The organism is Kribbella alba, assembly GCF_039529635.1.
Lineage (GTDB): Bacteria > Actinomycetota > Actinomycetes > Propionibacteriales > Kribbellaceae > Kribbella > Kribbella alba.
The window spans coordinates 892,289-1,004,148 of sequence record NZ_BAAANE010000004.1 but is presented as its reverse complement, the minus strand read 5'-3'; the positions used below and the strand labels follow the sequence as shown (position 1 = coordinate 1,004,148).

Below are 111,860 nucleotides of genomic sequence, written 5' to 3'. Positions count from 1 at the left end.
GCGTCTGGGCCGGAACCGTCGGGACCGCCGAGGCCGGGGTGGGGGACCGGATGGCGGTGACCCGTGGACTGGCCGAACTGGCCGACGTCGCGGCCGGTTCGGGGATCGAGATCGCGATGGAGTTCCACCGGAACACCCTGACCGACGAGGTGGATTCCACCATCACCTTGCTGCTGGATGTCGGCGCGCCCAACCTCACGACGTACTGGCAGCCGCCGGTGGACTTGGACGACGTCGAGTGTCTCCAGCAGTTGGAGGCGCTGATGCCGTGGCTCAGCACCGTGCACGTCTTCTCCTGGTGGCCGTCGAACAACCGACTGCCGCTTGCCGCCCGCGAGTCCCTGTGGCGTCCGGTGCTGGACCGCCTGGCCGCCGAGCCCCGCGAGATCAACGCCCTGCTCGAATTCGTCGCCGACGACTCGGTCGACCAGCTCGCCACGGACGCCGCCCACCTGCACAGCTGGGTCTGACCACCCAGGTCGTCCGGTTGGTTGTCCGTTCGTCGAAAAGTTTCTGCTGAGGTCTGGCGCAGAGACAGATAATGACGCGATTCTGACCGGTGACACGCGTTCCGCCCCATCGCGTCCCCCGGAGGTCATCCGATGCTTTCTCACTTCCAGAAGCCCCTGCCGAGGATCCTCGCCATCCTGGCCCTGTTCGCGGCGATGCTGGCCACCACGGTTGCGACCTCGGTGGTCACCGCGACCAAGGCGCATGCCGACGGCTGTTACACCTGGAGCCGCACGCTCACCGAAGGAACCAGTGGTGAGGATGTCCGGCAGTTGCAGATCCGCGTCGCCGGCTACCCGGCGTACGGGGGTCACATCGCCGCTGACGGCGCCTTCGGCCCGGCCACCAAAGCGGCGGTGCAACGGTTCCAGTCCGCTTATGGGCTGGGTGCGGACGGCGTGGCCGGTCCGGCGACCTTCAGCAAGATCTATTCGCTACAGGACGACGACTGCACGCCGATCCACTTCACCTACGCCGAGCTCGACGACGGTTGCGGCGGTAGTGGTTGGGATGGCGGGCCGCTCTCCGCCGCCGCGACCAAGGCGAACGCGCTGCAGACCATGTGGCAACTCGAGGCGATGCGGCACGCACTCGGTGACCAACCGTTGACCATCACCAGCGGCTTCCGCAGCATCCCCTGCAACAACTCGGTGGGTGGCGCCAGCAACAGCCAGCACCTGTACGGCCGATCGGCCGACCTGGTCGGGGTGCACTCCCTCTGCACGCTGGCCAAGCAGGCTCGCTACCACGGCTTCGGCGGCATCTTCGGTCCCGGCTACCCGGGTCACGACGACCACACTCACGTCGACATCCGCACCAGCAACTCCTGGTCGGCGCCCACCTGCGGCATCTGAGAGTTCAGCCCGTACTGCGTACCAGCTGGGCCAGGGTGACCCCGGCCGCCCGGTCCAGGTGGTGCGCGGTCAGACCTGCGGCGCGGGCAGCCACGACATCGAGCTCGAAGTTGTCGCCGATCATCAGGGTGTCGGCCGGTTCCACGCCGAGTGCCTCGCAGGTCAGGTGATACGCCTCGACTGCGGGCTTGCTGAAGCCGAGACTCTCCGAGGTCGAGACGACATCGATGAAGCCGGCCAGGCCGATAGCGGCCAGCTTCGCGTTCTGCTGCGGGGTGCTTCCGTTGGTCAGTACGCCGATCCGCCAACCGTTGCTCCGGGCAACCTCCAGAGCAGGCTCGGCGTCGGGGAAGGCGGCCCAGCTCTGCCGGTAGAACTCCAGGTAGCCGGCGAAGACCTCGTCCAGCTCATCGTCCGTGCCCGGCACCGGCCGGCCGATCAGCGGCAGGAACTCCAGCAGCCGGCCGCGCCGCTGACCCTGGTGGGTGAGCCTGCCCGCGAGCCAGCCGTCGAAGTTCCGCCGCTCGATCTCGAACCACTGTGGGATCAGGTCGGCCGAATAGGTGGCGCCCAGGGCCGGAACCCAAGCCTGGATGGCGTTGGTGGCCGAGGTGGTGTGGTCGAACAGGGTGTCGTCGAGGTCGAAGACGACCGCCTTCACGCGGGCACCACCGAATCCCGGTTGAGCTCGCGGTGGTTGGCGTACCCCGACAACGCGAGCGTGAGATCGAGCTCAGCGAGCAGACAGCGCAGTACGTGCTCGACGCCGGCCTGGCCCGCAAGCGCCAGGCCGTACAGGAACGGACGGCCGAGCAGGACTGCCTTCGCGCCGAGGGCGAGTGCCTTCGCGACGTCGGAGCCGGTGCGGACGCCGGAGTCGAAGAGCACGGTGAGCTGCTCGCCGACGGAGTCAGCGATGGCCGGCAACGCGTCCAGCGCGGCGATCGCGCCGTCCACCTGGCGGCCGCCGTGGTTGGACACGACGATGCCGTCCACCCCGTGTTCGGCGGCGAGCTTGGCGTCGTCGATCGAGGTGATGCCCTTGAGCACGATCGGGCCGTCCCAGTTGTCCCGAAGGAAGGACAGCTCGTCCCAACTGAGGCCGAGGTTGGGGAACATCTGCGCCCAGTGCATCACGGCTGCGGTCGGGTCCTCCTCGATCGGTTTGGCCAGCTTGGCGCGGAACGCGGGGTCGGTGAAGTAGTTCGCCAGTCCTTCGCCGGTGAGGAACGGCAGGAAGCCCCGGTCGAGGTCGGCCGGACGCCAGCCGATCGTGCCGGTGTCCAGCGTCACCAGCAGCGCCGAGTAGCCGTTGTCCCTGGCGCGTTGGAGGAAGCTGAGGCAGACGTCCTTGTCGGTCGGCCAGTACAGCTGGTACCACTTGCTGCCCGCGTCGATCTGCTCGAACGAGTGACTGGCCTGCGTCGAGTGCGTGTAGGTCAACCCGAGCGCTGTGGCCGCCCGCGCGGTGGCCAGCTCGCCTTCAGGATGAGCAAGCGTCTGTACGCCGACTGGGGCGATCACGACGGGCGCCGGCATCTTGGTGCCCAGCACAGTGCAGGACAAGTCCCGCTCGACGCTGCCGCGGAGCATCCGGGGGACGAGTCGCCACCGCTCGAACGCGGCCAGGTTGGCTCGCGCGGTGGAGCCGCTGCCCGCGCTCGGCACGATGTAGCCCATCGCCTCGGCGGACAGGTTCGCGGCGGCCTGGGACTCCAGCCGGGACAGATCGGTGGTGATCTCGGGCCGGGTGTCGGAGAACATCCCCTGCACGTAGATGCTCAGTTGGTGATCGCCGTAGTTGGCCATGCCGGATGCTTTCACGACCCGCCGCGCCCCTCAATGCTGGATGAGGTCAAGCCGACAGCTTGAGCGACGCAGCGCGGTGGCGGTGGTCACATCAGCGGCTGAGACGCCGCCGGTGGGAGGGAAAGTTGATGGGACAATCAGGCGTGAAAAGTTCGGTGACTCCTGACGGCTCGGGGCGACATGTCGGCCTGGCCCTGCTCGCGTTGGCGATCGGCGGTTTCGCGATCGGAACCACCGAGTTCGTCACGATGGGCCTGCTGCCGCAGATCGCGGACGGCGTCGGCATCTCCATCCCGACCGCCGGGCACATCGTCTCGGCGTACGCGATCGGTGTCGTCGTCGGCGCCCCGGTGATCGCCGCCCTGGGTGCCCGGACCGGACGGAAGCGGCTGTTGCTCGGGCTGGTGGCGGTCTTCGTCCTCGGCAATGTTCTCTCGGCCGTTGCCAACAGCTATTGGTTGCTGATGGCCGCCAGGTTCCTGTCGGGTCTGCCGCACGGCGCCTTCTTCGGTATCGGTGCCGTGGTCGGCGCCTCGCTGGTTCCGGTGAACCGGCGCGCGTGGGCGGTCTCGATGATGATGGTCGGCCTGCCGGTGGCGAACATCGTCGGTGTGCCGGTGACCACGTTGCTCGGTCAGAAGTTCGGCTGGCAGCTCCCGTTCCTGGCGGTCGGCGTACTGGGCCTGGTGACGCTTCTCGCGGTCTGGTTCTGGGTCGCGCCGCAGCCGGTCGGCAACGACGTCAACGTCCGCAGTGAGCTGAGCGCGTTGGCCAAGCCGCAGGTGTGGATGGCCCTGCTGGTCGGCATGGTCGGCTTCGGCGGCATGTTCGCCACCTACTCCTACATCACCCCGACGATGACCGGCCTGGCCGGCTTCAGCAAGGCCGCGGTGACGATCGTGCTGGCCGTGTACGGCGTCGGCATGACCGGCGGCACCCTGGTCGGCGGCCGCCTCGCCGACCGCGCGCTGATGCCCAGCCTGTACGGCGGGATGGTCGCGGTGATCGTGGTCCTCGGGACGTTCGGGTGGCTCGCACACAGCAAGGCGGGCGCGCTCGTCGGCGTGTTCGCGCTCGGGTTCAGCGCGAGCATCCTGATCCCGGCGCTGCAGACCCGGCTGATGGATGTCGCACACGAGGGCCAGTCGCTCGCGGCCTCGCTGAACCACTCGACCCTCAACGTGGCGAACGCCCTCGGCGCGTGGCTCGGCAGCGTCGTACTCGCAGCTGGTTATGGCTACGAGTGGCCCAGTCGCCTTGGTGCGGCCCTTGCGGTCGCTGGTCTCGTGCTGGCGATCATCTCGGGCTCGATGGACCGGCGTACCGGGCGGCGTGAGCGCGAGCTGGTAGAGGCCGCCGTGCGCTGAGCCCGACGCTCCGGACGTGATGACCGGGGAGTTGGTTGAATCGGAGTATGACAACGGTGGTGTTGGGTGCGGCTGATGTGGTGCGGCGGCGGGGATTGCGGCAGATGCGGGCCGTGGCCTTGTCGCTGCTGGTGCTCGCGGCGTTGGTTTACGTCCTGACGCTTCATCACGGCGGCGCCTGGGCGTACGTGAACAATGCCGCCGAGGCCGCGATGGTCGGCGCGCTGGCGGACTGGTTCGCCGTGACCGCGCTGTTCCGGCGACCACTGGGCCTGCCGATCCCGCACACCGCGATCGTGCCGACCCGCAAGGACAGCCTGGCCGAAAGCCTGGAGCAGTTCGTCACCGAGAACTTCCTGTCCGAGGCCGTGGTCGCGGAGAAGATGCGGACCGCCGAAGTAGGCCGTCGGGCCGGCGAATGGCTTGCCGCGGGCAACCATGCCGAGCGGATCGTCGAGGAAGGCGCCCGGACGATCGGCGCGGCGCTACCGAAGCTAGGTGATGACGACGTCACCGCGTTCCTGCGGGGATCGCTGCTGCCGCGGTTCGCCAAGGAGCCGTTGAGCCCGATCGCCGGGCATTTCCTGCAGTCGGTGGTCGACGACGGCGCCCACCACGCGCTGTTCGACCTGCTCATCGTCGAGGCGTACGACTGGCTCAGCGAGAACCGCGACACCGTGGCCGAGGTGGTCGGTCGTAGAGCACCGCGCTGGTCGCCGCGCTGGGTCGACTCGATCGTGATCGACCGGATCCACCGGGAGGCGCTGACCTGGCTGGCCGGAGTACGCGACGATCCGCAGCATGCCGCCCGCAAGGCGGTCGACCGGCTGCTCAGCCAATTGGCCGAGGATCTGCAGCACGACCCGGAGATGATGGAGCGGTTCGAGACGTTCAAGCGCCGGATGCTGAGCCACCCGGACATGGGGACCAGCCTGACCGCGGTCTGGGACGCGGTGCGGACCGCGTTGATCGACGCGATCGCCGATCCGAACGGCCCGCTGCGAGCACGGGCAGCCCAGACCATCAAGGACCTGGGCAAACGCCTGCAGACCGACGACGAGCTGCGCGCCCGCGTCGACGCCCGCGCTTCCGAGGCGGTGGGCTACGTGATCCGCACCTATGGCAGCGAGATCGTCTCCGTCATCTCCGACACCATCGAACGCTGGGACGGCCGCGAAGCCGCCGAACGCATCGAACTGCACGTCGGCCGCGACCTCCAGTTCATCCGTATCAACGGCACCGTGGTCGGTGCGCTGGTCGGCCTGACCATTCACGCCGTCAGCCAGCTGCTCTGAGCGCCGTTGGGCTGTCCTCCCAATTTGGGGGGGTTCGGGACTCTGCGTCGTCGCTCGGTGACGTCCCGCCCGGCTGCGGGCGGAGGGCCGAGCACTGGCGGATCGGAGTCGGCCGTGCGACCGTAGATAGAGCCCCCCACCTCAAAAATCGCAACATTCGTTACGGGCAATGCATCAAGGGAGTAGATGCGTTTCCGGCGATGAGTAAGTGGGGGATGGGTCATGCGGTTCAATTGGCGGCGCGGTGGCGCGCCTGCAACCAGGCGGGGACGACTGCGGTCGAGGACGGTGATCGCGGCCCTGTTTGCACCGGTGCTGCTGGTGACCGTCGTGCAGGCAAGCAGCCCTGATTCAGCCGACGCCGCTGTGGTGATTCCAGCGGGCTTCACGCCGGTACCGATCGCGACCGGGCAGGACCCGGGCAGCCTGTCGAACTTCGAGTTCCTCCCTGATGAGCGGGTGCTGACGCTGGGGCGGGACGGCCGTGTCACCGTCGTGTCCAACGATGCGGCGCCGCGGATCCTCACGACGATTCCCAGCGCGGCCCATACGGGGGACCTCGGTGCGCTGGGCCTCACGCTGGCACCGGACTACGCCACGACAGGGAAGCTCTACCTGCAGTACGCCAGCGATACCGCGGCCGGCCGGGTCATCCGGGTCTCGCGCTGGACGGCGACCCCTGCCGCCAACCCGACCTCGCTGGCCGGCGAGCAGGTCCTGCTCGAGACGCCGCTACTCACCAGCATCTATCACGGTGGAGGGACCGTCCTGGTCGCACCGGACGGGAAGCTCCTGGTCAGTATCGGCGACAACGCCGCGCCGCTCGCCTCCGCGAACCCTGACGGCATGCGTGCCCAGAACCTTGACGTCCCGTTCGGCAAGATCCTGCGGATCGATCCGGCCACCGGCGCCGGCGTGCCCGGCAACCCCAACTACAACGCGGCCTCCCCGACCTCATGGCGGAGCAAGGTCTACGCCTACGGTCTGCGCAACCCCTTCCGGATGTCGGTCGACCCGACGAACGGTCGCGTGCTCGTGGGGGACGTCGGCTGGGCCTCGTACGAGGAGATCAACTCGCTGACCGCCGGCGCCAACTACGGCTGGCCGTGCTACGAGGGCGTGGCCAAGCAGGCGAAGTACGCCGCCACGGCAGCATGCCAGCCGGTCTATACGAAGCCGGTGCAGGCGCCGTTGTATTACTACTCCAGGGTCGGCGTCCAGGGGTCGATCATCGGTGGCACCTGGTACACCGGGACGTCATACCCCAGTGCCTACCGGGGTGCGTACTTCTTCGGCGATTACTCGCAGCAGAAGATCTGGACGATGCAGATCGACGACCAGGGCAACGTGACCCGCCCGCCGGAAAGCGCCGGCTTCGCCACCGGCATCGGCGGCCCGGTCGCGATGAAGACGGGCCCGAACGGTGACATCTATTTCGCGGATATCATCTCGTCCAACCTGACCCGGCTGCGCTATTCGGCCGGGAACCGCGCACCCGTTGCCCAGGTCGCCACGACCGTGAACCCGGCCACCTTGACCGTCACCTTCGACGGCACGGCCTCCTACGACCTGGACGGCGACAAGTTCACGTACGCGTGGGACTTCGGGGACGGGCAGCAGGGGGTGGGTGCCGTTGTCACTCATACCTACGCGGCGGCGGGAAAGGTCACCGCGAAACTCACGGTCAAGGATTCGCTGGGACTGACGGGGACGACCGACATCGTCGTAGTGCCGAACAACCATCCACCTGAGCTGACACTGACCGGTCCTGCCAAGAAGTACGCCGTCGGGAACACGGTCTCGCTGAGCGCCTCGGCCAACGACGCCGAAGACGGTGTGCTCCCGGTGTCCTGGCGGACGGACCTGATCCATTGCGACAGCGTCGGAGGATGCCACCTGCATCCCGGGCAGACGAGCACGGGGCCGACGTTCTCCGACCTCTTCGACGACCACGGCGGCGAGACCAGCATGCAGGTGACGGCCTCGGCGGTGGACTCGGACGGGGCCCTCACCCAGAAGGTGTACAAGGCGGACCCGGACCTGCGCACTCTCACTGTGGTGTCCCGAGCCCCTGTGCTCATCAACGGCACCGCGCGGGTCAGCGTCAAGGTGACGGTGGGCTCCAGCAACGACCTCGCCGCGCCCGCCATCTCCGGGAACATCGTGTTCAACGGCTGGTCCGACGGTGCGAACCGGACGCGCGTGCTGACGATGCCCGCGAGTGACCTGACATTGACCGCGCAGTACGCCGCGTTCGTACCCGGCCAGTACGCCGACTACACCGGTGACGGCCGGACGGACCTGGCGGTCTTCCGCCCTAGTACGAACACTTGGCTGGACCGCGGGTTCCACACAGTCCAGTACGGCGCGGCCACCGACGTGCAGGTGCCGGCGGATGCCAACTCGGACGGGCGAACCGACATCGTGAGCTGGCGACCTTCGGACGGTATCTGGCGGGCCCGCGGGTACTTCGAGACCCAGTGGGGCACGAGTGGAGACGTCCCGGTGCCGGGTGACTACAGCGTCGACGGTCGCACGGATCTCGCTGTCTGGCGGCCCAGCACAGGCGTGTGGTGGGTACGGAACGTCCTGACGGCGAGCTGGGGCGTGAAGGGTGACATCCCGGTGCCCGGTGACTACAACGGCGACGGGAAGACGGAACTCGCCGTGTTCCGCCCGTCGACGGGAATGTGGTGGATCCGCGGCAGGACCGCCGGCATCCACTGGGGCGAGCCCGGCGACATCCCCGTAGCCGGCGACTACATCGGTGACAAGAAGACGGAGCTCGCGATCTGGCGCCCGTCGACGTCGACCTGGTGGATCAACGGCCGTGCCTCACAGCGGTGGGGCGAGCCCGGCGACATCCCGCTGACCGGCGACTTCACCGGCGACGGCAAGACGGACCTCGCCATCTTCCGCCCCTCAACCGCCACGTGGTGGGTCGTCGGCATGACCGCGGTCACCTACGGAGAACCAGGCGACCGGCCGATCCCCCGCCCACTCGGCTCGCTCTCGTAACGACACACAGCTGGACCGGGGCCTCCTAAGGGCCACGGTCCAGCTGCGTCGCAACGAGCTGTGGAGGTAGCCGGTAGTGCGTTGTGTTATGGCGAGTTAGCAATTACCTTTGAACTATGAGTGAGCTGCAAGAAGTCACCTTCTCGGACCTGCTCCAGCGCCCCAACGAGACCGTTGAGAAGTTGAAGTCGGCCCGGAGCCGCTCTTTGCGGGTTCATCGGCGCGGTTCGGAAGACGATCTGATCTTGACAACTGCTGCACGGGCGACACAGGACGACGAACTGATCGACGTGGCGACCCGGCTGCTCCGGGCAGTGATGAGCAATCCTGTTGTCCGATCTACGCACCTACTCGAGATCCTGCCGAAGGTGTTCCCATGGATCCGATTCTTGACCGACGGCGACCGCATGACCTTCGCCCAGGAGTTGGTCGACGTGATGGACGCCAGCGAGAGTCTCGGATCCCCCACACCAGTGCTGCAGTTGATCACTGAATGGCGCCACACTGCGGAGATCTACGCAGATCCTGAGTTGCTGGCCGCCCTAGGCTCCAACGTTGTCGAAGACTCCGGCACGGTTCCCCCGCCGGTCGTATGAGCCCTGGCAAGCGAAACGACCGGGTCGCACCTCCCGCTGCACCCGGTCAGTGGGAGCTGAGGTTTGCCAGCTCGGAGGCCGGCAAAGGGTGGGATGAGCTGTGCCAGCAGGCGCCAGGCAACACTTTGAAAGCGTGGGAAGCGATCCGTGCCGACCCGCGGCCCATTCCGCCCACTGAGCGTCAGCACCGACTCAAGGGCAGGGATCTAGGCACAGTGAATGGCCTCGAGCAATGGCAGTACGAAGTCACGGGGGGAGGCCGAATCTGGTACCTGATCGACCCAGACAAGAAGACCATCTGGATTCGCCACGCAGGCACCGGCCATCCGAGGGCCACGGACTAGCGCGTAGCAGCTGCGACCGGCGTTGATCGTCCGCGCCCCGGCCGCCCCGGCCGCCCCGACGATCCAGGTCGACGGGGCGGCGTGGGCCGGAGTACTAGCCGATGGTCCAGGTGTCTGCGCCGGTGACGAGGGCCTGGAGGTCGCCGGTTCCCTGGGTTTGCTGGGCGGTTTCGACCTGTTGGCGGACCATGTCGTCGTACGCGGGCCGCTCCACCGAACGGAACACACCCACCGGGGCGCGGTGCAGTACGCCGGCGTCGGTCAGCCGGGAGAGGGCGAACGCGTACGCCGGGTCGTCCGTGTGCGCGTCGTGCACGACCAGGTCGGCCTCGCCGTTCGGCAGGTCCGCGACTTCGCGAACCGCGAGCGACGCGAAACCGTCCCGGACCACGCCGAGTCGCCCGTCGGTACCGAAGCGGATCGGTTCGCCGTGGACCAGCGGGATGATCGCGTCGTCCCGGGTCTCCGGGTTCTTGAACGCGTCGAAGGCGTTGTCGTTGAAGATCGGGCAGTTCTGGTAGATCTCCACGAACGCCGTGCCGCGGTGGGCCGCCGCTTGCCGCAGTACATCGGTCAGGTGTTTGCGGTCCGAGTCCACCGTCCGGGCCACGAACGTCGCCTCCGCGCCGAGCGCGAGCGAGACCGGGTTGAACGGGTTGTCCACCGAGCCCATCGGCGTCGACTTGGTCACCTTGCCCGGCTCCGAGGTGGGGGAGTACTGCCCCTTCGTCAGGCCGTAGATCCTGTTGTTGAACAGCAGGATCTTCAGGTTCACGTTGCGCCGGAGTGTGTGGATCAGGTGGTTGCCGCCGATCGACAGCGCGTCGCCGTCACCGGTGACCACCCAGACGCTCAGGTCCGGCCGGGCCACCGCCAGGCCGGTCGCGATCGCGGGCGCCCGGCCGTGGATGGAGTGCATGCCGTAGGTCGAGAGGTAGTAGGGGAAACGCGAGGAGCATCCGATCCCGGACACCATCGCCACGTTCTCCCGCTTGATCCCCAGCTCCGGCAGGAACCCCTGGAACGCGGCCAGTACTGCGTAGTCGCCGCAACCCGGGCACCACCGGACCTCCTGGTCCGACACGTACTCCTTGCGGTTCTGCGGATCGTCGGCAGTGGGGACTCCCCGCAGGCCGGGCAGACCCAGCTCGATCGCGGTCATCGTGCTCCCTCCGGCTTCAGGTGGCCGCTCGAGGCCGGGTGCCCGTTCGAGCGCCCGTTGGGTTCGTCGTGCAGGGCTTCCCCGTGGGTCAGGCTGGCGGCGGCAGCGCCCAGGTGCCGGGCGTCGTCGTCGATCCCCTCGGTCTCTTCGACCAGGTTGCCGATCACCTCGGCGAGTTCGGCGGCGCCCAGCGGCATCCCCCGGACCTGCGCGTAAGAGACGACGTCAACGAGGTACTTCGCCCGGAGCAGCATCGCCAGCTGGCCCAGGTTCATCTCCGGGACGAGCACCTTGTCGTAGCTCTTCAGGATGTCGCCCAGGTTCGACGGGAACGGGTTCAGGTGCCGCAGGTGTGCCTGCGCGACCTTGCCGCCGACCTTGCGGACCCGGCGGCATCCCGCGCCGATCGGGCCGTAGGTGCTACCCCAGCCGAGGACGAGCACTTTCGCAGTACCGCCCGGGTCGTCGACCTCGAGCGGCGGGACGGTGATGCCGTCCACCTTCGCCTGGCGGGTGCGGACCATCAGGTCGTGGTTCGCCGGGTCGTAGGAGATGTTGCCGGTCTTGTCCTCCTTCTCGAGCCCGCCGATGCGGTGGTCGAGACCGGCGGTGCCGGGGATGGCCCAGGCGCGGGCCAGGGTCTCCGGGTCGCGCAGGTACGGAAGGTAGGTGGGCTCGCCCTTGTCGTTCGTGGCGTTGGGCTCGGTGGTGAAGTTCGGGTCGATCGTCGGCAGGTTCTCGACCACCGGGATCTGCCAGGGCTCGGACCCGTTCGCCAGGTAGCCGTCGGACAGCACGATCACCGGGGTGCGGTAGGCGACCGCGATCCGGGCCGCCTCCACGGCGATCGCGAAGCAGTCCGCCGGGGACTGGGCCGCGAGGACCGGCAGCGGCGCCTCGCCGTTCCGCCCGAACATCACCTGCAGGAGGTCGGCCTGCTCGGTCTTGGTCGGCATACCGGTCGAGGGACCGGCGCGCTGGATGTCACAGACCACCAGCGGAAGCTCGAGCATCACGCCGAGGCCGATCGACTCGGACTTCAGGCTGATGCCCGGGCCCGACGAGGTCGTCACGCCGAGCGCGCCGCCGAACGCCGCACCCAGGGCCGCGCCGACGCCGGCGATCTCGTCCTCGGCCTGGATCGTCGTGACATTGAACCGCTTGAGCTTGGACAGCTCGTGCAGTACGTCGGAAGCCGGGGTGATCGGGTAGGCGCCGAGAACCAAGGGCAGCCCCGCGCGCTGTGCGCCCGCCACCAGGCCGTACGCCAACGCGAGGTTGCCGGAGATGTTGCGGTAGGTGCCGGTCGCCATGCTGGCCGGTTTCACCTCGTATCGGACCGAGAACTCCTCGGCCGTCTCGCCGAAGTTGTAGCCGGCCCGGAACGCCGCGATGTTCGCGTCGCGGATGTCCGGCTTGCCGGCGAACTTGGACTCGAGGAACTCGATCGTCGACTCGACCGGGCGCTGGAACAGCCAGGACACCAGGCCGAGCGCGTACATGTTCTTCGCCCGGGACGCGTCCTTGCGGGACAGGCCGAACTCCTTGACCGACTCGACCGTCATCCCGGTCAGGTTGAGCGGGACCACGTGATAGGCCTCGAGCTCACCCGTCTCGAGCGGGTTCTCCTCGTACCCGATCCGCTTCAGGTTCCGCGCGGTGAAGTCCGCGGTGTCCACGATCAGCGTGGCACCCCGCGGGACCTCCGGCAGGTTCGCCTTCAGTGCGGCCGGGTTCATCGCGATCAGTACGTCGGGCGCATCACCCGGCGTCAGGATGTCGTGGTCGGCGAAGTGGAGCTGGAACGACGACACGCCCGGCAGAGTCCCGGCTGGTGCCCGGATCTCGGCGGGGAAGTTGGGCAGCGTCGACAGGTCGTTGCCGAACGATGCCGTTTCCGCTGTGAACCTGTCCCCCGTGAGCTGCATCCCGTCGCCGGAGTCCCCGGCGAAGCGGATCACCACGCGGTCGAGCTGCTTGACCTCGATGGTCACTGTTCTGTTCATCTCCAAGTCGAACTTGGGCCGGCCAGCCGTCTTGTGAACGGTGCCGATCCCCCCAGTCAGGGCGATAACCCCATGTTAGTTCGCCCTTAGTACAGAACCATGCAGAAGGCGGCGAGGTCCACAGCCTGGGATCGGCCTCTACCGGCCCGGTGCCCCGGGGTATGCGGCAAACCGGCCAGTGTGACGCACCGCAGTCGCTCGCTTGCCATCCGCCGCCAAGACCGGCAGGGTGTCTTCATCAAGCTGTGATCTACCCCGGGATCCACCCGGGCTCGAGGGAGTTTCACCATGGGCGTGCGCCCTTTCATCGGCCTTGTCGTGGGCTTGTCCTTGTCCGTGTCCCTGGCCGGTTGTGCAGCAGCGGCCGTGCCCGCGCAGAGTGCGCTCTCGCTGCAGAGCAGTCAGACGGACGCCCAGGCCGCGGCACCGACGCGAACCGTGAAGGTCACCAGCATCCGGACCACCGACTACACCAAGGGCACGCTCACCGTCGCCGGCACGCTGACCCCGGCGCCCGCGGCCGGATCGCGCGTCGCGCTGCAGCGATGGTCCTCGACCGCCGGCTGGCAGGAGATCGGCCACGCCACCCCCTCCGGCGGCAAGGTGACGATCTCGGCGAACCAGCCCGGTTCGATCCGCACGTACCGGTTGGCGATCGGCCCGCAGTCCCCGTACGCCGCTGCGGCCTCCGCTCCGACCGGGTTCTCCCACTATGTCTGGCGGGGGATCTACAAGAAGCCTCTCCTTGCCAGCGGCGGGACGGGCCACCCGCAGTACAACGTCGCGCCGCCGAGCGAGGCTCCTCGTCGCGCCGAGGCGGAGGTGCTCGCGGACAAGGGCGGAGTCGTCTGGGGTGACGTCAACACTGCCGGCTGCAACTGGGTGAAGAACTGGCTCGGCAACATCACCGACGGCACTGTCCGCGTCTCGCTCCTCAACGGCAGCACCGTGCGGGGATCCGTGGACATGGCCCAGGAGACCGAGACCTGGCTGAACCGCCAGATCCTCGGGGTCAACCGGCTCCGCCTCCAGGTCGCCGACGTGAAGTCCGGCTACGGCCCCCAGGTCGCCACCGACTCCATGCTCCTGTGCACCAACTAAGCCGCCCTGCAAGCACTAATGTGGTGCAGGTGTCAGAGGCCTACGGAGTAGTCGCGGCGATCCTCGTGCTCGGCCTCGGCGGCCTGGTCGGTGCCTTCGCGCTCAACCGCGCCCTGACGGTCACCTACCCGACGGCGGACAAGCTCAAGACGTACGAATCCGGCGTGGACCCGGTCGGCGAAGGATGGGCCCAGATCCACATCCGCTACTACCTCTACGCCTACCTGTACGTCATCTTCGCCGTCGACGCGGTCTACCTCTTCCCCTGGGCCACCATCTACGCGGCCCTCCGCATCTCGTCGCTCATAGAGATGTTCATCTTCCTCGCCTTCGTAGCGGTGGGCCTCCTCTACGCCTACCGCAAAGGCATCCTCAGCTGGACCTGAGCCGCCTGACCGCCGCCCGAATCCGGTGCACATGTCGGGGGTTCGGACACCTCATGGGGACCTCGGACAAGAAATACCCTGACCCAGGTCCCCACGACGTGTCCGAGGTCCCCAGACCTGGCCGACCCCACGTCGCGTGGTGTGTTACTTGGGTCCGGCGGCTAGGACCGCGGTTATTGCCCAGTCCTGGGGACCTATGCCTACGGATTTGAAGACGGTGCGGGCGGTGGGGGTGGGTTTGGTGGTGAGGGCGGTGCCCAGCTCTACGAGGTCGGGTGGAGTGAGGGTGCCTGAGTTCACGGCGTCGATGATCTCGCCGGATTCCTCGAGTGCTGCCTCGAGCCGGTCGACGACTACGAGGGAGGCGTCGGCCAGGAGGGAGCGGGGGAGTTCTCGCATGGTGGGGCGGAAGGCGCCGATGGCGTTCACGTGGACGCGGGCGGGGAGGGCGTCCAGCTCGAAGAGCGGGGTCGGCGACGAGGTGGCGCAGCAGATGACATCGGCGTCGCCGATCGCTTCGTCGATCGAGGTACCGGGGGCGAACTTCACCGCCGGGAACTCCTCAGCCAGGGCGGACACCAGAGTCCTTGCCCGCTGAAGGTTCCGGCCGGTGATAGCAACGTCGGAGATAGCCCGTACTGCGAGGACGGCGCGCACCTGGTCCGCGGCCTGAGCACCGGTTCCGAGCATGGCCAGCCGGGTCGATTCCGCCGGCGCGAGGAGATCCGTGGCGACTCCCACGACTGCGCCGGTTCGCAGCGTCGTAATGCTGGTGCCGTCGGCAACTATCTGCTCGCCGGCACCCGTCCAGATCACCGTCGCGCGGATCGCCGGCAGCTGGTCGAGCGCGATACCGATCTTCTTCACCACCGCGGTGCCGGTGGGGGAGTGGTAGGCCGACATCACCAGCACAGCGCCGTCTCCGAAGATCTGCCGCGCGGGGAGGACGAAATGCCCGGCGGCGAGATCGAGGAACGCCTGCCGCACCGCGTCGATCGCGGCCGGCATGGGGACCAGGCGGCGTACATCCTCCGCGCTGTAGATCTTCACGAGGCCGCCTGATCGCGCGGACTCGCGGACGGCAGGATCGGCATGGCGGCATCTTATGTCTGGCCGACCCCGGCTGTGAGGGCGTTTGCGCCTCGACGGTGCAGGGTTGATTTTCGGGTACGCCGGTGGTCGGCTGGGCGTCGGTGGATGGGCGAAGGCGCCGAGGGGGACGAAGGACGGCGCTACACCGGGACGCGGTGGTGGACGTACACAACGAGCTGCTGGTCGACTGAAGGAGCATCACGTGCAGCAATGGCTCAGCGACAACCTCGGACGACTGATCGAGAAGCACGGGGTGCCGGCCGCGGCGATCGCCGTGCTGGCCGACGGGGAGGTGAGCGAGGCGGCGGCCGGGATCCTGAATCTGGCCACGGGCGTCGAGGCGACCACCGACTCGGTCTTCCAGGTCGGCTCCATCACCAAGTTGTGGACGACGACGCTTGTGATGCAGCTGGTCGAGGAGGGCAAGCTCGACCTGGACAAGCCGGTCAGTGACTACCTGCCCGAGTTCGCGCTGCCCGACCAGCAGGCCGCCGCGGTGATAACACCCCGGCACCTGCTCACCCACACCAGCGGCTTCTCCGGCGACGCGTTCACGGCGACCTCGCGCGGCGACGATGCCGTCGCGCGCTTCGTGACCGAAGTGGTCCCGACGTTGGAACAGGAAGTCGAGCCGGGCTCCGGTTTCTCCTACAACAACAGCGGTTTCGTCGTCCTGGGCCGGATCGTGGAGGTACTCCGCGACGGTAAACCGTTCCACGAGCAGGTGACGGAACACATCGGTACGCCGCTCGGCCTGCAGCACCTCGCCACCATTCCCGAGGAGGCACTCCTCCACCGGGCGGCGCTCGGCCACATCTCGCTGAAACCCGGTGAACCGATCCAGCCTGCGCCGATGTGGAGTCTGGTGCACTCGATGGGCCCGGCCGGATCCATGCTGGCGATGAGCGCGCGCGATCTGATCAGCTTCGGCCAGGCGTACCTCGACAACACCCTGCTGGACGAGACCACCAGAGACCAGCTATGGCAACCGCAGGTCGCCGTCCCGGCGATCGGCGGCTTCGCCCAGCACTGGGGACTCGGCTGGATGATCTTCGACGTGGACGGCGACACCACAGGCGACACCGCAGGGGGCCGCCTCTACGGTCACGACGGCGGCACCATCGGCCAGTCGGCGTACTTCCGTCTGGTCCCGGACAAGCGCGTCGCCGTCGCGCTGCTCACCAACGGAGGCGACGCCCCAGCCCTGTACGACGAGCTGGTGGGCCACGTACTCCGTGAGTCGGCCGGCGTGGAACTCCCAGCCCGACCGGTCCCGCCGACGGAGGCGCTGCCGGTTCCGACGGAGCTGATGCTCGGACGGTTCGAGGGTGTGCAGGAGTCTGTCGAGATCACCCTGAACGAGAACGGCGACGTCTGGTTCGAGAGCAAACCCCGCACGGAGGAGGCCAAGGCCTTGATGCCTGAGCCTGAGCGGAAGAGGCTGGTTGCACTGGACGAGACCAGGTTGATCACGGTCGAGCCCGAACGCGGGGTCCACGAGGTGCTCGCGTTCCTGTGGCCCGGCGCTGACGGTCGCGCTCAGTACCTCTTCGGTGGAGGTCGGATGATCCCGCGCCGTGACTGAAAGTCAGCTGCGGCGGCAGCTAGAGGTTGTTGCTCGATCACCGCGAGTGATTGCCTCGGACAACGATCTCGATCGGAAGCCTCCTTCTGTAACGGATTGCGATGGATCCATCGCCAATTCGGCAGAACAGGGCTATGGTGACTACTGGGGGGATTGAGGCGAGTACGGGGCGGTGGGGCATGGCTTGGCAACTCTGGGTATTGGTAGCGGCGGTTTTCGCTAGTGGTCTGCTAGTGGTCTTCGTCGTGAGAATGCGGCACGCGCAGCGGGTGTTCAACCGGATCGTCGGGCAGGTTGACGAGTCCCGGAACGACGAGATCGCCAGGCACCGCCGCGCCCGCGGCAGGCTGCTGCGTGACCTCGGACAACCGGCCGGCGTCGCCGCCCACGCTCGCAGACACCACTGACCGATCCGTCACGACAGGCGCCCATCACCTGTGGCAGGTCCTCGACCAGTGGCGGGTCCGTGGACAGAAATGCTGACCGAACGGCCTGGGCTCGCTGCCACCCCCACCCCCCTTGGCGCGGGCACTAGGCAACCCACCTGCTCTCCGCTGATGCGGAGAGCAGGTGTGCGTCGGGCGAGGTTCAGCCCAGCAACGGGGCCGCCCGGGCGGCCGGGACGAGCTGCGGGTCAGTCGAGGAGGCCGTCTCTTCTGGCGACGGCGGCGGCTTCGGTGCGGGAGCGGACGCCTAGTTTGGCGAGGATGTTCGAGACGTGCACGCTGACTGTCTTCTCGCTGATGTAGAGCTCCCGCGCCAATTGCCGGTTCGTCCGGCCCTCCGCCAGCAACGCGAGCACCTCGGTCTCCCGGGCGGTCAGCGCGGCTGGGCCGCCGATCCCGCCCTCCGCACCTCCGAGCTCGTCAAGCAGCGGCTTGGCCCCCAACGCGCGAGCCACCTCTGCTGCCAGCTGAGCCTGCTCGTGAGCCTCGGCCACCCGGCCCGCGGCACGCAGCGCGGCGGACAGGTGGATCCGCGACCACGCTTGCTCGAAGACATACCCGTAGCCGAAGGCGTCGACGGTGCGCCGCCAGGTCGTGACGTGTTCCGCAGGCGTCGGCGGCTCGATGTCCGCGAGCCATCGCAGGCGCTCCCACTCCGCCTCCAGCCGAGCGAGCCAGGCGATTCCCTCGACGCCCAGCACGCGGCCGGGCGGCATCCCCTTCTCGGCGGTCAGCTGCCCGTCGCTGACCAGCTCGGCACCACGAGCGACCAGCTCGGCGGCCGCGCCCGGCTCGCTGACGACCCGATGGCTCAACAGCTGCAGCCCCATCGCCGAGAACCGGATCCGGGCCAGGAACCACTCGTTCTGGAACACATCCGCGCACAAGGCGGCCACGTCCGCGATCAGCTTCTCGGCCTCCGCGATCTGGTCCAGCCCGCGGTAGGCGTCCACCGCGGGCTGCAGGCCGATGATCGGCAGCATGATGTCGATCGTCCACCAGTTGCGGAGCCGCTCGAGCTCCTCGGCCACGGAGGTGTCGCCCCGGCCCGAGCGGACTGCCATGCCGACTGCCCGCAAGGCCGCGTCAGCCGCCGCCGGTGTCTTCGAGTCCGTCTGCGCGGTAACCGCCGCCTCATCCCAGTCGCCCATCACGAACTGGGTCAGCGCGAGCATCCGCCGGGCGTCGAACCCATAGGCGGCCCACTGCCGGCCCAACTCGCCTGCCCGTTGAGCGGCGTGCAGCAGGGCTGTCTTCGCGTTGGCGAGATCGCCCTGCTCGTAGTGGTTGGAGCCCAGCAGATACCGGCTGCGCACCTCGGCGGCGGGATCGCCGGCCAGCTGAGCCCGCACTGCCGCTTCCTCGAGTTGCTTCGCGGCGGCAACAGGGTCACCAGCCCGCCTGCGCAGCTGGGCCAAGGTGATCCCAGCGTCACCCGCGGCTGATTCCTGACCGACCTCGCGAGCGATCTGCAGCGCCTCGTGGGCCCAACGCTCAGCTTCCATCGGTCGGCCCAGGGCATCCGAAACCCGCGCATAGAGCGAGGCGACCTGCGCCTTGAACACGCTCGCGGGCTCGTCCGCGGTCAGCCGCAGCGCCTGCGAGATCGCCTCATGCGCTTCCTTGTCCTGGTCGACGACCAGCGCGATGTCAGCCAGCGGCATCAGCAGCTGAGCCCGCTGCAGGCGTGGCGCATCCGCAGGCAGGTCTGCGAGGGCCTTCCGCAGCAGCTTCAACGCGCGCAACTGCTGGGCGGAAAGCGCGGCAGCCGTGGCGGTCTCGACGATAAGCCAGGTCTTGTCGATGCTGGCCTCGGTCGAGGCGTTCGGATAAAGCTCCAAGGCCAGCTCGTAGTGCTTCAGCGCCTCCAGCGGTGCGGCCACCGAGATCGCCTCCTGCCCGGCCCGCACCCGCGCCTCGAACGCGGTCGCCAGGTCATGCGATCTCGTGGCGTGACCGGCAAGCTCGGCCGCTGTACCCGCGACCGTCTGGTCCTTGAGAGCCTTCGCGTACGCCGCGTGCTGCCGCACTCGTTCCCCAGGGAGCAGGTCGTCATAGACCGCCTCGGCCAGCAGCGCGTGCCGGAAGTAGTAGCTCGCGTTTCCCGGGTGCTCGATGATGTGCGCGTCGATCAGCTCCCGCAGAGCGGCGTCGAGCTCCCGGTCGGGGAGCCCGGCGACAGTCGTCAGCAGCGTGTGTGGAACCCGCCGACCGGCGACAGCGATCACGCGAGCCACCTGGCGGGCGTCGTCCGAGAGCGGATCGAGCCGGACGAGCAGGAGATCGGCCAGATCGGGTGGCACGGCATCCGCGTCGCCCATTGAGGCTGCGGCGACCAGCTCCTCGGTGAAGAAGGCGTTGCCGCCCGCACGCTCCAGGATCCGGCGTACCTCCGATTCGGGCAGCGGCTGGGTGAGCAGGGCAGTCAGCAGGGCGCGGGACTCGTCCGCGTCCAGCGGCAGCAGATTGACCCGGCGGACCCGCGGATTGCGCGACCACTCGGCGATCGGCCGGCGCAGCGGGTGCCGCCGGTGCAGGTCGTCACTGCGGTACGAAACCACGAGGGCGAGCCGCTGGGAGGTCAGCCGGGTGAGCAGGAAACCGATCAGGTCACGGGTGGAGTCGTCGGCCCAGTGCGCGTCCTCGACAACCACCAGCAGCGGCTCGCTGGTCGACAGCGCGGTGAACGCACCGAGCACGGCGTCGAACAGTGCCGCGCGATCGAGCTGGCCCTCCCGCGGGACCGCCGGCGCTCCGATCACGCGATGAGTCGGCAGCAGCCGGCCGATCGCCGGGAAGTTGGTGAGCACGCTGTCGACCAGGTCGGGGCGCTCGCCGGCGAGGCGGCCGAAGATCTCGGTGAACGGCAGATACGGCAGGCCCGCGTCGCCGAAGTCGGTGCAGTGCCCGACCAGGACCCCGAAACCGCGTTCGTGTGCGCCGCTGGCGACCTCGTCGAGCAGCCGGGTCTTGCCGACGCCCGCGTCACCGGACAGCAGGATCGCACCGGCGCGGCGCGTTTTCGCGTCGTCGACGGCGCTGAGCAGGGCGGCCATCTCGGTCGAGCGGCCGACGAGAGGTGTCGAGGTCCAGGGCACGTCGTCCATCTTCGCCCCTGGCGCCGACACAATTCGACGGCATCCCGTCCGCGGGGTGTCCGCAGACACAGAAACGCCGTCCCTGACCGAAATTCTCTGGTCAGGGACGGCGATCGCCGCGGTCATGCGGCGTGAGTGGGTCGCAGGGACCGGCGCACGTGCCGGGGCTCAGGCTTGGCGGCCTGCTCCCGGCGCTCCCGGCGGGCGGTGGCCCGGCCGAACTCGCGCTTGGTCCGCTCCTGCCGGTAGGCGGTCTCCGCCTGAACTGACTGGGGTGTGATGAACATGGTTTGCCTCCCCTCAGACGTTCTTGGTGAAGAGGTGGACCAGGTGCCGGCGGGCTGCGCCGGTCCTGCGGGTGGAGCGGGCGTAGTCACGGGCGAGGCGCTCCCTGCGGTAGGTGACCTCTGCCTTGACGGACTCGTTGGTGAACATCTCGTCTGCCTCCTGGGGCGGTTGCTCTCGACTCCTTGTCGATGCCTCTAATCTGCTCGTCTGAGGAGGGCCGGCACATCGGAACTACTCCCTATCCAGCGCCCTGGGCACTCACTAGGGAGTCCCTGTACGCCGTACCCAGGGCCTAGGTAGTCCCAGTACGCCGTATGCGGCGCCTAAGGAGTCCCCTGAAACAGCAGCGCGGCCGAGTTCCGAAGAACTCGGCCGCGCGGGGATTGACAGGGACTGGTGGTGGTCGGGCACTCACATCGCGTGCCTGGCCTGGACTGCCTGCCGGCTAGGCGCACGGTGCGCCACAGCCTTGGGCTTGCGGTGGAACCACCAGGGGCGCTGGTAGTCCCGCCTGAGGCGTTCCTGGCGGTAGGCGATCTCTGCCTGGAGCGACTGGGGAGAGTGGAACAACATGATGTCCTCCGGGAGCTTGTCGATGGCACGACTCTGCTCGCCTGAGGAGGAGGGCCACATCGGCACAACTCCCTATCCGGGCGCTAGAGACCCCTTAGGAACGCCTCCAGTTCGTCTTCGGTGGGTCCGGTCGCAGGTCCCCGGCGGCTGACGGCAAGTGCCGCCGCGGCGTTGGCCCGGCGGGCGGCTTCGGCCGGTTCCTTGCCCTCGGCAATTCCCACCAGGAAGGCGCCGGCGTGCGCGTCCCCGGCACCATTCAGATCGACCGCCTCGACGTCGAACCCAGCGATCAACTCCGGTTCCCGATCCCGTACTGCGAGGACGCAACCGCCCGGCCCGATCCGCACCAGCACGCCCCCACGAGTGGCTCCGACGCCGCCCTCTGGGGTGATTGTGTTGAGCAGGGCGGAGGCGGCTTTCAGGGGGTCGGCGAGAGCGGTCAGCGAGGTGGCTTCGCGGGCGTTGCAGCTGAGCCAATCGGTTCGGCCGAGAACGGCTTCGAGGGCATTTGAGGGGATCTCGGCAACGAGTGGGCCGGGATCGAAGAAGACCGGCACGTCGTCGGAGATCGTGCTGAGCCAGGGGACCAGGGCCGATCGGTTGGAGTCGTGCAACAGGCTGTACCCGGACAGGTACAGCAAGTCGTCGCTCCCAGGTGCCGGCAGATCCTCGCTGGTCAACGTGGCCTCAGCGCCGCGGCTCGTCACAAAGGTGCGTTCGCCGGACGCATCCACCAGCGTCACCACGAACCCGGTGTCCGATTCCTCCTTTGCCGGACATAACCACTCGACGTCTGCTTCTGTCAGCGCCGCCCGGGCCTGGTCCCCGAACGGCCCGGTGCCGTGCGCCCCGGCGTACAAGGTGGGCAGGCCGAGGCGGGAGGCGGCGGCCATGACGTTGAAGCCGCCGCCGGCCCCGGTCGCAGTACTGGAGGCGATGACGTCACCGCCGCGGGCCGGTAGGTCGCTGACGGTGAGGACCAGGTCGATGACGACGTTGCCGAGGTGGATCAGCCGCATGCCTCACGCACCTTCAGCAGCTGATCGGCGAGGTCGTCCAGGTCGAGGTCGTTGACCTCGGCAACGGTGATCCGCGCCTGCGCGGGGAACGCCTCGTCGCCGTGGCAGGCCCCGGCGACGGCACCCGTGATCGCCGCGATGGTGTCGGTGTCGCCGCCGACCGATGCGGCGAGCCGGCAGGCCAGCCAGGGATCGTCTGGGAAGGCGGCAAGCACCGCGAAGGCGGCTGGTACGGATTCCTGGCTCGCCAGGCTGGTGCCGACGAGGTCGTAAACAAGTGCAGACACGGCACCCGGCCTGGGAGGGGTGTTGCCAGGCGCCGTGTCGATCAGGGAGGTGGCCCACTCGATGCGGGTGGCAACATCCGCACCTGCCACCCAGTGGCCTCGGCCGGCTGCTTCCGCGGCTGCTCGGATCGCGACCGGGATCGCTTCGGCCACCGTCGCGCCGTCGATCCCGGCGCTGACGGCGGCTGCGACCGCAGCCGCTGCTGACAGGGCGAGGCCGGTGTTGTGGGTGGCCGCGCTGGCGGCAACTACGCGATCGAGGAGCAGTTCGGGTTGGTCCGAGGGGGTCGCGATGCCGACCGGCGTGATCCGCATCGCCGCGCCGTTGGTAGTGCCGAAGCGGCCGGCCTCGTTGAGGTCAGTGCCGGCGAGGAGTTCGTCGATGGCTCGCCTGGTCGACGGGCCCAGAAGGTCGAGCGAACCTCGCGCGCGCATCGAGTCCTCCCAGGCCAGGAGCCTCCGCGACAGCTCGCGGCCGTCGACGAGGCCGTTCGACGACACCACCAGTTCGGCCAGCAGGACAGCCTGTTCGGTGTCGTCCGTGATCGCGCCCGCGGGCATCCCGGCCGCCAGCGGCTGGTCGTCCGGGGCGGGGTGGAAGCCGTCGAGCAATTCGCCGTACCGCTCCGCGATGAGTGCCCGCGGCAACGACTGGGTCGGCATCCCGAGGGCATCGCCGATCGCCAGACCGTAGAGGGCGCCGGCGGCCCGGGAGACGCTGGAGGCGCTGGAGGTGCGGCTCATCGGGTGGTCTCGCTGTAGCTGAGGCTGAGCTCGAAGTGCCGCGGGTCGAGCAGGCTGTCGACCTGCTCGGCGAACCTGTCATCAGCTGTCCAGCTGGTCCGTCGGGTGTGCAGGAACCAGGCGCCTTCGGGCCGTCCGAGCAGGGCGGCCTCTTCCGGTTCGAGCGGGCGGCCGCGGAGTCGTTGTTCGCCATGGTCGAGGTGCAGCCCGGCCCTGCTCAGCGTGGCGGTGATAGAGCCGTCGTCCAGACCGCGCTCCGGAAGGTCCCGGAGCCCGTCGACGGCAGGCACGCAACTGCGCTCGATCGAGATGGCATCGCCGCCGACGACGACCCGGAGTCGCTGGATCACGATCACGTCGGGTGAGTCCAGGTCCAGCCGTTCGGCCAGCTCGTGGTCCTGCTCGAGTGCCATCCGGAGCACCCTGACCTGGGTCTCGACGCCTTGTTCGGCCAGTGCGTGGGTCCAGCCGAGCCGGTCGTCGAGCGGCCGGCCGTCGAACAGCACGAACGACCCCTTGCCCGTGCGGGTGGTGATCAGGCCGCTCTCAGTCAGTACTGCGAGCGCCGAGCGGACGGTGTTCCGGCTGACCGAGAACCGCTTGGCCAGTTCCACCTCGCCCGGCAGCTGGGTGCCGCGGCCGACCCGTCCGGAGCGGATCTCACGGGCCAGGATCGACGCGATCCGCTCGTGTTTCAGGCCCACCCCACGGATCACTGTGACTCCGAGGGGTCGAGCTCGCTCCCCGCGCCGTCGGTTTTGGCCGCCGCGTCGACCTGGCGAAGCTCGTCGACCGTGACGATCTCGAGCATCGGCGCGTAGAGCCGCATCAGGGCGATCGCGTGCCGGTGGCTCTCCTCGTCGACCGCGGCGCACGCATCCTCGACCACCTGCACCTGGATCCCGGCATCAACCGCGGCGAGGGCGGTCGAGATCACGCAGCAGTCCGTGGTCACCCCGGCGATCACGAGGTGACCGCCCGGGCCGACGGCCTCGGCCAGCTCAGGACCCCATTTGCCGAAGGTGGTTTTGTCCAGCGTCGGGGCGTCCCGGAACTCGTCCACCAGCTGGTAGGCGTACGAGTCCGGTGGCTGCAGGGCGAACGGCCACTGCTCGTAGTACGGGATCCAGGAGCCGGTCGGTTCCTCAGGCGCGACGAAGCGGGTGAACACGACCTGGGGTGAGAAGAGCTCGACGAGCTCCTGGGTCGGCTTCACCACCCGCTGGAAGTCCGGCGTCGCCCAGCCGCTCTCGGGTTCGGCGAAGATCCGCTGCAGGTCGATCAGGGCGAGGACGGGCGGCATCAGGCCACCTCCTGCCGGCTGCGCTCCTCCTGCGCGTGAACCGCGGCGCGGCCGGCGAAGTACTGGACCAGGAACCCGACGACCAGGGCGAACAGCACGCCCAGGTTGGCAAAGGCCCAGTTCCCCTGCTTGCCGCTGGCCAGTCCGAGGGGATCGAGCAGGTAGCCCTGCCAGGTCAGCCACTTCGCGCTCGTGTTGGTGACCAGGCCCCAACCGATCACGGTGGCGATCACCATGGTTGCCACCGGCAACCACTGCACGTCGCCGTACCGGCCGCGCCGGTCGAACAGTTCGGCCTCGGCGTAGTCGCGGCGACGGTTCGCGATGTCGGCCAGCATGATGCCGCACCAGGCTGCCACCGGGACGCCGAGGGTGATCAGGAAGCCGGTGAACTGAGCGAGGAACTGGTCACCGAAGAACACCACGTAGACGGTCCCGGCGATCATGATGACACCGTCGACGAAGGCAGCCACGTACCGCGGTACGGGCAGGCCGAGCGACAGCAGCGCCAGCCCTGACGAGTAGATGTCCAGTACTGCGCCACCCACCAGCCCGAGCACTGCCACGATCACGAACGGCACCAGGAACCAGGTCGGCAACGCCTCGGTCAGGGCCCCGATCGGGTCGGCCGCGATCGCCGTGCTCAGCTCGGTCGAGGAACCGGCCAGCAGCAGGCCGAAGATGAACAGCACGATCGGTGCGATCGCGGCGCCGAAGGTGGTCCAGCCGACCACGCCGCGGCTGGAAGCCGAGCGGGGCAGGTACCGCGAGTAGTCAGCCGCCGCGTTCACCCACCCCAGGCCGAACCCGGTCATCAGGAACACCAGCGCGCCGATCACCTCCTGGATCGACCCGCTCGGCAGGGCGCTGACCTTGCTCCAGCTGATCTGGTCGGCGACGAGCGCGATGTAGACCACGGTGAGAACGCCGGTGACGATCGTGATGATGGTCTGCATCCGCATGATCAGGTCGAAGCCGAGCACACCGCAGGCCACGATCAGGGCGCCGACCACGACCAGTGCGATCAATTTCGTGAGCCCGCCGCCGCCCCAGCCGAGCCGTTCGAAGACGGTCGCCGTGGCCAGTGTCGCGAGGATCGTCAGCACGGTCTCCCAGCCGACCGTGAGCAGCCACGAGACGAGTGAGGGGAGCTTGTTGCCCCGGACACCGAACGCGGCCCGGCTCAGCACCATCGTCGGCGCCGAGCCGCGCTTGCCCGCCAGCGCGATCAGGCCGCAGAGCAGGAACGAGAAGACGATGCCCAGCACGCCCGCGATCACGGCCTGCCAGAACGAGATGCCGAACCCGAGCGCGAACGCGCCATAGCTCAGCCCGAGCACCGAGACGTTGGCGCCGAACCAGGGCCAGAACAGTTGTTTCGGCGACCCTTTCCGGTCCGCGTCGTCGATGACGTTCAGGCCGTTGCTCTCCACCTGGAGCACGCGCGGCTCGAGCGCACTGTCCTGCAACTGATCGGCCATGGGGTCTCCTACCCGGAATGAACCTGTCCAGTCCTGTCCAATCACCCTAGGTCGACCAGGTAACCCGGTCAAGGATCGTCGTGCCTGTCGGTCGGTGGATGATGGTCATCGCTCATCCAAGGAGCAGTCGGGCTCTGCGAAGGGGTGGTGTGGGTGCCGGTCAGCGCGGAGGTTGATGGGTTTCGGTTGGCCTATGACCGTGACGGGGATGGGCCGGCTGTCGTGCTGTTGCACGGGTGGCCGGGGGATCGGACCGACTACCGGTTGCTCGCGCCGAAGCTGGTTGCCGCGGGCTGTGAGGTCGTGGTGCCGGATCTGAGGGGATTCGGGGAGTCGGACAAACACGTGGCGGACCCGGCCGCGCAGTACGACGTGGCGGCGCAGGGGCGGAGCGTGCTCGGATTGATCGAGGAGCTCGGGCTGGACCGGCCGGTGCTCGCCGGATACGACATCGGCAGCCGGATCGCGCAGGGGATCGCGCGCACCAGGCCTGAGCTGGTCCGCGCGCTGGTGATCGCGCCGCCGCTGCCGGGCATCGGCCGGCGGGTCTTCGGTGAGCAGGCGCAGGTGGAGTTCTGGTACCAGGCTTTCCACAGGTTGCCCGTGAGCGAGGAACTGATCGACGGGAAACCCGAGGCCGTCCGGGCGTATCTGCGGCACTTCTGGACCCACTGGTCCGGCCCGGGCTTCGAGCCGGAGCTGGATCACCTGGTCGAGGTCTACTCGGCGCCAGGCGCGTTCACCGCATCGATCAACTGGTACCGCGCCGGTGCGGGGTCAGTCGCCACCTCCGCGGCCGAGAACGCACCCGCGCCCGGGGAGCGGATCGGCGTACCGACGTCTGTCCTGTGGCCTGAGCACGATCCGCTCTTCCCGCGGGAGTGGTCGGACCGGCTGGACGAGTTCTTCAGCGACGTCCGGCTACGGTTCGTCGACGGCGTCGGGCACTACGCGCCACTGGAGTACCCGGAAGTCCTCGCCGAGGAGATCGTCGGACTAGGCTGACCACCATGGCTGACAGCGCGGTTCATCTGCCGATCCCGACGGTCCGGCCTGCCGTCGGTGCGCTGGCGAAGCTGGCTCCCGAGCCCGTGCGGTACCTGCTGAACTGGGGCCGCAAGTACTCGCTCTGGGTCTTCAACTTCGGGCTGGCCTGTTGCGCGATCGAGTTCATCGCGGCCTCGATGGGTCGGCACGACTTCATCAGGCTCGGCGTGATCCCGTTCGCGCCCGGGCCGCGGCAGGCCGATCTGATGGTCGTGTCCGGCACCGTGACGGACAAGATGGCGCCCGCGATCAAGCGGCTGTACGACCAGATGCCGGAGCCGAAGTACGTGATCTCGTTCGGCTCCTGCTCGAACTCCGGCGGGCCTTACTGGGACTCGTACTGCGTGACGAAGGGTGTCGACCAGATCATCCCCGTGGACGTCTACGTGCCGGGTTGTCCGCCCAGGCCGGAGGCGTTGCTGCAGGGCATCCTCAAGCTGCAGGAGAAGATCGCCGGCGAGAACGTCACCAGCAGGTATGAACCGTCGGCGAAGGCCCTGACCCGCGGCCTGGTGAATCCCCGGTGATCAACGACGCGCTGCGGGCGCTGACCGGGGCCGGGATCACCGCGACGACCGCCGACAGCTTCGGCCCGCAGGTGCTCGACGTACCGGCCGAGGCCTGGGTCGCGGCCCACGAAGTGCTGCGGGACGAAGTCGGGCTGATCTTCTTCGACTTCCTCAGCGCGAGTGACGAGCTGACCGACGGGTTCCGGGTGGTCACACACCTCGCCGACTTCTGGGGCGGTTCGCACGTCGACCACCTGATGGTCCGGACGCTCGTCGCGCGAGCGACTCCACAGCTTGACACGTTGTCCGGCGTCTACGCCGGGGCGAACTGGCACGAGCGCGAGACGTCGGAGATGTTCGGCATCACCTTCGACGGGCACCCGAACCTGGTGCCGCTGCTGCTGCCCGACGGGTTCGAAGGCAACCCGCTGCGCAAGGAGTTCGTCCTCGCCTCGCGGGTCGCCAAGCCTTGGCCGGGCGCCAAGGAACCAGGCGAGTCCGACCACGCCCCCGCCGCGAAGGCCGGAGCCCCCAGCCGCCGCCGCACCCTGCCCCCGGGCGTCCCCGATCCCGAGTCGTGGGGCCCCCGCCCGCCAGGTTCCCCCGATCCGGACCCGCTCGCCGCAGCGCTCACGGCCTCCACCCCGGCCCGCCCCCGCCGGGGCGCGGGCGAACGCCGCACTCCTGGCGAACGCCGCGGCTCGGCACAACGCAGTACGACAGACCAACCCGACGCCTCACCGCCCGCAGGAGAAGGTCCGTCCGAGAGTTCGCCGACTCCTCCGAGCGACAGCGAAGGCCAGTCCTGATTCATTCCTCCTTCGACCTCAGCCGATTCAACTCGAAGACGAGCTGCCCTAGTCGGACGGCTGGAACTCGGCGGCGTGTTCTTCGGTCCATTGGCGGTAGATGAACGCGGGCCTGGCTAGGAGGTCGGGGACTGTGGTGGTGACCGGCTCAGGTTTCTCGACGAGTGAAGCCCAGTAGGCGACTGAACTGTCCGCGAGGGCGGGGTCCGCACCAAAGCCCGCACGGTCACGTCGGCCTCGAGCAGCCCGGTGACTACGTGCCGTCCGACGCGTCCGGTGGCTCCGGTGACGAGGATCGTGGTCATGGCTCTCCCAAGAAGGTGACTGTTTCCGCCCACCCTCGGTCCTGAACATCGGTTGAGGTCAAGCCGGACTCGATAGGGTGCGGTCATGCTCGAGTTCGTGGTGCGGGTCGTGGGGGTGCTGGTCGCGTTCCTGGTGGCGCCCTTGCTGGTCGGTCAGGCCGAGCACAAGGTGATGGCGCACATGCAGTCGCGGCTCGGCCCGATGTACGCCGGTGCCTTCCACGGCTGGGCGCAGCTCGTCGCCGACGGGGTGAAGTTCGTCCAGAAGGAGAGCGTGACCCCGGCAGCCGCGGACAAGCGGGTCTTCGAGTGGGCCCCGGTCGTCGCGATCCTGCCGTACATGGCGGCGATGGCTGCGATCCCTCTCGCACCCGGGATCGTCGGGGCTGACCTCGACTCCGGCCTGTTCTTCGTACTGGCCGTCATGAGCATCGGCGTCCTCGGCTCTCTGATGGCCGGCTGGGCCAGCGGCAACAAGTACAGCCTGCTCGGTGGACTCCGGGTCGCGGCGCAGCTGATGAGCTACGAGCTTCCGTTCGTGTTGTCCGCGGCAAGCGTCGCGGTGGCCGCCGGCACCTTGAGCCTCACCGGGATCGCCGAGGCCTGGAACCCGTGGTGGTTGCTCTGGCAGCTGCCCGGGATGGTGGTGTTCTTCATCGCGGGACTCGCCGAGCTGCAGCGGCCGCCGTTCGACATGCCGGTGGCCGACTCCGAGGTGATCTTCGGCCCGTACACGGAGTACACCGGTCTGCGGTTCGCCATGTTCCTGCTCGCGGAGTACGCCGGGATCGTGGTGCTGGCAGGGCTGGTCACGGTCCTCTACCTCGGTGGCCGGAGCGGCCCCGGCCCCGACTCGATCGGCTGGATCTGGAGCATCCTCAAGATCGCGGCCGTCTCCCTCCTCGTCATCTGGATCCGGGTCGCCTTCCCCCGCCTGCGCGCCGACCAGCTCCAGAAGCTCGCCTGGCAGGGCCTCGTCCCGGTCGCACTCCTGCAGCTGGCGGTCACCGGTATCGGCGTCGCGATCTTCAAGTGAGTCGTTCAGGGAGTCGCCACGCCCGCGCCCCAAGCAGAGGGTCTCTTCAAGCCGTTCCACGGGCCGGCTGGTCGGGGCGAAAGGGGGCAGGGCTCGGGCCGTCGATCGTGCGGTCGGTGGCGCAGGCTCACGGTGGTTCGGTATGCGCTGTCCCGCGAGGAGGGTGGCGGCTTGACGCTGCCTGTCGATCCGGGCTGACCCTGTTCGTGTAGAGGGTGAGACCAGGGAGGACCTGATGAAGCAATACCTGTTGAGCGTCTACCAGCCCGATGGGCCCACGCCGGCTCCGGAAGTGCTGGAGCCGATCATGAAGAACCTGGCCGCCTTGAACGAGGAGATCCAGGAGGCGGGTGCCTGGGTGTTCGCCGCGGGCTTGCATCCGCCGGAGTCCGCGACCGTACTGCGCGCCTCGGGTGACGAGCTGCTCGTCACGGACGGCCCGTTCACCGAAGGCAAGGAACACCTCGGCGGGTTCACGGTCATCCAGGTCGACGACCTCGACGAGGCGCTCGACTGGGCCCGCAAACTGGCCCGCATCCTCGCCCCCTTGTCCATAGAAGTCAGACCCTTCGCCTCCTGATGCCACCCGACGAGCCCACGCCTGACGAGCCTGGAGTGTCGGCCGCGCGCGATCCTGTGCCGTCGGCGCCCGACAGGTCCGCTGTCTCGGCGGCGGGTGAGCCTGACGTGTCGGCGCCTGACGTGCCTTTGGTGCCGGTGGCGGGTGAGCCTGACCTGTCGGCGCCTTACGTGCCTTTGGTGTCGGTGGCGGGTGAGCCTGACCTGTCGGCGCCTTACGTGCCTCTGGTGTCGGTGGCGGAGGTCGCGGCGGTGTTCCGGGCCGAGCACGGCCGGGCGGTAGCAGTACTGGCTCGGGTGTTCGGGGAGCTGGACATCGCCGAGGACGCCGTCCAGGAGGCCTTCGCCGCGGCGGTGGAGAAGTGGCCGCTGGCCGGGCTGCCGCCGAGCCCGGCCGGCTGGATCCTCACGACTGCTCGCAATCGCGCGATCGACCGGCTCCGGCGCGAGGCGTCGCGAGAGGACAAACACGCTCAGGCCGCGCTGCTGCACGCACAGGGCGACCCGGTGGAGGAGGGTGTCGTGCGCGATGACCGACTGCGGTTGATCTTCACCTGCTGCCATCCCGCACTGGCGCTGAACGTGCGGGTCGCCCTCACCCTGCGCCTGCTCGGCGGCCTCACCACGACCGAGATCGCCCGGGCCTTCCTGGTCCCCGAGCCCACGATGGCCCAGCGCCTCGTCCGGGCGAAGGCGAAGATCAAGGCCGCCGGGATTCCCTACCGCGTGCCCTACGAGGCCGATCTGCCCGAGCGCGTCCGCGGCGTACTGGCCGTCGTCTATCTGATCTTCAACGAGGGGTACGCCGCGTCGTCCGGCGACGAGCTCATCCGCTCCGACCTGTGCACCGAGGCGATCCGCCTCGGCCGCTTGCTGGTGGAGCTGATGCCGGACGAGCCCGAGGCGCTCGGCCTCCTCGCGCTGATGCTGCTCCAAGAATCGCGCCGCCCCTCGCGCGTCGGCCCTGACGGCTTCCTCATCCCGCTCCCTCAGCAGAACCGCCGGCTGTGGGATCGCGAACTGATTGCCGAAGGCCAAGACCTGGTACGCCGATGCCTCCGCCGCGGCGCGCCTGGTCCGTACCAGATCCAGGCGGCCATCAACGCCATCCACAGCGACGCGTCCTCGGCCGAGAGCACCGACTGGACCCAGATCGTGCAGCTCTACGACCAGATGATGCTCGTCGCCCCGAGCCCAGTGGTCGCTCTCAACCGAGCTGTCGCCGTCGCGGAGGTCGACGGTCCGGCGGCCGGCCTCGCTCTGGTGGACGACCTGGACCTTGGTGGCTACTACCTGTTCCACGCGATCCGCGCCGACTTCCTCAAACGCCTCGACCGCCTCCCCGAAGCCGCGACGGCCTACGACTCAGCCCACGCCTTGACCGCCAACACCACCGAACGCAACTTCCTCCAACACGCCCGCAACACCCTCTAGCCCTCCCGCTCCCTCCCCGCCCACCTACTCCGCGCTCGCCTGCTCCGGGCCGTGTTGTTCCGCGCTCGCCTGCTCCGGGCCGTGTTGTTCCGTGCTCGCCTGCTCCGGGCCGTGTTGTTCCGTGCTCGCCTGCTCCGGGCCGAGTTGCTCCGCGCTCGCCTGCTCCGGGCCGTGTTGTTCCGTGCTCGCGTGCTCCGGGCCGTGTTGTTCCGCGCTCGCGTGCTCCGGGCCGTGTTGCTCCGCGCTCACCTCCTCCGGGCCGAGTTCCATCGCGCCCACCTCCTCCGCGCCGAGTTTCACCGGCCCGCGCGGACCGCCAACACTCAGCAAGCCGGCTTCAGTACCTAGGTCCGCGCTCACCGGCGGCGCTGGCGGGCGGCTGGACCCCGGTTAGTGAGTGTTGGCGGTCCGCGCGTTCTGTCAGAGGCGTCTGGGAAGGTCAGGGCGTGACCGAGACCGTGGTTCCCAAGTTGCACGACTGGCACATCGAGGCGCGGGAGTATGCCCGGCACGAGTCGCGGCGCGGCAAGCGGCACGCCTATCAACAACTGGTGCCGGCTCGGACCGCCCTGATCGTCGTCGACATGGTCCCGTTCTTCACCGAGGAGGGCGACTACCAGCGCGGCATCGTCCCGAACATCAGCCTGCTCGCCGACACCCTGCGCGGCCTCGGTGGAACCGTTGCCTGGGTGCTGCCGGGATCAACCGAACCCACAGCGGTCACGCTCGAGTTCCTCGGTCCCGAAGTCGCGAAGCTCTTCAACGAGTCCGGCGGATCGGGGTCGCTCGCCGGTCGGGTGTGGCAGGAGTTCGAGATCCACGACGACGATCTGCTGGTCGAGAAGACCGCTGCGAGCGCCTTCTTCCCCGGCCGCTGCGACCTCCACCCGATGATCGAGCAGCGCGGCATCGACACCGTCCTGATCACCGGCACGGTCGCGAACGTCTGCTGTGAATCCTCGGCCCGCGACGCCAGCACCCTCGGCTATCGCGTCGTCATGGTCGCCGACGCAAACGCAGCCCGCCGCGACCAAGACCTCAACGCCACTCTCCACACCGTCTACCGAACCTTCGGCGACGTCCGACCCACAGCGGAAGTATTGGAGCTGCTCGCCGGTTAGCCGTTCCCGCTCCCGAGGTTGTGGTGGATCCTGATGCTCGGCGCAGCAGGCGTCGTTGCCGTCGACCATGGCCCGGCGCTCCGCCGCCTTGGTGTTCGCCTTCTGCGTTTCATGGTCGATGCGGTCGCCGTGCTCCGCCCAGTGGCCGCCGAGGTGCTGCTGGCTCCAAGCGAGTCGGTGGACGCCTGGGTGATGGCTAGCGGGTTCGCGGTATGGCGGAAACTTTTTGTCGCTATGTTCAAATTAGTTTCCGGCGTATCCGGACACGACGCCGGAGTTGACTTCGTACTGCGGACTGGTCGTCGGTAGGGTCGCGGGGTATGGGTGACGGCGGGTTCGAGTTGGTTTGTGAGGTGGAGCCGCCGACGCGGCCGGATCTGAAGAAGGTGCGGCACCAGATCGGGGTGCTGAGCCCGATCGCGGATGCCTTCCTGATCCCGGACAACCACATCGGCCGGGCGACCGTGTCGAGTGTGGCGGTGGCGAACGAGGTCCAGGCGATGGGTGCCCGGGGGATCGCCTGCTTGAACTCCCGGGACCGCAACCTGCTCGGCTTCCGGCGTGACCTGCTCACCGCCGCGGCGTACGGGGTCGAGCAGTTTCTCTTCGTGCACGGGGACGAGCCGAGCGCAGGTGGGCGGACCAGCGAGCTCACCGTGCGGACGATGATCGAGGAAGCCCGGGCGACGTCCTTCCCCGGCGTCGCGCCGTTCCAGGTTGGCGCGGCGACTCGGCTGCGGCCTGTTCCGGGGTGGAAGGCCGAGGCTGACTTCCTGTACGTGCAGGTCAGCTACGACCTGGAGGAGCTGCTGCGCTGGCGCGACAGCGTAGTACTGGACGTTCCGGTCTATGCGGGCGTGATGGTGCTCGCGAGCGCCAAGATGGCCCACAACCTGGCCGCGTTGCCGCAGTTGACGATCCCCGACCAGCTGATCGAGTCGGTCGAGCGGGACCCCGACGCCGGGGTCGAGGCCGCCTGTGAGCACATCCTGAAGGTCCGCGACAGCGGGGCGTTCGACGGCGTCCACCTGATCCCGGTCAGCCGGTACCGGCAGGTCGCGGCCCGCCTCGAACGCGACCTCTGACCGGAGCACGCCTCAGGGGAGCTGCGGACTCGCCCCGGCTCACCTCGCTGTTGACGAGCCGCGACCGGGGAGCTCCGGAATCACCGAGCTCGCGGAACCACCTCGCGGTTGTCCCCCGAAGTACAGCCTGAATCCCGGACTCCGACGCCTCCTGGCCCCCTCACGGCCCGGGACCGACTAGTCTCAGCGTGCAGAACTGACCGACGGGAGGAGGAGGCGTGGCGCTACCTGGCAAGGGTCTGATCGACGGGCTGAAGGTCACCGCGAAGACGCTGTCCCGCCGCTCCGTCACCGAGCAGTACCCGGACGTCCAACCCGAGTTGCCGCCGCGGAGCCGGGGCGTGATCGCGCTGATGGAGGAGAACTGCACCTCCTGCATGCTCTGTGCGCGGGAATGCCCGAGTTGGTGCATCTACATCGACTCGCACACCGAGACCGCGCCGTCGGTCGGTGAGCAGGCACGGGAGCGCAGCCGGAACGTGCTGGACCGGTTCGCGATCGACTTCTCGCTCTGCATGTACTGCGGGATCTGCATCGAGGCGTGTCCGTTCGACGCGTTGTTCTGGTCGCCGGAGTTCGAGTACGCGGAGACCGACCTGCGCAACCTCACCCACGAGAAGGAACGGCTGCGCGAGTGGATGTGGACCGTGCCCGCGCCGCAACCCATCGATCCGGGGCCCTCGGTCGTCGAGCCGGTGATCGAAGCGGGCGAATCGGGGCGTGAGGAGTGACGACTGCGCTCTTCTCCATCGCGGGGGCGGTGGTGATCGCGGCGGCCGTGCTCGTCGTCACCTCGCGCCGGATCGTGCACGCCGCGCTGTGGCTGGTGGTCGCGCTCGGTGCTGTGGCGGGCTGCTTCGGTGCGTTGCATGCCGAGTTCGTGGCGTTGGTCCAGATTCTTGTCTACGTCGGCGCGATCGTGGTGCTGGTTCTCTTCGCGCTGATGTTGACGAAGGCGCCGACCAACCCACTGCCCGCACTGACGACCCACCGCAGCCCTTTCGCGGCCGGCGTGGCCGTTGTCCTGGCGCTGATCCTCGGCACGGGGGTAGTAATTGCCTTTGGCAACGAAAAGATCAAGCCCGTGCCGGCCGGTTCCGCAGCCGACATCGGTACTGCGGTGTTCCGCGTCTGGGTCTTGCCGTTCGAAGTCCTGTCGGTGTTGTTGCTGGCAGCATTGATCGGCGCGATCGCCCTGTCGCAGCGATCCGGGAAATTGTCGGAGCCCTCTGACACGGTGTCGTCCTCGGATGATTCGGCGCAGAAGGGGGACGGCTGATGCCACTGATTCTCCCGCTGCTGCTGGCAGTCGTGCTGTTCTGCCTCGGTGTGTACGGCGTGCTGGCGCGGCGCAACGCGATCACGATGCTGATGTCCTTCGAGCTGATGCTGAACGCGGTGAACCTGAACCTGGTCGCCTTCGACGCGTGGCGGCTGGACGGGCTCGCGACCGGTCAGACGCTGGCTGTGTTCGTCATCACCTTGGCCGCGGCGGAGATCGGGCTGGGCCTGGCGATCGTGCTGCTGCTGTTCCGCGGGCATGGCCATGTCGACGCCGACGCCGCGCGCGACCTGCTGGAGAAGGGCGCTGACAGGTGATCGCCACAGCCTGGCGGGTGGTCGGTGTCGGGTTCTCCCTGCTGGTGATCCTGGCTGCCGCGTTGCTTTACGGGGTGGATCCGCAGCAGACCTCGCTCGCCGGCACGTTCATCGGCAATGAGGTGTTCATCAGTTTCGACCTGCGCACCGACGACCTGACCGTGCTGATGCTTGCCATCGTCGGTGTGATCTCGGCCTGCGTGCAGGTCTACTCGATCGGTTACCTGGAGAAACGGGTCGCCTCCTACACCGCGCTGGTGACGTTGTTCACCGCGGCGATGGTCACGGTGGTCGTGTCGGACAGCCTGTTCCTGCTGCTGATCGGCTGGGAGGTGATGGGCGCCTGCTCATATCTGCTGATCGGTCACTACTGGGAGCGTCACGACGCCCGGGCAGGCGCGATGAAGGCGTTCCTGATGACCCGGCTCGGCGATGTCGGTTTCCTGTTCGGCATCTTCGTGCTCGGCGTTGGAGCGGGCACCTTCCGTATCTCCGAGCTCCGGCCGGAGGAGATCTCGCCGGGTGCGCTGACCGCGGGGACCTTGCTGCTGCTGGTCGGCGTGATCGGCAAGTCCGCTCAAGTTCCGCTGCACACCTGGCTTCCGGACGCCATGCCCGGCCCGAGCCCCGTCAGCGCGCTGATCCACGCCGCCACGATGGTCGCCGCCGGCGTCTTCCTGATCGCCCGCCTGTTCGGCGTGTTCGCCGCGGCTGACGCGACTCTCACGGTGCTCGCGGTGGTGGCGTCGGTGACGATGCTGTTCGCCGCCCTCTGCGCGATGGCCGCGGTCGAGGTGAAGCGCGTGCTCGCCTGGTCGACCGTGAGCCAGCTCGCCATCATGTTCGCCGGACTTTCGCTCGGTACTGCGGATGGCCGCCACGCCGCGTTGTTCCACCTGCTCACGCACGCCGCGTTCAAGGGGTTGCTGTTCCTCTGCGCGGGCGTGCTGCTGCACCAAGTCGGGAGTGCCGCGTTCGTCGTGCTCCGGCGATACACCCGTCGCGGCGCACTGCGGAAGGCGATGCCCGTCACCTTCGTCACGATGACGATCGGCCTCGCCGCGCTCGCCGGCGTACCGGGGTTTGCCGGGTTCTTCTCCAAGGATTCGGTGGTCGAGGCGGCCTGGCATCACGCGCGGGATGGTTCGCTCGTTGGATGGATCGTGCTCGTGTCGGTGTGCGTGACCGCTGGGTTGACGGCCTTCTACTGCGTGCGGATGTGGTTGTGGGTGTTCTTCCGGACGCCTGCGCTGGCGGGTGCGTTGGGGGCGTTCGAGGCCGACGACCCGATGGCGGATCTGGAGGACCCCGACACTTCGAAGCTCCGTGATGCTCCATGGATCATGCTTGCTCCGCTCGTGCTGCTGGCGGTCGCTGCCGTGGTGCTCGGCTATACCGATGGCGTTCACGTCAACTGGGCGATCGCGTTGCTGACCACCGTCCTGGCGTTGCTCGGTGCGCTGCCGGCGTACTCGCTGTGGCAGCGCGGGGCCGATCCACGGCCAGTCGTGCTGGAGCGCGAGTTCGGGGTGGACGCCCTCTATCACCGCCTGTTCGTTGTGCCGGTGCAATGGTTCGCGAAGCTTGTGGTCGGCGGTGACCGGGATGTGGTCGGGGCGTATGTGCGCGCGGCCGGACGAGCTGGGGTGCTGGCCTCGGCCGGCTTCCGGAAGTTGCAGACCGGGAACGTGCAGACGTACCTGACGGCCGCGGTGGTCGGGGTGGTCGCGCTGGCGATCCTGGCGGGGGTGATCGGGTCGTGAGTGTATTGCTGATCGCTCTGCTCGCGGTGCCGTCGTTGACCGCGCTGGTGCTGTGGGCGCTGCCTGCCGGGACTGGCGAGCGGGTCGCGGCGATCGTCGGTTCGGTGGTCTCCGGGTTGGTGTTGGTCGGTTCCGCGGTGCTCTGGTGGGATCTGCTCAGGCCGCGTGGTCCAGTGACGGCGACGGATCAGTATCTGACCGGTCCCTCGCAGAGGATCTTGCCGGGCGCAGTGCACGCCTACGCCGAGACCGACGTGTCCTGGATCCCGGCGCTGGATGTCAGGTTCCACCTCGGGATCGACACGATCTCGATGCCCTTGATCGTGCTGGCCGCGCTGCTGGTGTTCCTCTGCTGCCTGTACTCCTTGCGGATCACCCCGCGCATCGGCCGGACCCGTTCGCTGATCGCGTTGCTGCTGGTGATCGAGACCGGCGTGATCGGGACGTTCTCGGCGCTCGACCTGGTGTTGTTCTTCCTGTTCTTCGAGGTCGTGCTGATCCCGATGTGGCTGGTCATCGACATCTGGGGCGACGAGCACGATCCGGCCGGCCGGCGTCGTGCTGCGACCACGTTCGTGTTGATGACGGTGCTCGGCTCCGCGCTGATGCTGCTCGGGTTCCTGCTCGTGCATCGCCTGACCGGGACGTTCGATCTGGAGGCGCTCGGCCGAAACCCGTGGCAGAGCGGCCACGGCACCGCGCTGAAGGCGGCCGTGCTGATCGCGATCGGCCTGGCCGTGAAGATGCCGCTCTGGCCGTTGCACATCTGGCTGCCGGACGCGCACGCCAAGGCTCCGACGGTGGGCTCGGTGCTGCTGGCCGGGGTGCTGCTGAAGCTCGGCAGTTACGGAATGATCCGGATCCTGCTGCCGGTTCTTCCCGGAGCGACGGCCACCATCGCGCCGTACCTGGCAGGCTTCTCGACTGTGGCAATCATCGCCGGATCGCTCGCGTGTCTGGCGCAGACGGATGTCAAACGGCTGATCGCGTATTCCAGCGTCGGGCACATGGGCTTCATCGGGCTCGGTATCTCCACGATGTCGCCCGAGGGACTGAGCGGCGCGCTGTTCGCCAACATCGCGCACGGCATCATCACTGGCCTGCTGTTCTTCCTGGCCGGGGCGATCAAGGACCGGCACGACACCAGCGATCTGCGCGCGATCGGCCGGGCCCTGTATGCCCGGATGCCGCGCATCAGCGGTCTGCTGACGTTCGCCTGCCTGGCCTCGCTCGGGCTCCCCGGACTCGCCGGCTTCTGGGGCGAGATGCTGGTCCTGCTGGGCGCCTTCCATCCCGCGGATTTCTTGCCGCGGGCAACTTTTCTGGTGTTCATGGTGATCGCCGGGCTGGGCACGGTGCTCACCGCCGCCTATTTCCTGCGCCTGATCCGGAATCTCTGCCAGGGTGATCCGGCCGAGTACCCGGCCGCCGCCTTCGCGGTGGACCTGAGCCGGATCGAACTGATCGCCTGGGGGCCGCTGGTGCTGCTGACCGTCGTCCTCGGGGTCTGGCCCTGGTTCCTGCTGCAGTACTGGACGTTCGTATGACGATCACGTGGACCGACTGGCAGGCGATGGCCGTACCGCTGGTGCTCGCGCTCGGCGCGATCGCGGTACTGCTGATCGACGGCTTCTGGAGCACCGGGACCAAGCAGCTGAAGCACACGGCGGCCACGCTGATCACCGGTGCCGTGATCCTCTTCGGACTCGCGTTCATCGCCGCCCAGCGGAACGATTTCCATGCCGGGTTCTGCCGAACCGTGGTCGAAGGTCCGGCCGAGTGCAGCCTGGTGGTCGAGCCGCTGACGATCGGCCTCTGGGCCGTGCTGTTGATCGGTGGACTCGGGGTCGTGGGACTCTCGGCGTACCGGTTGCTGTCCGCGGACATCCCGGTCGGGGAGTACCACTTCCTCCTGCTCAGTGCGCTGGTCGGGGCGACCGTTCTCGCCGGCGCGCGCGACCTCGCGACCATGGTGATCGCGCTCGAGGTGGTGTCCCTGCCGAGCTTCGCGATGGTGGCCCTGCGCCGCGACCGCCGCGGCTCCGAGGGCGCGATGAAGGCGTTCCTGGTCTCGGTGCTGTCGACCGCGGTGATGCTGTTCGGCGTCTCCTACCTGTACGGCGTGACTGGGTCGCTGTACCTCCAGACGATCGCGACCAGGCTGCCGGGGATCGACACGGACCTGCGACGGGTTGCATTCGCCGCCGGGTTGTTCGTGATCGTCGGCTTCGGCTTCAAGATCGCGGCGGTCCCGTTCCACGGCTGGCTTCCGGACACGTACGCCGGGGCGCCGGTCGAGGTGGCTGCCTTCCTCGCGGTGGTGTCGAAGTCCGCCGGTGTGGCCGGGCTGCTCGTGCTTATGACCTTCGGCGTCGCTCCTAGCGGTGGCGACCTTCGGATGGTCCTCGCTCTGTTGGCCGCGGTGACGATGACGGTGGGAAACCTGGCGGCGCTGCGTCAGGTGGAAGCTGTCCGGCTGCTCGCCTGGTCGTCGATCGGCCAGGTCGGGTTCCTGCTGGCGCCGCTGGCGGTTGGGGACGCGCAGGCCGTCGTTGGTTACCTCGCCGCTTATGTGGTTGTCACGCTGGGGGCGTTCGGTGCGGTGGCGGTGGTTCAGCGACACCGGCCGGCGGGGCTGCTGACCGACTACCGGGGCATGGTTCGGTCCGAGCCGGGCCTTGGGGTGGCGCTGGTGTTCTTCCTGGTTGTGCTGGCAGGGCTTCCGCCGGGCTTGGCCGGGTTGTTCACCAAGTTCGCGGCCTTCCAGGCTGTGATCGGTGCGCACATGGGGTGGCTCGCTGTCACGATGGCGGTCAACGTGATGATCGGCCTGGCGGTCTACCTCCGCTGGGTGGCCGAGCTGATCCGGCTGCCGGCCGACGACCCGTTCTCCGTCGACATCGAGAATCCAGCAGTGGCCGTCATCAGCGCCTGCGCCGGAGCGGCCGTGGTCCTCTCGATCCTCCCCGGCGCCCTTTTCGCCCTCGTCACCTGAAGCCCGTCCCGGCCGAGTGATGCGGGCTCGCGCTCAGGGGAGTTTCGGGGCGTCCGGGTGGTAGGCGCGTTGACGCTCGATGGGGGCGTCGGCGAAGTCGCCGGAACCGTTGACGACCTCCCCTACCTTGAGGGTGAGCTTGCGCGCCGTGCCGAAGCCCTTCAGTACGGCGCCGCGGTGATCCGGGTCCGGGTGCGACCCGTCGGCCCCTCCGCTCAGCTCGACCTGCTGTGCCGTGATCTGCCCGAGCACCGCGCAGCCGTCACCCAGTTCAGCGGGGCCGAGGATGAGCGGGCCGCTGCTGAGCCTCGTGTTGTCGCCGATGGTGACGTTCTTGCCCGGCTGGTTCGCGGTGATGCGCGCGCCGCCTTCGCCGATGCGGTTGTTGCTCCCGATGCTGACCTCGGCACCGCCGGTTGCCGTGATGAAAGTCCCGGGCAGGAGCGTGTTCCCCGAGCCGAGGATGCACTCGCTGTCCTGGTCGCACTCGATCACGACTCCGGGGTACAGGACATTTCCCTCACCGAAGCGGACTCGGCTGCCTACCAACACGGAGTACGGATCGAGAACGACCGTGCCCGCCGCCGCGAGTTCGAGAATCTCGCCGACCGTCCTCAGCCCCCGCGCTGACCTTTGCTCATCAGTGATCATCCGCCCGACTCTAGGCTTCCCTTCAGCTCAGCCCCAAAGCTCCAGACGTAGATCGTGATGTGCCCCGGTCTGGAGGCGGTCTGCCGCTGGCGGAAACTCAGGTGGCCTTGGCGCGCCAGCTGGGTAGAGTCGGGCAGTGCCAGAACTGAAGCAGTTGCACGGTGGTCACGCCCCGGCGGTCCTGGCCTTCGAGCTGGCGAACCGCACCTACTTCGCTGCCTCGGTCTCGGACCGCGGCGACGACTTCTTCGACCAGTTCTCCGACCGGTACAACGCTTTGCTGGCTGAGCAGGAGGCGGGCGTCTGCGCCTTCTACGTGCTCGTCGCCGAAGACGGCTCGGTACTCGGGAGGTTCAACCTGATCGACATCGAGGATCGCACTGCGAAGCTCGGCTACCGGGTTGCGCAGCACGTCGTCGGCCGTGGCGTGGCGACCGAGACCGTTCGGGAGCTGTGCCGGCTGGCGGCGTCGCGGCACGGGCTGCGCACACTGCGGGCGGCCACGACCCACGAGAATGTCGCGTCGCAGAAGGTGCTGACCAAAGCCGGGTTCATCCTGTCCGGCCCAGCTGACCCGGCCGACCTCGGCGGTAAGCCAGGCCGCTGGTATCAGCGTGACCTGCTACTCCAGCCGTAGACCGCGATCTTGCTGCCCAGGCCAGCCACTGCCGGAGGCAAGCCGCGAATCAGACCCGAAGATCACGATGCACTGCGGGAGCACTGGGGAGCTTTCACGACTCCCGTCGCCCAACCCGCCTAGGCGGGTTCCTGCTGCACTTGTTTGGCCTTGCCGAGAAAGCGCCGCTCAGTTGGAAGCAGTAGCCGCCCGCTTCGCGGCTGCTGATCCGCTCGGCTGACTCGATCGGGTCCAGCCGGCCGCCACGGCCGAGCTGCCGCTCGGCGGCGCGCTGGGCCCGGACCGCCAACACTCATCAACCGATTGACCTGGCCCGGAGTTGAGCGTGCAGCGGGTCGGACGGAGGCCTGAATCGTGGATTGGTGAGTGCCGGGTGTCCGGGGACCTGGCAGGGTAGGGGCATGACCTCGGAGCGGATCTACGTCGGCAGTTACACCACCCAGGCAGGCGGCGGCGAGGGGATCGGTTTCGGGCCGATCGACGCGATGACAGTCGCCGCGACGACGGACGACCCGTCGTTCCTGACCCGCTCGGCCGATGGGCGGTTCCTCTACGCGACGAACGAGCTGGAAGCCGGTCGCGTCAGCGCCTTCGCCATCCAGGAAGATGGCTCGCTTGAGTTCCTCAACGACCAGCCGACCGGCGGCGCGCATCCGTGCCACCTCGCCGTCGACCCGTCCGGGAACTTCCTGTTGTCGGCGAACTACAGCTCGGGATCGGTCGCCATCCACCCGATCGCCGAGGACGGTTCGCTCGGCGAGGCCACGCAGATCCTGCAGCGCGAGGGGACCGGCCCGAACGAGGAGCGTCAGGAAGGTCCGCATGCGCACCAAGTGGCATTCGACCCGGCCGGCGCTTACGCCTTCGACATCGACCTGGGGTCCGACTCGGTGTACGTGTCCACGCTGACCTCCGAAGGTCGCCTGGAAGAGGTGGCCCGGCTCGCAGTCCACCCGGGCGCCGGGCCACGGCACCTGGTGTTCCACCCGCGCGTCGGGGCGGCGTACCTGATCAACGAGCTGAACTCCACGCTGATCGTCTGCAGCTACAGCGACGGCAAGCTGGCGATCGCGCAGACCTTGTCGACCCGGCCTGAGGGCGCGGAGGGCGACAACTTCCCGGCGGAGGTGCTGATCTCCGCCGACGGACGATTCGTCTACGGCTCGAACCGCGGCGACGACAGCATCGCGGTGTTCGCGGTTGGCGACGACGGGCTCTCGGCGGAGCTGATCCAGACGATCGACTCGGGCGGGACCTGGCCACGACACCTTGCCTTGAGCAACGATGGCACTCAGTTGTACGCCGCGAACGAGCGTTCCGACTCGGTCGCGGTGTTCACCATTGGCCGGACCAGCGGCGTCCTCTCCGCAACGGGGACGCCGCTGACCTGGCCCAAGCCGGTCTGCGTACTACCTGCCTAGTCCTGCGGCTCAGACAGTGACGAGCTTCTCGAAGAAGAACTCGTGCTTGAGGAACGACACGTCGTACTCGTGACCGGGCTGCGGCGGGAGCAACTGAGCGGCCTGGAAGAGTCGCCAGCCGTCCTTGAGTGCGTCGAGTCCGCTCGCGTACGGCGGGACGTCGGAGTCACCCGTGGTCGGCGAGGTCTCGCCAGTGCCGTCGTACGTGGACCAGCCGACGACGCGCGAGTCCAGCGCGGAGGAGGACAGGTAGAGCACCAGGACCTGCTGGCGGACCACCTGCTGGGGAGTGGTGACGGTCATGCCATCTCCTTCTTCGCTGCGTGCGGGTTGAGGCTGCGCTGGGCGACGACCCGACGCGGGCGGTTCGACACCCGGGTGACCCAGTAGTCCGGGTCGTAGGTGTCGTCGCCGGTGATGGCCTGCCACAGCTTCACCCGGTTGTAGATCTCCAGCCGGCCGGTGGCGTTCTCGTACCAGGGGAAGGACTGGCCGAGCGCGGCGGCCACCTGGTCGTCGTACAGGTCCTCGGTGTTCCACAGCCGGACCTGACGGACGGTCGGGTTGAACCGGATCTTGAACATGTAGCGGTCGATGGCGCTGTCGTTCTTGCGGCCGCCGTGCCAGATGCCGTGGTGCAGGAAGACCACCGTGCCGGGCGGGCAGGTGAGCCGGGTCTGGCCGAGGAGGTTCTGGTACCGGCCGGTATCGGTCTCGTTCGTGCGGCGCAGATGGCTGCCGGGCACGCTCAGGGTGCCGCCCATCTCGAGCGTCACTTCCTGCGGGTAGTACATGAGCTGTACGTCGAAGGCGTCCGGGCGGACGTCGATGATCGCGTCGCCGTGCAGGTTCTGCGCCTCGCCCTCGTTGGCCCGGCGGATGTGGACGGCGTGGTGGTCAACGGCCGGCTCGGGGCCGACGAAGCTGTGGATGGCGCCGGCGATCTCGGGGAGTTGCACCAGCCGCTGCACGAACGGGCTGTCCTGGAAGGCCTCCGAGAGCGGGGTGCCGTACGGGACGCCGGGGATGCCGGCCTTCAGTACGTCGATCGCCTCCTGGTTCATCTCGTCCGGTACGACGGCGTCCATCCGGAACGCGCCGGTGGCCACGAAATGGGCCATCTGTACCGAGGTAAGCAGGTTCTTGTGATGAGGTTGGGGCATGTCTCTCCCTCTCGGGGCGAGTAGTCCTTGGTGGTCACTACTCGACAAGCGTAAGAAGATTTCGCCTTGCTGCGCGTGGGCTGAGATCACCACTGGTGGTAATTTCTCACCATGATCGAACGGGTTCCATTGCATCTGCAGGAGCCGCCGGAGCTGGTGAACCCAGGCATGGGCATCCACGGAGTTCGCACCTCGCGCGACGTGTTCCGGCTGCCTGACCTGTGGCAGTTCCACCTGTACGGCTACTCGGCCGACCTAACCCTGAACGGCCGCACCTACCCGGTCCGGCCGGGATCGGTCAGCCTGGTGCCGCCCGGCGTCCAGGTGGAGTTCGCGTACCGCGGCCGGTCCGAGCACCTCTTCGCTCATTTCCGTACGTCGACCGCGGGTGACCCGGTGCTGGTCCCTGTCGTCCAAGAGGCCGGGGTGGCGGCGACGGCGTTGTCGGACCTGATGAGCAGCGCCATCGAGGCTTCGCCAGGTGGTTCGCCGCGGGTTGCAGCCGAGATCTGGACGGCGCTCTGGCGGGTTTCGCAGTTGAGCGCGGCTATAACCGACGGCAGTGGTGCGGCCGGTCATCCGGCGGTTTCGGCAGCCATCGCCTATATCGAGGCCAACCTGGCGCGCCCGCTCACGGTCCCCGCCCTCGCCCGAGCGGCGGGTGTCTCTCATAACCATCTGACCCGGTTGTTCGGCTCGGAGACCGGAACGACGGTGGTTGCCTATATCCGTGAGCGCCGGATGGCCCGCGCCAGGCACCTGCTGGTCTCCTCGACCCTGTCGATCCCGGCCGTAGCGGCGTCCGTCGGCATCCCGGACCTCCAAGCATTCAACAAGGCCTGCCATCGCGAACTGGGTGGTTCCCCCCGGGCCGTCCGCGCCGGAAATGTGGTGGTCGGCGCTGGTACACCGGCCTAGCGTTCACCAGAGGTATGAGCTGATCCCGGTTCCCGCCGCTTGAGCTACTCCTTGCGTCCGAAGAAGCGAGGGGTCCGCCCTACGTTCTTTCGGACGCAATGCCTAGGAGAGTGCCCAGCCGACCGCATCCTCGAGAGCGCGGGCGCAGCGATAGTAGGTGAGCCGGTCCGCGTCGAGGTTGACCTCGCCATAGCCGGTGACACGGACGGCTGGGAGCCGTGGGCCGGGCAGCTCAAGAAGGCGCTCAGTTGAGCTTCGGTGGTCGGTCCGACCGCGCCCATACCGCCGAGCATGAACATCAGATCCTGCTCCCGCGGTGCGAATATGACGTCGTCCCAGTCGATCAGGTGGAGGTGCCAGTCGGTCGGTTCGACCGCGGAGCCGACGTTGTTCTCGCCGGTCCCGCCACTGACGAGGACATTCCCGAGGTGCGGGTCCGCGTGGCAGATCGCCAGGTCGCCGCCAAGCTTCTTGCTCGCGAGTTCCTCGGCCAGGTGGAGCAGGTCGGTGACGAGCCCTCGGCGTTCCCGCCAGACGGTTGCCAACTCGTCCTCGAGCGCATCCGCTGGCGGCTCCGCAGTGAGCCGGTGCTCGACTGACCGGAGCTGAGCCGGCATGCGAGCGCTGATGGGACTAAGTCGGGGGAGTACTTCACAGAGATCCGCCGACGGTGCTGTGGCATGCACCTCGGCCAGCAGAGCGCCGTACGAGCTCCACTGGTCTGGCGTGAGGCCGGTCTCGGCGGCACGGCTGCCGGAGATCCACGGGACCAGCGAGAGGCGCTTGCCTTCGCGCTTGCTCCAGAGATCGCCGGTGCGGGTCTGTAGCGGCGCCGGCACGCCTCGTACGCCCCTGCCCGCGAGATAGGCGGCCGTCAGCGGGGCAGCATCCGTACCCGCGCCACTCCACTTGACGGCGTACCCCTCGCCTGTGGTCGCCTGGGCCTGCCACACCGCGGCGGCCACGTCTGCGCCGTGGTCGACCGGAGTGAGGTAGGTCACCTCCAGGCCGTAATCATCGCTGATCCACTGGCACGGCTTGGTCATCACCCGACCCAGAATGCCGGGCCCGGCGCCCACCGGCGACCGAGTTATCGGGCCGCTGGATCCGGCGTTGCCCGAGGCGGCCGACCGGTCCCTGGGTACGCGCTGCTGGGCGGGTTGCCGGGCCGAGGCGTCCCGGGCGGGGGATGGCCCTGTCTCGGCGTACGGGTCGGTCAGCGGTAGTTGACGAACTGGACCGCGAAGTCGAGGTCCTCGCCCTTGATGAGGGCCTGGACCGCCTGCAGGTCGTCCCGGCTCTTGCTCGACACCCGGAGTTCGTCGCCCTGGATCTGCGCCTTGACGCCCTTCGGGCCCTCGTCGCGGATCAGCTTGGACAGCTTCTTCGCGTTCTCCTGGGTGATGCCGGCGTTGATCGACGCGTTGATCTTGTAGATCTTGCCGGACAGCTTCGGGTCGTCGGCCTCCAGACCCTTCAGCGAGATCTGCCGCTTGACCAGCTTGTCCTTGAGCACGTCGAGGACGGCATTGACCCGCTCCTCGGTGTTCGCCTGCATGTCGATCGTCTCACCGGACCACTTGATGCCCGCGTCCACGTTCTTGAAGTCGAACCGCTGGCTGATCTCCTTCGCCGCCTGGTTGACGGCGTTGTCCACCTCCTGGTGATCGACCTTGTTCACGATGTCGAAGGAGGACTCCGAAGCCATGGGCAGTTCCTTTCCCGATTTGCTGTCAGGGGTGCTGTTTGTTGTATCGTCTCTCACGCCGCTCCTCGGAGCAGCATCACCCTGGCAGGTTGCCCGAGCGGCCAAAGGGAGCAGACTGTAAATCTGTCGGCTTATGCCTACGCAGGTTCGAACCCTGCACCTGCCACAGGGACAAAGACGGCCCCTGACCTGCGGAAACGTGGGTCGGGGGCCGTTTCGTCGTGGGCCCGTCTGCGCGGTGGCGCGGGAATAGGGGTGGGGTGGCCGGGGGTTGGCTTCTACGACGGGTTTGGCCCAGTGTGACGAGGAGAACGCGCGATGAAACCCACGGAGTTCGTCAAGGTGAACAGTCAGTTCTGGGGGGATCACCTGCGGAGTGTGAGTGAGCATCTGCCTGGCAGCCACTCCAGCGAACTGCCGGGCCTACTGGTCTATCCGCGGATCATGGTCCTGACCGAAACTCCGGACTGGAACATCCTGGAGCTGGTAGGGGTGAGCCGCGAGTACCGTTCGCTCGAGGTCAAGCGGCAGAAAGCTGCAAGCGTCGACCAGTACTTCGGAAGTGCGCAGTCGTCCACCTCCGAGGCGGTCGCGATCCTGTCAGACGAGAGTGTCGTCAAGGATGCGACGATCGCCAGTGAGCGCGGGCGCAGCGCGCTGGATACTACGATTCCGGCTGCCCAGAGCCTGATCGGCACCGAGCTGGTCGGTAGTGCCGACAAGCTCTTGCAGTTTGCTCCGGGGAACTATTCGTCGTTCGAGCGTGTCCTCCTCGTGTCGAGCGCGGACTCGTCGGTCCGCATCCACTGGACCTTCCTCGCGATCGCGATCCATCGCTCCGAGCCGGCGGACAAGTATCTGGACTACCTGCAGCGTCTGGTTTCCGCGGCGCCCCATCTCGATCCGGTCGGGACCCTCAGTGTGCCGCGAGGCGAGGTGGAGCAGGTCCTCAAGGGCGCCCCGTTCGCGAGCACCTACCTGATGCATGGCATTCCCGAGACCACCGTCGGCGAGTTCCTGAATCAGCACGAAGACATCCTGTTGTCGGCGTTCGACGCGACGCGACTGATCCAAGAGCCGTTTTTGGAGTGGCGCGACGGCACGTCGGGTGCGGATGAGATCGCGATCAACCCGGACTTCATCCTGGAGCGTGCGGACGGCAGCCACATCATCGGCGATCTGAAGTTGCCTTTGCTCGAGACCGCGACCGTGACCAAGGGTGGCAAGAAGCGTCGCCGATCGTTCACCGCGCCCGTGCCGGACGGGCTGGCGCAGCTCGCGCACTACGAGGAGTACTTCCAGAGCCCCGAGAATCGCGCTTTCGCCAAGGCGAAGTACGGCATCGAGGTCAGCGACCCGCGAAAGCTGCTGGTGATCGGTAGCCAGGAGAACGTTGACCCGACCGAATTCGAGGAGGCGGCGCGGTCAATCCCCTCCTTCGAGATCGTCGACTACGACTCGATCCTCCGCCTCTACCTCGCAGCGAAGTCCTAGTCCCCAAGAAGCCGGCAGCGGTCCAGCGTCGGGTCAGGTTGTCTTCTTCCGGAGCTGGCGGTTGTTCATCGGCTCCCGCTTCTGCTTCTCGTCCTCGAGCTGCTGGAGGAGTTCGCGCTTCGCCTCGGCGAGCGCCTTCTGCAGGTTCGGGTCGGCGGCCTTCGCCACTAGTTGCGGGCGTCCGGGCAGGTCGGCGCGCAACGTGACCTGTTGGTCCCGGTCGTCGCGGTCCTTGACCGAGACGTCCACCCTGATGCTGGCCGGATCCCAACGAGACAGGTGCGGCTCGAGCCTGGACAGGGCGTCGACCACCCACGGCCGCTCGGCCTCCGAAAATCCATGGCCGAGCTGCAGTACTTCGTCGAGGATGCCGGTCCTGGGACCGGCGGTCCCCGGGTTCTCGATCTCGCTCACCGCTGGCCTCTTTCCATTGGAGGGCTCATAACCGCCCCGGCGTCCGTTTCCGGTCGCTCGGTACTGCGGTACCCCGCGGGAGAGCTGTACACGCCCAGCTTGTGGAGCACGAGATCTCCAGCTTGTCGGCGGCGACGCTTAGGGTCAGGCCGTGCAGACTGATTGGGAGGGGTGGCACTCGGCGTATGCGGATCCGGAGTCGGCGTTGTCGCGGAGGCTGCTGGTCATCCAAGGGCTGATCGGGGAGTGGCTGGATCGGACGGCGCCGGAGCCGGTTCGGGTGGTGAGTGTGTGTGCGGGGGATGCGCGGGATCTGTTGCAGGTACTGCGGGCCAGGGGCGACGCGCCGCGGGTAAGTGCGACCTTGCTGGAGTACAACGCGAGGAACGTCGAGCGGGCTCGGGCGGCTGCGGACGACCTCGCCGGCATCGAGGTCCGGCAGGTCGATGCCGGTCAAACTGCCGCCTACCAGGGCGCTCTGCCGGCGGATCTCGTGCTGCTAGCAGGCGTTTTCGGGAACATCAGCGACGACGATGTCCGGACCACGATCGAGGCCTTGCCCGGCATGTGTTCCGCTGGTGCGCTGGTCATCTGGACGCGGCATAGAGGCGCGCCTGATCTCAGCGGCAACATCCGCGGCTGGTTCGGTACGGCCGGTTTCGTCCAGGAATCGTTCACCGCACCCGACGACGCCGTCTTCTCGGTTGGATCACACCGCTTCGCAGGAACACCGCGACCGTGGACCGCGGAGAAGGAGTTGTTCAGCTTCGTTCGGTGATGCCGGTGATTGCCGCGATCAGCTGCTTGCGATGAGTCGCGGGTAGGTCGTCAGTGAGCGCCGAGATGCGGCCAGTAAAGGCGTTGTGGGCCTCATGGGCGAGGTCTGAGCCGGCGTCGCTAAGGGCGATTTGGCAGGCGCGGCGGTCGTTGGGGTCGGTGGTTCGGGCGACCAGCGAGCGGCGTTCCAGGCGGTCGACCATGCTGGTGAGGCTGGAGCGTTCGATGCTCAGGATGCGACTGAGTTCGGTCATGCCGAGCGGGCCATCGAGGAGTACGCAGAGCAGGTGAGCCTGCTGCGGAGTCAACCCGAGCGGGCGGCTCGTCTCGGCGTACAGGTCCTGCAAGACGTGCATCAGGCGGACCAAGGAGCCGACTAGCTCCACATCGCTCGCTGTCCTCGTGGCCACGGGTCCACTGTAGTCCGTAGGGCGGACTGTTTGGCCTCCTGATACTTCGGATGATTAATATTTAGATCTACGAAGTACCTACGAGGAGGCAGCCGATGACCGTGCGCTTCGGATATGGATCACCCGCCTGCGTCAGCGAGGTGGCGGACGTGCTGCGCCTGGCCGAGCAGGCCGATCGCGACGGGCTCGACGTGTTCTCGGTCTCTGACCATCCGTACCTGGCCGAGCGGCTCGACGCGTACGCGACCATCGGCTTCGTGCTCGGGCGGACCGAGCGGATCATTGGTCTGGCCAACGTGACCAACTTGCCGTTGCGGCCGGCGCCGATGCTCGCCCGTACTGCGGCAGCGCTGACCGCGCTCTCCGGGCGCAGGTTCGTCCTGGGTCTGGGGGCTGGCGGTTCGTGGGACCGGATCTCCACGATGGGCGTGCCGCAGTTGCCGCCGGCCCGGGCGGTCGAGGCGTTCGAAGAGGCGATGGTGCTGATTCGTCAACTGACAGGCGGCGGTCCCTCTGTCTCATCGTCGGGGCCGTATTACCCGGTGCGCGATCTTGCCTCATCGCAAGTTTCTCGGCCGCAGATCTGGACGGGATCGGTCGGGCCCAAGTCGCTCGCCGCGACGGGGCGGCAGGCCGACGGCTGGATCCCCGGTCACTCGGCAGACTGGCTGAGCGAGCCCTACCGGAAGTCCCGGCGGATCATCGATGACGCGGCGGTCGCAGTCGGCCGGAAGCCTGACGAGATCGCCACCATCTACAACTTCCCGGGCGCGATCACCGCCCGGCCGTTGCGCCGCACGCGCGACGACAACGGCCGGTGGATCGGCGGCTCGACCGACCAGTGGATCGAAGAGCTCACCGGCGCTGTCCTGGAGCACGGTGCGTCCGGCTTCGTCCTCTTTCCGACCGGCCCCGATCCCTTCGACCTCACCCTGAGCCGCTGGGCCCACGACATCGCCCCCGCAGTACGCGCCGCAACGTCCTCCTGAGCCCCCGCGTCCGGCCCAGCGGCGTACCGGCGAACAGGAACTAGTCCACAAATCAGCCGCCCCCTGCCGTGTCGAACGCCTGAGCGAAGCGGCGACGTGACACCTCTTCCTGTTCTTCGGTACGCGCCGAACGAAGTTAGAGGCTGGCGAGGTCCTCCGGGGTGAGCTGGATGGCGCCGGCGGCGATGTTTTCCTCCAGGTGGGCGGGGTTGCCGGTGCCTGGGATGGCCAGGACGTGCGGGCCTTGGTGGAGGGTCCAGGCGAGGCGGATCTGGGCCGGGGTTGCGTCGTGAGTGTCGGCAACGGTCTGAAGGGCCTCGCTGTGGTCGACCGTGGGGCCGCCTTCGCGTTCCGCGCCGGCGATCGCGAAGAACGGGACATACGCGATCCCTCGTTCGCCGCAGACCGGCAGGAAAGTGTCGTCGTCGCGGTGGGTGTCGATGGCATAGCTGTTCTGGACGCACACGACCGGCGCGATCGCCTGCGCCTCGTCGAGGTGGTCCAGGCGGACATTCGAGATGCCGAGGTGCCGGATCAGTCCCTTGTCACGCAGGTCCGAGAGTGCGCCGAAACGGTCGGCGACGGAGTCGGCGCCCGGCTTCTTGATGATGCGCAAGTTGACGACATCGAGGTAGTCCCGGCCGAGTTGGCGAAGGTTCTCCTCGACCTGCGTCCGCAGTTCGGCGGCGGTCATAGCCTGATAGAACCCGCGCTCGGGAGCTTCGCCCGGTCCGACCTTGGTCGTTATCACCAGGTCCTCCGGATACGGCGAAACTGCATCCCGGATCAGCTCGTTGGCAAAGCGGAGCGGACCTTCGCCGACCCCGAGCGTGCCTCCGGGGGAACGGTAGAAAGCGGCGGTGTCGATGTGGTTCACGCCGAGCTCGACAGCGCGTCGCAGTACGCGGATTGCCACGTCGCGGTCGGGGTTCGCCGTGATGCGCATCGCGCCGAAACCCATTCGGTTGATGGTGAGATCGCCTAATTTCCAGGTACCCGCGGCGGCCGCCGAAATGTCAGAAGGCATCCCGCCAGCTTATGACACCCCGGTGTCAGACCGCCGGTGCCGACGGCCGCCGTACGCCGACGGCGCTGTCAGCCGCCGCCGCTCGTCACTCCTCGATCGCGCCGCGGACGGCACGCAGGTGTTCGCGGAAGGTGAGGGTCGGGTTCTTCGCCCGCTCCGCGAGGTAGACGTCGAATCGCACCTGCTCGCGCAACGAAGTACCGGCGTGGATCTGCGAGGCCTGGCGGCGCTCGGTGTCGCGGATGGACTCGGCCAGGGTGAGCAACTCGTCGACACGTGCGGCAGGGATGAACACCACGCCGTCCTCATCGCCGAGTACTACGTCGCCGCTGGTGACCGTCCATTCCCCGACGGTCGCGGACTCCAGAGCGTCCGAGGGCAGCGGGTCGAGACGCAACGGGCCGTTCGGCATCGCGCCGAGGCTGTACACCGGGAGCCCGATCTCCTCGATTTCGACGGTGTCGCGGTGCAGTCCCCAGATGACGAGTCCGGCGATGCCCGCAGCCTGGGCTTCGAGGGCCATCAGGTCGCCGACGCAGGCCTCGTCGCGCCGGCCGCCGTTGTCGACCACCAGCACGTCACCGGGCTGGGCGGACTGGAACGCCTCGAGGAAGATGTCGACGCTGCCGACGTGCTTCGCAGGGAGCACCCGACCGGCGACGCGACCCGGCCGAACGGCAGACAACGACACCGTGCGGACCGGGACCTCCGCACGGACGCACGCATCCGCGACGTGCGCGGTCGTCAACTCCGCAAACCGCTTCTGAAGATCCATCTGCCGTCCCCTTCACTCGATCCCGCCGATTCCCTGACCTTAGTCAGAGAATCGGCACGCCACCACCAAGCAGCCGTATCGCGGACCGGCTCAGGTCGTCGGTAGGCGGGCCTGCCGGGCGTCAGCGGGTGAGGAAGGTGAGGATCTCGGACAAGCCTGGCTGGTAGCCGTCGGCGGTGTCGACAGTCAGGGTCGGGACGGGGAGAGTGACCGGATCGAAGGTCGTGTGGGTGCGATGCCAGAGTTCGGGGTCTGCCGAGGAGTGCCCGTCTTCGTGAGCCTTGCGGAGAGTGTTGTCAGTGGCTCGGCGGCTGATCCGGTCACCGGCGATCTCCGCGGAGACCGTGCACTGGAGGATGCGCAGGTCGGCCGAACCCAGCAGGGGTGTGAGGCCGGGCCGCCAGATGCGGTCCTGGAAGGCGGCCTCGGCGACGATCGTGGTGCCGCGCCCGATCAACAGGCCGATCACGTCGAAGAATGTCGCGAGCGTCCGCATCGTCAGCGGATCGCCCGCACTCGGGACGAAGCCGGGCGTCGCATGCGCCATGCCTTCCTTGATCTCATCCCTGCAGATCGCCGGGCACCCGATCGCCCGCGCAACCTCGTGCGCCAAGGTCGTCTTCCCAGTACCAGGCGGCCCGCTGATCACCACGAGCATCGGCTTCGCTTGCATCGAGGCACCCTAGCGCCATCCCCGCCGATGACACCCACCTTCGCGGCGGCCGCTGTGACGTGGGACGGAAGCCCGGTCGCTGGTCCGCCGGTGGTCTGTACTGCGGTGCTCAACTGCCCGGTCCACGCACCCCGCGAGCCTCCGCTACTGCGGTGCTGCAGTTGGCGCGGGCGGAAAGTGTCGGATGAGGCGCATAGCCTCGGGAAGGTCTCCGGAAACGGCCGGACCGGGCGGGTAACAGCGGGTGAGGGTGTGGGGTGTGACGACGTATTCAGCGGTTCGGACTACGGGGATCTACTGCCGGCCGGGGTGTGGCGCCAAGCCGTTGGCGGAGAACGTGCGGACGTTCGAGCTGGCCGCCGCTGCGGAGGCTGCGGGGTATCGCGCGTGTTTGCGGTGTCGGCCGTATCGGGTGGCCGGGACGGTGGCCGACGATGCGCCGGAGTTGGTTTGTCGTGCGGTGCAGTTGATCATCGGCGGGGTGCTCGACGACGCGGACGAGACGGCGCTCGGCGCGCGGCTCGGGGTGTCGGCGCGGCATTTGCGGCGGATGTTCAATGACCATCTCGGCGTGACGCCGGACCAGTTCGCGCGGTCGCGGCGCGCTCACTTCGCGAGAAGGTTGCTGGACGAGTCGGATCTGACGATCGCGGATGTCGCGTTCGCTTCCGGGTTCGGGAGTCTGCGGCAGTTCAACCGCGCGATGCGGGAGGTGTTCCGTTCGACGCCGCGTGAGCTGAGACAGCGGCGCCGGCGGGACGATCGGCTGGTGGCGGATGGCGGTTTGTTGCTGCGGATGCCGTTCACACCGCCCTACGACTGGGATGCGATGGTGGGTTCCCTGGCCCGGACTGCTGTTCCGGGGGTGGAGTCGGTCGAGGACGGTGTGTACCGTCGCACGATCGCTCTCGATGGGGATCCAGGCTTGCTCGAGATCGGGCCCGGAGGCAGCGATCACCTTCTGCTGAAGGCCCATCTGCCTTACTGGGAAGGGGCGATCCACGTCGTCGAGAGAGCGAGTCGTCTCGTCGGCCTGGAGGCTGAGCCGCTGCTGGCCGCGGCTCAGCTCGCGGGAGATCCCGTGATCAGACCGCTGATCGAGGCGCGTCCTGGGCTGCGGATACCCGGTGCCTGGGGCCCATTCGAGGCGGCAGTTCAGGCCGTGGTCGTCGCTGCGCTGGATGAGCAGTCCCCCCGGGTGGTCGGCCACGCCGCCGGGGAGGATGGGATGGGCAATGCGCGCGACCACGAGGCTGCGGGGGAGGTGCTCCGGCGTCTGGTCGAGGCTTATGGGACACCTGTCCCCGGGCTCGGTCATGGATTGACGCACGCTTTTCCGTCGGCGGAGATGCTCGCGCGCGCGGAACAGTACGGCGTACCGGAAGATGTCGAGGTGACCGTCAGAGCATTGGCGAAAGAAGTTGCTACGGGCAACATTGTGTTGGATGGCGGTGAATCGCTGGATGGGTTGGTCAAGTCACTAGCGGCGGTGCGTGGCGTCAGTGAGCAGACCGCGCATCGGATCGCGCGACGGCTCGGTGCACGAGACGCCTTCCCCGGCGAGGCGAGCGAGCGATCCGAAGCGTGGCGGCCGTGGCGAGCGCTGGCGGCCACGCATCTGGAGGCCGCTGCCAACCTGTGATGACAGCGGCCGCCAGCCTCAATTCTCCAAGGTTTTATAGGTTCCGTGCGTGATTAGCTCCGACGCGGCCGCAGCAGCGAAACCATACGCACCGGTCGTGATCGCTGGACCCACACTGAGCCTGACCACCCCGAGTTCCACGAGTTCGGCAACGGTCGGGGCCCCCGGACCGACCATCAAGTTCAGCGGCAGTGAGATGCCGCCGACCAGCTCACGAATCGCGACTGGATCGAGCAGTCCTGGTACGAACAGCACGTCCGCGCCTGCTTCCGTGTAGATCGCTGCCCGCTTCACGGTCTCCGCGGGATCACCGAAGAAGTACGTGTCGATGCGAGCGTTGATACAGAGGTCGATGCCTGCGGCAACCGCAACCTCTCGTGCCGCCGCGATCCGTTCCGCCTGCACGGCCGGGTCGACCAATGCACCACCGGCACTGTCCTCCAGGTTGATGCCGACGGCTCCGATCTTGATGACTTCGGCAACGGTCGACGCGACCTCAGCCGGCGACCCGCCGTACCCGGACTCGATGTCGGCGGTGACCGGGACGGAGACGGCGGCGACGATGCTACGCAGGGCCTCGAGGGCCGCGGAGCGGGTGAGTCCACCCGCGTCCGCCACCCCCGCTGCCCACGACACGCCGGCGCTGGTGGTCGCGATCGCCTTCGCCCCGGCCGCCTCGATCGCCTTCGCCGAGCCTGCATCCCAGGCGTTCGGCAAGACGAGCGGAGGTCGGCGGTGCAGGGCCTGGAACTCGCGCGCTTGAGCTCTCCTGTCGATCGCCATGATCAGAGGCTGACCAGCAGTTCGTGGTCGATCTCCACGAACTCCACGATCAGGTCGGCGAACTGCCCGGCGATCAGTTCCTTGTACGCCGACGAGCCGGTGTGCGCGTCGTACGCCGCCTGGTCGGCGAAGTGCTCGACGAACAGCAAGTAGTCCGGGTTCGCCGGATCGCGGTAGACGCGGAACGACAGGGTGCCTTCCTCCTGGCCGGGGCCCTGCGGCGCGAAGGACTGCACGAGCTCCTCGGCCTTCGCCTGGTTGCCGTCCTTCAGCTTGATGGGGAACACCTTTGCGAGCACTTTCTTCCTCCTGGATCGAAGCGGTGAGGAGTCAAGATTCGCCCGCGGACCCACCCCAGGTCTGGCCATATTCGGTCACCATGGTCATCGACTCCTCAATGCGGCCATCGATCACGACGACGGGATCTCCTGGTTGGCGGTCACCAGGACGGCAGCCTTCGGGCCGTTCCTCATGGTCGTGCTGGCCTGGGCGGCCCTCGCCGCCGCCGTCGGCACGAGGGCGCGGGCATTCATGGTGGCGGCTGCGTCGACCTATGCGGCCTTCAACATGGTCGGGGTCATTCCGGCCTTGACCGAAGGTGGGTCCCAACCAGTGTTTCTGACCAGCTTGGCCGGCAACGGCCTGGTGCTGGTAGCACTCGCAATAGCCAGCGCGCGCCCCGAACGAAGTGCCGTGACCGCCAAGCAAGGCACCGGCTGACAACGACGACCACCTGAGTCGCGCTGCAAGCAGCTCCTCGTGATCGTCTTGCTATCCAAGACGATACGTCTCATTGAGCAAGATGGAAGCTAGTCTGAGCGGGTCAACGAGGACCGAGGAGCCAGGCATGAACAACGTCTACACGCACGGCCATCACGAATCCGTACTGCGCTCGCACACCTGGCGGACCGCGGAGAACTCAGCCGGCTACCTGTTGCCGCACCTCAGGCCCGGGATGTCCGTCCTCGACATCGGCTCCGGCCCAGGAACCATCACCGCCGATCTGGCCGCTCTGGTCGAACCCGGTCGCACGACTGCCCTGGAAGCCAATGAAGCAGCCCTCGACCTGACCCGCGCGACCATCAGTTCGCGGAAGTCCGCCAACATGGACTTCCTAGTCGGCGACGTGCACCAGCTCGACATCAAGGACGACTCGTACGACGTGGTCCACGCACACCAGGTCTTGCAGCATGTGGCCGATCCGGTCCAGGCGCTGCGGGAGATGCGCCGGGTTTGCAAGCCGGGAGGACTCGTCGCTGCGAGGGACTCGGACTATCGCGCGTTTGCGTGGTACCCGCAGCTCCCGGAGTTGGACGAGTGGATGACGCTCTACCAGCAGCTGGCCCGCGCCAACCGCGGCGAGCCCGACGCAGGCCGCAGGTTGTTGTCATGGGCGCAGGCCGCCGGATTCGACCAGGTCGAGGCGACCGGGAGCAACTGGACGTTCGCGAACCAGGAGGACCGCGACTGGTGGGGTGGGATGTGGGCCGACCGGGTCCTCCAATCCGACCTCGCCCGCCAGGCACGCGACAGCGGAGTACCGCAGGAAGACCTGCAACGGATCTCCGATGCTTGGCGGGACTGGGCCGCCGCTCCCGACGGCTGGATCTCCATCCTCCACGGCGAAATCCTCGCGACAGGCTGAACACATCATCAGGCCGGGAAGCCTTGCGACTTGCTCGGGATGGTCGGCTGAGGTCGCACAGAAAGTGTCATCCCGACGACGCTATGCGGACCCGGTCCCGCGTGTCTTGGACGAATGGGCACGCTGCCTGGACGCCTCGTAGAGGACTGCCGTCGCGGCGTTCGCCGCGTTGAGGGAACTCGCGGAGCCGGTCATCGGGATTCGGACGAGCTGGTCGGCCAGTTCCTTCCAGGCAGCGCTCAGGCCGGACGTCTCGTTGCCGATCAGCAGCAACGTCGGCTGGGTGAGGTCGAAGTCGTAGATGTCGGCCGTGCCGTGCTCATCCGTGCCCACGACAACGATCGGATTGCCGAGCGAGCGCTGGTCCGCTACCCACTCCATCACCTCGCGCTGGGACGGAACGCGGACTGCCGGTACTGCGAAGATCGATCCCGTGCTCGCGCGCACCGACTTCGGGTCGTACACGTCCGCCGCATGTCCCGTCACGATCAGTCCGTCCGCGCCGAAAGCGTCGGCGGAGCGGATGATCGAGCCGATGTTGCCCGGACCGGTCGGCCGGTCGAACACCACGCCCAGGAAGTCCGGCCCGACCTTGATCCGATCCAGGTCGTCCGGCGGCATCTCCATCACCGCGACCATCTCAGGCGCGGCTTCGTCCTTCTCGCCGAGCTCGGCCAGCAGGTCGGGGGCCATGCTCACCCATTCGGTGCCACGCTGCCGCTGCTGCAGTTGGTAGGCCCAGCGCGACAGCGGCCGCTCCGAGTCGTGGATCAACGCGCGAATCGGCCAGCCGTGTTCCACCGCCACGGTGATCGGCCGAACGCCTTGGACCAGGAACTCGCCCGCGCGCTGTCGCTTGTTCCGATTGGTCAGCAGCGCCTGCCACACCTGAAAGCGGGCATTGCGGCTGCTCACCCTCACCGCACCCATCAAACTCTCCGTCGCCCGGACATCCCCCCACCCTACGAGCATCGGCCGCGGTTGGTTTCGATGCGCAACGCGTTCACCGGCTGAGCAGCGATGGCGAGGGTGTCGCCGCGGCCGCGCGCCGCGAGGTGACGACCTGCCATCGGGCCGAGCTGTCGTGGCAGGCCGAGGCCGGCTCGGCGATGGGAGGCATCAGCCGCCCGGGGTTTGCCGGTGGCCTTTGTCAGCTGGTGGATTCGATCAGACCCAGCTGGTTGTGGTCGGGGTCTGTGGTGGTGGCGAGGCGCTGGCGGCCGTTGGAGACCACCTGGGGGTCGGTACTGGTGATGCCTTTCGAGGCCAGCTCGGCGAGGACTGCGTCGAGTTCGTCCACAGTGAAGTTCACCGCGGTCCGCCCGGCGCGATCCGGGTCCTGGAACACCTGGACGACGCCGAGCTCGCTCAGGTGCCACTCGGCCAGCGTGTCCATCGGCTTGGTGTCGGCCGGGCGGCCGAAGAACGACTCGTACCATTCGACCGCCTGGTCCAGGTCGGCTACCGGTACCACCGCGAGCACTGCCTTGATCGTCACTGTCCGTCGCCTCTTCCGCTCCGGGCCCGGCCTGGATGGCCGGCATTCCCTACGACGTCGGTGCCCAGCCCGACTGCTCGCCATGCGGATTTCCCGACGGGAGCAGCTCGTGACCGAGCAAGTCCCGTCAGGGGAGGGTGCGGGTGAGGAAGTTGTCGAGCAGCCTGGCGATCTGGGCGGCGCGGGTTTCCAAGGCGAAGTAGCCGGTCGGGAGGAAATGGATCTCGAGGTCGGGAAGGTCACGGCAGGCCGTCGCGCCGACGGGCGGGGAGATGTCGTCGTTCTTGCTTCAAGCTGCGGCGACTGGTCCGCGACCCCGTGCTGGTGCTGCCACTTCGCTGTTGCTTCGCGCTGCCTCCTCTGCGTTGCCGTTCGCGTTTGCCGTTGCCGCTGCCGTTGCCGTTGTCGTAGGCAACTACCTCGGCCCAGGTCTTGTCGCGTCCTCGTACGCATTGCCGTGATGCGTGAAGATCGCCTTGGATCTGCTCGGGGTACTGCAGCGCCGTGGGGTCGGCGAGGGAGATGAGTGGGAGGTGACCCTCAAAACGACCATCACCCGGTATGCCGAACTGGAGGCGCACCTGCTGACCGAGCATCCGTGGGACAACCCGGAGGTGACCGCCACCGAGATCGGCCACGGATCACCGAGCTATCTTGCCTGGCTGGACCGCAGCACGAATCCCTAGTACTACAGCCGGAGTTTGTGATGTTGCGGGGATGGGCCCGGTGGCGCGCAGCGGTCACGAAGCGGCGACCTTGAACACCAAACAGGGACCACGGACACCAAATAACGTGTTCAAGGTCCCGACTACCTGTCCCAGGTCCCCACTCTTGGTCAGGGCCGCACCCCACCCAGCCCTCCGCGGCCCCCTGCCGAAAGGCATCATCACGAACTACGGCTGTCGTACTAGCGCTCGGGGGAGCCAGTTTCTGTGGACAACTGGGCCCGATACGGCATCCTTGCGTCCACAGGTCTACGGTTGCTGTGGACAACTGGGTCAATTTCAGTGCATCAAGAAATCCCTTATCTATAACGGGTTCTCGGCACAGAAACTGTCGGCGGGCAGCTCTAGAGTTGTCGGTATGGATCTCGTGGAGATGCGGCCGGTGTGGTCGATGAGCGGCAGCGAACAGCTGACCGCCCTCGACGCGCTGCGCGACGAGATCAGCCGGCTGGAAACCTACCGGCTCCAGGTCCTGGCCGGCTTCGACGCCGGCGGCCACGCCAAGGAGCTCGGTGCCCGCGACACCGCCGAACTCGTGTCGCTTCGGCACCGCCTCAACAAGGCCGACGTCCGCCGCGACCTGAAACTGGCCGCCGCGCTCCCCAAATACGAACTCGTCTCCGCCGCCCTACCCACCCCCACCGACGACCTAGACGACGGTCAGGCCGACACCGACAGCAACACCGACGAGGGCCAGGACGCCGGCGCGGACCAAGGCGCCGATGGCACCGCCGGGGGCGCTCCGGTGCTGCTGCACCTGGCGCAGGCGAGGGCGATCGTGTCCGCGCTGGAAAAGGTGCCGACCACGGTGCCGGTCGAGGATGTGGTCGCGGCCGAAGAACAGATGGTGCGGGCCGCGCGGCACCTGCCACCCGGCGACCTGCGCGACCTCGGCCGACAAATCCTGGAGTTGCTCGACACCGACGGACCCGAACCCGCCGAGGACAAGGCCTACGCCCGCGAGGCGTTCTGGATGAAAAACGCCGACCACGGCCTGAAGTTCGGCGGGTTCCTCGCCAACGAAAACGCAGAGTTGCTCAACACCCTCATCGACGCCAACGCCAAACCCCACAAGACCATCGACGGCGAACAAGACCCCCGATCCCGCGACAAGCGCCAAGCCGACGCCTTGACCACGGTGCTGAACGCCACCGCCGGTGCCGGCACCACCGGCCACGGCGCCATCAAACCCCACATCACCATCACCATCGACCTCACCGACCTCCAAAACGCCGTCGCTGGCACCCGCAACGGCAACGGCAACGGCCAGAACGCCGGAAGCGGCGGGAACGGCGGAGGCGGCGGAGGCGGCGGCTTCGAGGGGATCGGGAATCCGGATGGGCTCGAGGGGCTCGAGGGGCTCGGCGGGCCGGGCGGGTTCGATGGGCTCGGCGCCCTCGACCACACCAACCCGGGGTTCGGCCGGTTCGTCTACGGCGGCAACCTGTCCGCCGCCGCCGTCCGCCGACTCGCCTGCGACGCCGGCGTCGTCCCCATCGTTCTGGGCACCGACTCCGAACCTTTGGATGTCGGGAAGGAGGAACGGTTCGTCAACCGGGCGATGCGCCGCGCACTGAACTTCCGCGACAGGGGCTGCGTCGTGTGCGGCGCACCACCGATCCAGTGCGACGCCCACCACCTGATCCACTGGATCGACGGCGGACCCACCGCCCTGTCCAACCTCGTCCTGCTCTGCCGGGCCCACCACATCCAGATCCACCACGGCCACTGGACCATCACCATCACCCGCGGCCGCGTCACCGTCACCCGACCCACCTGGGCCGAACCCGGCCGCCTCCCACGCCTCAACCGGAAGCGACCACCCGGCACACCCGGCGCACCTGCACCTGGCGCGCCCGGTTCGCTCGGTTCGCCCGGGGCACCCGCGGCATCCGCGGCATCCGGTTCACCCGGTTCACCAGGCGCAACGGGCGACGAAGAGCCACCCGGCGCCGACGGGCCACCGCGCCCTGCCCCGGCCTGGCCACACACCAGCGACTCCCCCTGGATCACCGCCGAGGAAACCGCACGCCTCAACCCCTGGGGCGACGAACCACTCAACGCCACGACGCCCGCGCGCACCCTGACCCAACCGAAGAACGACACCACCTGGAAATCACCCTGGGACGACGACAACAACACGGAATCCCCCGGCCCGTGACCCCGGCCAAGCCGCCACGCCACACCGCACTCGCCCGCGACCTCAACACCCGCGGTGAACGGCCCTGCAACGACACCGCGCTGCCGAGCCGTACCCACGAGACCGCCAGCGTCATCAACGAACGCCGACATGAAACATCCAGGGCCGGAATCACCCGAGATCGGCAAGGTGAGACGGGAGCTCTCGGCCCCGGTCGTCCGGCGTGACCAAGTGGTATTTGTCCGCGAGCATTGGGATCAGCTCCCGGAACATGTGGGAGGCGGTCGGAAACCCCTGCAGGAGCAGCAGAATCGGCGCATCGACCGGCCGAATCTCCCAATAGAGGACCTCGTGCCCCTCAACCTCAGCGGAAGGAGAACAGATCGCGGCCGTGCGGGACGACGAGGAACGCAGGGCTGTTCCTGATCGACCGGAGTAGGGCGAACGGCCGTCGTTGGCGCTGGATGGCGATCTGTGGCAACCGCCTCGAGGCTTCATCAGCAGCGCAAGCCGTCGTCCAGTCGTTGACGACAGCCGGCTCGGGGACTCGCTAGTTGAATCGGGCAACGACTTGAACTGGTTGCCGAATGCACCTGTCGAGCCGTTGACAGCATGGATTCGGTGACCTACGGTCAGATTTCAGCAACAAATTGTGATCGGTGTCTTGCGGCCTCTCAGGACTGCCGCCGATCGAACGGGGTGCGAACCTGCCATAACTCGCAGTAGGACGGGGAACGTCCTGCTGGTGGCGGTCTCCCGATGTCCTACTGCCGGCCCCTGCCCGGCCCTCGAGATGTCGTCCGCGTTGCAGCGGACCCTCCTTCGCGAAGAACTGCCAACGCAACTCGCCATGCCGCTCGGAACAGGCGGCTTATCGAAGGACTTGAGGGTGAATCGATCATGAAGTTCTCCAGGTACGGGCCTACCCGAGGCCGGTTACGACTCAGCGTGCTGGCGGTCGCGGCAGCGGTCGCAGTCTCCGCCGGCGGCGTGCTGGCTACTCGGGACAACGCTCAGGCAGCAGCCGTCGTGGTGCCGATGGGTACTGCCGGGAGCTTCGTGGTCCTGGCGGGCGCGGGGATCACCAACACCGGGCCGACGACGCTGAATGGCGATATCGGCAGCTTCCCCAACCCGGCGATCACCGGAACCGGCACGATGACGATCACCGGCTCGAACCATGCCGGGGACAGCGTGACCCAGGGGGCGAAGGACGACCTGGTCACGGCGTACAACTACGCGGCGGGAGAGTCGCCGCCGTCACCGATCACGGACGACCTGGGCGGCAAGACCCTGACCCAGGGCGTCTACAACTCCGCCTCCTCGATCGGGCTGACCGGAACACTCACCCTGGATGCCGAAGGCGACGCGGGGGCCGTCTTCGTTTTCCAGGCGGGTTCCACGCTCACCACAGCGTCCAGCAGTCGGGTGCTGCTCACCAACGGGGCTCGATCCTGCAACGTGTTCTGGCAGATCGGCAGCTCCGCCACGATCGGCACCGCCACCGCCTTCCGCGGCACCATCCTGGCGTTGACCTCGATCACTATGCAGACCGGAGCGACCTCGATCGGCCGGATGCTGGCCCGCAACGGCTCCGTCACCCTGGACACGAACACCATCACCAGACCACGCTGCAGCCCAGTCCCGCCGACCTCGCCTCCGACCTCGCCTCCGACGTCGCCTCCGACGTCGCCTCCGACCTCGCCTCCGACGTCGCCTCCGACGTCGCCGCCCACGTCGCCCCCGACTTCACCTCCGACGTCGCCGCCCACGTCGCCCCCGACTTCACCTCCGACGTCGCCTCCGACCTCACCGCCGACGTCCCGTCCGACGTCGCCGCCGACCACACCGCCGACCACACCGCCGACCACGCCGCCGACCACACCGCCGACCACACCGCCGACCACACCGCCGACCACATCTCCGACTTCGCCCAGGGCTCCGCAGGTCACCAAGACGCCCGAAGGTCCTGTCGGTACAGGTGATGCGTCCGGCTGGTCGATCTGGCTGGTCGAGCCTCCGGTTGTCCCATGGTTTGGCTGGACAGCTGTCACACCATGAGGACCGGCGCAGCGGTCCTGCTCGTCGCAACGGCACTCGTCGTGGCTGGTTGTTCCAGTGAGTCGGGCTCGGGGCCGACTCACACCGGCCCGACCTCCCCTGACGCCGGACCGAGCGGGACCGCTGCGCCAACCACCACCGTCCTCACACCTACCCCGCTAGCCCCCGGGTCGAGCAAGCCGGCCGCGAGTAATCCGGCCCTAGGCAAGCCGAAGAGCACCGCATTCGAGCTCGACCCACGACTCCACTCGGAGCCGTTCGTCCAACCTTCCCGGCCTTCCCCCATCGAGGGTCGGCGGTCGGCGCCGATGCGGAGGTCCACCCCGATCCGGGTTGTCATCCCCGCGATCGGGGTGGACTCGAGCCTGATGCGCCTCGGCCTCAAATCCAACGGCAATCTGCAGGTGCCCCCGAACGGCTTCCCGGCCGGCTGGTTCACCGGCGCGCCCACTCCGGGGGAGAAGGGGCCGGCCGTCATCGCCGGCCACGTCCGCTGGTCCGGTCGGGCTGGCGTCTTCGCCGAGCTCGGTTCGCTGACGCCGGGGGACAAGATCACGGTGACCCGACAGGACCATTCAGCGGCCGTGTTCCGGGTGGTCCGGGTCAGGCAGTATCCCAAGTCCACCTTCCCGAGCTCAGCGGTGTACGGCGATCTTGACCACGCGGGTTTGCGGCTGATCACCTGTGGCGGGCTGTCCAACGGCAAGTTCGAGGCCAACCTCGTGGTCTTCGCCGACCTGATGGCCTAGCCCGACCTGTTCCTCGCCAGGCCGCCGCAGCGAGGTATCGGGCCCTTGTGCGATCAGGTCTCCAGGAGCACCCTCACATCCCATGGGCCGAGGCTCAGCTTCTCGCCGGCAGCGAGCTCCGTGCCGTCGAGGAGGTCGCGGAAGGTGCCGGGCAACTCGAGATCGACCGGTTCCCAGGACCAGTTGTGCACGAAGCGGACTCGGCGTCCGTCCCGGGCGGTTCCACTCGTCACAGTCACGGTGGCGGGGAGATCCTTCCGGTCCGTGGGAGCGATCCACCGGAACAACTCGGTCGCCAGTTGCGCGTTCGGGACCGTGCCGACATACGTGATCCGTCCCTTCCCATGAACCCGCGTAGTCACAGCCGGCCAGCGCCCGAAGTGCTGATGCTCATAGCCGGCGAGCACTTCGGCGTCCGTTGTCTGGAGCCCGTCGACCCAGCGGGTCCCCGCGGCAGCCTCGTCCAGCTCAAGCGATGACCCAGCACCGCGCACAGGCAGATCACTGCTCAGGTTGCTGTACTCGTCGTACCAGACCCCAGCGGCCTCCGACAGCCGAGCCGGCATCACCGCAGTACGGGCGCGGGCTTCTTCGTCGGCGTATGCCGTGCGTGGACCGACGACAAGATGCCCACCGGCAGCGGCATAGGCGACAAGCAGATCAAGCAACGCGTCGTCGGCGATGTAGAGACCTGGTACGGCGAGGACCGGGTGCCGTGCGACCAGTTCGTCAGCAGTGCCGGTGAACTGGCTGACGTGCAGGACGCGCACCTGCAGCCCTGCGTCGAAAGCGCCACGGTAGAAGGGATCGAAGAGCCCGTGGTACGACCGGTCGTCAGGGCTGCCGTCATCGCGGGACAGCGGCGGGTACTTCTGCATCAGCCATTTGCTCGGCAGCGAGTAGAGCATGGTCACATCGGCATCCGGTGTCAGACCGGCAACCGCATCGCCTGCGGCCTCCAGCTCAGCCCCAAGCCGGGAGAGCTCGGCGTACGTCCGCCCTGGGCGACCGCTGTGCGGCAGTACTCCACCCCAGTACGTCTCCGCCCCGAAGTGCAGCGTGTGCCAGTGCCAGTACTCGATCATGCTGGCGCCGCGGGAGATCAGCGCCCAGGCAGCCTGCCGCCACTGGCCGTCGTACGCCGGGCGGTTGTCCCACGGGTAGCCGATCGACTGCGCGTTCGTCTCGGTGACCAGGTAGGGCTCTTGCCTCGAGGAGTACATCCGGTCGGCGCTGAGGTAGAGCGCCCAGGTGCCGACTGTCGTCCAGTGCTGCCGCTGGTCGTCACCGGCTGGCAGCAGAAGGCCGTCCTGCATCGCGTAGTACGGATTCCCCGCGGTGACGTCGAGTTGTTCGGTCAGCGCATCGTCTGCCATTGCCGGCCGCTCATAGGAGATGCAGGTGGTGACGAACTGGTCGTCGCGCGCGTATTCCCGGACGATGTCGGCCTGCCAGCTGATGAACTCGGTCGTCTGCTCCGCCTGGAACCGGCGCCAAGCGAGGTCGTACTGCGGTTGCACGTTTCCGTCCGGCGTCCACAGATCGGCCCAGTCCGACAGCCGGTGCGACCAGTAGACCAACCCCCATTCGCGGTTGAGAGTCTCCACATCGCCGTAGGTGTGCTTGAGGTGGTCGACGAAGCGCTGGAAGACGCCGTGGTTGTGGAACAGTTCGTTGCCCGGTTCGTTGTCGACCTGATAGCCGATCACCGCCGGGTGGTCGGCATACCGCGAGACGAGCTTGCGGATGACGCGCTCGGCATGAAAGCGGAAAGCAGGATGCGTGAAGTCCACCTCCTGCCTTGCACCCCAGGGGATCCGACGGCCGGTCGCGTTCTCACCGGCGATCTCGGGGTAAAGACGAGCGAGCCACGGCGGCACGGCGTACGTCGGGGTACCGAGGAGCACGGCGATGCCGCGGGCGTGGGCGCCGTCGAGCACCGGCTGGAGCCAGTCGAGGTCGAAGCGACCGTTCTCGGGCTCCCAGCTCGACCAGACGGACTCGCCGACACGGATGACCGAGAAGTGGGCGTCGACCATCAGGTCGAGGTCGGTCTCGAGCCGGTCGTGAGGCTGGTACTCGTGGTAGTAGGCCGCGCCGAAGAGCACTCGGGAGGAGGGCTGGTACACGGTGAGTTTCTCCAATGACAGAAGGGGGATTCAGTCCTTGACGCCGCCGGCCGACAGGCCTGACTGCCAGTACCGCTGCAGCAACAGGAACGCGGCGATCAACGGGATGACCGACAGCAGGGAGCCGGTCACGACCGACGAGAGCAACTCGCCGGTCGAGCCGCCGCCTCCGGTGGACTGCGACGACCAAGCAGCCAGGCCGACGGTGACCGGGTAGAGCTTGGGATTGTTGAGCATGATCAGTGGCAGGAAGTAGTTGTTCCAGGTCGCCACCAGGGTGAACAGCAGGACGGTGACGATGCCTGGGGCAAGCATCCGCAGTGCGACCTGGAAGAAGATCCGGAACTCACCGGCACCGTCGATCCGGGCCGCCTCGATGATTCCGTCCGGGATCGCGTCCTGTGCGTAGATTCGCATCAGGTAAAGGCCGAACGGGCTCACCAGCGACGGCAGGATGATCGCCCACGGCGTGTTCACCAAACCGACCTTGCTGAACAGCAGGTACGTCGGGATGGCCAGTGCCGTGGTCGGCACCATGATGGAACCCAGCACCACGGCGAACATCGCCCCGTTGCCGCGGAACTTGTACTTCGCGAAGCCGTAGCCGCCGAGGGCGCTCAGTAGAGCGGCGCCACCGGCACTGACCACGGAGTAGAACACTGTGTTCGCCATCCAGCGGGCGTAGACCCCGCCGTCATACGTGACGGTCTGGCGGATGTTGGACAGCAGCGAGAAGTCGTTGCTGAACCACAACCCGAAGCTGGAGAACAGATCGCCGGTCGTCTTCGTCGAGGCGACGAAGAGCCAGAACAGCGGCAGCACGAAGTAGATCAGCAGCGCGAGCATCCCGAGAGTGAGTACGTTGCTGCGCCGGTCGCTCAAGGCCTTGTGCTTGCGCTTGGCAACAACCTCGGAGGGTGCGGTGAGGGTCGCTGTCGTGGTCATGACCGGCTCCTGCGACTGGTGACGAACAAGACGGTGTACGACGCGACGATGATGACCAGGCCGAGCAGGAACGAGACTGCCGCGGCATAGTTCACCTCCTGGCCGGTGAAGGCCAGCGTGTACGCGTACAGGTTGGGGGTGTAGGCGCTGTCGATGACGTTCGGCGCGAGCCGTTGGAGCAGATTCGGCTCGGCGAACAACTGGAAGCTGCCGATCACCGAGAAGATCAGGCAGAGCATCAGGGCCGGCCGGATCGCCGGGATCTTGATGCTCCACGCTGTCCGCCACGCGCCCGCGCCGTCCACCGCCGCGGCTTCGTAGAGCTCGCCGGGGATCGCCCGCAGCGCGGCGTACAGGATGATCATGTTGTAGCCGGTGAACTCCCAGGTGACGATGTTCGCCATCGAGCCGAGCATCCAGGAATCGCTGAGGAACGGTGGCACGGCCGCGCCCACCTTGTCGGCCAGTTGGGCGAACGGCCCGAAGTCAGGCCCGTACAGGTAGCCCCACATCAGCGCGGCGACCACGCTCGGTACGGCGTACGGGAGGAAGATGCCGAGCCGGAACACCTTGGCCATGCGGAGCAGGCCGCTGTCGATGGCCAGTGCCGCCAGCAACGAGATGAGCAGCATGATCGGCACCTGGAAGGCGAAGAAGCGAGCGACTCGCCCGACGCCCTCGAGCAGCCGGTCGTCGCCCAGAGCCCGCGTGTAATTGTCCAGACCGGCGAAGACCGTGCCGCCGATCAGCCGGTCCCTGAACAGGCTGAGGTACGCCGCGTAGGCCAGCGGCACCACCAGCATGCCCAGGAACACGACCATGAACGGTGCGACGAACAGATAGCCGCTGTTGCCGGTGTTCGCGAGCTTGGGCCTACGACCAGGACGACTAAGGCTTGTAGTGCGCGACGGCTCCAAGCTGGTTGCCTGGCTCATTTGTTGACCTTGAAGCCTTGGTTCTCCGCGTAGGTCGTGGTGCGCGACTGCCACTGGTCGAGGGCCGCGCCCGGATCGGACTTGTCCGCGAAGGACTTGCCGACCGTCTCATCCCAGTCATTCACCGTCTGGTCCAGGAACGGCGGCCACTGGAACTCGGTGTTGACCGTGCTGCTGATGTCGGAGAACACCTGGTTCACCGTCTGCCCGCCGTAGAACGCCGGCTTCTCAGCGACGAACGCCGCATCCGTGAGGACGCCCTTGGTCGCCGGGAACAGGAACTGCTGGCTGGCGAACATCTTGGTGGACTCCGGATCGGTGTTCAGGAACTTCGCCAGCTCGGCGGCGGCGATCGCGTTCTTGCTGCCCTTGATCACGGCAGTCGTCGAACCACCCCAGTTGCCCGAGGCAGGCTTGCTCGCGTCCCATTGCGGTAGGGGAGCGGCGCGCCACTTGCCGCTGGTGGACTTGGCGCTGCCGGAGAGGAAGACCGGTCCCCAGGCCGCGGTCAGCCAGGTTGCGTACTGACCCCGGTTCAGCGCCTGGTACCACTGGTCGGTGAAGTCCGGATCGGTCGACACCGAACCGTCCTTGATCAGCCCGTTCCAGTAGGTGCCGAGCTTCTTCGACGTCTCGTCGTTCACGTTGACGGTGACGGAGTCCTTGCCAGTGGTGGTGAACGGCTTGGCGCCCGCCTGCCAGAGCAGGCCCATCCAGACACCGTTCTGGTTCGAGGCGAGGTTAGTCATCGCGACCTTCGGGTCGGCCGCATGAAGCTTCTTCGCCGCGGTCGCGAACTCGTCCCAGGTCTTCGGCGGCGTGATCCCGTACTTGTCGAAGATGTCCTTGCGGTAGAGCATCCCCATCGGGCCGGTGTCCTGCGGGATCGCCCAGACCTGACCGTCGGAGCCGCTGACCTGCTTCCAGGTCCAGTCGACGAACTTGTCCTTCAGCGCGGTCGCGCCGTACGGGCGCAGGTCGAGCAGGCTGTCGGTGATCGAGAAGGTGGGGATGTACTGGAACTCGATCTGTACTGCGTCGGGCGCGCCGCTGCCGGCCTTCAGCGCCGTCCGGAGCTTCGTGTACTGCGGTTCGCCCTGTCCGGCGTTGACCACCTTCACCTTGATGGCCGGGTACTTCTTCTGGAACAGGTCCACCTCCTTCTGGATGTTGGGCACCCAGGTCCAGAAGGTGAGCTCGGTCGGGGTCTGCAGGGCCTTGTCGATATCGGCCTGGCTGACCGACGGGGCGGCCTGGGCCTGACCGCCTGAGCTGGAGTCGGACCCGCCGCCACCACAGGCGGTCAGGGCCAGGCCGGCGGCGAGGACAAGGGCAGTTGCGTGCAGGGCGGTGGCGCGGGTGGCACGGGGACGGCCGGTCGAACGCTTCAAGCGGATCACGGCGGAACTCCTTCATTGCATGGCCAGAACACCGTCGGGCCGAACGGCCGGACGGTAGGCAGATCACCCGGGGCGATCTGTTATTTCTTCGGCGTACGGCGCGGCCGGCGGCCGGGCAGACTGCGGGGCGTGCTCGGCGGGGCCGAGGTGGATTGGCGGACGACGAGCTGGAGCGAGAGTGGATCCGGCTCTTGGGAGTGGGCGCCGGTGGGCGCCTCGATCTCTTGGATGAGGTCCGCGAGCCCGCGGGCCGCGAACGTGTCGAAATCCTGTGGGATGGTGGTGAGCGGCGGCGTCAGGTAGGCGGCCGACGGGATGTCGTCGAAGCCGACGAGGCTGATGTCGTCCGGGACCCGGATGCCGGCCTCGGTCAGTGCCCGCATCACTCCGATGGACATGTCGTCATTGGCGACGAAGATGGCGGTCACCTCAGGGTTCTTGGCCAGTTCCAGACCGGCCTCGTAGCCGGAGGCCGGTGACCAATCCCCTTCTAGGACAGGGGGTTCGGGCGCGCCCGCGTCAGCGAGGGCCTGCCGCCAGCCTTCCAGTCGGTCGCGCGAGGCCCACCAGCGATGCGGGCCGGCGACGTGCCAGACCGTTCGGTGTCCGAGTGCCAGCAGATGTTCGGTGGCAAGGCGACCGGCCCGCACCCCGTCGCCGCCGGTGATCAGGATCGGCTCGGCCGCGAGTCCGGGGAACCGGCCGAAGGTGAGCACCGGTACGTCGATCTTGAGCGGGATGTCTTGTCCTTCGTCGATCGGCTCGGACAACACGATGCCGTCAACACCCTGCTCGATCAGGTGGTCGACGGCGCCGGCGACACCGCCCGGATCTCCCTCGACGGTGTTGACGACGCTGAACGAGTAGCCGGTGCTCCGGGTCGCTCGCTCGAGCGCGATCAACAGGCTGGACGGTCCGTACAGGGCGGTGCCGAGTGCGACCAGCCCGATGCGCTGGGTGCGACCCGAGTTGAGCGCACGGGCGACGTTGTTGCGTCGGTAGCCGAGCTCCTCGACAGCGGCCAGGACGCGGGTCCGGACCTCTTCGGTCACATAGGGCTCGCCGTTGAGCACGCGGGAGACGGTCTTCTGGGAGACGCCGGCCAGCTTGGCGACATCCGTACTGCCCGGGCGGCGCGTGCGAGCGGCGCCGGCGGGCTGCGGTGGTGTCTTGTCGGCCATGCTGCGGGTCCTCAAAGCCGGAGGGATGCCGTTTCTGACTGCGTAGTCAGGATGTTGTCTACGTAGTCAGAGATCAAGAGTGCGTTACGCGAATGTTACGGTCGCGCCCATGGATACCAGCCTGGAGACGAGCCCGGAGAATCGGTCGCTGCTGGATCAGCTGACGCTGGCGGAGAAGGCATCCCTGTGCCGGGGATCCGGCTTCTGGCACACCCAGTCGATCGACCGCCTCGGCATCCCGCGGGTGATGGTGACCGACGGTCCGCACGGATTGCGCAAGCAGCCGGGCGACGCCGATCACGTCGGCCTGTCCGGGAGCATTCCAGCCACCTGCTTCCCGACCGCGGCCGCCCTGGCGTCGTCGTTCGACCCGGGCCTGCTCTACCGGGTGGGCGATGCGTTGGGCCGGGAGTGCCGCGCCGAGCAGGTCGGCGTACTGCTCGGGCCCGGGGTGAACATGAAGCGTTCGCCGCTGTGTGGTCGCAACTTCGAGTACTTCTCCGAGGATCCGCTGCTCGCCGGTGTGCTGGCCGCGGCGATGGTCCGTGGTGTGCAGAGTCAGGGCGTCGGCACCTCGGTCAAGCATTTCGCGGCCAACAACCAGGAGACCGATCGGCTCCGGGTGAGTGCCGACGTGGACGAACGGACGCTGCGCGAGATCTACCTGCCTGCCTTCGAGCGGGTGGTGAAGGAGGCGCAGCCGTGGACGGTGATGTGCTCGTACAACAAGATCAACGGCACCTACGCCTCCCAGCACCGGTGGTTGCTCACCGAGCTGCTTCGCGACGAGTGGGGGTTCGAGGGGCTCGTCATGTCGGACTGGGGCGCCGTGCATGACCGGGTGGCAGCGCTCGCTGCCGGGCTCGACCTGGAGATGCCGCCGGATCTCCAACGGAGCGACGCCCGGATCATCGAGGCGGTTGAGAGCGGGGAACTCGACGAGGCCGTGCTCGACACGGCGGTCAGCCGGGTGCTCGAGCTAGTCGCCAAAACCTCGGACCAGGGTGCTCCCGCGGATCACGCGGCGCATCACGCACTGGCTCGGGAGGCGGCGGCCGACTGCATCGTGCTGCTGCGCAACGACGACGGCATCCTGCCGCTGGTGCCGGAGCAGGGCAGCACTCTCGCGGTCATCGGGGAGTTCGCCCGGACCCCCCGGTACCAGGGCGCCGGCAGTTCGCAGGTGAACCCGACCCAGGTCGAAACCGCACTGGACCAGCTCACGGCGGCCGTCGAGGCAATCCCAGCTGACGAGGACCACGGTGGGTCGGTGTCAGCGGGACCGGGCGTGAGGGTTGAGTTCGCCCCCGGCTTCGGACTGGACGCGACGACCGACAGCGCGCCGACCGACAGCGCGCCGACCGACAGCGCGACCACCGACAGGGCGACGACCGACGACGAGGCGCTCGCCGACGAGGCGGTCGCGCTGGCGGCACGAGCCGACACGGTCGTCGCCTTCCTCGGACTCCCGTCCAGCTATGAGTCGGAGGGCTTCGATCGCGAGCACCTGGACCTTCCGGCCTCGCAGCTCGCGCTGGTCGAGCGGCTGGCCGCGGTGAACCCGCGCCTGGTCGTCGTACTGGCGAACGGCTCGGCGGTCCGGCTGGCCGGCTGGGAGCACCATGCCAAGGCGGTTGTCGAGACCTGGCTCGGTGGTCAGGCCGCCGGTGGCGCGATCGCCGATGTCCTGCTCGGTGCCACGAACCCGTCCGGCCGGTTGGCGGAGACGTTGCCGCTTCGGCTGGAGGACAACCCGTCGTACCTCAACTTCCCCGGCGGCTCGGGCCACGTGCGGTACGGCGAGGGCATCTTCGTCGGCTATCGCGGGTACGACGCGCTGGCGCGGGAGGTGAGCTACCCGTTCGGGCACGGGCTCTCGTACACCACGTTCGAGTACGGCGACCTGGACGTCGAGCAGACCGGCACTCACGCCGGCGGCGACCTCGCGATCACGGTGAGCTTCGACGTCACGAACACCGGCCGGCGCGCCGGCAAAGAGGCCGTCCAGGTGTATGTCGCTGACCTCGAGGCGTCCGTCGCCCGACCGGTCCGCGAGCTGAAAGCCTTCGGCAAGGTCGACCTCGACCCGGGGGAGACGGCACGGGTCGGCTTCCGGCTGGGTAGTCGGGACCTGTCCTACTGGTCGGAGCTGAACCACGGCTGGGCGCTCGAGGCGGGCCGGTTCGAGTTCGCCGTCGGGGCGTCTTCGCGCGACCTGCGGCTGACCGCGACCCTCGACGTCGACGCACCACCGGTGGCCGCGCCGCTCGGCGAAGAGTCGTCGCTGCAGGAGTGGCTGGCGGATCCGGTCGGTCGGCCGATGCTCCTCGAGGCGATGGGTGTCGGCGAGGGCGACGGACCGACCGGCGTACTGGCCGACGAAGAACTCCTCAGGGTGGTCGGCAACTTCCCGCTCAGGTCGCTGGCCGCGTTCCCCGGGATGGCTGTCGATCACACGACCCTTGATTCACTACTTGCCCGGCTAGGTGCCGAGCGTTGACTCACGGGTGACCAGACGGGTGGGGAGTTCCACCAATCCCCGGTGGGGGGAGCCGGCGATTGCCTCTAGCAACAATTGGGCGGTATGGCGGCCGAGCTCCTCGAGCTCGAGGTCGACGGTGGTGAGTGGCGGGCGGCTGGCCAGCGCCATCACGCTCCAGTTGTCGTAGCCGGTGACCGCGAGGTCGTCCGGCACCGACCGGCCCAGCTCGCGCAGCCGGTCGCAGACGCCGCGCGCGATCTGGTCGCTGCCGCAGGAGATCGCATCGACCTCGGTCCCCGACCGCAACAGGACATCGACGGCATGCCGGCCCCAGCGTTCGCTCCACTCGCCGTGCATCGGCTCACCCACCAATGCGTCGCCGGCGGATTCGACGGTCGCGGCTGCCCGGGACAACGCGCTGCGATGACTCGCCGGTCCGGTGATGTGCGCGATCCGCCGACGCCCGAGGCTGAGCAGGTGCTGTACTGCGGACGAGGCGCCGCCGTGGTCGTCGACGATGACCGACGTGTCCGCAGGATCGGTGGACGGGCTGAACGCATAGACCACCGGGATCGGCACGTCGATGGGTTCGCGCGGCTCGGTCCGTCGGCCGGTGACGATGATCCCGTCGACGCGCCGGGACACCAATGAGCGCAGGTAGTGCTGTTCCCGGAGGGGGTCGTCCCTGGTGTCGCAGAGCACCAATGCCATCTCGCCGGCGCTGAGCGCGTCCTCGGCGCCGAGCATGATCGGGATGCTGAACCGGCCGGAACTGTCGGTGGTGATCAGGCCGACCGTGTAGCTGCGCCCGGACGACAGTGCCCGGCCGCGGCTGTCCGGGGTGAAGCCGAGCTGCTCGGCGGCCCGGCGGACCCGTTCCCGGGTCTCCTCACGGAGTTGGCCGGTGTCGTTCAGCGCCTTCGACGCGGTGCTCGTGGAGACACCCGCGAGCGCGGCCACATCCGTGATGCGTGGCAGTGAGGGCCCGCGTGACGCCATCCGGCAACTCCTTTCCGAGGTTTCTGTCGGGTACTGCGTACGGTACCCGACGCGGTGGCGGATTTCTGGATTTGTGCGGGTCTGAGGGGTTGACCAAGCCGGAGAAGGTCTCTACGTTCAGTCAGGAAAACGTGTTCCGGATTTTCCGTCCGAGCGACACTGTCCGTATGAAGTCATACCCGTCTGAGTCCCAGGAGTCGCTGATGAGCGCCAGCCCGGAAGCAGTCACCACCTCCCGCAGTCCCGCCGCAGCCCTCACCGGCAGGTGGCAACCCGTCGGGCTCGGCCAGGCCCGGATCACCGGCGGATTCTGGGCGCCGCGCCAGCTCCGGAACGGCGAGCAGGCGATCCCGTCGGGGCAGGGCCAGCTGGAGTCGGCCGGCAACCTGCACAACCTGCGGCTTGCTGCGGGGATCGGCGAGGGCGAGGCGATCGGACCGGTGTTCGCCGACTCGGACGTCTACAAGTGGCTCGAGGCCGTCGCCTGGGAGTACGCCCGCAACCCGTCCGAGGACCTGCTCGAGCGTCAGCGCGAGCTGACCGCGATCGTCGCCGACGCCCAGCGAGAAGACGGCTACCTCGACTCGGTCGTCCAGCTCCGGTACGGCGACGAGGGGCGTTACCAGCAGCTCGTCTGGAGCCACGAGCACTACTGCGCGGGCCACCTCATCCAGGCCGCGATCGCGCAGGTCCGCTGCACGGCGGATCGCGGCCTGCTCGAAGTCGCGATCAAACTGGCCGACCACCTGGTCGCGAACTTCGGTGACGACAAGACCGTCGATGTCGACGGCCACCCGGTGATCGAGATGGCCCTCGTCGAGCTCTACCGCGAGACCGGCACCCAGGCGTACCTCGACCTGGCCCGCTGGTTCGTCGAAGCCCGCGGTCACGGCATCATCTCGAACCACGGCCACGAGCCGACATACTTCTCGGACCGGGTTCCGGTGAGAGAGGCCGCCACCGTGGAAGGCCACGCAGTACGGGCTGTCTATCTGGCGGCGGGTGCGACCGATGTCGCGCTGGAGACCGGGGACGCCGAGCTCCTCGAGGCGCTGAAGACGCAGTTCGCGCACATGTGGGCGACGAAGACGTACCTGACCGGCGGGCTCGGTGCGCGGTGGGAGGGCGAGGCGTTCGGTGATGAGCACGAGCTGCCGTCGGATCGCGCGTACGCCGAGACCTGCGCGGCGATCGGCGGCATCCAGTGGGCCTGGCGGATGCTGCTGGCGACTGGCGACGCGAAGTACGCGGATGCCATCGAGCGCATGCTCTACAACGGCTTCCTGGCCGGAGTCTCGCTCGCTGGGACCGAATACTTCTATGTGAATCCGCTGCAGTTGCGCGGCGCGGCGCACGCGGACAACAACCGCAGCCCAGCGCACGGCAGGCGCGGCTGGTTCGACTGCGCCTGCTGCCCGCCCAACATCATGCGCACCCTCGCCAGCCTCGACGGCTACCTCGCGAGTACCAGCGCCGACGCCCTCCAGCTCCACCAGTACGCCGAAGGCGCGGTGGCGGCCGATCTGCCAGGCCGGGGCTCGGTCGGGCTGAAGGTGGAGACGGCGTATCCGTGGGACGGCGCGGTCAGGCTGACCGTCGAGCAGACGGTCGACGGGCCTTGGGCCGTGGAGCTGCGAATTCCCCAGTGGGCAGAAGGGGCGACCGTCAACGGCACTCCGACGGAAGCCGGCGAGTACGCGCGGATCGAGCGGGAGTGGTCCGTCGGAGACGTCATCGAGCTGCAGTTGCCAATGGCAACGCGGGTGGTCGCCGCCGATCCTCGGGTCGACGCAGTTCGTGACTGTGTCGCACTGGAGCGCGGCCCGCTGGTCTACGCGGTCGAGCAGTCGGACCAGCAGGCCGACGTCGACGACCTCCACCTCTTGCCTGAGGCATCAGTTGCCAGCAGCTACGATCCGGAGCTGCTCGACGGGGTCACGGTGCTGACCGCCCGCGGTCGCGCCGGGACCGGACACCAGGCCGGCGCGTGGCCGTTCGAGCCCGGCAGAACAGACCAGGTCGGCGACGAGGTCGAGATCACCGCTATCCCGTACTACGCCTGGGCGAACCGCGAGGTCGGCGCGATGCGCGTCTGGCTTCCGCGCGGCTGATCATGCTGACCCGGCGGAAGTTCCTCGGTGCGGCAGGCACGGTCGCGGCGGCGACGCTGGCTCCCGGCTGCAGTTCGGTGTTGCCCGAACCGGATGTCCGAGCGGCGGGCTTCGGTGCGAGCGCCACCGGGACCGTCCGGGTCTGGTGCCGGGCGGCAACGCAGAGCGGTCTGACCGAGCTGGTGAAGAAGTTCAACGCGTCCCAGGATCGGCTGAAGGTGGAGCTCACCCCGGTCCTGGACGCGCAGTACGTGACGAAGCTGGCGACGGCGATCCGCGGCCGGAGCGTGCCGGACCTGGTGGACATCGACGACATCAACTCGATGCTGTTCATCTACCGCGACGCGTTCACCGACCTCACGGATCCCCTGCAGACGCTGGACTTCCGGGACAAGCTCAGCCCCGGGCACCTGCGCCTGGCCACGAAGGCCGGCCGGGTCTTCGGCGTGCCCTACCTGGCGGACAACTCGATGTTCTGGTTCAACACCGACCTGTGCCAGAAGGCTGACGTGGATCCGGACCAGGCAGTCGGCTCGTTCGACGCGCTCCTGGAGGCAGCGAAGCGGCTCCGCAAGCTGGGCGACGACATCTATGCGTGGAGCTTCCCGGCGAACAGCCCGGGCGCGCTCGGGTTCGTCGTCCAGCCGATGATCTGGGCCGCCGACAGAGACCTGATCAAAGGCGAGATCGGGCAACAGTCAGGCGACATCGTGGGCAACGACGTGGTCCGGCGGATGCTGGAGCTGCACCGGCAGCTCTGGGTCGACGGATTGGTGCCGCGGGCAAACTTCTCGGACGACGCCTCTCGATGGGGGAGCGACTTCCGGGCCGGCAAGGTCGGGATCTTCCCGTCCAACTACAGCGTGGTCGTGTCGGCCTCCGACGACAAGTTCCACCAGCAGGTGACTCCGCGCTTGCTGTCCGGGCCCGACGGCGGCTCGGCGTTCTTCGACGGCGGCGACAACATGTGCATCCCGCGCGGTGCACAGAATGCCTCCGGTGCTTGGGAGTTCGTCCGCTTCGCGCTCGACCTACCGCAGCAGATCGACCTGCCGGCCGGTGGTTACACGCCGGTCCGGTCGGATGCGGCGACGGCGGACTTCGGCAAGAAGTTCCCGCTCGCGACCCTGCCGCTGGAACGCATCCAGGAGGGCTACGCGCCGACCACACTCTCGTACAACCTGCTCTACAACCAGCCGGACGGACCGTGGCTGCAGATGTTCCGGCGGGCCGTGTTCGACGGTGAACTGGAGGCCGCCATGAAAGAGGCACAGGACTCGTTCGATCGCATCCTGGCGCAGGGGCAGGCATGAGTACCGCCACCGCCTCCCGGCGCGCAGTACGGACGAACGCAGCGCGGGCAACGGCCCGGCGGCGCGCGTCGCTGACCCATCCGCCCAGGACCGGCCTGTTGCTGGTCACGCCCGCGGTGCTGTTCGTCGCGGTCTTCGTACTGGTGCCACTGGCGTTCGCGGTGGTCATCTCGTTCACGAACTGGCCGCTGATCGGCGACGTCAAGTTCAGCGGCGTGGACAACTACACCGCGATCATCTCCGACGCCGCGTTCGCCAAGTCGGTGCTGTACACGCTGCTCTACACGGTCATCGTGACCGGGCCGATCCTGGTGCTCGGCTATGCGCTCGCCGTTCTGGTCCGGCGCAAGCGGCGCGGCAGCACGTTGCTGCGCACGGTGTTCTTCCTGCCGTTCGTGGTCGGCCTGTCGACGCTGAGCTTCGTCACCGTGCTCGAGGCGCAGCCGGACAGCGGCGCGGTGAACATCATCCTCCGCACGCTCGGCATCACCGACGGTACGACGGCCTGGCTGGTCGACGGGCCGCTGGCCACTGGGTTGATCTGCGTCCTGGTGGTCTGGTGTGTCTCGGGGCTGACCATGATGCTGCTGATGGCGGGGATGCAGGCGATCCCGCGCGAGTTCTACGAGTCGTCCGAGCTGGACGGCGCGACCTGGTGGCAGCAGGAGCGCGAGATCACCATCCCGGTGTTGCGCCGGACGATCGCGATGGCCGTGATCATCTCCGTGGTCGGATCGCTGCTCGCGTTCACGCAGTTCTACATCCTGACCCGCGGGGGGCCGGGCACGGACACCACCACGGTCGTCCAGTACATCTACAACCGCGCCTTCGTCCAGCTCCAGCTCGGCGCCGCGACCGCCTTGTCGATCGTGCTCGTCGTCGTGGTCGGACTCGTCACAGCGGCACAGTTCTGGTTGCTCCGGGAGAGGGACTGACGATGAGACTGAAGAACGTGCTCTACGTGATCGGTGGCGGCGGCGCCTTCCTGGTCTTCGCCGTACCGCTGCTGTGGGCCTTGTTCCGGTCGGTCCAGCCGAACGACGTGATCGTCGCGGCGCCGGACCGGGCCACCTTCTTCCACCTGACCTGGGACAACTTCCGCACTCTGATCGAGGGACCGGGCAACCTTGTCCGGGCCGTGGGCAACAGCCTGGTCGTTGCCCTGAGCACCGCGGCGCTGACCGCGGTACTGGCGACCTTGGCGGGCTACGGGTTCGCCAGGTTCCGGTTCCGGACCGGCCCGTTGCTCTTCGCGCTGGTGGTGGTGTCGATGATGATCCCGTTCCAGGCGATCCTGACACCGCTCTACCTGCAGCTGAACGTGATGCGGCTGACCGACAGCCTGTTCGGTCTGGTGCTGTTCTACACCACGGTCAATCTGCCGTTCGGAGTGTTCGTGATGCGGAACTCGTTCGCCACGGTGCCGGTGGAGCTGGAGGACTCCGCGCACGTGGACGGTTGCGGCACCTTGCGGATGATCGCTTCGGTACTGCGTCCGCTGGTGACGCCGGGCGCCGCGACAGTGGCGCTCTACGCGTTCCTGGCGGCCTGGACCGAGTTTCTCGGCGCCCTCACCTTCCTGACCAAGGATGAGCTCTACACGCTGCCGGTCGCGCTGGTGAACGTTCAGGCCGGCGCGTACGGCGAGGTCAACTTCGGCTCACTGGTGGCCGGCTCGGTGATCGCGATGATCCCCTGCGTCGTGCTGTACGTCGGGCTGCAGCGCTTCTACGTCACCGGCCTGGCCTCAGGAGCGGTCAAGGGGTGAGGAGTGAGCGGGGTGCGCGGCGGCATGGCTGTCGGAGGCCCGGCGACAGAGGTCGAGGAGCTCCGGCTCGTTCCTGACGATCTGCTTGGCCTTCGGACCCAGCGCGATGATGTGGTCGCGCGCCTCGATCAATCGCAGGTAGATCCGCTCCCGTTCGACCGGATCGACGGTGTACTCGGCGTCGAGGTAGGCGGCCGCGTCGCGCCGTACGTTCGCCATCGCGGTCTGCGTCCGGCCCCTGGTGCTGAACAACGACCCGAAGATGGTGATCACCAGGACCACCAGGATCACCAGCAGCGACGTACCAGTGCCGATCTCCACCACCTCGACCGGCTCGCCGCCGTTCACGAACGGCAGGTTGTTCTGGTGGAGGGCGTGCAGGATCAGTTTGGCGCCGATGAAGATCAGGACGGCGGCCAGGCCGTAGGACAGGTAGATCAGCCGATCGAGCAACCCGTCGAGGAGGAAGTACAGCTGGCGTAGGCCGAGCAGGCTGAACGCGGTCGCGGTGAACACGACGAAGACGTTCTGGGTGAGCCCGAAGATCGCCGGGATGGAATCCAGCGCGAACAGCAGATCGGTGCCCCCGATCGCCACCATCACCAGCACCATCGGGGTCATCACCCGCCGGCCGTTCTGCACCGTGAACAGCTTGTCACCCTGATAGCGCTCGGTGGTCCGGAACAGCTTCCGGCTGAGCCGCACCATGATGTTCTGGGCCGAGTGCGACTCCTCGGTCTGCGGCCGGAACATGTTCCCGGCCGTGATCAGCAGGGCCAGCCCGAACAGGTAGAACACCCAGGCGAACGTGTTGATCAGGGCCGAGCCGAGCAGGATGAACCCGGTCCGGGCGAGCAGCGAGATGGCGATGCCGACCAGCAGCACCTTCTGCTGGTTCTCCCGGGGCACCCGGAAGCTGGTCATGATGATCAGGAACACGAACAGGTTGTCGACCGACAGCGCCTTCTCGGTGATGTACCCCGCGAAGTACTCCTGGCCCATCGCGGTGCCACCGAGGACGAGGGTGCCGACTCCGAACGCGAGGGCTATCCCGACGTACAGGGCGGACCAGATCGCGGCCTCCCGGATCGTCGGCACGTGTGCCCCGCGGACGTGGAACACGTAGTCGAAGACAAGCAGGGCAAGGATCGCCACCACCGTCAGGATCCAGATCAGCGGAGATACGCTCACCCGGCCACCCAACCACGACTCACCCCAGGCTGTCGCAGAAAACCGGTCGACGGGCGGCCTCTCCGCCGTGTCCTCTTAGCTATGCACTACTGCCAGAACTGCGAATCCGCGGTCTTGATGCAACCGGAAGTGGACGGTGCGGTCTGCCCTGTCTGTCGATCCTCAGAGCCGGCCCGGAGGCTTCCGCTCGTCGTCGTCACGGGCGCCTCCGGGTCCGGCAAGACGACCGTCTTTCCGCACCTCGTCGCTGCCCTCGAGGACTGCGTGGTCTTCGATGTGGATTGGTTGCTCGATTCCTTCGGCGCGGCCTGCGCGCCGGATCCGGTCGATTGGCCCGCGTTCCGTGACAGCTGGCTCAGCATCGCGCACGGTGTCGCGCAGAGTGGTCGGCCGACTGTCCTGCTGTGCCCCTTCATGCCGGAGCAATTGGCCGACCTTCCGGCTCGCAACTGGATCGGTGACATTCATTTCGCGGTCTTGGACTGCCCGGATCAGGAACGCCGGACGCGGCTGGAGGCCCGACCGCCGTGGCGCGCGCGGGAGGTCGAGGCACAGATCGCCTTCGGCGCGTACCTGAGGAAGAACATCCCGACCGTCATCCCGACGGATCGCACTCCGGCCGAGACCGCACGCGCTGTCGCCGAGTGGGTTCGCGAACTGGTCTGAGCGGCCGGTCAGGGACGGCGGCCCTTGACCAGCGCTACGAGGTAGCGGCATGCGGTAGTTGTCGGGTTGATGAAGGTGCAGGGGGCCGGTGGGCCGAGCTGGAGGCAGTCGCCGGTGGCGAGTTGGTGGAGTACGTCGCCTTCGCGGAAATGCAGGTCGCCCTCGAGCACCCAGATCTGCTGGTACTTGAAGATGTAGGCGTCGGCGGGATAGGAGACCGAGGCGCCGGGCGGCAGTTCGACCTCGACCAGCTCGAGGGGTCCTTCGGTGGCGGGTGAGATGGCGCGCCGCCGATAGCCGGTCGCGGGATCCGTCCAGGCCGGCTGGTCCGCGGCCCGCCGGAGGAGGTCGCCGGCGCCTTCGGCCCGCGCCACCAGCTCGGACAGCGTCATCCCGAGCGCTCCGGACAGTCGACCGAGCAGTACTGCGGTCGGCTGGGCCTCGCCGCGTTCGATCTTGCCGATCATGGCGCGGGAGACCCCGGACCGCTCGGCCAGCGCGTTCACCGAGAGGTCGCGGCCGACCCGGGCGGAGTGGAGGGTCGACGCGAGCGAGGCGGACAACGGATCTTCCAACATGCTTGCCACTATAGGGGCGAACCTGGCTACTATCGTAGACATGCCCAAAGGTGACGAGACAGTGATTCGCGATGCGTCGGAGTTTGATGCCGAGGCGTGTGCGGCGATCTACGCGCCCTACGTGAAGCAGACCGCGATCAGCTTCGAGCTCGAACCGCCCACCCCGGCCGAGATGGTTGATCGGATCACCAAGGCTGTTCAGACGCATGCCTGGCTCGTGCTCGAGGACGAAGGACGCGTCGTCGGCTATGCCTATGGCGGGCCCATGAAAACGCGCGCGGCGTACCGGTGGTCCTGTGAGGTCAGCATCTACATGGAGCTCGGCAGGCGACGCACCGGCGGCGGCAGAGCGTTGTACGAAGCGTTGTTCGAGCGGCTGACCGAGCGGGGGTATCGCACGGCGATCGCGGGGATGACGCTGCCGAACGACGCGAGCGTCGGGCTGCATCAGGCGCTCGGGTTCGAGCCGATCGGTACCTACCGCAAGATCGGCTGGAAATTCGACAGCTGGCACGACGTCGCCTGGGCCCAACGCCCGCTGGCGATCACCAACGACCCACCGACCGAACCACGCTGAACCGTCTCGCACCACGCGGAAACCGGGCCGCTACCGGTACCGGTCGCCGGCTCGAAGTGCCACAGCTCGTTGGCGAGCGTCTGGCACACGGGCGGCCGAGCTGACGCCAAGGCTGCCGATGCGGAGTGTTACGGGTTGACGCCGTGCTGGCGGAGCCAGGGCTCCGGGTCGATCGCGGTGCCGCCGCCGGGGAGGACCTCGAAGTGCAGGTGCGGGCCGGTGGTGTTTCCTGTGACGCCGATCGCGCCGACCTGCTCTCCCGCGGAGACCTTCGCCCCGACGGAGACCGTGAATGCGGACATGTGGCTGTACGAGGTCACCGTGCCGTCGGCGTGGCGGACCTTCACCTGCCGTCCGTACGCACCGGCGAACGCAGCCTGGGTCACCACGCCCGCCATCACCGAGCGGACCGGCGTACCGATCGGGGCAGCGAAGTCGAGGCCGGTGTGGTTGTGCGCCCAGCGTCCGCCGCCTTGCCCGAAGCGGGCGGTCAGGTGGTAGCCGGTCGTCGGAAGGACCACCTTCGGGGCGAGTGCGGCTGCCTTGGCGATCGCGGCGGCCTTCGCGGACGCCGCAGCCTTGGCAGCAGCGGCGGCCTTGGCGGCGGCAGCAGCCTTCGCCGCGTCGGCCGCAGCCTTCGCGGCGGCGGCCTGCTTGGCCGCCTGCAGCGTGGCAGCCCGGCGCGCGGTCAGGGTCGCGTTGGCGGCGAGCTTGGCCGCGCGGATCCTGGCCTGCTCGGCTGCCTGGTTCTTCTGGGTGGTTGCGAGGGACAGGTCGTAGCGGGCCGCGTCACGCGAGGCGAGCTGCCGGCGCTCGACCCGGGCGGTGTTCATCGCCTCGATGGTCGGGTTGATGCTGGTGCCGGCAACGACCGGTGAGGTCGAGGTGAAGCTGAAGGCGCTGGTGCCGGCGGCTGCCGCGAGTGCCGCGGTCAGTCCGACGAGCTGGACGCCACGAATGCCGGTACGGCGGGTGAGGCGGTGCTTGGCCACCCGACGCGTGCCGGGCGTACGGCGGGGTGTCGCACGTCCTGCTTCCGACACGTCATGGTGAGGGGACACGTGAGCCTTCCGGAGTCGAGTGGCCGCCGGGGTCATCCCCAGCGGCGCCACTGACCATAACGACGAGATCACGGCGGCCTCAAATGCCGATTGCGATCCCGTCACCGAAAACCGCTACTCCCGGTGAATGAGCGGAATCGCCCCGTGGCTGTTCAGGCGTACAGGCGCCAGCGAGATCGTTCACTTCGGGTGTGACCGGGATCACCCGTGTCACGCCTGATTGAAGACCCTCGAAGTGGTTATAAGGCGTCCACATAATGAGAGGTTTGTCGACCAACTTACTGATCTTTCAATGTCCTCCCATACTGGATTCACCGGCCCGATCCACGGCCATGCCCATACTGGGTTGACCGGGCCGATCGAGGGGCCACGCGAGGAAGGGAGACGGCGATGACGGAACCGGCTCTGCGCGAGCTCGCCTTCTACCGTCTCCACATCGATCTGGTGCGCGTCTCCAGCGCACTGTGTCTGCTCTAGCTGCCTGAGCCCATCCCTGTCCTGACGACCCCCTGAGCGGGGGTCCGCCGCGCCGTGCCCGCAGGTCGATTCCCGCGAGCCCGCGCCTGTTCAGCCTGCCATCCGCCAGGAGACGACTGTGACCGCTTCGCTGACCTCGGCACCGACCGCCGCTGATCCACCTGACCTCGTACCTGACGCCGACCTGATCGTGGTCGGCCGCCGCCACCCCTGGCGCTGGGTGGGCGTCGCGGCCGTCCTGGTGCTGCTGGCGATGTTCGTCCACGGCCTGACCACCAACCCCGGCTGGGAATGGAGGACCTTCTTCCAGTTCTTCACCACCCGGACGATCTTCTCGGCACTGTGGGTGACGATCCAGTTGACCGTCTACGGCACCGTGCTGGGCTTCGCACTGGGTGGCGTGATCGCCTCGATGCGCCTGTCCAGGAGCCCGTTCCTGCAAGTCGTTGCCTGGGGCTACATCTGGGCGTTCCGCTCGATCCCCTTGATCGTGCAGCTGTTGTTCTGGTTCAACCTCGCCTACCTCTACCAGGAACTGAGCCTCGGCATCCCGTTCGGTCCGGAATTCGTGCACTTCAGTACGAACAACCTGTTCGGCCCGCTCGGTGCCGCGGTGCTGGGGCTGGCGCTGCACCAGGCCGCGTACGCCGCTGAGATCATCCGCGGCGGCATCATCTCCGTGGACCAGGGGCAACTCGAAGCCGCGGCCGCGCTGGGCATCCCTCGACTGAGGCAGTTCCTCCGGATCGTGCTGCCGCAGGCGATGCGCTCCATCCTGCCGAACGGCGCGAACGAGGTCATCAGCCTGTTCAAGGGCACCTCGATCGTCTCGGTGATGGCGATCCCGGAGCTCTTCTACCAGGTCCAGGTGATCTACGGCCGCAACAGCCGCGTCGTACCGCTGCTGATGGTGGCAACCGTCTGGTACATCGTCCTGACCACGTTGCTGTCGATCGCCCAGTTCTACGTCGAGCGGCACTTCGCCCGCGGGACCGCCCGAGAGCTGCCGCCGACACCCATCCAACGCGTACGCCGGAGTTGGCACGGGTTGAAGGCCCGAGCGGCGGCGGCCTCATGAGCGCGGTGATGGTGGATCTCCGCAACGTGCACAAGAGCTTCGGGGATCTCGAGGTCCTCAAGGGCGTCGACCTGGAGGTCCGCACCGGCACGGTGACGGTGATCCTCGGCCCCTCCGGATCCGGCAAATCGACCTTGCTGCGGTCGATCAACCATCTGGAGAAGGTGGACCGCGGCCTGATCCGGATCGACGGCGTGCTGGTCGGCTACCGGCAGCGCGGCGACAAGCTCTACGAGCTGCGCGAGCGGGAGATCCTGCACCAGCGGTCGCAGGTCGGGTTCGTCTTCCAGAACTTCAACCTGTTCGGGCACCTGACCGCACTGCAGAACGTCGTCGAGGCGCCGGTGGCGGCGCAACGCCGCAAGCGCCGCGAGGTCGAGCCGTTCGCCCGGGACTTGCTGGAGCGGGTCGGCGTCGGCGACAAGGCGGACGTCTACCCCCGGCAGCTCTCCGGCGGTCAGCAGCAGCGGGTCGCGATCGCCCGGGCGCTCGCCCTGCGGCCCAAGGTGCTGCTGTTCGACGAGCCGACCAGCGCGCTGGACCCGGAGCTTGTCGGCGAGGTCCTCGACGTGATCAAGGAGCTCGCCCGCGACGGCGCGACCATGATCGTCGTCACCCACGAGATCGGCTTCGCCCGGGAGATCGCCGACACCGTCGTGTTCATGGACGCCGGCCGGATCGTCGAGTCCGGCCCACCGCGGGCAGTCCTGGACAACCCCACTCACGAGCGCACTCGCGCCTTCATCTCCAAGGTCCTGAAATGAAACCCCAAGCCCTGCTCGCCCTCGCCCTGCTACCGCTCGTGCTGGCCGGCTGCGGTGCCGAGCCCACCACCAGCAACACCAGCGCTGACTTGGGCGTGAACACCTCACCTGAGCAGAACCGCGTCACGACCACGAAGAACGAAGCGGCCGCCGCGCTGCTGCCGGCGAAGATCCGCGACCGCGGCACGCTGATCGTCGGCGCCGGGTTCGGCAGCGGCAACCCGCCGCTCGGGTTCATTGCCGATGACAACAAGACGCCGATCGGGCTCGAGGTCGACCTCGCCTACCTGGTCGCCGGTGCGCTCGGGCTCAAGCCGGAGCTCCAGGTGACCAGCTGGGAGAACCTGTTCGTCGGCCTCGACTCGGCGAAGTACGACGCCGGGTTCTCCAACATCACGGTGACGGAGAAGCGCAAGCAGAAGTACGACTTCGCCACTTACCGCAAGGACGACATCGCCTTCGAGGCCAAGAAGGGCTCGAGCTGGAAGGTGACGTCCGGCAAGGACGTTGCGGGCAAGACGATCGCCGTCGGCTCCGGCACCAACCAGGAGAAGATCCTGGTCGACTGGAACGAGGCGAACCTCAAGGCCGGTCTGCCGGCCGCCACGATCAAGTACTTCAACAACCAGTCGGACACCTATCTCGCGTTGACCTCCGGCCGGATCGACGCGTACCTCGGCCCGAACCCGTCGATCGCCTACCACGTCAAGACGAGCGGCCAGACCGAGACGATCGGCAAGTTCTCCGGCGCCGGACCGACCCTGCAGGGCCTGATCGCCGCGACCACGAAGAAGAACAGCGGCTTGGTGCACGCCTACCAGGCGGCGATCAACGCGGTGATCGCGGACGGCAGTTACGCGAAGGTGCTGCAGCGCTGGAACGTCGCCAACGAGGCGGTCCAGAAGTCCGAGATCAACCCGCCCGGCCTGCCGATCACGAGCTGAGGAGACCTGATGATGACCAGACTGAAGCTCACGGCCGGCCTCGCGGCTGTCGCCCTGCTCACCCTTGCCGCCTGCGCCGACCCGGTCGCCGATCCCGCACCGAAGAGCGGGGACCCCTCGGCGGTCTCGTTCGACACTTCCGCCAAGCAGCAGCACATCACCTCGGCCGAGGTGGACAGCATCGCCGCGGAGGTGCCCGCCGCGATCCGGGACAGCGGGAAGCTCGTGGTCGGCAGCGGTTCGGCCGGTGGCGGGCTGCCGCCGCTGGCGTTCACCGCCGACGACAACAAGACACCGATCGGGATGGAGGTCGACATCGCCTACCTGGTGTCGAGCGTGCTCGGGCTGACGCCGGAGATCCAGACCACCAGCTGGGAGAACCTCTTCCTCGGCCTCGACTCCGGCAAGTACCAGGTCGGCATCTCGAACATCGGCGTCTCGGAGCTCCGCAAGGAGAAGTACGACTTCGCCACCTATCGGCTCGGGCTGCACGCCTTCGAGGCGAAGAAGGGCTCCGGCCTTTCCATCAAGGGTCCCGCGGACATCGCGGACAAGACGATCGCGGTCGGCTCGGGGACCCTGCAAGAGGCCATCCTGCTCGACTGGAACAAGCAGAACCTGGCCGCCGGACGCGCGGCCGCGACCCCGAAGTACTACCAGTCCGCGACCGACTACTACCTCGCACTGGAGTCCGGCCGGGTGGATCTGTATCTCGGCCCCAACCCGACCGCGACGTACCACGTGGCGACCGCGGGCAAGACCGAGATCGTCGGCACGGTCTCGTCGAGCTACCCGGTCCAGGGGCTGGTCGGAGTGACCACCAAGAAGGACAACGGGCTGGTCAAGGCTCTGGCGGACGCTCTCAACGCGGCGATCGCCGACGGCAGCTACGCGAAGGTCCTGCGGAAGTGGGGACTGAGCGCGGAGGCCGTGCCGAAGTCCCTGGTGAATCCGCCGGGCCTGCCGAAAGACAAGCAGAAGTGAGAGGAGCAAGGGGCTAATGGCAACTATCGCGACTATCTCCAGCAGTCCGTCCGAGGTCTCCCGCACGGACGCGGTGCTGTCCTACGTGACGAAGCGACTGATCAGCCACGGCCACCAGGTGACCCCGATCGTGCTGCGCGACCTACCGGCGGAACCACTGCTGCGCGGCCGGGCGGACGACCCCGTCATCCAGGCGGCGATCGACGTTCTCGCCGCCGCCGATGCCGTAGTGGTGACCACCCCGGTCTACAAGGCGGCGTACTCCGGGTTGCTGAAGGTGTTCCTGGACCTGCTACCGCAGTACGCGTTGCGAGGCAAGGCTGTGTTGCCGTTGGCAACGGGTGGGACACCCGCGCACGTGCTGGTGATCGACTACGCGCTGCGGCCGGTGCTGACCAGCCTCGGCGCGGGCGCGATCGGCCAGGGCTGGTTCGTGCTGTCCTCGCACGTCCGCCTGTACGACGGGGGCGGGCTGCTGCTCGATCCGGCGGCATCGGTGCCGCTCTACGAGGTGACCGAGGCCTTCCTCTCCACAGTCGCAGGGGTGTCTCCGGTCGAGAGCCCGCCGATCCAGCCGGCCGCGTTGGAGGCGGTGCGGGCGCGGCCGGAGGATCCCGAGGCGGCTCCGCTGCTCGCGGATCTGGTGGTCGAGTACAGCACGCGCTATGGCCGGACCAACGAGAACACGCAGCTGACCGAGGTTCCGGCGTCGGACTTCCATACCGAGCAGGGCGGCGCGTTCGTGCTCCTGCGTCATGGTGGACAAACCGTTGCCGGTGGCGCCATTCGCCGGTACGACGACCAGACCGCCGAGGTGAAGCGGATGTGGACCTCGCACCTGCATCGGCGGCAGGGGCTCGGTCGCCGGGTCATGGCGGAGCTCGAAGCGGTAGCGGCCGATCTCGGCTACCGCAGGCTCTACCTCACCACCGGGCCGCGCCAACCCGAGGCGGCGGCGCTGTATCTGGCGGCCGGGTTCGAGCCGCAGTTCGACGTCGAGGCGGATCCGGAATCGATCGGACCCCTGCCGTTCACGAAGAACCTCGCGGTCCGGCTGCAGGTGGCGTCATGAGTCGCCGGTTGATCACCGCACTCGAGATCGACGGGGCGGGCGGTCACCCGGACGCCTGGCGAGGATCCGAGGTCGATCCGGCCGCCATCCTCACCGGGGAGCTCGCCCTCCGCGCTGTCCAACGAGCGGAGGCAGCAGGGATCGAGCTCGCCACCTTCGCGGACGCGCTCGAAGCGCCCGCGGATGATCCCGCGCGAGTGAGCAGCAGGCTGGACGCACTCGGCCTGGCCGCGCGGATCGCGCCGGCGACCGACCGGATCGGCCTGATCCCGACGATCACGGTGACCCACACCGAGCCGTTCCACCTGCAGGCGTCGGTCGCGACCCTCGATCACATCTCCTCGGGCCGAGCCGGTTGGCTCGTGGACGTCTCCTCGTCGGAGCAGGCCGCCGCGCTCGTCGGCCGGCGAGCGCCCGCTCCGGCCGCGGATACCTGGCGGGAGGCCCGGTACGTCGTGGATGTCAGTCAGCGCCTCTGGGACTCGTGGGAGGACGACGCGATCATCCGCGACGCGGCGACCGGCCGGTTCGTCGATCGCGAGCGCATCCACTACGTCGACTTCGAGAGCCCGTCGTTCCGGGTCAAGGGTCCGTCGATCGTGCCGCGGCCGCCGCAAGGGCATCCGCTGACTGTTGTGCGGGTGTCGTCTCCTGATGCTTTGCTGGCGGTTCGGGACGCAGACCTGGTGTTGCTGCCCGGTCTCGCGGATCTGCCCGAGCGGTTGGCGGTGGTGCGGGCCGCGGCGTCGAAGCCGCGGATCCTGCTGTCGGTCAGTGTGCTGCTGGACGAAGACACAGCCTCCGCCGTGGACCGTGCGGACGGCGCCGAGCAGGTGGATCACATCGGCGGGGTGGAGCGGCTCGCCGATCTGATCGGAGAGTGGGCTGCCGCCGGGGTCGACGGCATCCACCTGCGCCCGGCGTCACTCGAGCTCGACGTACCGGTGATCGCGGATCGGTTGCTGCCGTTGCTGCGTGAGCGTCGGCTCGTCGGTCCGACAGTGAAGCGGCCGGCGACGCTACGGACCCGGCTGGGTCTGCGCAGGCCCGCCAATCGGTATGCCGACGGGAGCAGAGGATGACCAAGCAGATCCACCTGGCAGCGCACTTCCCGGGCGTCAACAACACGACGGTCTGGTCGGACCCGGAGTCGGGCTCGCAGATCGACTTCGCGTCGTTCAAGCACCTGGCGGAGACGGCCGAGCGTGGCACGTTCGACTTCTTCTTCCTGGCCGAGGGATTGTGGCTTCGGGAGGTGAAGGGACGCATCCACGACCTGGATGTGGTCGGACGGCCCGAGTCGTTGACCGTACTGAGCGCGCTGGCGGCCGTGACGACCCATCTCGGGCTCGCGGCGACCGTCAACTCCACCTTCAACGAGCCGTACGAGCTGGCGAAGCGGTTGTCCACGCTCGACCAGCTGTCGCGCGGTCGTGCGGCCTGGAACGTCGTGACCTCCTGGGACGCGTTCACCGGCGAGAACTTCCGTCGGGGTGGTTACCTCGACAAGGCGGACCGCTATGTCCGCGCGCAGGAATCGCTCCGGATCGTTCGCCAGTTGTGGGACTCCTGGAGCCAGGACGATCTCGTCCTGGACCAGGCGGCCGGGGTCTTCGCTCGGGAGGGCGCCGGCGTCTTCGCGGACGAAGGCGCGCATTTCGACATCACCGGGCGCTTCGGCCTGCCGCGTTCACCGCAAGGCAATCCGGTCGTGATCCAGGCCGGTGACAGCGATCAGGGCCGGGATTTCGCGGCGCAGAGCGCGGACGTGATCTTCAGCCGGCACGGGACGTTCGAGGCCGGCCAGACCTTCTACAAGGACGTCAAGTCCCGGCTGTCGCGCTACGGCCGGTCCGAAGAGTCGCTGAAGATCATGCCGGCGGTGACAGTGGTTGTCGCCGACAACGATGCGGAGGCTGCGGAGAAGGCCCGGTTCATCCGCGAACAACAGGTATCCGGGCCGACCGCGATCGTGCTCGCGGAACTGTTGTGGGGCCGGGATCTGTCGTCGTACGACCCCGACGGGCCGTTGCCGGCCGAGGATCCGGTCGTCGGCTCGGGGGTCACCCAGGGCCGCGTCGGCTACAACGACCCGACGCCGATCGTGGCGGAGTGGCGGGCTCAAGCGGCGGCGCATGGTTGGTCCCTGCGCGAGACCGTCATCAACCAGCAGAACCGGCAGACCTTCGTCGGCTCGCCTTCGACCGTCGCGGACGCGATGAACCACCACGTCCAGGAGGACGCCGCCGACGGCTTCGTCCTGGTCCCGCACCTGACTCCCGGTGGTCTCGATGCCTTCGTCGACCAGGTCGTCCCACTGCTTCGCGACCGCGGTGTCTTCCGTTCCTCCTACACCGGTACGACGCTGCGCGACCACCTCGGGCTACCCGGATGACGAGGGTGATCCCGGGCCGGGCGCACCGGTCCCGCGCAGCGCATTCCGGCGAGCAGCCGGTGTCCGGGGACGTGGCGACGATCGTGTTCGTGGGCGGCGGGCCGCGCACGGTCGGCTTGCTCGAGCGGTTCGCGGCGAGTGCTGACGAGCTCCTCGGCGGGCGAGCAGTCGACATCCACGTGGTGGATCCGTACCCCGCCGGCGGCGGACGGATCTGGCGACGAGACCAGTCCCGTCTGCTCTGGATGAACTCGATGACGTCCGACATCACGATCTTCACCGACGAGTCGGTCGACTGTGAAGGACCGATCGTGCCCGGCCCGGATCTCGCCACCTGGGTGGCCGGTGTCGGCGCGACCCGGCTGGAAGAGGCCGGGCTGGAACCGTCCGGGCCGATGGACTTCCCGCCCCGGCTGCTGCAAGCGGAGTACCTCGCCTGGGTCTGGGACCGGGTAGTGCGCTCGCTGCCCGCCAATGTCACCGTGACGACCCACCTCGACCGCGCCATAGCCGTTGCGTCCGAAGAACCGTGGGGCAGGACCCCCGGCTCTTCGGACGCAATGAGTCGGGTGGTGCTGCAGTCGGGGGAGGAGTTGCGGGCGGACCTGGTGGTTCTCGCGCTCGGGTATCTCGATCGCGAGCCGACCGCCGAGCAAGCCGAGCTGGCCGGCGCCGCCGAGGCGAACGGGCTCACCTACATCGGCCCCGGGTACACGGCCGACATCGACCTGAGCGACCTCCAGCCGCGGGAGAACGTCATCGTTCGAGGCTTCGGCCAGGCCTTCATCGACCTGATGGTGCTGCTCACCGAGGCCCGCGGCGGCTGGTACGACGAGTGCGACGGCCTGCTGAACTACCACCCCTCCGGCAACGAGCCGATCCTGTACGTCGGGTCGCGCCGAGGTGTTCCGTACCACGCGAAGCTCGGGTACACCGCGGCCGGGGCGACGCCCGTTCCCACCCGTTACCTGACGGCTGCCGCGCTCGACCAGCTCGGTGAGGGCGTGCTCGACTTCCAGTCGCAGGTGCGGCCGCTGGTCGACAAGGAGCTGACGTTCGCCCACTACCAGCAGCTGTTCCAGGCTCATCCGGAACGAACCAGGTGGAGTTGGGAGCGGTTCTTCGAGGTGCTCGACAGAACGTTGCCGACGGCACCCGAATTCATTGCCGCCGTGGAAGCCGCTGTTCCGGCTGTGGCGGATCGCTTCGTCCTGGCTGACGTGGACCGACCGTTGGCAGGCGTGTCCTTCAAGGATCGCGCCGAGCTGGATCGGACCCTGGTACAGCTGATCGAGACGGATCTGCTGCGGCGCGACGACCCGCAGTACTCGGCTGATCTGGCCGTCTTCAACGCTCTGCTGAGTGTCTACAGCGTGCTGTCGGCGGCGATCACGGCCGGGCGGCTGTCCGACGAGGATCGGGTCCGGCATGTCGAGACCGAGTGGCACGGGTTCTTCTCGTTCGTGGCCAGTGGTCCGCCGCCGCGCCGGTTGGAGGAGCTGCTGGCTCTGCACAGGGCTGGGATCGTCCGGTTCACCGGGCCCGACCTACAGGTTGCCTTAGGCAAGGAAAAGTTCGTCGCGCGGAGCTCGGCCGTGCCAGGGGAGATCGAGGCACGGGCGTTCGTCGAGGCGCGGCTGCCGCGGCCGGATGTGCTGGCGGCGACGGATCCGCTGGTTCGCGGCCTGCTGCAGTCCGGGCTGCTCGCGGCGGATCACCTGGTGGCCTCGGACGGCAGCAGTCTCGGGGGTGGCCAGCTCAAGGCGGACGGGCAGTGCCGGGCAATTCGCGCGGACGGCTCGGTCCACCCCTCGTTGTTCCTGCTCGGCCCGTCGGTCTCCGGGTCGGCCGGTTCCTCCGGGTTCTCCCGGCCCTACTTCAACGGTCCGGGCTTCCGCCAGAACGACGCGGTTGCCAGGCAGCTGCTGCAACTAGTCAGTGTCGATTCACAGAAAGCAGGTCAACGCCATGCCAGTTGAGTTCCTCGGGATCGCCGGGACGAACCCGGCCAGCGAGGTCACGCCGCGAACCGGTGGGCCCCTCGATCTGGACTACACCACCAAGCTGGCCAGGGCGCACGAGGACAACGGGTGGGACCGGATCCTCTTCGCCTACCACTCGGGATCGCCCGACCCGGCCCAGGTCGCGGCATACGTTGCGGGCCGGACGGACCGGATCAACCTGGTCGTCGCGCACCGCCCGAACGTCGCCTATCCCACCTTGACCGCGAAGACCTTCGCAACGCTCGACCACCTGAGCGGCGGGCGGTTCGAAGTACACGTGATCACGGGTGGGTCGACGGCGGATCAGGCGGCGGAAGGCGACTTCCTGCCGAAGGACGACCGGTACGGACGGACGCGGGAGTTCATCCAGATCCTCAAGCAGGCCTGGACCTCGGACGAGCGGTTCGACTTCGCGGGGGACCACTACCGGTTCGAGCAGTTCGTCGCCGACATCAAGCCGGTGCAGCAGCCTCGGCCGCGGATCTCCTTCGGTGGTTCGTCCGCGGCCGCGTATGCCGTGGGTGCCGCTGAAGCGGACATCTTCGCGCTCTGGGGCGAGCCGTTGGCCGGGACCAAGGAGCAACTCGCCACCATCGACGCCGAGGCCGCCAAGGTCGGACGGTCCGACCGGCCGACCATCCAGATCGCCTTCCGGCCGATTCTCGCGCCGACCGAGGAGCTGGCGTGGGCGAAGGCCGAAACCATCCTCGGCCGGATCAAATCCGCTCAGGCAGGTCCCGGGAAGGGCCGGTTCCGGGATCCTTCCAAGCAGCCTGAGAACGCGGGGTCGCAGCGCCTGCTCGCAGCTGTCGAGGCCGGCGAGCGGCACGACCGGGCGCTGTGGACCGCGCCGACCGGACTGACCGGTGGTGGCGGCAACTCGACCGCCCTGGTCGGTACTCCGGAGACGGTGGCTGCCGCGTTGCTCGACTACTACGACCTCGGGGTGCGGATCTTCTCCGCCCGCGGGTACGACATCTACGACGACGCGATCGACTTCGGCCGCTACGTCATTCCGCTGGTCCGCGAGGAAGTCGCGCGCCGGGAGAACACCGCCCGAAGGGACCTTGCGTCATGACCGTCACCACCGAACTCGAGCAGGACTGGCAGAGCTGGCACGCGCGGCGCGAGGCCGAGCTGGACACCGACTACGGGTGGCTGACGGTGGTCGCGTTCAACTGGCTGACCTCGGTGCCCACCGCGATCGAAGGGCTGCCAGGCAAGTGGTGGACCGACGGCAGGTTCGCGCACGTGGACGCTGCCGGCCTGGTCCTCGATGGTGACCCGCTGAACGGCACTGCCTCGGCCAGCGTGGCAGAGGCGGGCTCACTGGGCTGGCTCTACTACGGCGACAGACTGGTTGAGCTTGTACTGCGTGGCGGCCGCTACGCGATCCGGCAGCGCGATCCCCGAGCAGCCACCCGGCAGAGCTTCAAGGGGGTGCCCGCCTATCTGGTGGACCCCCGCTGGGTGGTCACTGGTCACTACACACCGCTAGCTGAGTCGGAACGGGTCGAGGTGGCTACTGCCCGGGCAGATCTGCGGCAGCACGTGACTGTGGTGGGCACAGTTCACCTGGCGCTGGCCGAATCGGTGTACGAGCTGGTGGCGACGTCGGCAGGGGACGGACGGCTGTCGTTGTCGTTTCATGACGAGACGAACGGGGTGGAGACGGCTCCCTGGCGCACGGTGACGACTGGGGCGGTGCAGGGCGACCGGAGTGTGGCGGTGGACTTCAACCGGACTGTCAACCTGCCGTTCGCGTTCACCGACTACGGCACCTGCCCGGCGCCTGTCGAGGGGAACAGGTTGGCGCTGGCCGTCACTGCCGGGGAGAAGAGGCCGCGGTGAAGTTCTGTACGTACACGCTGATCGACAACTCGCCGGACCCGATCAGCGGGGAGCAGTTGACGACGTACGAGCGGTTCCAGCACGTGGTCCGGCAGGCGCAGTGGGCGGAGGAGCTGGGCTTTGACGCGTACGGCGTGGGGGAGCGCCATGCGCAGCGGTTCATCTCCTCCTCGCCGCCGGTGGTGCTCGCCTACATCGCCGCGGCTACTCGTCGCATCCGGTTGCTCACGACCGTCACTGTGTTGTCGCTGCTGGATCCGGTCCGGGTGGCGGAGGACTACGCGACGCTCGACCAGCTATCGGGTGGGCGGCTCGACATCATCATCGGCAAGGGGAACGACCCGGACCAGAACGGCCTGTTCGGCTACGACCTCGACGGGCAGTGGGACCGGAACAGGGAGAAGTACGAACTGCTCCGCCGGCTACTGCGCGAGACATGCGTTTCCTGGTCCGGCACCTATCGGCCCGAGTTGGTGGCTGCGACGACGCAGCCCAGGCCGTTCCAGGATGGCGGCATCCCGATCTGGCACGGCTCTGCCTCGTCCACCGAGTCCACCGAGCTCGCTGCAAAGTGGGGTGAGCCGCTGTTCTCGGCGAACGGGTTCCATCCGATGGAGAAGTACGCGGGGTTGATCCGGCACTACCGGGAGCGCTGGGAGGCCTACGGGCACGACCCGGCGGACGCGCTGGTCGGAGCAGGCTTCAACGGGCTCTACGTGAAGAAGACCTCGCAGGAGGCCGTGGACGGATATCGGCCGATCTTCGACGCCTTCATGGATTCGCCAGGCGCGCGACACAACCAGTTGCCGTTCAAGACGCTGGAGGAGTTCCTGGAGCAGGGCTCGGTCCTGGTCGGGTCGCCGGAGCAGGTGATCGACAAGTTCGGCCGCTACCAGGAGGCCTTCGGCCACGAGCTGTCCGGCGTCTCGCTGGAGGTGGCGGGCCTACCTGAGGACGAGAACCGGGCGTCGGTGGAGACCTTCGTCACAGAGGTGGTCCCGGTGCTCCGAGCCACCTACCCAAGCCGCGTCTGGCCTTCTGCCTGACTTCTGCCCAGCGCGGGTCTCACTTGAGGAGCTGCTGTGCCTCGGCTAGGACGGCTCCCTGCGGATCGCGATCCCGGGCGGGACCCAGTTCATCGCTGGGCTGAAAAGTGGTCGGTGCAGCGTCTGGGAACCGGTATGCTTCTCTGGTCGGAAGAGGGGCCCGTACGGAGCGTCCATCTCGATTTCACATCGAGGCGGCGGACCGTGTAATCTCTCTCCTCGGCCCGCCCCTTTAGCTCAGTCGGCAGAGCGTCTCCATGGTAAGGAGAAGGTCTACGGTTCGATTCCGTAAAGGGGCTCTGAGAATCGCTGTCCCGTCCGGTCCGCCGGACAGGGTGACGAACTCTCTGGCGGGGTAGCTCAGGTGGTTAGAGCACACGGCTCATAATCGTGGTGTCGCGGGTTCGACTCCCGCCCCCGCTACCCACCGAACCTGTACCACCCGAGAGCGCGCAAGGTATAGCGCGCTCCTGACAAGAAGAGGCAGCAGTGGCCAAGGCAAGCGACGTCCGCCCGAAGATCACGCTGGCGTGCACCGTCTGCAAAGAGCGCAACTACATCACCAAGAAGAACCGGCGCAACGACCCGGATCGGCTTGAGCTGAAGAAGTACTGCGCCCGTTGCAACGACCACACCGACCACCGCGAGACCCGCTGACCTCAGCAGTCTTCCGCGAGGGCCGCTTCGGATCACCGAAGCGGCCCTTTCGCTATGCCCGGATTCGGTCTCGGGCGACCCTGGTCGCCACGAGATGTTCGCTCGAGAGGTTGCTAAGAGTTACTTAGCGACTAAGGATTCCTGATACGCTTGAAGAGCACAGGCCGGCGCGGTCGAAAGCCGGTCCCTCCGAGCGCGAAGGACCAAGTTGTGGCCGTACTGAAGATCATCCTCGCCAGCACGCGACCGGGACGGGTGGGCCTGCCGGTCGCGCAGTGGATGGAGTCGCTGGCGGTGGCACACGGCGTCTTCGACACGGTGGAACTGGTCGACCTCGCGGCGGTGAACCTGCCGTTCATGAACGAGCCGAACCACCCCCGGCTGGGGCAGTACATCCACCAGCACACCCGCGACTGGAGCCGCATCGTCGACGAGGCGGACGCGTTCGTCTTCGTGATGCCGGAGTACAACTACGGCTACAACGCCGAACTGAAGAACGCTATCGACTACCTGCACACCGAGTGGCACTACAAGCCCGTCGGCCTGGTCAGCTACGGCGGAGTCGCGGCCGGCACCCGGGCCGCCCAGCAGATCAAGCAGGTCGTCACCACACTGAAGATGACTCCAATCTTCGAGGCGGTGTCCATCCCGTTCGTCCGTCAGTTCATCGGCGACGACGGTAACCTGATCGCCAATGAGGTGATGACCACGGCTGCCGAGGCCATGCTCGACGAGCTGTCCCGGGTCGCCGATGCGCTCAGCCCGCTGCGGACTGCCGCGGTGACGACCTGATCCGGAGGTTCGTTGTGGGGGGTATGCGGGATGTGCATCAGATCTGCCCGCGGTTCCACGCCGCCATCGAGTTGATCGGTGCGCGCTGGACCGGCGCGATCCTGGTGGCGCTGATGGAGGGGCAGAACCGGTACGCGCTGATCAAGGCCGCGGTGCCGGGCCTGAGCGACACGATGCTTGCCGAGCGGCTGCGAACGCTCGAGACCGAGGACATCGTCGAGCGTCGGGTCATCGCTTCGTCTCCGGTGCAGGTGGAGTACTACCTGACCGCGAAGGGCCGCGACCTCGAGCAGGTCGTCAAGACCGTGGAGGCCTGGTCGCACAAGTGGATCGCTCTACCGGCATAGCGGCCGTTGCCTGAGACGGCCCCAGACGGCGGGACTGTGGGACGGCGTCAGACTGTGAGGATGGGGCGGCCCGCTTCGTAGGCGGTCAGGCGATCTGACCGCGGCGTGAGGCAGCAGGACCCGCAGACGGTGCCGCACCCGGCATCGCTGGTGTAGTAGAGGCAGCAGGTGTTGCGGAGGTAGACGAGCTTCGACACGGCCTCGGTGACCTCGCCGAGGCGGCCGAGGCCAGCCGGGGCCTTGGCGATGAAGGTCTGCCAGCGCTCGAGCAGGAAGCCCGGCGGCACGGTCACCTCCTCGCGGGTGGCCGCGCAGAAGCCCATGGCGCAACCCGCCGCGACACCGCCGTGGAGTTGGCGCAGGCCGGCGCGGGTCCGGCGATGGAGCTCGGCTGACAGCGGGAGAAGATGCTCAGCCAGCACCACGTCGTACAGGGTCTGCAGGCCGCCTGGCAGGAAGCCGGCGGATCTGATGGCGACGGCGGCGATGCCGTGGCCGTCGTGGGGACGGACCCAGAGGTTGTGCGGCCGGATGTCGAGGACGCGGCCTTCCAGGGCCCAGAGGAGCAGTGCGGTCGCGGCCGCCCGACCGGCGTAGAACGACATCAGGCTGAGCGCGTTCGCATGGGCTGAGACGTGACCGCTCGCATCGTGGTCACGTTTGAGCAGTTCGGTCAGCTCGGGCCCGTCCGGTTCGAGGATCCGGTCCACTCTCAGCCACTCGGCGCCGGAGGGCTCACCGATCTCCAGCCGGTACCGGGGGGCGTACTGAGCCAGAGCGGCCACGCCCGCGCGTCCTGCTACCACAGTCCTACCTTCCGCCATCCCCCAGCTGTCAGATGGAGTGGGTGGCGGCACTCGGTGTCACAGTCTGCCAGTAGGGTTACTGGACATGACGATCGACGCCACGATGGTCGGCCGGAGCTACGCGGCCGCCGAGTCCTACCAGGTTGGCCGGGAGAAGATCCGGGAGTTCGCCGACGCGATCGGCGACCCCAACCCGGCGTACCGCGGCGCCGACGCGATAGCCCCGCCGACCTTCGCGTTCATGGTCGGTAGCAAGGCGCTGGAGCAGTTGCTCGGCGACGAGGAGCTCGGTCTGCGACTGGACCGGATCGTGCACGGCGCGCAGAAGTTCAGCTACACCCGCCCGATCAAGGCCGGCGACGACATCGCCGCGACCGCCACCATCACCACCGTGCGCAAGGCCGGTGACGTCGAGGTGATCATGTACGAGACCGCCCTGGCCACCGTCGACGGCGAGCCGATCGCCACCTCGGCCTCGACCATCTCGCACAACCGGGCGGACGGATGAGCACGAAGCCGGGCGGAGAGGCACGCGCCGTTGAGGTCGGCACCGAACTGCCGCCGCTGACCGTCACGCTGCGCCGCGACGACCTGGTCCGGTACGCCGGAGCGAGTGGCGACTTCAACCCCATCCACTGGAGTGACCGGATGGCGGCTGCGCTCGGCCTGCCCGGGGTGATCGCGCACGGCATGCTGACGATGGCCTCCTCGGCCCGGGTGGTCACCGACTGGCTGGACGACCCGTCCGACCTGATCGAGTACGGCGTGCGGTTCACCAAGCCTGTGGTGGTTCCGGACGACGACAAGGGCGCGACCGTCACCTTCTCGGCCAAGGTGGACAAGGTTGCCGATGGTCTCGCCGAGATCGACATCACCGCGATCGCCGGCGAGGAGAAGGTCCTCGGCCGGGCCAGGGCGGTAGTGCGCGTCTCGTGAGAACAGATGTTCGCCTGGCTGAGCTGACCACCTTGCGGATCGGTGGTCCGGCCGATCGCCTGATCGAGGTGACCACCGAGCAAGAGCTGATCGAGGCTGTCCGTGATGCCGACGCCGCGGCCGAACCCGTGCTGCTGCTGTCCGGCGGCAGCAACGTGGTGATCGGCGACGAGGGATTCCGTGGCACGGTGATCAAGATCGCCACCCGCGGGATCCGGGTCGACGCCGACGCCTGCTCCGGCGCGATGATCCACGTCGCCGCCGGCGAGGACTGGGACGCCGTCGTCCAGCGCGCGATCGCCGAGGAGTGGAGCGGCCTCGAGTCGATGTCCGGCATTCCAGGACTGGCCGGATCGACGCCGGTGCAGAACGTTGGGGCGTACGGGCACGAGGTGGCCGAGACGATCGCCTCCGTGCGGGTGTGGGACCGGGGGCAGAACGCCGTCCGGACGATCTTCGCCGCCGACTGCGGATTCACCTATCGCAGCTCGCGGTTCAAGGCCGACCCGGCGCGATACGCAGTACTGGACGTTGCCTTCCAGTTGCCGCTCGGCGACCTGTCCGCACCGATCGGGTACGCCGAGCTCGCTCGGGTGCTCGACGTGAAACCAGGGTCGCGTGCTCCGATGACGGAGGTCCGCGAGGCCGTGCTCGCGTTGCGCCGGAGCAAGGGGATGGTGCTGGACGAGGCGGACCACGACACGTGGAGCGCGGGATCCTTCTTCACGAACCCGATCCTCGACGTACAGGCCGACGTACCGGCGGGTGCGCCGCAGTGGCCGCAGCCGGACGGCCGGGTGAAGACCAGCGCGGCCTGGCTGATCGAGCATGCCGGCGTGGCGAAGGGCTTCGCGATCGGCAACGCGGCGGTCTCCTCCAAGCACACCCTCGCTCTCACCAACCGAGGCGCCGCCTCCGCCAAGGAACTCCTCGCCCTCGCCTCCTACGTCCGCACCCAGGTCCACCAGGCCTTCGGCATCACCCTCATCAACGAACCGGTCCTGGTGAACTGCTCCCTCTAAGCCGTACCAACCGACAGGAAGTAGTCCCTGCTGGGTCGCTAGCGCGCCCGCAGCCGAGCGCGGATCGCGCGGGTAGACGGGACTACTACCTGTCGGTCGGTACAGGGCGCAACGGGCGGCGGGTAGAGCTATGGTGCCCGAGGCAACAGCTTGCGGGAAGTGAACCCGGCAGCCATCCGGATGGTTGGTGAGCCGGGTTCTGCGCGTTTGCCGACAAGGCCAGGAAGCGGGGGCTCGGACACCAACCCGAGACCTCGGACACCAACCGAGACCTCGGACACGAACCCGGGACCTCGGACACCAACCCGGGACCTCGGACACCAACCCGCGACCTCGGACACCAATCCGAGACCTCGGACACCAATCCGAGACCTCGGACACCAATCCGAGACCTCGGACAGCAACCCGAGACCTCGGACAGCAACCCGGGACCTCGGACACCAACCCGAGCCCTCGGACACCAACCCGAGATCTCGGACACGAAATAGCCTGACCCCGGTCCCCACTAGGTGTCCGAGGTCCCCAGATCTGGCCGACGCAGCACCGCCGATGCCGAATCTGGTCCATTCCAGCATCGGGGATCCCACCATGGTGGGATCCCGGGTAGCGGCTTCTTCGACCGATACCCCCACGACGGGGCGGCACTCAGCCCGCCGACGAGTCAGGCGGTCGGGAGTTTGAGGGTGGTGGTGGGGTCCCATTCGTACATGTGGTTGTTGCGGTGGAGGTTGATGAGGGAGATCGAGCTGATGGTGAGGGTTGTCGTGTGTGGCGATGTGGTGGCGAGGTGGGCGCGCAGAGGGGCGGCGGGGGCTGGGGTGTTGAAGTAGCCGAGGGAGATGTGGGGGCGGAGCTCGGGGTGTTCGGGGACGGAGTCGGGGCCCCAGACGTCGGCGATCGCGGCGCGGATGTGGTCGCGGAGGTTCTGGAGGGGCTGGGTCGGCCTCACCGGCAGCTGCACGGTTTCGGGATCCACCACGGCCGGGCCGATCGTGACCGTGAACGGCGCGATCCGGGCGAGGCGGTAGCGGGCGGCTTCGACGATCTCGGCGAGCTCGTCCGCCGACACCTTGTCGCTGAAGCCGACGCCCTGCATGGTCAGGTGCAACCACTCGAGGGGGACCGGCGTGATCCCCGGCATCGCCTCGATCACCGGCTGGTACGCCGCGAGGAGTTCCGCCGCTTCGGGGTGGTCGGCGAAGGTGAGGTGCCAGGTGTAGAAGGACCGCCCGACGCGCCACCCCGGACGCCAGTACCAGTGGTCGCGAACTTCGGAGAACATGCCTGACTCCATTCAGTGGGTTCGCCCGCGGGCGGTGGCGGGACGGCGTACGAATTCGCGGATGGCCTCGTGCATCGCGCGGGTCTTGGACTCGGTGCCGTAGCGGTCGGTGCGGGTGATCGCGGCGACCTCGCTGATCCGGTGGATCAGGGGACGCACCCTGTACTCCGGTGGCGTGGCGAGCACGGCGTCCAGGGCCTCGCCGGCGCCGTCCAGTTCGCCGAGCTCCAGGCGGGCCTTCACCTGTTGCAGGCGAACCATCCGCTCGGAGCCGTAGTTGCGCAGGGCGTGCGGAGCCGCCTCGAACAACGCGACCCCGCGATCCGCATGGTCAGCCGTGTACTGCGCTTCGCCGAGTGCCAGGTGAACGTCGGACCAGATCCCCTCGGCGCGTTCCGGAGTACAGAGCAGTGGTCCGCCGAGTTCGTTCACGTCCGGGTTGATCTTCGTGTCCTTCGCGACCACCAGGGCGTGCCGGGCGTCGTCCACCCGGCCGGTCCGGGCCAGGTCCACCGCCGCCACGCTCGCGAGGAACAACGCGGACGAGCCGCCGGCGTACCGCAGCCCGCTCTCGGCGTACTCCGCGGCGCGGCCGAAGTCGTCCTGCCAGAAGGCGGCCGTGTGCTGGGTGGCGCGGACCCACGCGCGCAGCTCGTCGTGCCCGGCGGCATCGGCGCAGGCCCAGGCCGTCCGGGTGTGGCTCTCGGCGACGTCGGGACGGCCGAGATCCACCGACATCCAGGCGAGCAACGTCAGCGCCCAGCCGGCCGCGGCGTACAGGTCACGGGTCTGGCCGGGCGGTTGCCGGCCGGCGAGCAGCCTGAAGGCGCGGTCGCGGATCGCCCGGCTGCGCAGGAAGAGCGGCTTGGTCGGCACCTTGAGGTAGTTCTGCGCGATCCGCTGGATGTCCGCGTGCAACTGCTCCACGGTCAGATCGCCGACGTTCGACTCCTCGGCCATCGTCAGCAGCGCGACCGACTCGTCGCCGGCGTCGACCAGGTCGTCCTCCAGGCCAAAGGTCGAGCAGCAGGCCAGATCCACGTCGAGCGTGGCCGGACCGCCGGGCGGGGTGAAGCCGAGTTCGTTGTCGGTGGCAACCTCCAGGACAGACCGGAGGCCGGACCGGTACGCCGCGCCCGGCCAGCGCACCGCGCCGCGTTCGAGCTTGGCGATGTAGTGCCCGTCCAGTTCGTACTTGATCTGGGTGGTCTCCCACAACCAGGCGCAGACGGCCTCGGCGAGCTCCGCGCGGGACATGTACTCACCGGGCGCACGCCGCGACGGCGTCCGCTCGCGTGCGGCTCGCAACAACCCGTTGACCTCTGACATGGCGGTAACTGTAGGTGCCCGAACACGGTCAGCGACCACCAAAACCACCCCTGTGGACGACCTGCCCCGCGCTGCCCCGAAATGCCCCGCGATGCCCCGATCTCCCTGCCCTGCCAGCGATTGCGATCGGGGAGTGCATAGGGTCCAGGTGTGGCTGACGAAGCGGTGACCACCTTGCGGGCGGAGCTGGGAAACTTCGAGCGGGCCGAGGTGGCGTTCGCGTTGCTGGAGACGTTCCTCGAGGTGGCGTCGCCGCGGCTGGGGACGACGGTGCTCGATCCGGTCGACCTACGGCTGCCGGACGGGATGACCGAGGACCGGGCCGTCGTGCAGCAACTGATCGACGAGATCGAGCGGGAGCCGCCATCGCCGCGCAAGTTCCGGGCGCCGGTCGAACGCGCCTACGACGTGATGGATGAACAAGCGCGCTGGGACTTCACCAGGCTGGCCTACTGCTCCAACCTGGCCACCGTCTGGAGCCCCGGCAGCCGGACCACGTACTTCGAGGTGTCGAACCAGGCCAAGGCGACCTACTGGCTGCCCGACAGCCTCAAAGCCCTGTACTTCGAGGCCATCGCCGCCAAGGGCTGGGCGATCCCGGAGGACTGGCTGGCCGCCGTCCCCAAACGCCCCAAGTCCCGGTGGCGACGCTTCTAGACGACCGGCAACCGATCGAGGGCTGCCGCCACAGACGCCTGGATCTCGGCGTCGTCCCAGGACCGGTCCGTCATCGCGCCGGACAAGTAGGCGTCATACGCGGCCAGGTCGAGGTGTCCGTGTCCGCACAACGCGGTCAGGATGACCTTCTCCTCGCCGGATTCCTTGCAGCGCTGGGCTTCCTCGATCGTCGCGGCCAGCGCGTGTGTCGGCTCCGGCGCGGGCACGATGCCCTCGGCCCGCGCGAACAGCACGCCCGCCGCGAAGCACTCGGACTGCGCCTTGGCGATCGCCTCGATCTCGCCGGTCTCGTAGAGGTGGCTGATCAGCGGACTCATCCCGTGGTACCGCAGGCCGCCCGCGTGGATCGGGTCCGGCACGAAGTCGTGGCCGAGGGTGTGCATCTTCATCAGCGGCGTCATCCCGAGCGTGTCGCCGAAGTCGTACGCGTACGTCCCCTGCGTCAGTGACGGACAGGCCGCCGGCTCCACCGCCCGTACGACGGGTGCCATCCGCCCCGCCCACTTCTCCCGCAGGAACGGGAAGGCGAGTCCGCCGAAGTTCGAGCCGCCGCCGGTGCAGCCCACCAGCAGGTCAGGGGTCTCGCCGACCATCGCGAGCTGGATCAGGGCCTCCTCGCCGATGATCGTCTGGTGCAGCAGCACGTGGTTCAGCACGCTGCCCAGCGCGTAGTGGATGGACGGGTCCTGCACGGCCATCTCGACCGCCTCGCTGATGGCGATCCCCAGCGAGCCGGTGGAGTCCGGATGCTCGGCGAGGATCTTGCGCCCAGCCTCGGTGAGATCCGACGGACTCGGGTGCACGGTTGCGCCGAACACCTCCATCATCGTCCGCCGGTAGGGCTTCTGGTCGTACGACGCCCGCACCTGCCAGACCTCGCACTCCAGCCCGTACTGCGCGCACGCGAACGCCAGGGCCGTTCCCCATTGCCCCGCGCCGGTCTCGGTCGTCAGCTTCCGGATCCCGGCCTTCGCGTTGTAGTAGGCCTGCGGGACCGCGGTGTTCGGCTTGTGCGAGCCGGCCGGGGAGACCCCTTCGTACTTGTAGTAGATCCGCGCGGGCGTATCCAGCGCCTTCTCCAGCCGATGCGCCCGGTAGAGCGGGCTCGGCCGCCACAACCGATACACGTCGAGCACCTCGCCGGGGATGTCGACGTACTGGTCCTGCGAGACCTCCTGCAGGATCAGGTCCATCGGGAACAGCGGTGCGAGGTCGTCCGGGCCGACGGGCTGCCCGGTGCCGGGGTGCAGAACCGGCGGCGGGGGCGTCGGCAGATCGTGCAGCACGTTGTACCAGCGGGTCGGCAGCTCGTCCTCGGGCAGCAGGATCTTGGTCAGGCTCATGCCCGCAAACTAAGCCCGCCGCCTCCGCCACGCAATGCTCTCGTACTGCGGGACGGGTGCGGCGGGTCCGGTAGAGGCCGGCTCGGCCTGACTAGACCTGGCGGCCGGTCAGCTTGTCGCGCAGCCGGTCCACAAATCCCACGCCCGGGCCGACGACCTTGTGGAACAGCTCGTTGTTCGGAGCGGCTGGATGCGGTCGCGTCGGCGCGAGTTTCTTCGCGGTCTGCACCTTGTCCTTGAGCTCGACCAGCTTCTCTGCGGGGATGTGGGTCCGCAGCTGCGGAAACTGCTCGGTCTCCTCGCTCTTCACGTGGTCGGCGAGCACCTGCTGCAACTGGCCCACGGTCTCCATGAACTTCGTGTCGTCCGCGTCCAGACCCTCGAGCTTCTTCATCAGCTTCTCGAGCTCTTTGTGCTCCTCCGTGTCGTGCTTGACGGCCGCTTCGCCGTCGGGCAGGTGCTTGCGCATCGCGGGGTAGACGTACATCTCCTCGGCCACGGAGTGCCGGACGAGTTCGGCGATCATCTGGTCGGCCAGCTCCCGGCGCTGCGCGGAGTCGGCGGTGCCGTTGAGCTGCGCGATGAGCTGTTCGACTTCTCGGTGGTCCGTGGTCAGGACGTCGATCACATCCTGCTCGGTCCCTGTCGCGCTGGTTTCCATCGGCCTCTCCTCGCTGATAACGGGTAGGCCCCGCGGTACCCACAACGACATCGCGCAAAAGGATCAGGCGCAGGTCGGCTCGCCGCCGACTGGCTCGCTGCTCTAGCTTGCGGCCGGCGCCGCGACCGGCTGGTTCACTCCCAGCCAGTCGTCGATCTCGGTGAGCAGGCTCTTCTGTACGTCGTCCGGCGCGGTCGACGCGAGCACCGACCCGCGCGCAAGGCCGGCCAACTCCGTATCGCTGAAGCCATGCACGCTCCGTGCCGTCTCGTACTGCTCAGCAAGCCTGGACCCGAACAACAAGGGGTCGTCCGCTCCCAGCGCGATCCGTGCGCCCGCGTCGTACAGCTGCCGTAGCGGCACGTCCTCTGCCCGCCGATAGACCCCCAGCGACACGTTGGAGGCCGGGCAGACCTCCAGACCTACCTGCGCGTCGACTATCCGCTTCAGCAGGTCAGGGTCCTCGACAGAACGCACGCCGTGCCCGATCCGCCCGGCTCCGAGCTCGTCCAGGCAGGTACGCACCGTCGCGGGCCCGCAGAGCTCACCACCGTGCGGTGCGGCGAGCAACCCGGCATTGCGGGCGATCCGGAACGCCGGCGCGAACTCCGCGGTGGTCCCGCGCCGCTCGTCGTTGGAAAGCCCGAACCCGACGACACCCCGACCGACGTACTGCGCGGCCAACCGGGCGAGGGTGCGTGCGTCGAGGGGATGGCGGGTGCGGTTCGCAGCGATGATCACCTGTACTGCGATCCCGGTGGAGGCGGCCGCGTCCCGGGCGGCATCGAGCACGAGATCCGTGAACTCGGTGATGCCGTGGAAGCGGTTCGCATACCCCGACGGGTCCACCTGGATCTCCAGCCAGCGGGATCCGTCGGCGCGGTCGTCCTCGGCGGCCTCGCGGACCAGGCGGCGGACGTCGCCCTCGGTCCGCAGTACCGAACGGGCGATGTCGTAGAGGCGCTGGAAGCGGAACCAACCGCGCTCGTCCGCGGCGGACAGCTCCGGCGGCCAGTCGGTGCGCAGGGCATCCGGGAGCCGCACGCCGTGCTTGTCGGCCAGCTCGACCAGGGTCAAGTGCCGCATCGAGCCGGAGAAGTGCAGGTGCAGATGGGTCTTCGGCAGCAGCCGCAGGTCCCGACGCGTCATCACAGAAGGTTACCGACGTAGACCGCTGAGACAGAAATCGGGCCGTCCACCCGCTGGATGGACGGCCCGATCATCTTCTCGGCTCGCAGGTTGTCTAGCTCAGCAGCTTCTGGATGCGGGAGACGCCTTCGACCAGGTCGTCGTCGCCGAGGGCGTAGGACAGCCGCAGGTAGCCCGGCGCTCCGAAGGCCTCGCCGGGGACGACCGCGACCTCGGCGTCCTCGAGGATGATCTCGGCCAGCTCGGTGGAGGTGGTCGCAGTACGGCCGTTGATCTCCTTGCCGAGCACACCCTTCACCGACGGGTACGCGTAGAACGCGCCGGTCGGCTCCGGGCACTCGACGCCGGGGATCTCGTTCAGCATCCCCACCATCGTCTTGCGCCGCCGGTCGAAGGCCTTCTTCATCTCCTCGACGGCGGTCAGGTCGCCGGACAGCGCGGCGATCGCGGCCCGCTGGGCGATGTTGCAGACGTTCGAGGTCTGGTGCGACTGAAGGTTCGCGGCGGCCTTGATGACGTCCTTCGGGCCGATCATCCAGCCGACCCGCCAGCCGGTCATCGCATACGTCTTGGCGACACCGTTCAGGACGACGGTCCGGTCCGCCAGCTCCGGTACGACGACCGGGATCGACGGGGCCTTGGTGCCGCCGTAGGTGAGGTGCTCGTAGATCTCGTCGGTGATCACCCAGATGTCGTGCTCCAGCGCCCAGCGGCCGATCGCCTCGATCGCCTCCGGCGTCTCGACCGCACCGGTCGGGTTCGACGGCGAGCAGAACAGCAGCGCCTTCGTCTTGTCGGTCCGGGCCGCCTCGAGCTGCTCGACGGTGACCAGGTAGTTCTGGGTCTCGTCGGCGAGCACCTCGACCGGCACGCCGCCGGCCAGCTTGATCGTCTCCGGGTACGTGGTCCAGTACGGCGCAGGCAGCAGCACCTCATCGCCCGGGTCGAGCAGCGTCGCGAAGGTGTTGTAGACGGCGTGCTTGCCGCCGTTGGTGACCAGGACCTGGGCCGCCTCGATCTCGTAGCCGGAATCCCGCTTCGTCTTGTCGACGATCGCCTGCTTGAGGTCCGGCAGACCCCCGGCCGGGCTGTAGCGGTGGTTCTTCGGATCGCGGGCGGCCTCGACGGCTGCCTCGACGATGTAGTCCGGGGTGGGGAAGTCCGGCTCGCCGGCGCCGAAGCCGATCACCGGGCGGCCGGCAGCCTTGAGTGCCTTCGCCTTGGCGTCGACCGCGAGGGTGGCCGATTCACTGATTGCACCGATACGTGCGGAGATGCGGGAGACCATGGCCCCATCCTGGCACTGCCCACCCATCGGTGACATCTCGGTATCGCGGACTGACCGCGACGCCCGCGCCGGAGGGTGGAACCGGGCGGCCCCCCGCGGTGTTGTGGTGGGTGGAGACGGTATGGTTCTGGCCGCGGTACGACGCCCGGTGGCGGTCGTGGCGGGTGGACGGTGCCTCACCTGAGCTCAGTTCGACCAGGTGGCCCTGACCCCGTACACTCTTCTAGTCCGGGCGTTGATGGCCCTGATCCGGCATGCCCAAGATCAGGTCCAGCGGCGTCTGGAGAGCAGTCACCAGAGGAATTTGCAGAGGGCACTAGCTCAACTGGCAGAGCATCGGTCTCCAAAACCGAAGGTTGGGGGTTCAAGTCCCTCGTGCCCTGCAAATCCTGACCGGCGCAGGGCCGGCCAGGACGCCGCTAGCGAAAGAGGTAGGTCGTGACGGAGACCCGCACGCCGGCACCGTCCGGCGCCGGCAGGCCGGCGGAGAGCAAGTCGGGCAACCGCCTGCTGCGCTTCTACCGCCAGGTGGTCGCCGAGCTCCGCAAGGTGGTCTGGCCGACCCGCAAGCAGCTGTCCACCTACTTCATGGTGGTGCTGACCTTCGTGGTGTTCGTCATCGCGATCGTGTCGGTCCTCGACCTCGCCTTCGGTTGGGCGATGTTCAAGATCTTCGGCTGAGCCACCCGGCTCCCGAGGCGATCCAGCAGCCGAAGGTCCACCAGTTCCAGCAGGCCCCGTCCCACCAGGTGACGGCCCCGATGCACAGATGACGGAGTAAAACGTGTCCGACCAGCGTGACGACGAGGTCCTCGAGATCGAGGACGAGATCGACGTGTCCGCTGACTCCGACGACGATCTCGGCTTCGACTTCGACGACTCGGACGATGATGACGACGACCTGTTCGCTTCCGACGACGACGACCCGTTCGTGGAGGTCGACGACGAGGTGATCATCGCGGCCGACGACGATGACGACGTGGCGGACACCGAGTACACCGCCGACGACGAGGCCGAGGACGGCGCCGCCGACTCCGACGACTCGGACGACGAGCCGGTCGTGGTGGTCGCTGCCGCCGACGCCGCGGAGGACGACGAGATCGTCACCGCTGCCGACGTGGACAACGCCGCCGACGAGCTGTCCGTCGAGACCGCCGAGACGACTCTCGACGACACCGCGGAGCCCGAGACCGAGGACGACGAGGTCGTCTTCTCCAGCGGTTCCGCCGCCGATGACGAGGACGACAGCGACTCGGACGAGGACGACAGCGACCAGTCCGCGGACGGCGTCGACGCCGTTGCCGCGGCTGCGCCGGCAGCCGAGGACGAGGCCGCTGAGGACGAGGCCGCTGAGGACGAGGCCGCCGAGGTCGAGCCGGAGGAGCCGGGCGACCCGCTGGAGGAGCTGCGCAGCACGCTGCGCTCCCAGATCGGCGACTGGTACGTGGTGCACACGTACTCAGGGATGGAGAACCGCGTCAAGGGCAACCTTGAGAACCGGATCAACTCCCTGAACATGGAGGACTACATCTTCGAGATCATCGTGCCGACCGAAGAGGTCGCCGAGATCAAGAACGGGCAGCGCCGGATGGTCAAGCGCACCGTGCTCCCCGGCTACGTGCTGGTCCGGATGGACCTCACGGACGAGTCCTGGTCGACCGTGCGGCACACGCCGTCGGTGACCGGCTTCGTCGGGAACAGCCAGAAGCCCGTCCCGCTCAGCCTCGAAGAGGTTGAGAAGATGCTCGCTCCGGCCGTCGTGGCGGCGGCCGAGGCGGCGGCTGCCGAGACCGGTGCCGCACCCACCAAGACCGCGGCCAAGAAGAAGGTCGAGGTCGCCGACTTCGGTGTGGGTGACTCGGTCATGGTGGTCGACGGGCCGTTCGCGACCCTGCACGCCACGATCACGGAGATCAATGCCGACGCCCAGCGGATCAAGGCGCTGGTGGAGATCTTCGGCCGGGAGACCCCGGTGGAACTCAGCTTCAGCCAGATCCAGAAAGTCTAAGGACCCGAGAGAATGCCTCCCAAGAAGAAGATCGCTGCCCTCGTGAAGGTGCAGCTCCAGGCCGGCGCCGCGACTCCGGCTCCGCCGGTCGGTACCGCGCTCGGTCCGCACGGCGTCAACATCATGGAGTTCTGCAAGGCGTACAACGCCCAGACGGAGTCCATGCGCGGAAACGTCGTGCCGGTCGAGATCACCATCTACGAAGACCGCTCCTTCACCTTCGTCACCAAGACGCCGCCGGCGCCGGAGATGATCAAGAAGGCCGCGGGCCTGCAGAAGGGTTCGGCTGTCCCGCAGAAGGACAAGGTCGGCAAGATCACCAAGGACCAGGTCCGCGAGATCGCCACCACCAAGATGCCGGACCTGAACGCCCGTGACATCGACGCCGCGATGAAGATCATCGAGGGCACGGCCCGCTCGATGGGCGTCGTGGTCGAGAAATAAGTCCCGCGGCCCCGCCGTTGGAACTTGTCAGTAGCGAAATCGTCATCGATTTCACCAGTAGTTGTGGCAGGGCGAAGCGCCGCCCGTGACACCACGTCCCAGAGAGGAACACTCATGACTCAGCGCAGCAAGAGCTACCGCGCCATCGCGGAGAAGATCGACTTCGACAAGCTGTACAGCCCCCTCGAGGCCATCAAGCTGGCCAAGGAAGCGGCCGGCAGC

Annotated in this window: 113 protein-coding genes, 4 tRNA genes and 1 pseudogene (2 of these 118 running past the window's edge); 72 read left to right on the top strand and 46 right to left on the bottom strand. The window is 67.8% G+C overall.

Features of this window, described 5'->3' with window-relative positions; genetic code table 11:
- Positions 1-470, top strand: partial view of a sugar phosphate isomerase/epimerase family protein gene (locus ABD210_RS11620; protein ID WP_344111102.1) — the 3' portion only. Its footprint begins 283 nt before the window's first position; 470 of the gene's 753 nt are visible here — the last part of the coding sequence; its start codon lies off the left edge, out of view; its stop codon occupies positions 468-470.
- 132 nt (positions 471-602) lie between these two features.
- Positions 603-1,364 carry a D-Ala-D-Ala carboxypeptidase family metallohydrolase gene (locus tag ABD210_RS11615; protein WP_344111101.1) on the top strand — a complete coding sequence of 254 codons (762 nt, stop codon included), beginning with the start codon at positions 603-605 and terminating at the stop codon, positions 1,362-1,364.
- 4 nt (positions 1,365-1,368) lie between these two features.
- On the opposite strand, the gene ABD210_RS11610 is transcribed toward ABD210_RS11615, so the two are convergent.
- Together ABD210_RS11610 and ABD210_RS11605 are read right to left on the bottom strand one after the other, a co-directional pair.
- Positions 1,369-2,025 (bottom strand): HAD family hydrolase, encoded by a 657-nt coding sequence (locus tag ABD210_RS11610; RefSeq protein ID WP_344111100.1) that lies wholly within the window; start codon positions 2,023-2,025, stop codon positions 1,369-1,371.
- A complete protein-coding gene (locus tag ABD210_RS11605; protein ID WP_344111099.1) occupies positions 2,022-3,173 on the bottom strand; it encodes an alpha-hydroxy-acid oxidizing protein in 1,152 nt (383 codons plus the stop codon). The genes ABD210_RS11610 and ABD210_RS11605 overlap by 4 nt, the downstream gene beginning before the upstream one ends.
- 143 nt (positions 3,174-3,316) lie before the next feature.
- On the opposite strand from ABD210_RS11605, the gene ABD210_RS11600 reads away from it, so the two are divergent.
- The 4 genes from ABD210_RS11600 to ABD210_RS11585 all read left to right on the top strand — a co-directional run bounded on the left by ABD210_RS11600 (position 3,317) and on the right by ABD210_RS11585 (position 9,449).
- Positions 3,317-4,540, top strand: coding sequence for an MFS transporter (locus tag ABD210_RS11600; RefSeq protein WP_344111098.1), 1,224 nt, complete (start codon positions 3,317-3,319; stop codon positions 4,538-4,540).
- A 47-nt stretch (positions 4,541-4,587) separates the two neighbouring features.
- Positions 4,588-5,835: a DUF445 domain-containing protein gene (locus tag ABD210_RS11595; protein ID WP_344111096.1), complete on the top strand. Its 1,248-nt coding sequence runs from the start codon at positions 4,588-4,590 to the stop codon at positions 5,833-5,835.
- A 222-nt stretch (positions 5,836-6,057) separates the two neighbouring features.
- Positions 6,058-8,853, top strand: a complete 2,796-nt coding sequence (locus tag ABD210_RS11590; RefSeq protein WP_344111094.1) for a PQQ-dependent sugar dehydrogenase — start codon at positions 6,058-6,060, stop codon at positions 8,851-8,853.
- A gap of 116 nt (positions 8,854-8,969) precedes the next feature.
- A complete protein-coding gene (locus ABD210_RS11585; protein ID WP_344111093.1) occupies positions 8,970-9,449 on the top strand; it encodes a hypothetical protein in 480 nt (159 codons plus the stop codon).
- A 438-nt stretch (positions 9,450-9,887) separates the two neighbouring features.
- On the opposite strand, the gene ABD210_RS11580 is transcribed toward ABD210_RS11585, so the two are convergent.
- Together ABD210_RS11580 and ABD210_RS11575 are read right to left on the bottom strand one after the other, a co-directional pair.
- On the bottom strand, positions 9,888-10,955 hold the full coding sequence (locus ABD210_RS11580; RefSeq protein WP_344111092.1) for a 2-oxoacid:ferredoxin oxidoreductase subunit beta: 1,068 nt from the start codon (positions 10,953-10,955) through the stop codon (positions 9,888-9,890).
- The gene (locus ABD210_RS11575) at positions 10,952-12,961 is read right to left on the bottom strand and encodes a 2-oxoacid:acceptor oxidoreductase subunit alpha (RefSeq protein ID WP_344111091.1); all 2,010 of its coding nucleotides are present in this window, start codon (positions 12,959-12,961) and stop codon (positions 10,952-10,954) included. Before ABD210_RS11575 ends, ABD210_RS11580 begins: the two co-directional genes overlap by 4 nt.
- A 288-nt stretch (positions 12,962-13,249) precedes the next feature.
- On the opposite strand from ABD210_RS11575, the gene ABD210_RS11570 reads away from it, so the two are divergent.
- Complete coding sequence (locus ABD210_RS11570; protein ID WP_344111090.1) at positions 13,250-14,062, top strand: hypothetical protein; 813 nt, start codon at positions 13,250-13,252, stop codon at positions 14,060-14,062.
- 29 nt (positions 14,063-14,091) lie between these two features.
- Positions 14,092-14,448: an NADH-quinone oxidoreductase subunit A gene (locus tag ABD210_RS11565; protein ID WP_344111088.1), complete on the top strand. Its 357-nt coding sequence runs from the start codon at positions 14,092-14,094 to the stop codon at positions 14,446-14,448.
- 144 nt (positions 14,449-14,592) lie between these two features.
- Here the strand turns inward: ABD210_RS11565 and ABD210_RS11560 are convergent, their stop codons facing one another.
- On the bottom strand, positions 14,593-15,498 hold the full coding sequence (locus ABD210_RS11560; RefSeq protein WP_344111087.1) for an ornithine cyclodeaminase family protein: 906 nt from the start codon (positions 15,496-15,498) through the stop codon (positions 14,593-14,595).
- 244 nt (positions 15,499-15,742) lie between these two features.
- On the opposite strand from ABD210_RS11560, the gene ABD210_RS11555 reads away from it, so the two are divergent.
- Positions 15,743-17,125 carry a serine hydrolase domain-containing protein gene (locus ABD210_RS11555; RefSeq protein ID WP_344111086.1) on the top strand — a complete coding sequence of 461 codons (1,383 nt, stop codon included), beginning with the start codon at positions 15,743-15,745 and terminating at the stop codon, positions 17,123-17,125.
- A 245-nt stretch (positions 17,126-17,370) separates the two neighbouring features.
- The gene (locus tag ABD210_RS11550; protein ID WP_344111085.1) at positions 17,371-17,532 is read left to right on the top strand and encodes a hypothetical protein; all 162 of its coding nucleotides are present in this window, start codon (positions 17,371-17,373) and stop codon (positions 17,530-17,532) included.
- Positions 17,533-17,759: 227 nt separating this feature from the next.
- Here ABD210_RS11550 and ABD210_RS11545 read toward each other — a convergent pair whose 3' ends face one another.
- The 9 genes from ABD210_RS11545 to ABD210_RS11505 form a co-directional block, all read right to left on the bottom strand.
- Positions 17,760-20,678 carry a helix-turn-helix transcriptional regulator gene (locus ABD210_RS11545; RefSeq protein ID WP_344111084.1) on the bottom strand — a complete coding sequence of 973 codons (2,919 nt, stop codon included), beginning with the start codon at positions 20,676-20,678 and terminating at the stop codon, positions 17,760-17,762.
- 113 nt (positions 20,679-20,791) lie between these two features.
- Positions 20,792-20,956 carry a hypothetical protein gene (locus ABD210_RS11540; RefSeq protein WP_344111083.1) on the bottom strand — a complete coding sequence of 55 codons (165 nt, stop codon included), beginning with the start codon at positions 20,954-20,956 and terminating at the stop codon, positions 20,792-20,794.
- A gap of 13 nt (positions 20,957-20,969) precedes the next feature.
- Positions 20,970-21,104, bottom strand: a complete 135-nt coding sequence (locus tag ABD210_RS11535; protein WP_344111082.1) for a hypothetical protein — start codon at positions 21,102-21,104, stop codon at positions 20,970-20,972.
- A gap of 264 nt (positions 21,105-21,368) precedes the next feature.
- Positions 21,369-21,590: a hypothetical protein gene (locus ABD210_RS11530; protein WP_344111081.1), complete on the bottom strand. Its 222-nt coding sequence runs from the start codon at positions 21,588-21,590 to the stop codon at positions 21,369-21,371.
- Between the two features lie 23 nt (positions 21,591-21,613).
- Entirely contained in the window at positions 21,614-22,549 is a 936-nt protein-coding gene (locus ABD210_RS11525; RefSeq protein ID WP_344111080.1) for a PfkB family carbohydrate kinase, read from the bottom strand.
- On the bottom strand, positions 22,540-23,580 hold the full coding sequence (locus ABD210_RS11520) for an ADP-ribosylglycohydrolase family protein (RefSeq protein WP_344111079.1): 1,041 nt from the start codon (positions 23,578-23,580) through the stop codon (positions 22,540-22,542). The genes ABD210_RS11525 and ABD210_RS11520 overlap by 10 nt, the downstream gene beginning before the upstream one ends.
- A complete protein-coding gene (locus ABD210_RS11515) occupies positions 23,577-24,296 on the bottom strand; it encodes a GntR family transcriptional regulator (protein WP_344111078.1) in 720 nt (239 codons plus the stop codon). Before ABD210_RS11515 ends, ABD210_RS11520 begins: the two co-directional genes overlap by 4 nt.
- A complete protein-coding gene (locus tag ABD210_RS11510; protein ID WP_344111077.1) occupies positions 24,293-24,883 on the bottom strand; it encodes a cysteine hydrolase family protein in 591 nt (196 codons plus the stop codon). Before ABD210_RS11510 ends, ABD210_RS11515 begins: the two co-directional genes overlap by 4 nt.
- Positions 24,883-26,364 (bottom strand): purine-cytosine permease family protein, encoded by a 1,482-nt coding sequence (locus ABD210_RS11505; RefSeq protein ID WP_344111076.1) that lies wholly within the window; start codon positions 26,362-26,364, stop codon positions 24,883-24,885. The genes ABD210_RS11510 and ABD210_RS11505 overlap by 1 nt, the downstream gene beginning before the upstream one ends.
- Before the next feature lie 186 nt (positions 26,365-26,550).
- Between ABD210_RS11505 and ABD210_RS11500 the strand changes: the two genes are divergently transcribed.
- Genes ABD210_RS11500 through ABD210_RS11490 form a run of 3 tightly spaced genes read left to right on the top strand, consistent with a single transcriptional unit; the run spans position 26,551 to position 28,729 of the window.
- Positions 26,551-27,369: an alpha/beta fold hydrolase gene (locus ABD210_RS11500; protein WP_344111075.1), complete on the top strand. Its 819-nt coding sequence runs from the start codon at positions 26,551-26,553 to the stop codon at positions 27,367-27,369.
- Positions 27,370-27,374: 5 nt separating this feature from the next.
- A complete protein-coding gene (locus tag ABD210_RS11495) occupies positions 27,375-27,938 on the top strand; it encodes an NADH-quinone oxidoreductase subunit B (RefSeq protein ID WP_344111074.1) in 564 nt (187 codons plus the stop codon).
- Complete coding sequence (locus ABD210_RS11490) at positions 27,935-28,729, top strand: NADH-quinone oxidoreductase subunit C (RefSeq protein ID WP_344111072.1); 795 nt, start codon at positions 27,935-27,937, stop codon at positions 28,727-28,729. The genes ABD210_RS11495 and ABD210_RS11490 overlap by 4 nt, the downstream gene beginning before the upstream one ends.
- A 116-nt stretch (positions 28,730-28,845) precedes the next feature.
- Here the strand turns inward: ABD210_RS11490 and ABD210_RS11485 are convergent, their stop codons facing one another.
- A complete protein-coding gene (locus ABD210_RS11485) occupies positions 28,846-29,034 on the bottom strand; it encodes an NmrA family NAD(P)-binding protein (RefSeq protein WP_344111071.1) in 189 nt (62 codons plus the stop codon).
- Positions 29,035-29,119: 85 nt separating this feature from the next.
- Here ABD210_RS11485 and ABD210_RS11480 point away from each other — a divergent pair, with 85 nt between their 5' ends.
- The 3 genes from ABD210_RS11480 to ABD210_RS11470 all read left to right on the top strand — a co-directional run bounded on the left by ABD210_RS11480 (position 29,120) and on the right by ABD210_RS11470 (position 32,083).
- A complete protein-coding gene (locus ABD210_RS11480; RefSeq protein WP_344111069.1) occupies positions 29,120-30,070 on the top strand; it encodes a complex I subunit 1/NuoH family protein in 951 nt (316 codons plus the stop codon).
- Between the two features lie 235 nt (positions 30,071-30,305).
- Positions 30,306-30,650, top strand: coding sequence for a YciI family protein (locus ABD210_RS11475; protein WP_344111068.1), 345 nt, complete (start codon positions 30,306-30,308; stop codon positions 30,648-30,650).
- Positions 30,650-32,083 (top strand): RNA polymerase sigma factor, encoded by a 1,434-nt coding sequence (locus ABD210_RS11470; protein WP_344111067.1) that lies wholly within the window; start codon positions 30,650-30,652, stop codon positions 32,081-32,083. The genes ABD210_RS11475 and ABD210_RS11470 overlap by 1 nt, the downstream gene beginning before the upstream one ends.
- A gap of 24 nt (positions 32,084-32,107) precedes the next feature.
- Here ABD210_RS11470 and ABD210_RS11465 read toward each other — a convergent pair whose 3' ends face one another.
- Positions 32,108-32,353, bottom strand: a complete 246-nt coding sequence (locus ABD210_RS11465) for a hypothetical protein (RefSeq protein ID WP_344111066.1) — start codon at positions 32,351-32,353, stop codon at positions 32,108-32,110.
- Positions 32,354-32,529: 176 nt separating this feature from the next.
- Here ABD210_RS11465 and ABD210_RS11460 point away from each other — a divergent pair, with 176 nt between their 5' ends.
- The 8 genes and pseudogenes from ABD210_RS11460 (at position 32,530) to ABD210_RS11425 (ending at position 40,646) form a co-directional block, all read left to right on the top strand.
- Complete coding sequence (locus tag ABD210_RS11460; protein WP_344111065.1) at positions 32,530-33,204, top strand: isochorismatase family protein; 675 nt, start codon at positions 32,530-32,532, stop codon at positions 33,202-33,204.
- A gap of 320 nt (positions 33,205-33,524) precedes the next feature.
- A complete protein-coding gene (locus ABD210_RS11455) occupies positions 33,525-34,289 on the top strand; it encodes a methylenetetrahydrofolate reductase (RefSeq protein ID WP_344111064.1) in 765 nt (254 codons plus the stop codon).
- Between the two features lie 353 nt (positions 34,290-34,642).
- A pseudogene (locus tag ABD210_RS11450) lies at positions 34,643-34,858 on the top strand (4Fe-4S binding protein); the annotation flags it as partial.
- A 191-nt stretch (positions 34,859-35,049) separates the two neighbouring features.
- A complete protein-coding gene (locus ABD210_RS11445; protein ID WP_344111063.1) occupies positions 35,050-35,568 on the top strand; it encodes an NADH-quinone oxidoreductase subunit J family protein in 519 nt (172 codons plus the stop codon).
- Positions 35,568-35,888: an NADH-quinone oxidoreductase subunit NuoK gene (gene nuoK, locus ABD210_RS11440; protein WP_344111062.1), complete on the top strand. Its 321-nt coding sequence runs from the start codon at positions 35,568-35,570 to the stop codon at positions 35,886-35,888. Before ABD210_RS11445 ends, nuoK begins: the two co-directional genes overlap by 1 nt.
- Positions 35,885-37,651: an NADH-quinone oxidoreductase subunit 5 family protein gene (locus ABD210_RS11435; protein WP_344111061.1), complete on the top strand. Its 1,767-nt coding sequence runs from the start codon at positions 35,885-35,887 to the stop codon at positions 37,649-37,651. The genes nuoK and ABD210_RS11435 overlap by 4 nt, the downstream gene beginning before the upstream one ends.
- A complete protein-coding gene (locus ABD210_RS11430) occupies positions 37,648-39,198 on the top strand; it encodes a complex I subunit 4 family protein (protein WP_344111060.1) in 1,551 nt (516 codons plus the stop codon). The genes ABD210_RS11435 and ABD210_RS11430 overlap by 4 nt, the downstream gene beginning before the upstream one ends.
- Complete coding sequence (locus ABD210_RS11425; protein WP_344111058.1) at positions 39,195-40,646, top strand: NADH-quinone oxidoreductase subunit N; 1,452 nt, start codon at positions 39,195-39,197, stop codon at positions 40,644-40,646. The genes ABD210_RS11430 and ABD210_RS11425 overlap by 4 nt, the downstream gene beginning before the upstream one ends.
- 33 nt (positions 40,647-40,679) lie before the next feature.
- On the opposite strand, the gene ABD210_RS11420 is transcribed toward ABD210_RS11425, so the two are convergent.
- Positions 40,680-41,297: a hypothetical protein gene (locus ABD210_RS11420; RefSeq protein ID WP_344111057.1), complete on the bottom strand. Its 618-nt coding sequence runs from the start codon at positions 41,295-41,297 to the stop codon at positions 40,680-40,682.
- Positions 41,298-41,433: 136 nt separating this feature from the next.
- Between ABD210_RS11420 and ABD210_RS11415 the strand changes: the two genes are divergently transcribed.
- Positions 41,434-41,934 (top strand): GNAT family N-acetyltransferase, encoded by a 501-nt coding sequence (locus ABD210_RS11415; RefSeq protein ID WP_344111056.1) that lies wholly within the window; start codon positions 41,434-41,436, stop codon positions 41,932-41,934.
- Positions 41,935-42,335: 401 nt separating this feature from the next.
- Positions 42,336-43,355 (top strand): lactonase family protein, encoded by a 1,020-nt coding sequence (locus ABD210_RS11410; protein ID WP_344111055.1) that lies wholly within the window; start codon positions 42,336-42,338, stop codon positions 43,353-43,355.
- Between the two features lie 9 nt (positions 43,356-43,364).
- On the opposite strand, the gene ABD210_RS11405 is transcribed toward ABD210_RS11410, so the two are convergent.
- Positions 43,365-43,658 (bottom strand): hypothetical protein, encoded by a 294-nt coding sequence (locus ABD210_RS11405; RefSeq protein ID WP_344111054.1) that lies wholly within the window; start codon positions 43,656-43,658, stop codon positions 43,365-43,367.
- A complete protein-coding gene (locus tag ABD210_RS11400; RefSeq protein WP_344111053.1) occupies positions 43,655-44,476 on the bottom strand; it encodes a phytanoyl-CoA dioxygenase family protein in 822 nt (273 codons plus the stop codon). The genes ABD210_RS11405 and ABD210_RS11400 overlap by 4 nt, the downstream gene beginning before the upstream one ends.
- A 153-nt stretch (positions 44,477-44,629) precedes the next feature.
- Between ABD210_RS11400 and ABD210_RS11395 the strand changes: the two genes are divergently transcribed.
- Positions 44,630-45,436 carry an AraC family transcriptional regulator gene (locus tag ABD210_RS11395; RefSeq protein ID WP_344111052.1) on the top strand — a complete coding sequence of 269 codons (807 nt, stop codon included), beginning with the start codon at positions 44,630-44,632 and terminating at the stop codon, positions 45,434-45,436.
- A 44-nt stretch (positions 45,437-45,480) separates the two neighbouring features.
- Here ABD210_RS11395 and ABD210_RS11390 read toward each other — a convergent pair whose 3' ends face one another.
- Positions 45,481-46,482 (bottom strand): phosphotransferase enzyme family protein, encoded by a 1,002-nt coding sequence (locus ABD210_RS11390; protein WP_344112039.1) that lies wholly within the window; start codon positions 46,480-46,482, stop codon positions 45,481-45,483.
- 170 nt (positions 46,483-46,652) lie between these two features.
- On the bottom strand, positions 46,653-47,144 hold the full coding sequence (locus ABD210_RS11385; protein ID WP_344111051.1) for a YajQ family cyclic di-GMP-binding protein: 492 nt from the start codon (positions 47,142-47,144) through the stop codon (positions 46,653-46,655).
- An 83-nt stretch (positions 47,145-47,227) separates the two neighbouring features.
- Here ABD210_RS11385 and ABD210_RS11380 point away from each other — a divergent pair.
- Together ABD210_RS11380 and ABD210_RS11375 are read left to right on the top strand one after the other, a co-directional pair.
- A tRNA-Tyr gene (locus ABD210_RS11380) sits at positions 47,228-47,310 on the top strand.
- A 152-nt stretch (positions 47,311-47,462) separates the two neighbouring features.
- A complete protein-coding gene (locus ABD210_RS11375; RefSeq protein WP_344111050.1) occupies positions 47,463-48,638 on the top strand; it encodes a hypothetical protein in 1,176 nt (391 codons plus the stop codon).
- A gap of 33 nt (positions 48,639-48,671) precedes the next feature.
- Here ABD210_RS11375 and ABD210_RS11370 read toward each other — a convergent pair whose 3' ends face one another.
- Entirely contained in the window at positions 48,672-49,052 is a 381-nt protein-coding gene (locus tag ABD210_RS11370; protein ID WP_344111049.1) for an HPF/RaiA family ribosome-associated protein, read from the bottom strand.
- A 151-nt stretch (positions 49,053-49,203) separates the two neighbouring features.
- Between ABD210_RS11370 and ABD210_RS11365 the strand changes: the two genes are divergently transcribed.
- Positions 49,204-49,830 carry a class I SAM-dependent methyltransferase family protein gene (locus ABD210_RS11365; protein WP_344111048.1) on the top strand — a complete coding sequence of 209 codons (627 nt, stop codon included), beginning with the start codon at positions 49,204-49,206 and terminating at the stop codon, positions 49,828-49,830.
- On the opposite strand, the gene ABD210_RS11360 is transcribed toward ABD210_RS11365, so the two are convergent.
- Entirely contained in the window at positions 49,814-50,239 is a 426-nt protein-coding gene (locus ABD210_RS11360; protein WP_344111047.1) for a MarR family winged helix-turn-helix transcriptional regulator, read from the bottom strand. The genes ABD210_RS11365 and ABD210_RS11360 overlap by 17 nt on opposite strands.
- Before the next feature lie 95 nt (positions 50,240-50,334).
- Between ABD210_RS11360 and ABD210_RS11355 the strand changes: the two genes are divergently transcribed.
- Positions 50,335-51,228 (top strand): LLM class flavin-dependent oxidoreductase, encoded by an 894-nt coding sequence (locus tag ABD210_RS11355; protein ID WP_344111045.1) that lies wholly within the window; start codon positions 50,335-50,337, stop codon positions 51,226-51,228.
- A gap of 136 nt (positions 51,229-51,364) precedes the next feature.
- On the opposite strand, the gene ABD210_RS11350 is transcribed toward ABD210_RS11355, so the two are convergent.
- The 3 genes from ABD210_RS11350 to ABD210_RS11340 all read right to left on the bottom strand — a co-directional run bounded on the left by ABD210_RS11350 (position 51,365) and on the right by ABD210_RS11340 (position 53,703).
- Positions 51,365-52,255, bottom strand: a complete 891-nt coding sequence (locus tag ABD210_RS11350) for an aldo/keto reductase (RefSeq protein ID WP_344111043.1) — start codon at positions 52,253-52,255, stop codon at positions 51,365-51,367.
- Positions 52,256-52,340: 85 nt separating this feature from the next.
- Entirely contained in the window at positions 52,341-53,030 is a 690-nt protein-coding gene (locus ABD210_RS11345; protein ID WP_344111041.1) for an RraA family protein, read from the bottom strand.
- Between the two features lie 121 nt (positions 53,031-53,151).
- Entirely contained in the window at positions 53,152-53,703 is a 552-nt protein-coding gene (locus ABD210_RS11340; protein WP_344111039.1) for a P-loop nucleotide/nucleoside kinase family protein, read from the bottom strand.
- A 259-nt stretch (positions 53,704-53,962) separates the two neighbouring features.
- Here ABD210_RS11340 and ABD210_RS11335 point away from each other — a divergent pair, with 259 nt between their 5' ends.
- Positions 53,963-55,345, top strand: coding sequence for a DNA-3-methyladenine glycosylase 2 (locus ABD210_RS11335; RefSeq protein WP_344111037.1), 1,383 nt, complete (start codon positions 53,963-53,965; stop codon positions 55,343-55,345).
- Between the two features lie 18 nt (positions 55,346-55,363).
- Here ABD210_RS11335 and ABD210_RS11330 read toward each other — a convergent pair whose 3' ends face one another.
- The gene (locus tag ABD210_RS11330) at positions 55,364-56,128 is read right to left on the bottom strand and encodes an isocitrate lyase/PEP mutase family protein (protein ID WP_344111035.1); all 765 of its coding nucleotides are present in this window, start codon (positions 56,126-56,128) and stop codon (positions 55,364-55,366) included.
- Positions 56,129-56,130: 2 nt separating this feature from the next.
- Positions 56,131-56,427 (bottom strand): putative quinol monooxygenase, encoded by a 297-nt coding sequence (locus ABD210_RS11325; RefSeq protein WP_344111033.1) that lies wholly within the window; start codon positions 56,425-56,427, stop codon positions 56,131-56,133.
- Positions 56,428-56,560: 133 nt separating this feature from the next.
- Between ABD210_RS11325 and ABD210_RS11320 the strand changes: the two genes are divergently transcribed.
- Entirely contained in the window at positions 56,561-56,848 is a 288-nt protein-coding gene (locus ABD210_RS11320) for a hypothetical protein (RefSeq protein WP_344111031.1), read from the top strand.
- A gap of 127 nt (positions 56,849-56,975) precedes the next feature.
- Positions 56,976-57,773, top strand: a complete 798-nt coding sequence (locus ABD210_RS11315; protein ID WP_344111029.1) for a class I SAM-dependent methyltransferase — start codon at positions 56,976-56,978, stop codon at positions 57,771-57,773.
- Between the two features lie 81 nt (positions 57,774-57,854).
- Here the strand turns inward: ABD210_RS11315 and ABD210_RS11310 are convergent, their stop codons facing one another.
- Together ABD210_RS11310 and ABD210_RS11305 are read right to left on the bottom strand one after the other, a co-directional pair.
- On the bottom strand, positions 57,855-58,703 hold the full coding sequence (locus ABD210_RS11310; protein WP_344111028.1) for an RNA methyltransferase: 849 nt from the start codon (positions 58,701-58,703) through the stop codon (positions 57,855-57,857).
- 220 nt (positions 58,704-58,923) lie between these two features.
- A complete protein-coding gene (locus ABD210_RS11305; RefSeq protein WP_344111027.1) occupies positions 58,924-59,271 on the bottom strand; it encodes a VOC family protein in 348 nt (115 codons plus the stop codon).
- A 464-nt stretch (positions 59,272-59,735) separates the two neighbouring features.
- Here ABD210_RS11305 and cutA point away from each other — a divergent pair, with 464 nt between their 5' ends.
- The 5 genes from cutA to ABD210_RS11280 all read left to right on the top strand — a co-directional run bounded on the left by cutA (position 59,736) and on the right by ABD210_RS11280 (position 64,946).
- On the top strand, positions 59,736-59,957 hold the full coding sequence (gene cutA, locus ABD210_RS11300) for a divalent cation tolerance protein CutA (protein ID WP_344111026.1): 222 nt from the start codon (positions 59,736-59,738) through the stop codon (positions 59,955-59,957).
- Between the two features lie 397 nt (positions 59,958-60,354).
- A complete protein-coding gene (locus tag ABD210_RS11295; protein WP_344111025.1) occupies positions 60,355-62,157 on the top strand; it encodes an HNH endonuclease signature motif containing protein in 1,803 nt (600 codons plus the stop codon).
- Between the two features lie 230 nt (positions 62,158-62,387).
- A complete protein-coding gene (locus ABD210_RS32445) occupies positions 62,388-62,690 on the top strand; it encodes a CGNR zinc finger domain-containing protein (protein ID WP_425552652.1) in 303 nt (100 codons plus the stop codon).
- 205 nt (positions 62,691-62,895) lie between these two features.
- Positions 62,896-64,197 carry an ice-binding family protein gene (locus ABD210_RS32440; protein ID WP_425552651.1) on the top strand — a complete coding sequence of 434 codons (1,302 nt, stop codon included), beginning with the start codon at positions 62,896-62,898 and terminating at the stop codon, positions 64,195-64,197.
- A gap of 308 nt (positions 64,198-64,505) precedes the next feature.
- Positions 64,506-64,946, top strand: a complete 441-nt coding sequence (locus ABD210_RS11280) for a class F sortase (protein WP_344111021.1) — start codon at positions 64,506-64,508, stop codon at positions 64,944-64,946.
- Positions 64,947-64,999: 53 nt separating this feature from the next.
- On the opposite strand, the gene ABD210_RS11275 is transcribed toward ABD210_RS11280, so the two are convergent.
- From ABD210_RS11275 to ABD210_RS11255, 5 genes are all read right to left on the bottom strand, one after another.
- On the bottom strand, positions 65,000-67,075 hold the full coding sequence (locus ABD210_RS11275; protein ID WP_344111019.1) for a beta-galactosidase: 2,076 nt from the start codon (positions 67,073-67,075) through the stop codon (positions 65,000-65,002).
- A gap of 30 nt (positions 67,076-67,105) precedes the next feature.
- Positions 67,106-68,020: a carbohydrate ABC transporter permease gene (locus ABD210_RS11270; protein WP_344111017.1), complete on the bottom strand. Its 915-nt coding sequence runs from the start codon at positions 68,018-68,020 to the stop codon at positions 67,106-67,108.
- Positions 68,017-68,955, bottom strand: coding sequence for a carbohydrate ABC transporter permease (locus ABD210_RS11265; protein ID WP_344111016.1), 939 nt, complete (start codon positions 68,953-68,955; stop codon positions 68,017-68,019). Before ABD210_RS11265 ends, ABD210_RS11270 begins: the two co-directional genes overlap by 4 nt.
- Positions 68,952-70,355, bottom strand: a complete 1,404-nt coding sequence (locus tag ABD210_RS11260) for an ABC transporter substrate-binding protein (RefSeq protein WP_344111015.1) — start codon at positions 70,353-70,355, stop codon at positions 68,952-68,954. Before ABD210_RS11260 ends, ABD210_RS11265 begins: the two co-directional genes overlap by 4 nt.
- An 80-nt stretch (positions 70,356-70,435) precedes the next feature.
- On the bottom strand, positions 70,436-71,536 hold the full coding sequence (locus ABD210_RS11255) for a LacI family DNA-binding transcriptional regulator (RefSeq protein WP_344111014.1): 1,101 nt from the start codon (positions 71,534-71,536) through the stop codon (positions 70,436-70,438).
- 109 nt (positions 71,537-71,645) lie between these two features.
- Between ABD210_RS11255 and ABD210_RS11250 the strand changes: the two genes are divergently transcribed.
- Positions 71,646-74,036: a glycoside hydrolase family 3 C-terminal domain-containing protein gene (locus ABD210_RS11250; protein ID WP_344111013.1), complete on the top strand. Its 2,391-nt coding sequence runs from the start codon at positions 71,646-71,648 to the stop codon at positions 74,034-74,036.
- Here the strand turns inward: ABD210_RS11250 and ABD210_RS11245 are convergent.
- Positions 74,019-75,017 (bottom strand): LacI family DNA-binding transcriptional regulator, encoded by a 999-nt coding sequence (locus tag ABD210_RS11245; RefSeq protein WP_344111012.1) that lies wholly within the window; start codon positions 75,015-75,017, stop codon positions 74,019-74,021. The two genes, ABD210_RS11250 and ABD210_RS11245, sit on opposite strands and share 18 nt — an antisense overlap.
- 203 nt (positions 75,018-75,220) lie before the next feature.
- Between ABD210_RS11245 and ABD210_RS11240 the strand changes: the two genes are divergently transcribed.
- The 4 genes from ABD210_RS11240 to ABD210_RS11225 are packed head-to-tail and all read left to right on the top strand — an operon-like array spanning position 75,221 to position 80,209.
- Positions 75,221-77,128, top strand: coding sequence for a glycoside hydrolase family 127 protein (locus ABD210_RS11240; protein ID WP_344111011.1), 1,908 nt, complete (start codon positions 75,221-75,223; stop codon positions 77,126-77,128).
- A gap of 2 nt (positions 77,129-77,130) precedes the next feature.
- Positions 77,131-78,441, top strand: a complete 1,311-nt coding sequence (locus ABD210_RS11235) for an extracellular solute-binding protein (protein WP_344111010.1) — start codon at positions 77,131-77,133, stop codon at positions 78,439-78,441.
- Positions 78,438-79,376, top strand: coding sequence for a carbohydrate ABC transporter permease (locus ABD210_RS11230; protein WP_344111009.1), 939 nt, complete (start codon positions 78,438-78,440; stop codon positions 79,374-79,376). Before ABD210_RS11235 ends, ABD210_RS11230 begins: the two co-directional genes overlap by 4 nt.
- 2 nt (positions 79,377-79,378) lie before the next feature.
- The gene (locus ABD210_RS11225; protein WP_344111008.1) at positions 79,379-80,209 is read left to right on the top strand and encodes a carbohydrate ABC transporter permease; all 831 of its coding nucleotides are present in this window, start codon (positions 79,379-79,381) and stop codon (positions 80,207-80,209) included.
- Here the strand turns inward: ABD210_RS11225 and ABD210_RS11220 are convergent.
- On the bottom strand, positions 80,189-81,400 hold the full coding sequence (locus tag ABD210_RS11220) for a TerC family protein (RefSeq protein ID WP_344111006.1): 1,212 nt from the start codon (positions 81,398-81,400) through the stop codon (positions 80,189-80,191). The genes ABD210_RS11225 and ABD210_RS11220 overlap by 21 nt on opposite strands.
- Positions 81,401-81,517: 117 nt before the next feature.
- Here ABD210_RS11220 and ABD210_RS11215 point away from each other — a divergent pair, with 117 nt between their 5' ends.
- Positions 81,518-82,066, top strand: a complete 549-nt coding sequence (locus ABD210_RS11215; protein ID WP_344111005.1) for a P-loop nucleotide/nucleoside kinase family protein — start codon at positions 81,518-81,520, stop codon at positions 82,064-82,066.
- Between the two features lie 8 nt (positions 82,067-82,074).
- Here ABD210_RS11215 and ABD210_RS11210 read toward each other — a convergent pair whose 3' ends face one another.
- Positions 82,075-82,644 (bottom strand): helix-turn-helix domain-containing protein, encoded by a 570-nt coding sequence (locus tag ABD210_RS11210; protein ID WP_344111004.1) that lies wholly within the window; start codon positions 82,642-82,644, stop codon positions 82,075-82,077.
- Between the two features lie 40 nt (positions 82,645-82,684).
- Between ABD210_RS11210 and ABD210_RS11205 the strand changes: the two genes are divergently transcribed.
- Complete coding sequence (locus ABD210_RS11205) at positions 82,685-83,221, top strand: arsinothricin resistance N-acetyltransferase ArsN1 family B (protein WP_344111003.1); 537 nt, start codon at positions 82,685-82,687, stop codon at positions 83,219-83,221.
- Between the two features lie 128 nt (positions 83,222-83,349).
- On the opposite strand, the gene ABD210_RS11200 is transcribed toward ABD210_RS11205, so the two are convergent.
- Positions 83,350-84,282 carry a M23 family metallopeptidase gene (locus tag ABD210_RS11200; RefSeq protein WP_344111002.1) on the bottom strand — a complete coding sequence of 311 codons (933 nt, stop codon included), beginning with the start codon at positions 84,280-84,282 and terminating at the stop codon, positions 83,350-83,352.
- A 390-nt stretch (positions 84,283-84,672) separates the two neighbouring features.
- Between ABD210_RS11200 and ABD210_RS32435 the strand changes: the two genes are divergently transcribed.
- The 17 genes from ABD210_RS32435 to ABD210_RS11120 all read left to right on the top strand — a co-directional run bounded on the left by ABD210_RS32435 (position 84,673) and on the right by ABD210_RS11120 (position 98,692).
- Positions 84,673-84,759, top strand: coding sequence for a putative leader peptide (locus ABD210_RS32435; RefSeq protein WP_425552669.1), 87 nt, complete (start codon positions 84,673-84,675; stop codon positions 84,757-84,759).
- A gap of 118 nt (positions 84,760-84,877) precedes the next feature.
- Positions 84,878-85,837 (top strand): amino acid ABC transporter permease, encoded by a 960-nt coding sequence (locus ABD210_RS11195; RefSeq protein WP_344111000.1) that lies wholly within the window; start codon positions 84,878-84,880, stop codon positions 85,835-85,837.
- Positions 85,834-86,601: an amino acid ABC transporter ATP-binding protein gene (locus tag ABD210_RS11190; RefSeq protein ID WP_344110999.1), complete on the top strand. Its 768-nt coding sequence runs from the start codon at positions 85,834-85,836 to the stop codon at positions 86,599-86,601. Before ABD210_RS11195 ends, ABD210_RS11190 begins: the two co-directional genes overlap by 4 nt.
- Positions 86,598-87,545, top strand: coding sequence for an ABC transporter substrate-binding protein (locus ABD210_RS11185; protein ID WP_344110998.1), 948 nt, complete (start codon positions 86,598-86,600; stop codon positions 87,543-87,545). The genes ABD210_RS11190 and ABD210_RS11185 overlap by 4 nt, the downstream gene beginning before the upstream one ends.
- A 9-nt stretch (positions 87,546-87,554) precedes the next feature.
- On the top strand, positions 87,555-88,529 hold the full coding sequence (locus ABD210_RS11180; protein ID WP_344110997.1) for an ABC transporter substrate-binding protein: 975 nt from the start codon (positions 87,555-87,557) through the stop codon (positions 88,527-88,529).
- 16 nt (positions 88,530-88,545) lie between these two features.
- Positions 88,546-89,601: an NADPH-dependent FMN reductase gene (gene ssuE, locus ABD210_RS11175; RefSeq protein WP_344110996.1), complete on the top strand. Its 1,056-nt coding sequence runs from the start codon at positions 88,546-88,548 to the stop codon at positions 89,599-89,601.
- Positions 89,598-90,683, top strand: coding sequence for an LLM class flavin-dependent oxidoreductase (locus tag ABD210_RS11170; protein ID WP_344110995.1), 1,086 nt, complete (start codon positions 89,598-89,600; stop codon positions 90,681-90,683). The genes ssuE and ABD210_RS11170 overlap by 4 nt, the downstream gene beginning before the upstream one ends.
- Entirely contained in the window at positions 90,680-91,996 is a 1,317-nt protein-coding gene (locus ABD210_RS11165) for an NtaA/DmoA family FMN-dependent monooxygenase (RefSeq protein WP_344110994.1), read from the top strand. Before ABD210_RS11170 ends, ABD210_RS11165 begins: the two co-directional genes overlap by 4 nt.
- Entirely contained in the window at positions 91,993-93,975 is a 1,983-nt protein-coding gene (locus ABD210_RS11160) for an FAD/NAD(P)-binding protein (protein WP_344110993.1), read from the top strand. Before ABD210_RS11165 ends, ABD210_RS11160 begins: the two co-directional genes overlap by 4 nt.
- A complete protein-coding gene (locus tag ABD210_RS11155) occupies positions 93,965-95,077 on the top strand; it encodes an LLM class flavin-dependent oxidoreductase (RefSeq protein ID WP_344110991.1) in 1,113 nt (370 codons plus the stop codon). Before ABD210_RS11160 ends, ABD210_RS11155 begins: the two co-directional genes overlap by 11 nt.
- The gene (locus ABD210_RS11150) at positions 95,074-95,850 is read left to right on the top strand and encodes a DUF1684 domain-containing protein (protein WP_344110989.1); all 777 of its coding nucleotides are present in this window, start codon (positions 95,074-95,076) and stop codon (positions 95,848-95,850) included. Before ABD210_RS11155 ends, ABD210_RS11150 begins: the two co-directional genes overlap by 4 nt.
- Positions 95,847-96,896: an LLM class flavin-dependent oxidoreductase gene (locus tag ABD210_RS11145; RefSeq protein ID WP_344110987.1), complete on the top strand. Its 1,050-nt coding sequence runs from the start codon at positions 95,847-95,849 to the stop codon at positions 96,894-96,896. The genes ABD210_RS11150 and ABD210_RS11145 overlap by 4 nt, the downstream gene beginning before the upstream one ends.
- 226 nt (positions 96,897-97,122) lie before the next feature.
- Positions 97,123-97,195 (top strand) — tRNA-Thr (locus ABD210_RS11140).
- A gap of 50 nt (positions 97,196-97,245) precedes the next feature.
- A tRNA-Met gene (locus ABD210_RS11135) sits at positions 97,246-97,319 on the top strand.
- A 66-nt stretch (positions 97,320-97,385) separates the two neighbouring features.
- Positions 97,386-97,553, top strand: a complete 168-nt coding sequence (gene rpmG, locus ABD210_RS11130) for a 50S ribosomal protein L33 (protein ID WP_020388160.1) — start codon at positions 97,386-97,388, stop codon at positions 97,551-97,553.
- A gap of 210 nt (positions 97,554-97,763) precedes the next feature.
- Entirely contained in the window at positions 97,764-98,345 is a 582-nt protein-coding gene (locus tag ABD210_RS11125; protein WP_344110986.1) for an NADPH-dependent FMN reductase, read from the top strand.
- Between the two features lie 23 nt (positions 98,346-98,368).
- Positions 98,369-98,692 carry a winged helix-turn-helix transcriptional regulator gene (locus ABD210_RS11120; RefSeq protein ID WP_344110985.1) on the top strand — a complete coding sequence of 108 codons (324 nt, stop codon included), beginning with the start codon at positions 98,369-98,371 and terminating at the stop codon, positions 98,690-98,692.
- A 47-nt stretch (positions 98,693-98,739) separates the two neighbouring features.
- Here the strand turns inward: ABD210_RS11120 and ABD210_RS11115 are convergent, their stop codons facing one another.
- Positions 98,740-99,498: a hypothetical protein gene (locus ABD210_RS11115; protein ID WP_344110983.1), complete on the bottom strand. Its 759-nt coding sequence runs from the start codon at positions 99,496-99,498 to the stop codon at positions 98,740-98,742.
- Between the two features lie 85 nt (positions 99,499-99,583).
- Here ABD210_RS11115 and ABD210_RS11110 point away from each other — a divergent pair, with 85 nt between their 5' ends.
- Genes ABD210_RS11110 through ABD210_RS11100 form a run of 3 tightly spaced genes read left to right on the top strand, consistent with a single transcriptional unit; the run spans position 99,584 to position 101,456 of the window.
- Positions 99,584-100,006 (top strand): FAS1-like dehydratase domain-containing protein, encoded by a 423-nt coding sequence (locus ABD210_RS11110; RefSeq protein WP_344110982.1) that lies wholly within the window; start codon positions 99,584-99,586, stop codon positions 100,004-100,006.
- The gene (locus tag ABD210_RS11105; protein ID WP_344110981.1) at positions 100,003-100,434 is read left to right on the top strand and encodes a MaoC family dehydratase; all 432 of its coding nucleotides are present in this window, start codon (positions 100,003-100,005) and stop codon (positions 100,432-100,434) included. The genes ABD210_RS11110 and ABD210_RS11105 overlap by 4 nt, the downstream gene beginning before the upstream one ends.
- Entirely contained in the window at positions 100,431-101,456 is a 1,026-nt protein-coding gene (locus ABD210_RS11100; RefSeq protein ID WP_344110980.1) for a UDP-N-acetylmuramate dehydrogenase, read from the top strand. The genes ABD210_RS11105 and ABD210_RS11100 overlap by 4 nt, the downstream gene beginning before the upstream one ends.
- A 661-nt stretch (positions 101,457-102,117) precedes the next feature.
- Here ABD210_RS11100 and ABD210_RS11095 read toward each other — a convergent pair.
- Both ABD210_RS11095 and ABD210_RS11090 read right to left on the bottom strand, forming a co-directional pair.
- Entirely contained in the window at positions 102,118-102,738 is a 621-nt protein-coding gene (locus ABD210_RS11095) for a 2'-5' RNA ligase family protein (RefSeq protein WP_344110978.1), read from the bottom strand.
- 12 nt (positions 102,739-102,750) lie between these two features.
- Positions 102,751-104,067, bottom strand: a complete 1,317-nt coding sequence (locus tag ABD210_RS11090; protein ID WP_344110977.1) for an NsdA family TPR-like regulatory protein — start codon at positions 104,065-104,067, stop codon at positions 102,751-102,753.
- A gap of 150 nt (positions 104,068-104,217) precedes the next feature.
- On the opposite strand from ABD210_RS11090, the gene ABD210_RS11085 reads away from it, so the two are divergent.
- Positions 104,218-104,724: a hypothetical protein gene (locus ABD210_RS11085; protein WP_344110975.1), complete on the top strand. Its 507-nt coding sequence runs from the start codon at positions 104,218-104,220 to the stop codon at positions 104,722-104,724.
- Here ABD210_RS11085 and ABD210_RS11080 read toward each other — a convergent pair.
- The 4 genes from ABD210_RS11080 to ABD210_RS11065 all read right to left on the bottom strand — a co-directional run bounded on the left by ABD210_RS11080 (position 104,721) and on the right by ABD210_RS11065 (position 109,186).
- Positions 104,721-106,088 carry a TrpB-like pyridoxal phosphate-dependent enzyme gene (locus ABD210_RS11080; RefSeq protein ID WP_344110974.1) on the bottom strand — a complete coding sequence of 456 codons (1,368 nt, stop codon included), beginning with the start codon at positions 106,086-106,088 and terminating at the stop codon, positions 104,721-104,723. The two genes, ABD210_RS11085 and ABD210_RS11080, sit on opposite strands and share 4 nt — an antisense overlap.
- A 91-nt stretch (positions 106,089-106,179) precedes the next feature.
- Positions 106,180-106,749, bottom strand: a complete 570-nt coding sequence (locus ABD210_RS11075) for a hemerythrin domain-containing protein (protein ID WP_344110972.1) — start codon at positions 106,747-106,749, stop codon at positions 106,180-106,182.
- A 102-nt stretch (positions 106,750-106,851) separates the two neighbouring features.
- Positions 106,852-107,898, bottom strand: a complete 1,047-nt coding sequence (locus ABD210_RS11070; protein ID WP_344110971.1) for an adenosine deaminase — start codon at positions 107,896-107,898, stop codon at positions 106,852-106,854.
- A 94-nt stretch (positions 107,899-107,992) separates the two neighbouring features.
- A complete protein-coding gene (locus ABD210_RS11065; RefSeq protein ID WP_344110970.1) occupies positions 107,993-109,186 on the bottom strand; it encodes a pyridoxal phosphate-dependent aminotransferase in 1,194 nt (397 codons plus the stop codon).
- A gap of 310 nt (positions 109,187-109,496) precedes the next feature.
- On the opposite strand from ABD210_RS11065, the gene ABD210_RS11060 reads away from it, so the two are divergent.
- From ABD210_RS11060 to rplA, 5 genes are all read left to right on the top strand, one after another.
- A tRNA-Trp gene (locus ABD210_RS11060) sits at positions 109,497-109,569 on the top strand.
- A 55-nt stretch (positions 109,570-109,624) separates the two neighbouring features.
- Positions 109,625-109,867 (top strand): preprotein translocase subunit SecE, encoded by a 243-nt coding sequence (gene secE, locus ABD210_RS11055; protein WP_344110969.1) that lies wholly within the window; start codon positions 109,625-109,627, stop codon positions 109,865-109,867.
- 379 nt (positions 109,868-110,246) lie between these two features.
- Positions 110,247-111,194, top strand: a complete 948-nt coding sequence (gene nusG, locus ABD210_RS11050) for a transcription termination/antitermination protein NusG (RefSeq protein WP_425552668.1) — start codon at positions 110,247-110,249, stop codon at positions 111,192-111,194.
- Between the two features lie 12 nt (positions 111,195-111,206).
- The gene (rplK, locus tag ABD210_RS11045; RefSeq protein WP_344110968.1) at positions 111,207-111,638 is read left to right on the top strand and encodes a 50S ribosomal protein L11; all 432 of its coding nucleotides are present in this window, start codon (positions 111,207-111,209) and stop codon (positions 111,636-111,638) included.
- A gap of 114 nt (positions 111,639-111,752) precedes the next feature.
- Positions 111,753-111,860, top strand: the 5' end (the start) of a protein-coding gene (gene rplA, locus ABD210_RS11040; RefSeq protein WP_344110966.1) for a 50S ribosomal protein L1. The gene runs 615 nt beyond the window's last position; 108 of the gene's 723 nt are visible here — the first part of the coding sequence; its start codon is at positions 111,753-111,755; its stop codon lies off the right edge, out of view.

Bases quoted from the DNA above. Each gene is read 5' to 3' on its own strand.
- ABD210_RS11615 (WP_344111101.1), top strand. From the start codon at position 603: ATGCTTTCTCACTTCCAGAAGCCCCTGCCGAGGATCCTCGCCATCCTG.
- ABD210_RS11605 (WP_344111099.1), bottom strand. From the start codon at position 3,173: ATGGCCAACTACGGCGATCACCAACTGAGCATCTACGTGCAGGGGATG.
- ABD210_RS11595 (WP_344111096.1), top strand. From the start codon at position 4,588: ATGACAACGGTGGTGTTGGGTGCGGCTGATGTGGTGCGGCGGCGGGGA.
- ABD210_RS11590 (WP_344111094.1), top strand. From the start codon at position 6,058: ATGCGGTTCAATTGGCGGCGCGGTGGCGCGCCTGCAACCAGGCGGGGA.
- ABD210_RS11585 (WP_344111093.1), top strand. From the start codon at position 8,970: ATGAGTGAGCTGCAAGAAGTCACCTTCTCGGACCTGCTCCAGCGCCCC.
- ABD210_RS11580 (WP_344111092.1), bottom strand. From the start codon at position 10,955: ATGACCGCGATCGAGCTGGGTCTGCCCGGCCTGCGGGGAGTCCCCACT.
- ABD210_RS11575 (WP_344111091.1), bottom strand. From the start codon at position 12,961: ATGAACAGAACAGTGACCATCGAGGTCAAGCAGCTCGACCGCGTGGTG.
- ABD210_RS11570 (WP_344111090.1), top strand. From the start codon at position 13,250: ATGGGCGTGCGCCCTTTCATCGGCCTTGTCGTGGGCTTGTCCTTGTCC.
- ABD210_RS11545 (WP_344111084.1), bottom strand. From the start codon at position 20,678: ATGGACGACGTGCCCTGGACCTCGACACCTCTCGTCGGCCGCTCGACC.
- ABD210_RS11540 (WP_344111083.1), bottom strand. From the start codon at position 20,956: ATGTTCATCACACCCCAGTCAGTTCAGGCGGAGACCGCCTACCGGCAG.
- ABD210_RS11535 (WP_344111082.1), bottom strand. From the start codon at position 21,104: ATGTTCACCAACGAGTCCGTCAAGGCAGAGGTCACCTACCGCAGGGAG.
- ABD210_RS11530 (WP_344111081.1), bottom strand. From the start codon at position 21,590: ATGTGGCCCTCCTCCTCAGGCGAGCAGAGTCGTGCCATCGACAAGCTC.
- ABD210_RS11525 (WP_344111080.1), bottom strand. From the start codon at position 22,549: ATGCGGCTGATCCACCTCGGCAACGTCGTCATCGACCTGGTCCTCACC.
- ABD210_RS11520 (WP_344111079.1), bottom strand. From the start codon at position 23,580: ATGAGCCGCACCTCCAGCGCCTCCAGCGTCTCCCGGGCCGCCGGCGCC.
- ABD210_RS11510 (WP_344111077.1), bottom strand. From the start codon at position 24,883: ATGCCGCCCGTCCTCGCCCTGATCGACCTGCAGCGGATCTTCGCCGAA.
- ABD210_RS11505 (WP_344111076.1), bottom strand. From the start codon at position 26,364: ATGGCCGATCAGTTGCAGGACAGTGCGCTCGAGCCGCGCGTGCTCCAG.
- ABD210_RS11495 (WP_344111074.1), top strand. From the start codon at position 27,375: ATGGCTGACAGCGCGGTTCATCTGCCGATCCCGACGGTCCGGCCTGCC.
- ABD210_RS11485 (WP_344111071.1), bottom strand. From the start codon at position 29,034: ATGACCACGATCCTCGTCACCGGAGCCACCGGACGCGTCGGACGGCAC.
- ABD210_RS11480 (WP_344111069.1), top strand. From the start codon at position 29,120: ATGCTCGAGTTCGTGGTGCGGGTCGTGGGGGTGCTGGTCGCGTTCCTG.
- ABD210_RS11475 (WP_344111068.1), top strand. From the start codon at position 30,306: ATGAAGCAATACCTGTTGAGCGTCTACCAGCCCGATGGGCCCACGCCG.
- ABD210_RS11470 (WP_344111067.1), top strand. From the start codon at position 30,650: ATGCCACCCGACGAGCCCACGCCTGACGAGCCTGGAGTGTCGGCCGCG.
- ABD210_RS11465 (WP_344111066.1), bottom strand. From the start codon at position 32,353: ATGGAACTCGGCCCGGAGGAGGTGAGCGCGGAGCAACACGGCCCGGAG.
- ABD210_RS11455 (WP_344111064.1), top strand. From the start codon at position 33,525: ATGGGTGACGGCGGGTTCGAGTTGGTTTGTGAGGTGGAGCCGCCGACG.
- nuoK (WP_344111062.1), top strand. From the start codon at position 35,568: ATGCCACTGATTCTCCCGCTGCTGCTGGCAGTCGTGCTGTTCTGCCTC.
- ABD210_RS11425 (WP_344111058.1), top strand. From the start codon at position 39,195: ATGACGATCACGTGGACCGACTGGCAGGCGATGGCCGTACCGCTGGTG.
- ABD210_RS11420 (WP_344111057.1), bottom strand. From the start codon at position 41,297: ATGATCACTGATGAGCAAAGGTCAGCGCGGGGGCTGAGGACGGTCGGC.
- ABD210_RS11410 (WP_344111055.1), top strand. From the start codon at position 42,336: ATGACCTCGGAGCGGATCTACGTCGGCAGTTACACCACCCAGGCAGGC.
- ABD210_RS11405 (WP_344111054.1), bottom strand. From the start codon at position 43,658: ATGACCGTCACCACTCCCCAGCAGGTGGTCCGCCAGCAGGTCCTGGTG.
- ABD210_RS11400 (WP_344111053.1), bottom strand. From the start codon at position 44,476: ATGGCCCATTTCGTGGCCACCGGCGCGTTCCGGATGGACGCCGTCGTA.
- ABD210_RS11395 (WP_344111052.1), top strand. From the start codon at position 44,630: ATGATCGAACGGGTTCCATTGCATCTGCAGGAGCCGCCGGAGCTGGTG.
- ABD210_RS11390 (WP_344112039.1), bottom strand. From the start codon at position 46,482: ATGACCAAGCCGTGCCAGTGGATCAGCGATGATTACGGCCTGGAGGTG.
- ABD210_RS11385 (WP_344111051.1), bottom strand. From the start codon at position 47,144: ATGGCTTCGGAGTCCTCCTTCGACATCGTGAACAAGGTCGATCACCAG.
- ABD210_RS11375 (WP_344111050.1), top strand. From the start codon at position 47,463: ATGAAACCCACGGAGTTCGTCAAGGTGAACAGTCAGTTCTGGGGGGAT.
- ABD210_RS11355 (WP_344111045.1), top strand. From the start codon at position 50,335: ATGACCGTGCGCTTCGGATATGGATCACCCGCCTGCGTCAGCGAGGTG.
- ABD210_RS11350 (WP_344111043.1), bottom strand. From the start codon at position 52,255: ATGCCTTCTGACATTTCGGCGGCCGCCGCGGGTACCTGGAAATTAGGC.
- ABD210_RS11345 (WP_344111041.1), bottom strand. From the start codon at position 53,030: ATGGATCTTCAGAAGCGGTTTGCGGAGTTGACGACCGCGCACGTCGCG.
- ABD210_RS11340 (WP_344111039.1), bottom strand. From the start codon at position 53,703: ATGCAAGCGAAGCCGATGCTCGTGGTGATCAGCGGGCCGCCTGGTACT.
- ABD210_RS11330 (WP_344111035.1), bottom strand. From the start codon at position 56,128: ATGGCGATCGACAGGAGAGCTCAAGCGCGCGAGTTCCAGGCCCTGCAC.
- ABD210_RS11315 (WP_344111029.1), top strand. From the start codon at position 56,976: ATGAACAACGTCTACACGCACGGCCATCACGAATCCGTACTGCGCTCG.
- ABD210_RS11310 (WP_344111028.1), bottom strand. From the start codon at position 58,703: ATGGGTGCGGTGAGGGTGAGCAGCCGCAATGCCCGCTTTCAGGTGTGG.
- ABD210_RS11295 (WP_344111025.1), top strand. From the start codon at position 60,355: ATGGATCTCGTGGAGATGCGGCCGGTGTGGTCGATGAGCGGCAGCGAA.
- ABD210_RS32440 (WP_425552651.1), top strand. From the start codon at position 62,896: ATGTCCTACTGCCGGCCCCTGCCCGGCCCTCGAGATGTCGTCCGCGTT.
- ABD210_RS11280 (WP_344111021.1), top strand. From the start codon at position 64,506: ATGCGGAGGTCCACCCCGATCCGGGTTGTCATCCCCGCGATCGGGGTG.
- ABD210_RS11270 (WP_344111017.1), bottom strand. From the start codon at position 68,020: ATGACCACGACAGCGACCCTCACCGCACCCTCCGAGGTTGTTGCCAAG.
- ABD210_RS11265 (WP_344111016.1), bottom strand. From the start codon at position 68,955: ATGAGCCAGGCAACCAGCTTGGAGCCGTCGCGCACTACAAGCCTTAGT.
- ABD210_RS11255 (WP_344111014.1), bottom strand. From the start codon at position 71,536: ATGGCCGACAAGACACCACCGCAGCCCGCCGGCGCCGCTCGCACGCGC.
- ABD210_RS11250 (WP_344111013.1), top strand. From the start codon at position 71,646: ATGGATACCAGCCTGGAGACGAGCCCGGAGAATCGGTCGCTGCTGGAT.
- ABD210_RS11245 (WP_344111012.1), bottom strand. From the start codon at position 75,017: ATGGCGTCACGCGGGCCCTCACTGCCACGCATCACGGATGTGGCCGCG.
- ABD210_RS11240 (WP_344111011.1), top strand. From the start codon at position 75,221: ATGAGCGCCAGCCCGGAAGCAGTCACCACCTCCCGCAGTCCCGCCGCA.
- ABD210_RS11235 (WP_344111010.1), top strand. From the start codon at position 77,131: ATGCTGACCCGGCGGAAGTTCCTCGGTGCGGCAGGCACGGTCGCGGCG.
- ABD210_RS11230 (WP_344111009.1), top strand. From the start codon at position 78,438: ATGAGTACCGCCACCGCCTCCCGGCGCGCAGTACGGACGAACGCAGCG.
- ABD210_RS11225 (WP_344111008.1), top strand. From the start codon at position 79,379: ATGAGACTGAAGAACGTGCTCTACGTGATCGGTGGCGGCGGCGCCTTC.
- ABD210_RS11215 (WP_344111005.1), top strand. From the start codon at position 81,518: ATGCAACCGGAAGTGGACGGTGCGGTCTGCCCTGTCTGTCGATCCTCA.
- ABD210_RS11210 (WP_344111004.1), bottom strand. From the start codon at position 82,644: ATGTTGGAAGATCCGTTGTCCGCCTCGCTCGCGTCGACCCTCCACTCC.
- ABD210_RS11205 (WP_344111003.1), top strand. From the start codon at position 82,685: ATGCCCAAAGGTGACGAGACAGTGATTCGCGATGCGTCGGAGTTTGAT.
- ABD210_RS32435 (WP_425552669.1), top strand. From the start codon at position 84,673: ATGACGGAACCGGCTCTGCGCGAGCTCGCCTTCTACCGTCTCCACATC.
- ABD210_RS11190 (WP_344110999.1), top strand. From the start codon at position 85,834: ATGAGCGCGGTGATGGTGGATCTCCGCAACGTGCACAAGAGCTTCGGG.
- ABD210_RS11185 (WP_344110998.1), top strand. From the start codon at position 86,598: ATGAAACCCCAAGCCCTGCTCGCCCTCGCCCTGCTACCGCTCGTGCTG.
- ABD210_RS11180 (WP_344110997.1), top strand. From the start codon at position 87,555: ATGATGACCAGACTGAAGCTCACGGCCGGCCTCGCGGCTGTCGCCCTG.
- ssuE (WP_344110996.1), top strand. From the start codon at position 88,546: ATGGCAACTATCGCGACTATCTCCAGCAGTCCGTCCGAGGTCTCCCGC.
- ABD210_RS11170 (WP_344110995.1), top strand. From the start codon at position 89,598: ATGAGTCGCCGGTTGATCACCGCACTCGAGATCGACGGGGCGGGCGGT.
- ABD210_RS11165 (WP_344110994.1), top strand. From the start codon at position 90,680: ATGACCAAGCAGATCCACCTGGCAGCGCACTTCCCGGGCGTCAACAAC.
- ABD210_RS11160 (WP_344110993.1), top strand. From the start codon at position 91,993: ATGACGAGGGTGATCCCGGGCCGGGCGCACCGGTCCCGCGCAGCGCAT.
- ABD210_RS11155 (WP_344110991.1), top strand. From the start codon at position 93,965: ATGCCAGTTGAGTTCCTCGGGATCGCCGGGACGAACCCGGCCAGCGAG.
- ABD210_RS11150 (WP_344110989.1), top strand. From the start codon at position 95,074: ATGACCGTCACCACCGAACTCGAGCAGGACTGGCAGAGCTGGCACGCG.
- ABD210_RS11120 (WP_344110985.1), top strand. From the start codon at position 98,369: ATGCGGGATGTGCATCAGATCTGCCCGCGGTTCCACGCCGCCATCGAG.
- ABD210_RS11110 (WP_344110982.1), top strand. From the start codon at position 99,584: ATGACGATCGACGCCACGATGGTCGGCCGGAGCTACGCGGCCGCCGAG.
- ABD210_RS11105 (WP_344110981.1), top strand. From the start codon at position 100,003: ATGAGCACGAAGCCGGGCGGAGAGGCACGCGCCGTTGAGGTCGGCACC.
- ABD210_RS11095 (WP_344110978.1), bottom strand. From the start codon at position 102,738: ATGTTCTCCGAAGTTCGCGACCACTGGTACTGGCGTCCGGGGTGGCGC.
- ABD210_RS11090 (WP_344110977.1), bottom strand. From the start codon at position 104,067: ATGTCAGAGGTCAACGGGTTGTTGCGAGCCGCACGCGAGCGGACGCCG.
- ABD210_RS11080 (WP_344110974.1), bottom strand. From the start codon at position 106,088: ATGAGCCTGACCAAGATCCTGCTGCCCGAGGACGAGCTGCCGACCCGC.
- ABD210_RS11075 (WP_344110972.1), bottom strand. From the start codon at position 106,749: ATGGAAACCAGCGCGACAGGGACCGAGCAGGATGTGATCGACGTCCTG.
- ABD210_RS11070 (WP_344110971.1), bottom strand. From the start codon at position 107,898: ATGACGCGTCGGGACCTGCGGCTGCTGCCGAAGACCCATCTGCACCTG.
- ABD210_RS11065 (WP_344110970.1), bottom strand. From the start codon at position 109,186: ATGGTCTCCCGCATCTCCGCACGTATCGGTGCAATCAGTGAATCGGCC.
- rplK (WP_344110968.1), top strand. From the start codon at position 111,207: ATGCCTCCCAAGAAGAAGATCGCTGCCCTCGTGAAGGTGCAGCTCCAG.